At 63.0% G+C, this 110763-nt stretch carries 114 protein-coding genes and 1 tRNA gene; 56 read left to right on the plus strand and 59 right to left on the minus strand.

Features of this window, described 5'->3' with window-relative positions; translation table 11 throughout:
* The 7 genes from SPHV1_RS25450 to SPHV1_RS10100 form a co-directional block, all read left to right on the plus strand.
* Nucleotides 1–218 (plus strand): hypothetical protein (locus tag SPHV1_RS25450; protein ID WP_197277704.1); only part of this gene is annotated, 218 nt, incomplete at its 5' end.
* Nucleotides 218–1204 (plus strand): hypothetical protein, encoded by a 987-nt coding sequence (locus SPHV1_RS24970; protein WP_156367324.1) that lies wholly within the window; start codon nucleotides 218–220, stop codon nucleotides 1202–1204. The genes SPHV1_RS25450 and SPHV1_RS24970, both read left to right, overlap by 1 nt.
* A 455-nt stretch (nucleotides 1205–1659) precedes the next feature.
* A complete protein-coding gene (locus SPHV1_RS10080; RefSeq protein ID WP_156367325.1) occupies nucleotides 1660–1860 on the plus strand; it encodes a hypothetical protein in 201 nt (66 codons plus the stop codon).
* Between the two features lie 9 nt (nucleotides 1861–1869).
* The gene (locus SPHV1_RS10085; RefSeq protein WP_156367326.1) at nucleotides 1870–2142 is read left to right on the plus strand and encodes a hypothetical protein; all 273 of its coding nucleotides are present in this window, start codon (nucleotides 1870–1872) and stop codon (nucleotides 2140–2142) included.
* The gene (locus tag SPHV1_RS10090; RefSeq protein ID WP_054945916.1) at nucleotides 2123–2593 is read left to right on the plus strand and encodes a lysozyme; all 471 of its coding nucleotides are present in this window, start codon (nucleotides 2123–2125) and stop codon (nucleotides 2591–2593) included. The genes SPHV1_RS10085 and SPHV1_RS10090 overlap by 20 nt, the downstream gene beginning before the upstream one ends.
* Before the next feature lie 11 nt (nucleotides 2594–2604).
* Nucleotides 2605–3051, plus strand: coding sequence for a hypothetical protein (locus tag SPHV1_RS10095; protein WP_156367327.1), 447 nt, complete (start codon nucleotides 2605–2607; stop codon nucleotides 3049–3051).
* Entirely contained in the window at nucleotides 3048–3482 is a 435-nt protein-coding gene (locus SPHV1_RS10100) for a hypothetical protein (protein ID WP_054945918.1), read from the plus strand. Before SPHV1_RS10095 ends, SPHV1_RS10100 begins: the two co-directional genes overlap by 4 nt.
* Here the strand turns inward: SPHV1_RS10100 and SPHV1_RS10105 are convergent, their stop codons facing one another.
* The gene (locus SPHV1_RS10105; RefSeq protein WP_054945919.1) at nucleotides 3483–3713 is read right to left on the minus strand and encodes a hypothetical protein; all 231 of its coding nucleotides are present in this window, start codon (nucleotides 3711–3713) and stop codon (nucleotides 3483–3485) included.
* A gap of 318 nt (nucleotides 3714–4031) precedes the next feature.
* On the opposite strand from SPHV1_RS10105, the gene SPHV1_RS10110 reads away from it, so the two are divergent.
* Complete coding sequence (locus SPHV1_RS10110) at nucleotides 4032–4556, plus strand: molybdenum cofactor guanylyltransferase (RefSeq protein ID WP_054945920.1); 525 nt, start codon at nucleotides 4032–4034, stop codon at nucleotides 4554–4556.
* A 23-nt stretch (nucleotides 4557–4579) separates the two neighbouring features.
* Here SPHV1_RS10110 and SPHV1_RS10115 read toward each other — a convergent pair whose 3' ends face one another.
* Both SPHV1_RS10115 and SPHV1_RS10120 read right to left on the minus strand, forming a co-directional pair.
* Nucleotides 4580–5350, minus strand: a complete 771-nt coding sequence (locus tag SPHV1_RS10115) for a response regulator transcription factor (RefSeq protein ID WP_231634615.1) — start codon at nucleotides 5348–5350, stop codon at nucleotides 4580–4582.
* A 148-nt stretch (nucleotides 5351–5498) separates the two neighbouring features.
* Entirely contained in the window at nucleotides 5499–6698 is a 1200-nt protein-coding gene (locus SPHV1_RS10120) for an LL-diaminopimelate aminotransferase (RefSeq protein WP_054945921.1), read from the minus strand.
* 175 nt (nucleotides 6699–6873) lie between these two features.
* Here SPHV1_RS10120 and SPHV1_RS10125 point away from each other — a divergent pair, with 175 nt between their 5' ends.
* From SPHV1_RS10125 to lptG, 5 genes are all read left to right on the plus strand, one after another.
* The gene (locus SPHV1_RS10125; RefSeq protein WP_054945922.1) at nucleotides 6874–8736 is read left to right on the plus strand and encodes an alpha/beta hydrolase; all 1863 of its coding nucleotides are present in this window, start codon (nucleotides 6874–6876) and stop codon (nucleotides 8734–8736) included.
* Between the two features lie 377 nt (nucleotides 8737–9113).
* On the plus strand, nucleotides 9114–10124 hold the full coding sequence (locus SPHV1_RS10130; RefSeq protein ID WP_231634616.1) for a phasin family protein: 1011 nt from the start codon (nucleotides 9114–9116) through the stop codon (nucleotides 10122–10124).
* Nucleotides 10125–10246: 122 nt separating this feature from the next.
* Nucleotides 10247–10633: an ATP-dependent Clp protease adapter ClpS gene (gene clpS, locus SPHV1_RS10135; RefSeq protein ID WP_176167994.1), complete on the plus strand. Its 387-nt coding sequence runs from the start codon at nucleotides 10247–10249 to the stop codon at nucleotides 10631–10633.
* Nucleotides 10634–10877: 244 nt separating this feature from the next.
* Nucleotides 10878–12104: an LPS export ABC transporter permease LptF gene (gene lptF / locus SPHV1_RS10140; protein ID WP_054945924.1), complete on the plus strand. Its 1227-nt coding sequence runs from the start codon at nucleotides 10878–10880 to the stop codon at nucleotides 12102–12104.
* 1 nt (nucleotide 12105) lies between these two features.
* The gene (lptG, locus tag SPHV1_RS10145; RefSeq protein WP_054945925.1) at nucleotides 12106–13203 is read left to right on the plus strand and encodes an LPS export ABC transporter permease LptG; all 1098 of its coding nucleotides are present in this window, start codon (nucleotides 12106–12108) and stop codon (nucleotides 13201–13203) included.
* A 52-nt stretch (nucleotides 13204–13255) separates the two neighbouring features.
* On the opposite strand, the gene SPHV1_RS10150 is transcribed toward lptG, so the two are convergent.
* Complete coding sequence (locus SPHV1_RS10150) at nucleotides 13256–14350, minus strand: fatty acid desaturase (RefSeq protein WP_054945926.1); 1095 nt, start codon at nucleotides 14348–14350, stop codon at nucleotides 13256–13258.
* A 161-nt stretch (nucleotides 14351–14511) separates the two neighbouring features.
* On the opposite strand from SPHV1_RS10150, the gene SPHV1_RS10155 reads away from it, so the two are divergent.
* Together SPHV1_RS10155 and SPHV1_RS10160 are read left to right on the plus strand one after the other, a co-directional pair.
* Entirely contained in the window at nucleotides 14512–15678 is a 1167-nt protein-coding gene (locus tag SPHV1_RS10155; protein WP_054946016.1) for a hypothetical protein, read from the plus strand.
* Nucleotides 15679–15789: 111 nt separating this feature from the next.
* Nucleotides 15790–16728 (plus strand): CoA ester lyase, encoded by a 939-nt coding sequence (locus SPHV1_RS10160; RefSeq protein ID WP_231634617.1) that lies wholly within the window; start codon nucleotides 15790–15792, stop codon nucleotides 16726–16728.
* On the opposite strand, the gene SPHV1_RS10165 is transcribed toward SPHV1_RS10160, so the two are convergent.
* Both SPHV1_RS10165 and lipB read right to left on the minus strand, forming a co-directional pair.
* Nucleotides 16725–17051, minus strand: a complete 327-nt coding sequence (locus SPHV1_RS10165; protein WP_054945927.1) for a hypothetical protein — start codon at nucleotides 17049–17051, stop codon at nucleotides 16725–16727. The genes SPHV1_RS10160 and SPHV1_RS10165 overlap by 4 nt on opposite strands.
* Nucleotides 17048–17746: a lipoyl(octanoyl) transferase LipB gene (gene lipB, locus SPHV1_RS10170; protein WP_054945928.1), complete on the minus strand. Its 699-nt coding sequence runs from the start codon at nucleotides 17744–17746 to the stop codon at nucleotides 17048–17050. The genes SPHV1_RS10165 and lipB overlap by 4 nt, the downstream gene beginning before the upstream one ends.
* An 80-nt stretch (nucleotides 17747–17826) precedes the next feature.
* Here lipB and SPHV1_RS10175 point away from each other — a divergent pair, with 80 nt between their 5' ends.
* Nucleotides 17827–18642 (plus strand): glycerophosphoryl diester phosphodiesterase membrane domain-containing protein, encoded by an 816-nt coding sequence (locus tag SPHV1_RS10175; protein ID WP_054945929.1) that lies wholly within the window; start codon nucleotides 17827–17829, stop codon nucleotides 18640–18642.
* A 140-nt stretch (nucleotides 18643–18782) separates the two neighbouring features.
* On the opposite strand, the gene SPHV1_RS10180 is transcribed toward SPHV1_RS10175, so the two are convergent.
* The 4 genes from SPHV1_RS10180 to SPHV1_RS10195 all read right to left on the minus strand — a co-directional run bounded on the left by SPHV1_RS10180 (nucleotide 18783) and on the right by SPHV1_RS10195 (nucleotide 22570).
* A complete protein-coding gene (locus tag SPHV1_RS10180) occupies nucleotides 18783–19421 on the minus strand; it encodes a class I SAM-dependent methyltransferase (RefSeq protein WP_054945930.1) in 639 nt (212 codons plus the stop codon).
* A gap of 94 nt (nucleotides 19422–19515) precedes the next feature.
* On the minus strand, nucleotides 19516–19860 hold the full coding sequence (gene arsC, locus SPHV1_RS10185; RefSeq protein WP_054945931.1) for an arsenate reductase (glutaredoxin): 345 nt from the start codon (nucleotides 19858–19860) through the stop codon (nucleotides 19516–19518).
* A 13-nt stretch (nucleotides 19861–19873) separates the two neighbouring features.
* Complete coding sequence (locus SPHV1_RS10190) at nucleotides 19874–20461, minus strand: (2Fe-2S)-binding protein (protein WP_054945932.1); 588 nt, start codon at nucleotides 20459–20461, stop codon at nucleotides 19874–19876.
* Nucleotides 20462–20524: 63 nt separating this feature from the next.
* Entirely contained in the window at nucleotides 20525–22570 is a 2046-nt protein-coding gene (locus tag SPHV1_RS10195) for a TonB-dependent siderophore receptor (protein ID WP_054945933.1), read from the minus strand.
* Nucleotides 22571–22880: 310 nt separating this feature from the next.
* Between SPHV1_RS10195 and SPHV1_RS10200 the strand changes: the two genes are divergently transcribed.
* Nucleotides 22881–23390 (plus strand): YqgE/AlgH family protein, encoded by a 510-nt coding sequence (locus SPHV1_RS10200; RefSeq protein ID WP_231634627.1) that lies wholly within the window; start codon nucleotides 22881–22883, stop codon nucleotides 23388–23390.
* Between the two features lie 6 nt (nucleotides 23391–23396).
* Here the strand turns inward: SPHV1_RS10200 and SPHV1_RS10205 are convergent, their stop codons facing one another.
* The 4 genes from SPHV1_RS10205 to SPHV1_RS10220 form a co-directional block, all read right to left on the minus strand.
* Nucleotides 23397–23969, minus strand: coding sequence for an NTP transferase domain-containing protein (locus tag SPHV1_RS10205; protein WP_054945935.1), 573 nt, complete (start codon nucleotides 23967–23969; stop codon nucleotides 23397–23399).
* Complete coding sequence (locus SPHV1_RS10210; protein WP_054945936.1) at nucleotides 23966–24940, minus strand: XdhC family protein; 975 nt, start codon at nucleotides 24938–24940, stop codon at nucleotides 23966–23968. The genes SPHV1_RS10205 and SPHV1_RS10210 overlap by 4 nt, the downstream gene beginning before the upstream one ends.
* A 113-nt stretch (nucleotides 24941–25053) precedes the next feature.
* Nucleotides 25054–25662 (minus strand): murein L,D-transpeptidase catalytic domain-containing protein, encoded by a 609-nt coding sequence (locus SPHV1_RS10215; RefSeq protein WP_231634618.1) that lies wholly within the window; start codon nucleotides 25660–25662, stop codon nucleotides 25054–25056.
* Between the two features lie 181 nt (nucleotides 25663–25843).
* On the minus strand, nucleotides 25844–27088 hold the full coding sequence (locus SPHV1_RS10220) for a polyhydroxyalkanoate depolymerase (protein ID WP_079730194.1): 1245 nt from the start codon (nucleotides 27086–27088) through the stop codon (nucleotides 25844–25846).
* Nucleotides 27089–27281: 193 nt separating this feature from the next.
* Between SPHV1_RS10220 and SPHV1_RS10225 the strand changes: the two genes are divergently transcribed.
* The 8 genes from SPHV1_RS10225 to ribA all read left to right on the plus strand — a co-directional run bounded on the left by SPHV1_RS10225 (nucleotide 27282) and on the right by ribA (nucleotide 36313).
* Entirely contained in the window at nucleotides 27282–29126 is a 1845-nt protein-coding gene (locus SPHV1_RS10225) for an ABC transporter transmembrane domain-containing protein (RefSeq protein WP_054945939.1), read from the plus strand.
* A gap of 100 nt (nucleotides 29127–29226) precedes the next feature.
* Nucleotides 29227–31353 carry a M13 family metallopeptidase gene (locus SPHV1_RS10230; protein WP_054946018.1) on the plus strand — a complete coding sequence of 709 codons (2127 nt, stop codon included), beginning with the start codon at nucleotides 29227–29229 and terminating at the stop codon, nucleotides 31351–31353.
* Nucleotides 31354–31494: 141 nt separating this feature from the next.
* A complete protein-coding gene (locus SPHV1_RS10235) occupies nucleotides 31495–32301 on the plus strand; it encodes an undecaprenyl-diphosphate phosphatase (RefSeq protein ID WP_054945940.1) in 807 nt (268 codons plus the stop codon).
* 42 nt (nucleotides 32302–32343) lie between these two features.
* Nucleotides 32344–33138, plus strand: coding sequence for a polyphosphate kinase 2 (gene ppk2 / locus SPHV1_RS10240; protein ID WP_054945941.1), 795 nt, complete (start codon nucleotides 32344–32346; stop codon nucleotides 33136–33138).
* 146 nt (nucleotides 33139–33284) lie between these two features.
* Nucleotides 33285–33452, plus strand: a complete 168-nt coding sequence (rpmG, locus tag SPHV1_RS10245; RefSeq protein WP_054945942.1) for a 50S ribosomal protein L33 — start codon at nucleotides 33285–33287, stop codon at nucleotides 33450–33452.
* Between the two features lie 57 nt (nucleotides 33453–33509).
* Nucleotides 33510–34151, plus strand: a complete 642-nt coding sequence (locus SPHV1_RS10250; RefSeq protein ID WP_079730198.1) for an outer membrane lipoprotein carrier protein LolA — start codon at nucleotides 33510–33512, stop codon at nucleotides 34149–34151.
* A gap of 294 nt (nucleotides 34152–34445) precedes the next feature.
* Nucleotides 34446–35237: an exodeoxyribonuclease III gene (xth, locus tag SPHV1_RS10255; RefSeq protein WP_054945944.1), complete on the plus strand. Its 792-nt coding sequence runs from the start codon at nucleotides 34446–34448 to the stop codon at nucleotides 35235–35237.
* Nucleotides 35234–36313 carry a GTP cyclohydrolase II gene (gene ribA, locus SPHV1_RS10260; RefSeq protein ID WP_054946019.1) on the plus strand — a complete coding sequence of 360 codons (1080 nt, stop codon included), beginning with the start codon at nucleotides 35234–35236 and terminating at the stop codon, nucleotides 36311–36313. The genes xth and ribA overlap by 4 nt, the downstream gene beginning before the upstream one ends.
* 145 nt (nucleotides 36314–36458) lie before the next feature.
* On the opposite strand, the gene SPHV1_RS10265 is transcribed toward ribA, so the two are convergent.
* The 3 genes from SPHV1_RS10265 to SPHV1_RS10275 form a co-directional block, all read right to left on the minus strand.
* Entirely contained in the window at nucleotides 36459–36761 is a 303-nt protein-coding gene (locus SPHV1_RS10265; RefSeq protein ID WP_054945945.1) for a hypothetical protein, read from the minus strand.
* A gap of 61 nt (nucleotides 36762–36822) precedes the next feature.
* A complete protein-coding gene (locus SPHV1_RS10270) occupies nucleotides 36823–37176 on the minus strand; it encodes a hypothetical protein (protein WP_054945946.1) in 354 nt (117 codons plus the stop codon).
* Between the two features lie 51 nt (nucleotides 37177–37227).
* Complete coding sequence (locus tag SPHV1_RS10275) at nucleotides 37228–38178, minus strand: hypothetical protein (RefSeq protein WP_054945947.1); 951 nt, start codon at nucleotides 38176–38178, stop codon at nucleotides 37228–37230.
* Nucleotides 38179–38534: 356 nt separating this feature from the next.
* Between SPHV1_RS10275 and SPHV1_RS10280 the strand changes: the two genes are divergently transcribed.
* On the plus strand, nucleotides 38535–38717 hold the full coding sequence (locus SPHV1_RS10280) for a hypothetical protein (RefSeq protein WP_054945948.1): 183 nt from the start codon (nucleotides 38535–38537) through the stop codon (nucleotides 38715–38717).
* Between the two features lie 73 nt (nucleotides 38718–38790).
* On the plus strand, nucleotides 38791–39768 hold the full coding sequence (locus SPHV1_RS10285; protein ID WP_054945949.1) for a TerC family protein: 978 nt from the start codon (nucleotides 38791–38793) through the stop codon (nucleotides 39766–39768).
* Here the strand turns inward: SPHV1_RS10285 and SPHV1_RS10290 are convergent.
* Nucleotides 39765–41096 (minus strand): DUF2254 domain-containing protein, encoded by a 1332-nt coding sequence (locus tag SPHV1_RS10290; RefSeq protein ID WP_054946020.1) that lies wholly within the window; start codon nucleotides 41094–41096, stop codon nucleotides 39765–39767. The two genes, SPHV1_RS10285 and SPHV1_RS10290, sit on opposite strands and share 4 nt — an antisense overlap.
* 120 nt (nucleotides 41097–41216) lie before the next feature.
* Between SPHV1_RS10290 and SPHV1_RS10295 the strand changes: the two genes are divergently transcribed.
* The 4 genes from SPHV1_RS10295 to SPHV1_RS10310 all read left to right on the plus strand — a co-directional run bounded on the left by SPHV1_RS10295 (nucleotide 41217) and on the right by SPHV1_RS10310 (nucleotide 44423).
* A complete protein-coding gene (locus tag SPHV1_RS10295; protein WP_054945950.1) occupies nucleotides 41217–42134 on the plus strand; it encodes a DMT family transporter in 918 nt (305 codons plus the stop codon).
* Nucleotides 42135–42138: 4 nt separating this feature from the next.
* Nucleotides 42139–42687 (plus strand): pseudouridine synthase, encoded by a 549-nt coding sequence (locus SPHV1_RS10300; RefSeq protein ID WP_054946021.1) that lies wholly within the window; start codon nucleotides 42139–42141, stop codon nucleotides 42685–42687.
* A 150-nt stretch (nucleotides 42688–42837) separates the two neighbouring features.
* On the plus strand, nucleotides 42838–43653 hold the full coding sequence (locus SPHV1_RS10305) for a hypothetical protein (protein WP_054945951.1): 816 nt from the start codon (nucleotides 42838–42840) through the stop codon (nucleotides 43651–43653).
* 98 nt (nucleotides 43654–43751) lie between these two features.
* Nucleotides 43752–44423 (plus strand): glutathione S-transferase family protein, encoded by a 672-nt coding sequence (locus tag SPHV1_RS10310; RefSeq protein ID WP_054946022.1) that lies wholly within the window; start codon nucleotides 43752–43754, stop codon nucleotides 44421–44423.
* A gap of 82 nt (nucleotides 44424–44505) precedes the next feature.
* Here SPHV1_RS10310 and SPHV1_RS10315 read toward each other — a convergent pair whose 3' ends face one another.
* Entirely contained in the window at nucleotides 44506–45468 is a 963-nt protein-coding gene (locus SPHV1_RS10315; protein ID WP_176167995.1) for a complex I NDUFA9 subunit family protein, read from the minus strand.
* Between the two features lie 249 nt (nucleotides 45469–45717).
* Between SPHV1_RS10315 and SPHV1_RS10320 the strand changes: the two genes are divergently transcribed.
* Nucleotides 45718–45804 (plus strand) — tRNA-Leu (locus SPHV1_RS10320).
* A gap of 177 nt (nucleotides 45805–45981) precedes the next feature.
* On the plus strand, nucleotides 45982–47196 hold the full coding sequence (locus SPHV1_RS10325) for an integrase arm-type DNA-binding domain-containing protein (RefSeq protein WP_054945952.1): 1215 nt from the start codon (nucleotides 45982–45984) through the stop codon (nucleotides 47194–47196).
* Between the two features lie 186 nt (nucleotides 47197–47382).
* Here SPHV1_RS10325 and SPHV1_RS10330 read toward each other — a convergent pair whose 3' ends face one another.
* From SPHV1_RS10330 to SPHV1_RS10345, 4 genes are all read right to left on the minus strand, one after another.
* Nucleotides 47383–47673 carry a hypothetical protein gene (locus tag SPHV1_RS10330; RefSeq protein WP_054945953.1) on the minus strand — a complete coding sequence of 97 codons (291 nt, stop codon included), beginning with the start codon at nucleotides 47671–47673 and terminating at the stop codon, nucleotides 47383–47385.
* Complete coding sequence (locus SPHV1_RS10335; RefSeq protein ID WP_156367328.1) at nucleotides 47670–48314, minus strand: hypothetical protein; 645 nt, start codon at nucleotides 48312–48314, stop codon at nucleotides 47670–47672. Before SPHV1_RS10335 ends, SPHV1_RS10330 begins: the two co-directional genes overlap by 4 nt.
* Before the next feature lie 2 nt (nucleotides 48315–48316).
* Nucleotides 48317–49012 carry a hypothetical protein gene (locus SPHV1_RS10340; protein WP_156367329.1) on the minus strand — a complete coding sequence of 232 codons (696 nt, stop codon included), beginning with the start codon at nucleotides 49010–49012 and terminating at the stop codon, nucleotides 48317–48319.
* A gap of 318 nt (nucleotides 49013–49330) precedes the next feature.
* A complete protein-coding gene (locus SPHV1_RS10345; protein WP_054946024.1) occupies nucleotides 49331–49555 on the minus strand; it encodes a hypothetical protein in 225 nt (74 codons plus the stop codon).
* 250 nt (nucleotides 49556–49805) lie between these two features.
* On the opposite strand from SPHV1_RS10345, the gene SPHV1_RS10350 reads away from it, so the two are divergent.
* Nucleotides 49806–50621 carry an HNH endonuclease gene (locus tag SPHV1_RS10350; RefSeq protein WP_054945956.1) on the plus strand — a complete coding sequence of 272 codons (816 nt, stop codon included), beginning with the start codon at nucleotides 49806–49808 and terminating at the stop codon, nucleotides 50619–50621.
* A gap of 30 nt (nucleotides 50622–50651) precedes the next feature.
* On the opposite strand, the gene SPHV1_RS10355 is transcribed toward SPHV1_RS10350, so the two are convergent.
* The 3 genes from SPHV1_RS10355 to SPHV1_RS10360 form a co-directional block, all read right to left on the minus strand.
* A complete protein-coding gene (locus SPHV1_RS10355) occupies nucleotides 50652–51035 on the minus strand; it encodes a DUF3768 domain-containing protein (protein ID WP_054946025.1) in 384 nt (127 codons plus the stop codon).
* Nucleotides 51032–51220 (minus strand): hypothetical protein, encoded by a 189-nt coding sequence (locus SPHV1_RS24975; RefSeq protein WP_156367330.1) that lies wholly within the window; start codon nucleotides 51218–51220, stop codon nucleotides 51032–51034. The genes SPHV1_RS10355 and SPHV1_RS24975 overlap by 4 nt, the downstream gene beginning before the upstream one ends.
* Before the next feature lie 560 nt (nucleotides 51221–51780).
* Nucleotides 51781–51990, minus strand: coding sequence for a hypothetical protein (locus tag SPHV1_RS10360; RefSeq protein WP_156367331.1), 210 nt, complete (start codon nucleotides 51988–51990; stop codon nucleotides 51781–51783).
* A 167-nt stretch (nucleotides 51991–52157) separates the two neighbouring features.
* On the opposite strand from SPHV1_RS10360, the gene SPHV1_RS10365 reads away from it, so the two are divergent.
* Complete coding sequence (locus tag SPHV1_RS10365; RefSeq protein WP_054945958.1) at nucleotides 52158–53396, plus strand: reverse transcriptase domain-containing protein; 1239 nt, start codon at nucleotides 52158–52160, stop codon at nucleotides 53394–53396.
* Between the two features lie 29 nt (nucleotides 53397–53425).
* Here SPHV1_RS10365 and SPHV1_RS10370 read toward each other — a convergent pair whose 3' ends face one another.
* From SPHV1_RS10370 to SPHV1_RS24430, 9 genes are all read right to left on the minus strand, one after another.
* Nucleotides 53426–55984, minus strand: coding sequence for a GIY-YIG nuclease family protein (locus tag SPHV1_RS10370; RefSeq protein WP_054945959.1), 2559 nt, complete (start codon nucleotides 55982–55984; stop codon nucleotides 53426–53428).
* Nucleotides 55977–57554, minus strand: a complete 1578-nt coding sequence (locus tag SPHV1_RS10375) for an Eco57I restriction-modification methylase domain-containing protein (protein WP_054945960.1) — start codon at nucleotides 57552–57554, stop codon at nucleotides 55977–55979. Before SPHV1_RS10375 ends, SPHV1_RS10370 begins: the two co-directional genes overlap by 8 nt.
* Nucleotides 57551–58201 carry a DNA methyltransferase gene (locus tag SPHV1_RS10380; RefSeq protein WP_054945961.1) on the minus strand — a complete coding sequence of 217 codons (651 nt, stop codon included), beginning with the start codon at nucleotides 58199–58201 and terminating at the stop codon, nucleotides 57551–57553. Before SPHV1_RS10380 ends, SPHV1_RS10375 begins: the two co-directional genes overlap by 4 nt.
* Nucleotides 58202–58291: 90 nt before the next feature.
* Nucleotides 58292–59170 carry an ArdC family protein gene (locus tag SPHV1_RS10385; protein WP_054945962.1) on the minus strand — a complete coding sequence of 293 codons (879 nt, stop codon included), beginning with the start codon at nucleotides 59168–59170 and terminating at the stop codon, nucleotides 58292–58294.
* Between the two features lie 221 nt (nucleotides 59171–59391).
* Nucleotides 59392–62139, minus strand: coding sequence for a MobF family relaxase (gene mobF / locus SPHV1_RS10390; protein ID WP_054945963.1), 2748 nt, complete (start codon nucleotides 62137–62139; stop codon nucleotides 59392–59394).
* Entirely contained in the window at nucleotides 62139–63959 is a 1821-nt protein-coding gene (locus SPHV1_RS10395) for a type IV secretion system DNA-binding domain-containing protein (RefSeq protein WP_054945964.1), read from the minus strand. Before SPHV1_RS10395 ends, mobF begins: the two co-directional genes overlap by 1 nt.
* Complete coding sequence (locus SPHV1_RS10400) at nucleotides 63956–64330, minus strand: hypothetical protein (protein WP_054945965.1); 375 nt, start codon at nucleotides 64328–64330, stop codon at nucleotides 63956–63958. Before SPHV1_RS10400 ends, SPHV1_RS10395 begins: the two co-directional genes overlap by 4 nt.
* 201 nt (nucleotides 64331–64531) lie before the next feature.
* On the minus strand, nucleotides 64532–65047 hold the full coding sequence (locus SPHV1_RS10405) for a hypothetical protein (RefSeq protein ID WP_054945966.1): 516 nt from the start codon (nucleotides 65045–65047) through the stop codon (nucleotides 64532–64534).
* 42 nt (nucleotides 65048–65089) lie between these two features.
* Entirely contained in the window at nucleotides 65090–65281 is a 192-nt protein-coding gene (locus tag SPHV1_RS24430; RefSeq protein WP_087910441.1) for an AlpA family transcriptional regulator, read from the minus strand.
* Between the two features lie 434 nt (nucleotides 65282–65715).
* Here SPHV1_RS24430 and SPHV1_RS10410 point away from each other — a divergent pair, with 434 nt between their 5' ends.
* Nucleotides 65716–66063, plus strand: a complete 348-nt coding sequence (locus SPHV1_RS10410; protein ID WP_231634619.1) for a hypothetical protein — start codon at nucleotides 65716–65718, stop codon at nucleotides 66061–66063.
* Between the two features lie 154 nt (nucleotides 66064–66217).
* On the opposite strand, the gene SPHV1_RS10415 is transcribed toward SPHV1_RS10410, so the two are convergent.
* The 5 genes from SPHV1_RS10415 to SPHV1_RS10435 form a co-directional block, all read right to left on the minus strand.
* On the minus strand, nucleotides 66218–66898 hold the full coding sequence (locus tag SPHV1_RS10415) for a nucleotidyl transferase AbiEii/AbiGii toxin family protein (protein ID WP_255352270.1): 681 nt from the start codon (nucleotides 66896–66898) through the stop codon (nucleotides 66218–66220).
* A 4-nt stretch (nucleotides 66899–66902) separates the two neighbouring features.
* Nucleotides 66903–67166 (minus strand): hypothetical protein, encoded by a 264-nt coding sequence (locus SPHV1_RS10420; protein ID WP_054945967.1) that lies wholly within the window; start codon nucleotides 67164–67166, stop codon nucleotides 66903–66905.
* A gap of 201 nt (nucleotides 67167–67367) precedes the next feature.
* Complete coding sequence (locus SPHV1_RS10425; protein ID WP_054945968.1) at nucleotides 67368–68102, minus strand: thermonuclease family protein; 735 nt, start codon at nucleotides 68100–68102, stop codon at nucleotides 67368–67370.
* Between the two features lie 453 nt (nucleotides 68103–68555).
* Nucleotides 68556–68978, minus strand: coding sequence for a DoxX family protein (locus SPHV1_RS10430; RefSeq protein ID WP_054945969.1), 423 nt, complete (start codon nucleotides 68976–68978; stop codon nucleotides 68556–68558).
* A 159-nt stretch (nucleotides 68979–69137) separates the two neighbouring features.
* Complete coding sequence (locus tag SPHV1_RS10435) at nucleotides 69138–69914, minus strand: energy transducer TonB (RefSeq protein WP_054946027.1); 777 nt, start codon at nucleotides 69912–69914, stop codon at nucleotides 69138–69140.
* Nucleotides 69915–70106: 192 nt separating this feature from the next.
* Here SPHV1_RS10435 and SPHV1_RS10440 point away from each other — a divergent pair, with 192 nt between their 5' ends.
* The gene (locus SPHV1_RS10440; protein ID WP_007013501.1) at nucleotides 70107–70376 is read left to right on the plus strand and encodes a GlsB/YeaQ/YmgE family stress response membrane protein; all 270 of its coding nucleotides are present in this window, start codon (nucleotides 70107–70109) and stop codon (nucleotides 70374–70376) included.
* A 243-nt stretch (nucleotides 70377–70619) separates the two neighbouring features.
* Complete coding sequence (locus SPHV1_RS10445) at nucleotides 70620–71222, plus strand: superoxide dismutase (RefSeq protein WP_054945970.1); 603 nt, start codon at nucleotides 70620–70622, stop codon at nucleotides 71220–71222.
* Between the two features lie 127 nt (nucleotides 71223–71349).
* Here the strand turns inward: SPHV1_RS10445 and SPHV1_RS10450 are convergent, their stop codons facing one another.
* Together SPHV1_RS10450 and SPHV1_RS24980 are read right to left on the minus strand one after the other, a co-directional pair.
* A complete protein-coding gene (locus tag SPHV1_RS10450; protein WP_054945971.1) occupies nucleotides 71350–71898 on the minus strand; it encodes a sigma-70 family RNA polymerase sigma factor in 549 nt (182 codons plus the stop codon).
* Complete coding sequence (locus SPHV1_RS24980) at nucleotides 71891–72076, minus strand: NepR family anti-sigma factor (RefSeq protein WP_139383950.1); 186 nt, start codon at nucleotides 72074–72076, stop codon at nucleotides 71891–71893. Before SPHV1_RS24980 ends, SPHV1_RS10450 begins: the two co-directional genes overlap by 8 nt.
* A 247-nt stretch (nucleotides 72077–72323) precedes the next feature.
* Here SPHV1_RS24980 and SPHV1_RS10455 point away from each other — a divergent pair, with 247 nt between their 5' ends.
* Nucleotides 72324–73988 carry a CHASE domain-containing protein gene (locus SPHV1_RS10455; protein ID WP_054945972.1) on the plus strand — a complete coding sequence of 555 codons (1665 nt, stop codon included), beginning with the start codon at nucleotides 72324–72326 and terminating at the stop codon, nucleotides 73986–73988.
* Nucleotides 73989–74090: 102 nt separating this feature from the next.
* On the opposite strand, the gene SPHV1_RS10460 is transcribed toward SPHV1_RS10455, so the two are convergent.
* The gene (locus SPHV1_RS10460) at nucleotides 74091–74885 is read right to left on the minus strand and encodes a response regulator (RefSeq protein WP_054945973.1); all 795 of its coding nucleotides are present in this window, start codon (nucleotides 74883–74885) and stop codon (nucleotides 74091–74093) included.
* A gap of 474 nt (nucleotides 74886–75359) precedes the next feature.
* Here SPHV1_RS10460 and SPHV1_RS10465 point away from each other — a divergent pair, with 474 nt between their 5' ends.
* From SPHV1_RS10465 to SPHV1_RS10475, 3 genes are read left to right on the plus strand one after another with little or no spacing between them, the layout of a single operon-like run.
* Nucleotides 75360–76010: a sigma-70 family RNA polymerase sigma factor gene (locus SPHV1_RS10465; protein ID WP_054945974.1), complete on the plus strand. Its 651-nt coding sequence runs from the start codon at nucleotides 75360–75362 to the stop codon at nucleotides 76008–76010.
* Entirely contained in the window at nucleotides 75985–76443 is a 459-nt protein-coding gene (locus SPHV1_RS10470) for a response regulator (protein ID WP_082430957.1), read from the plus strand. Before SPHV1_RS10465 ends, SPHV1_RS10470 begins: the two co-directional genes overlap by 26 nt.
* Before the next feature lie 25 nt (nucleotides 76444–76468).
* The gene (locus SPHV1_RS10475; RefSeq protein WP_054945975.1) at nucleotides 76469–76747 is read left to right on the plus strand and encodes a hypothetical protein; all 279 of its coding nucleotides are present in this window, start codon (nucleotides 76469–76471) and stop codon (nucleotides 76745–76747) included.
* 127 nt (nucleotides 76748–76874) lie between these two features.
* Here the strand turns inward: SPHV1_RS10475 and SPHV1_RS10480 are convergent, their stop codons facing one another.
* The 4 genes from SPHV1_RS10480 to SPHV1_RS10495 form a co-directional block, all read right to left on the minus strand.
* The gene (locus tag SPHV1_RS10480) at nucleotides 76875–77351 is read right to left on the minus strand and encodes a pyridoxamine 5'-phosphate oxidase family protein (RefSeq protein ID WP_231634621.1); all 477 of its coding nucleotides are present in this window, start codon (nucleotides 77349–77351) and stop codon (nucleotides 76875–76877) included.
* A 158-nt stretch (nucleotides 77352–77509) separates the two neighbouring features.
* Nucleotides 77510–77992 carry a hemerythrin domain-containing protein gene (locus tag SPHV1_RS10485; protein ID WP_054945976.1) on the minus strand — a complete coding sequence of 161 codons (483 nt, stop codon included), beginning with the start codon at nucleotides 77990–77992 and terminating at the stop codon, nucleotides 77510–77512.
* Nucleotides 77993–78146: 154 nt separating this feature from the next.
* Complete coding sequence (locus SPHV1_RS10490; RefSeq protein ID WP_054945977.1) at nucleotides 78147–80741, minus strand: HWE histidine kinase domain-containing protein; 2595 nt, start codon at nucleotides 80739–80741, stop codon at nucleotides 78147–78149.
* Nucleotides 80734–81528, minus strand: coding sequence for a biliverdin-producing heme oxygenase (locus SPHV1_RS10495; RefSeq protein WP_231634622.1), 795 nt, complete (start codon nucleotides 81526–81528; stop codon nucleotides 80734–80736). Before SPHV1_RS10495 ends, SPHV1_RS10490 begins: the two co-directional genes overlap by 8 nt.
* A 43-nt stretch (nucleotides 81529–81571) precedes the next feature.
* On the opposite strand from SPHV1_RS10495, the gene SPHV1_RS10500 reads away from it, so the two are divergent.
* From SPHV1_RS10500 to SPHV1_RS10510, 3 genes are all read left to right on the plus strand, one after another.
* Nucleotides 81572–82297 carry a Crp/Fnr family transcriptional regulator gene (locus SPHV1_RS10500; protein WP_054946031.1) on the plus strand — a complete coding sequence of 242 codons (726 nt, stop codon included), beginning with the start codon at nucleotides 81572–81574 and terminating at the stop codon, nucleotides 82295–82297.
* A 128-nt stretch (nucleotides 82298–82425) separates the two neighbouring features.
* Entirely contained in the window at nucleotides 82426–82782 is a 357-nt protein-coding gene (locus SPHV1_RS10505; protein WP_054945978.1) for a putative quinol monooxygenase, read from the plus strand.
* Complete coding sequence (locus SPHV1_RS10510) at nucleotides 82782–83549, plus strand: SDR family oxidoreductase (protein WP_054945979.1); 768 nt, start codon at nucleotides 82782–82784, stop codon at nucleotides 83547–83549. The genes SPHV1_RS10505 and SPHV1_RS10510 overlap by 1 nt, the downstream gene beginning before the upstream one ends.
* Nucleotides 83550–83556: 7 nt before the next feature.
* Here SPHV1_RS10510 and SPHV1_RS10515 read toward each other — a convergent pair whose 3' ends face one another.
* From SPHV1_RS10515 to SPHV1_RS10530, 4 genes are all read right to left on the minus strand, one after another.
* Nucleotides 83557–84369 carry a ThuA domain-containing protein gene (locus SPHV1_RS10515; RefSeq protein ID WP_054945980.1) on the minus strand — a complete coding sequence of 271 codons (813 nt, stop codon included), beginning with the start codon at nucleotides 84367–84369 and terminating at the stop codon, nucleotides 83557–83559.
* A gap of 356 nt (nucleotides 84370–84725) precedes the next feature.
* Nucleotides 84726–86150, minus strand: a complete 1425-nt coding sequence (locus SPHV1_RS10520; protein ID WP_054945981.1) for an efflux transporter outer membrane subunit — start codon at nucleotides 86148–86150, stop codon at nucleotides 84726–84728.
* A 4-nt stretch (nucleotides 86151–86154) separates the two neighbouring features.
* Nucleotides 86155–89310, minus strand: a complete 3156-nt coding sequence (locus SPHV1_RS10525; RefSeq protein ID WP_054945982.1) for an efflux RND transporter permease subunit — start codon at nucleotides 89308–89310, stop codon at nucleotides 86155–86157.
* 6 nt (nucleotides 89311–89316) lie between these two features.
* Nucleotides 89317–90450: an efflux RND transporter periplasmic adaptor subunit gene (locus tag SPHV1_RS10530; RefSeq protein WP_231634628.1), complete on the minus strand. Its 1134-nt coding sequence runs from the start codon at nucleotides 90448–90450 to the stop codon at nucleotides 89317–89319.
* On the opposite strand from SPHV1_RS10530, the gene SPHV1_RS10535 reads away from it, so the two are divergent.
* Complete coding sequence (locus tag SPHV1_RS10535) at nucleotides 90337–91194, plus strand: TetR/AcrR family transcriptional regulator (protein WP_231634623.1); 858 nt, start codon at nucleotides 90337–90339, stop codon at nucleotides 91192–91194. The two genes, SPHV1_RS10530 and SPHV1_RS10535, sit on opposite strands and share 114 nt — an antisense overlap.
* Before the next feature lie 2 nt (nucleotides 91195–91196).
* Here the strand turns inward: SPHV1_RS10535 and SPHV1_RS10540 are convergent, their stop codons facing one another.
* Nucleotides 91197–91940: an enoyl-CoA hydratase/isomerase family protein gene (locus tag SPHV1_RS10540; protein ID WP_054945985.1), complete on the minus strand. Its 744-nt coding sequence runs from the start codon at nucleotides 91938–91940 to the stop codon at nucleotides 91197–91199.
* A gap of 136 nt (nucleotides 91941–92076) precedes the next feature.
* The gene (locus SPHV1_RS10545) at nucleotides 92077–92973 is read right to left on the minus strand and encodes a LysR family transcriptional regulator (protein ID WP_054945986.1); all 897 of its coding nucleotides are present in this window, start codon (nucleotides 92971–92973) and stop codon (nucleotides 92077–92079) included.
* Nucleotides 92974–93068: 95 nt separating this feature from the next.
* On the opposite strand from SPHV1_RS10545, the gene SPHV1_RS10550 reads away from it, so the two are divergent.
* The 9 genes from SPHV1_RS10550 to SPHV1_RS10590 all read left to right on the plus strand — a co-directional run bounded on the left by SPHV1_RS10550 (nucleotide 93069) and on the right by SPHV1_RS10590 (nucleotide 101028).
* Nucleotides 93069–94181, plus strand: a complete 1113-nt coding sequence (locus SPHV1_RS10550) for an S-(hydroxymethyl)glutathione dehydrogenase/class III alcohol dehydrogenase (protein WP_054945987.1) — start codon at nucleotides 93069–93071, stop codon at nucleotides 94179–94181.
* A 21-nt stretch (nucleotides 94182–94202) separates the two neighbouring features.
* The gene (locus SPHV1_RS10555) at nucleotides 94203–94586 is read left to right on the plus strand and encodes a VOC family protein (protein WP_054945988.1); all 384 of its coding nucleotides are present in this window, start codon (nucleotides 94203–94205) and stop codon (nucleotides 94584–94586) included.
* A gap of 4 nt (nucleotides 94587–94590) precedes the next feature.
* Nucleotides 94591–95430, plus strand: a complete 840-nt coding sequence (gene fghA / locus SPHV1_RS10560; protein WP_054945989.1) for an S-formylglutathione hydrolase — start codon at nucleotides 94591–94593, stop codon at nucleotides 95428–95430.
* A gap of 69 nt (nucleotides 95431–95499) precedes the next feature.
* Nucleotides 95500–96351 (plus strand): formate/nitrite transporter family protein, encoded by an 852-nt coding sequence (locus SPHV1_RS10565; RefSeq protein ID WP_054945990.1) that lies wholly within the window; start codon nucleotides 95500–95502, stop codon nucleotides 96349–96351.
* Between the two features lie 45 nt (nucleotides 96352–96396).
* On the plus strand, nucleotides 96397–97239 hold the full coding sequence (fdhD, locus tag SPHV1_RS10570; protein WP_054946032.1) for a formate dehydrogenase accessory sulfurtransferase FdhD: 843 nt from the start codon (nucleotides 96397–96399) through the stop codon (nucleotides 97237–97239).
* A gap of 112 nt (nucleotides 97240–97351) precedes the next feature.
* Nucleotides 97352–98563 (plus strand): toxic anion resistance protein, encoded by a 1212-nt coding sequence (locus tag SPHV1_RS10575; protein ID WP_054945991.1) that lies wholly within the window; start codon nucleotides 97352–97354, stop codon nucleotides 98561–98563.
* A 6-nt stretch (nucleotides 98564–98569) separates the two neighbouring features.
* Complete coding sequence (locus SPHV1_RS10580) at nucleotides 98570–99265, plus strand: hypothetical protein (RefSeq protein WP_054945992.1); 696 nt, start codon at nucleotides 98570–98572, stop codon at nucleotides 99263–99265.
* A gap of 78 nt (nucleotides 99266–99343) precedes the next feature.
* On the plus strand, nucleotides 99344–100615 hold the full coding sequence (locus SPHV1_RS10585) for a Zn-dependent hydrolase (RefSeq protein WP_054945993.1): 1272 nt from the start codon (nucleotides 99344–99346) through the stop codon (nucleotides 100613–100615).
* Between the two features lie 41 nt (nucleotides 100616–100656).
* On the plus strand, nucleotides 100657–101028 hold the full coding sequence (locus SPHV1_RS10590; protein WP_231634624.1) for a WYL domain-containing protein: 372 nt from the start codon (nucleotides 100657–100659) through the stop codon (nucleotides 101026–101028).
* Between the two features lie 48 nt (nucleotides 101029–101076).
* On the opposite strand, the gene asnB is transcribed toward SPHV1_RS10590, so the two are convergent.
* The 6 genes from asnB to SPHV1_RS10615 all read right to left on the minus strand — a co-directional run bounded on the left by asnB (nucleotide 101077) and on the right by SPHV1_RS10615 (nucleotide 106929).
* Nucleotides 101077–103005 (minus strand): asparagine synthase (glutamine-hydrolyzing), encoded by a 1929-nt coding sequence (asnB, locus tag SPHV1_RS10595; protein WP_054945995.1) that lies wholly within the window; start codon nucleotides 103003–103005, stop codon nucleotides 101077–101079.
* A 32-nt stretch (nucleotides 103006–103037) separates the two neighbouring features.
* Entirely contained in the window at nucleotides 103038–104129 is a 1092-nt protein-coding gene (locus SPHV1_RS10600; RefSeq protein WP_054945996.1) for an aspartate carbamoyltransferase, read from the minus strand.
* Nucleotides 104126–104248 carry a hypothetical protein gene (locus SPHV1_RS25980; protein WP_255352273.1) on the minus strand — a complete coding sequence of 41 codons (123 nt, stop codon included), beginning with the start codon at nucleotides 104246–104248 and terminating at the stop codon, nucleotides 104126–104128. The genes SPHV1_RS10600 and SPHV1_RS25980 overlap by 4 nt, the downstream gene beginning before the upstream one ends.
* Complete coding sequence (locus tag SPHV1_RS10605; RefSeq protein ID WP_054945997.1) at nucleotides 104245–105669, minus strand: sodium:solute symporter family protein; 1425 nt, start codon at nucleotides 105667–105669, stop codon at nucleotides 104245–104247. The genes SPHV1_RS25980 and SPHV1_RS10605 overlap by 4 nt, the downstream gene beginning before the upstream one ends.
* Nucleotides 105659–106039 carry a hypothetical protein gene (locus SPHV1_RS10610; RefSeq protein WP_231634625.1) on the minus strand — a complete coding sequence of 127 codons (381 nt, stop codon included), beginning with the start codon at nucleotides 106037–106039 and terminating at the stop codon, nucleotides 105659–105661. Before SPHV1_RS10610 ends, SPHV1_RS10605 begins: the two co-directional genes overlap by 11 nt.
* 419 nt (nucleotides 106040–106458) lie before the next feature.
* Entirely contained in the window at nucleotides 106459–106929 is a 471-nt protein-coding gene (locus SPHV1_RS10615; protein WP_054945999.1) for an Lrp/AsnC family transcriptional regulator, read from the minus strand.
* A 98-nt stretch (nucleotides 106930–107027) separates the two neighbouring features.
* Here SPHV1_RS10615 and putA point away from each other — a divergent pair, with 98 nt between their 5' ends.
* Nucleotides 107028–110639 (plus strand): trifunctional transcriptional regulator/proline dehydrogenase/L-glutamate gamma-semialdehyde dehydrogenase, encoded by a 3612-nt coding sequence (gene putA, locus SPHV1_RS10620; RefSeq protein WP_054946000.1) that lies wholly within the window; start codon nucleotides 107028–107030, stop codon nucleotides 110637–110639.
* Nucleotides 110640–110763 lie beyond the last annotated feature (124 nt).

Genomic DNA, 110763 nt, shown 5'->3' on the forward strand with positions numbered 1-110763 from the left:
TCGGCACCAATCCGACGAGTTCATTCGCGCTCGATGTGCAGAACAATGGCGTGACGATCGGCACAATCACTGTCGGCACTGACGGCAGCGTGACTGCCACGACTGCGAGCGGGACCAGCAAGAGCATCGCTGCCGGCGATGTCCTCAAGATTGTAGCGCCGGGAACGGCCGATGCGACCGCCGCTGACATGGCCTTCACCATCATTGGAGTACACTGATGACACTCTACGCGGCGACCGAACTGCATGAACTCTACAATACAGGGACTGCAGTTGAGACAACAACATCCAACCGGTTTGATGGAACATACGGGATTAGGAATGCCTGGTATGCCGGATCGACTGTGTCTGATTATGTATCGGCAGTCACGCCCGGAAGTTCTGGTCTAGGATCATTCACAACGTTCTGGATGGCGTTCTACGTCTACCGGGGGAATACATGGCAAAGTGGATCTGTAGGGCTTGAGCTTTATAATAGTTCGGGAACTCCCGTATTCAGAATATACCACACCAGCAATGATGTAGCGCAAGCTCAATACTGGAATGGATCGTCATGGGTGAATATCGGTAGCTCTTACACCGTATCTGGAAACCCGCTGCTCAGGTTTGACTTTAAGATTGTTTGTGGAGCATCTGGATCATTTGAATGGTACATAAATAGCTCAATCTATACGAGCGGAAGCGCCTCGATGACTTCCGTTACAAATATCGATGAATGGCGCGTGCGATGGGCTGGCGGGACAGGTCGCTGGCACGTCTCTGAATGTATTTGGGGTGATGAGGCCACTATCGGCCATAGATATTGCATTGCTGCCCCAACCGGTGACGGTTTTTACACAGCGGGATCGGGCTCATACACCGATGTAGATGAAAGCACCACCAATGACGGTGATGCAACGACCTTGACGAACAATGGCGATGCCGAAACCTACACGCATAGCGCGATGACGCTTCCGTCAGGGACCGTCAAGCTTGTGCAAGTAAGCGCTCGTGTTCGTTCGGCTGCGACGGGCGCGCAAAATGTTAAGGCGCGCCTCCGAAAATCCTCAACAAACTACGATCAGGCAAGCAACTACGCTGGAATTGGCGCGGGCTACACTGCCTACAGGGCACGTTGGACAACAGACCCCGCAACTGGCTCTGCATGGACCCAAGCTAATGCTCAGGACACGGCGCAGAACTTCGGCTTGGTGGCCCAAACATGACAATTGATGTCTCAAAGATCACATATGGTTCTGTAATTGGCCCGGGGGATGGTGTGACTATCTCCAAGGCGACCTATGGTGTTTTGGTTGGGCCAAATGCTGGCATAGCCGCATCAAAAATCACATATGGCGTAATCGTTGACACTTTGACCCCTGAGGGCTCTGCGTCATCTCGCCGTCGCCAGGCCTGTGTGGTGAACTGATGGCCTACCCGCCCCACCACCATGCGCCGACGATGCCAGCCACCACAAGGCAGCCTCTGATCTCGTTCGCGATGACGAGTGCGAGGCCCAGTTTGCCCCACCGGGATTTGAGCAGTTTCCGCATGGCGGCGGATCATGGGCTCATTCCTGCAGTTCCAGAAATTACATTTTTGAATCAATCGGATGCCTTTGATCGATTTCATGAATCAGTGGCTCGGATAACGCTCTTTAACACCGGCAATGGGGGCCGCTTTGATCGACGAACGCACGAAACACATAGGCGATGCCGTGGCAATGGCAGGCGGGGGGCTCGGCACTCTCGCGCAATGGGCGGACTTCGCCGGTCAGGTAACGCCGATCCTGTCCATGGCGTTCGTCGGACTTTCAATCCTGTGGCTGTTCTGGCGGATGGTCGACCGCGTGCGGTTCGGCCCTGCCAGACGTGATGACTAGGGGGTGACCTTGCTGAATAATCTCATCACCGAATGGCGCGCCTGGTGGAAGCTCCACAGCGTCAAGCTTGCCGCCCTCATGGGCATCCTGACCGGCATCATCACCGAGAACCAGACGCTTGTGCTGGGCATCATCGGCATGATCCCGACCGACCCACTCTTGCGCGCTGCCTTCGCGGTCGGCGCCGGCGCACTCGTATTCCTCGTGCCGACGATCGCGCGCCTCTGGCCGCAGGACATCACCATCTCGAAGGAGAAGGCCAATGGCGACCAATCTGCCTAAGAAGTCGATCTCGGCTGCCATCGCGGCCGCACTCGCCATCGCCACGCCATTCATCGCCGGGTGGGAGGGTAAGCGCAACGATCCATACCGCGACATCGTGGGCGTGATGACCGTCTGCTACGGCGAGACGAAGGTCGAGATGCGCCGGTACTCGGACGCGGAATGCACGGCCATGCTGGAAGACAGCCTCGTCGGCTATGCCGAGCCGGTCCTCAAGCGCAATCCGCGCCTCGAGTATCATCGCAACCAGCTCGCCGCGGCGACGTCGCTTGCCTACAACATCGGCCCGGCGAACTACGCCCGGTCGACCGTGGCGCGGCGCTTCGACACCGGGAACTATGTCGGCGCCTGCGATGCTTTCCTGATGTGGAATAAGGCGGGTGGACGTGAGGTTCGCGGACTCACGAACCGGCGCAAGGCAGAGCGCGCCTTGTGCCTGACGGGGCTGTGATGTTCCGTTGGTTGGTCGATCGCTTTGTTGCCCGCGCGCAGGCGCGGGAGCGACATCCTCTGCGCGTCGTTCGCCACGAAGATGGAGGGCTTCTACTGCATCGCTATCAGCCGTTCTGGCCTGACGAATGGGTCGGGAAGAGCGGAGAGCATTACGATCGGCCGCCTTGGTGGCGACCGTTCAACATTCTGCTTCACCAATGGGTCGGTGTGCACAATGAGGAGATGCACGACCACCCGCGCTGGTCTGTCACGATCATGCTGCGCGGCTCGCTAATCGAGCATACCCCTTGGGGAAGCCGCACGCTCACGCCAGGGTCGATCGTCATCCGCTCGCGAAAGTACATCCATGCCTTCGAGATGGTGCCGGGTGAAGAACCCTGGACGCTTTTCATCGTGGGTCGGCGAAACCACAAGCAGAACGGCTTCATCGTCAAACCGTTTAGGAAGGTCGCATGATGCCCTTCAACCCCTTCTCTGCGCTCACGAGCAAGATCTACGGCGCCATCGCCCTGATGCTGCTCACCGCGCTGGCGATACAGACCATTCGCATCGACGGCTTCCTCTGGATCGATGGCCTCACCGACAAGCTTGCCGACCGCGACAAGACCATCGCCGAGATGATTGCGGTGCAGGAGGTCGCCAAGGCCGAGCAGGAGCGCGTCAACGACGAGAACGAACAGCGTCAGGCTGAATTGGCAAGGAGGGCCGACAATGCAGAACTGGAAGCCGGAGAGCTTCGCCGGAAAGTTGATGGTCTTCGGGCTGCTTCTGACCGTTTCGCTGATGCTCGCGGGATGCGGTGGTGGTGCTCACCCGACCTGAGTACGAAGAAGCCGTCGCCAACAGCATCCGGCTCGAGCGGGTGCGACAGTGGGGGCAATCCCTGATTACTGAGGGGTTGGCGATTCCGGTGGCTGAGTTCGGCCAACCTTCTCCCGCAACCGATCGATAAGCGCCGGCACGACGTTGCGCAGTTCGATGAGCCCGATGTCGGTACTCTTCGAATTGGCGACGCGCTTGAACAGGTGCTGCGCATATTCGAGCAGCTCCTCGTCGGTCATCTTGTTGTGCTTGTCGAGGTAGGTCACGCGTTCCGAGATAGGGAGCGCAGTGCCCACGTAAAAGAGGCCGAAATCTTCCGCACCGGGCGCCTGAAGCCTGCAGTTTTCCGTGGGTGAGTTTTGGCCTGATTTTGCGGAAGATCGAGGATTTCTGCCGGGCGGGTCTGGATTTGCAGTCCGCTGCGTCACCACTCCGCCATCGGGCCATCCAAGGTGGTGTTCCTGTGGAGGTGCGCCCCTAGCAACCCTCTGGGCCGGGCGCAATCCGATTCGCGCGTCGGTTGAAAACTATCGTTTGGCTAAGGGCTTCCTTGCGCTACGCTGGGTCCGATTTGCCGCGCCGGACCTGGCGGGGCCGCAGGAGGAGCCGCGTTGATGATCCTTGGAGCCGTTCTTGCAGGTGGACAATCCAGTCGCTTCGGCAGTGACAAGGCTCTGGCGGAGCTGGAAGGGCACACGTTGCTGGCTCTGGCGGTCGATGCGCTTGCGGGATTGTGCGATCACGTGATCGTCGTGGGGCGCGAGACGGCGCCGGCACCGACACTGCCCGACTGGCCGCGCCCCGGTATGGGGCCTTTGGGCGGTATTGCCGCAGCCCTGCACCATGCACGGGACGAGGGATACGAAACGGTGCTCACTTGCGGTGTCGATGTCGCGATGCTGCCCGACAACCTGCTCGATCTTCTGGGCGCGGCGCCGGCCTGTCTGGCGGATCAGCCGGTGATCGGCCTCTGGCCCGCTTCGGCGACGAAGACGATCGAAGCGCTGCTCCACAGCGACGAGAAGCATTCGATGCTGCGCTTTGCTGACCGGATCGGCGCGCGCAAGGTGAAGATCGACAGGGCGATCCCTAACATCAATACGCCAGCGGACCTCTCGGCGATCTCCGGCAAGGCGTAGGACGGCGGCGCACCTTTTTTTCGTCAGTGCTTGGAGGCGCGGGCCTGGCCAGAGCCCGCCGGAGCCACTTTCCCGTATTGCGAGCGCACGCCGGGCCCCTCTTCCTGTTCATCGGGCAGGGTGAGGCGATAGCCGCCGGGCGAGCTCGTCTCGATCATGCCCGACAGCCCCACGAAGGAGAGCTTGCGGCGCAGGCGGGACATGTGAACGGCGATGCTGTTGGTCTCCGGCACGAAGCCCATGCGCCATACGTCCTGGATCAGCGACTGCTTGCTGACAGTCTGCCCGACAGAGTCCGCGAGGCGCCATAGCAGGGCGAATTCACGCGGATTGAGGTTGAGCGGCTTGTCGCCCCCGAACGCTTCTCGTGCAAGAAGGTCGAGCGAGAGGGCGCCGATCTTGCGATGGCGCGGCAGCCATTGCAGCGCTTCGGCGACGCGGCTGGCGCGGGCTTCCAGTTCCTCGAGGCTGATGTCCGACGAGACGACATCGCCGAACCCGATCTGCAGCAGCGTGGCCCGTTCATGCGCAAGTTCAACGCCTGTCACCAGCACGTGGCGCCGCATCTCCACTCCGAACGAGGCGAGGATGTGCATCCAGCCCATGTTGTCCAGGCCGACGGCATGAAAGATGCCGATGCATTCCTCGCTCGGCCGATCGCGGTCGACAAGCTTCCAGCCTGACCGACGCAGATCCAGTTCCTTGGGTATGTCGCCCGAGGCCAACCAGCAGAAGCCATGTTTGGCTCCCTTTCGCTGGTCGGCATTCTTGGCGGTATCCAGGCTGGCCATCATTTCCCCCATCTCCGTGCACGCCTTCAATTCATGCACGCAGATTGTCGGTCTTGGGCGTTCAAAAACAACACATAAAAACTTACAGGAATGTCATCCAGATCACAGTTTTTTATGTGAGAAAATACCATGTCGGCCCGTTTTCGGGGCTTCAGGCGCCTGGTGTGTTGACCCCCTTGGAGCTCAGGAAGCGCTTGATGTTGCGCGCTGCCTGACGCAGGCGCTGTTCGTTCTCGACCATGGCGATGCGCACGAAACCTTCGCCTTCCTCGCCATATCCGACCCCCGGTGCCACCGCGACTTCGGCTTCCGTGAGGAGCTGCTTGGAGAACTCGAGGCTGCCCATGTCCTTGAGGGCCGGAGGCAGCGGCGCCCAGGCGAACATCGAGGCCTTGGGGCTGGGGATTTCCCACCCGGCGCGACCGAACGCCTCGACCATGACGTCGCGGCGCTTCTGGTAGAGTTCGCGGTTCTTCTCGACGATGTCCTGCGGACCATTGAGCGCGGCGCAGGCGGCGGCCTGGATCGGCGTGAAGGCGCCGTAGTCGAGGTAGGACTTCACGCGCTTGAGCGCGGCGATCAGCTTCGGGTTGCCGACCGCGAAGCCGACGCGCCAGCCTGCCATCGAGAAGGTCTTGGACATCGAGGTGAACTCGACCGCGACGTCCTTCGCGCCCGGGACCTCGAGGATCGAGCGGGTCGGCTGCCCGTCATAGTAGAGTTCGGAGTAAGCAAGGTCCGACAGGATCCAGACCTTGTTCTCCTTCGCCCAGGCGACGAGGCGCTCATAGAACGCGAGGTCGACGGTCTCGGCCGTGGGGTTCGACGGATAGTTGACGATCAGGATCGACGGGCGCGGTACGGTGAAGGCCATCGCGCGCTCCAGCGAGTGCCAGTAGCGTTCGTCCGGCGTGGTCGGCACCGAGCGGATCGTCGCCCCGGCGATGATGAAGCCGAAGGTGTGGATCGGATAGCTCGGATTGGGCGAGAGCACGACGTCGCCCGGCGCAGTGATTGCGGTGGCGAGGCTGGCCAGGCCTTCCTTCGAACCCATGGTCATCACCACTTCGGTCTCGGGATCGAGATCGACGTTGAAGCGGCGGCCGTAGTAGTTCGCCTGGGCGCGGCGGATTCCCGGAATGCCCGAAGACGCCGAGTAGCCGTGCGCATCGGGCTTCTGCGCCACTTCGCACAGCTTGTCGATCACGTGCTGCGGCGGCGGCAGGTCGGGGTTGCCCATGCCGAGGTCGATGATGTCCCGTCCCGCCTGGCGTGCTGCATGCCGCATCGCGTTGACTTCGGCGATGACGTAGGGCGGCAGGCGCTTGATGCGGTAGAACTCGTCTTCCATGACCTCGGTAAATCCATGCTGGCGGCGGGATTGCCGCGTGGCTCCCTGTAGGGGATTACGCGCCCGGCGCAAATGGCGATCACGCCGTTTGCGCAAGGATATTGCCCGCAAGGGGCTCGACAGTTTGTGCACTGCAGCTAAGACTGGGTCACGAACCAAGGGAGTTTCGTGATTCATGGCTACTGACGCTACGGAAGTGTTCTCGGATATGCTTCGCAGCCAGGCCAGGGGAATGGCGACACTCTTTGGGCAGATGCTCCCGGGCGAAGGTTCTCAGGAAGCGCAGAAAGCCGTGCACTGGGCGGAAGTCGCCGGCCGCCTGCAGTCGATCTGGGCCGAGTTCCAGGTCGAGCAGCTGGGCAAGGCCACGGGCGAGAAATCGCACTACACCGACCCGGTGAAGTGGGTAGCGACCGTCGAGGCCGTGATGCGTCAGCTTCCGCTGACGAATCCGGAAGTGCAGCAGGGGCTCTGGGACGAGGTCATCGCGGTGCTGACGGCAGTGCTGGGTCAGTACGGCATGGGGCCGCGCGCCTTCGAAGAAGCGAAGGACGATCCCCGGATGCCGCTGCGCGATCGTCGTTTCGCCGATCCGGAGTGGCGCAGCAAGCCGATCTTTGCGGTGCTGCACCAGCTCTACCTCTTGCTGTCCTCGCAGGTGATGAAGCACGCCGAGGCGGTCGACGACATCGAGCCGGGTCGCAAGGCGCAGCTGATGTTCGCGGCGAAGACCATGGTCGACGCGCTGAGCCCGGCAAACTTTCCGCTTACCAATCCGGTGGCGCTGGCCAGGGCCAACGAAACCGGCGGCGAGAGCCTGATCCGCGGGTTCGAGAACATGCTCGGCGACTTGCGCAAGGGCCAGATGACCCACACCAATCCGGCCGCGTTCAAGCTGGGTGAGAACATCGCGGTGACGCCGGGCAAGGTCGTCCACGAGACCGAGCTGTTCCAGATCATTCAGTACACGCCGACCACCGACAAGGTGCTGGCGACGCCGCTGGTGATCTTCCCGCCGTGGATCAATCGCTTCTACATCCTCGACCTCAACGCCAAGAAGAGCTTCGTGCGCTGGGCGGTCGAGCAGGGGCTGACCGTCTTCATGGTCTCGTGGAAGTCTGCCGACGCTTCGATGGCGGACCTGGTGTGGGATGACTACATCCAGGCCCAGATCGAGGCGATCGACTATGTGCGCGACAGGCTCAAGGTCCCGGCGGTGCACACCATCGGCTATTGCGTTGCCGGGACGACGCTGGCCGCGACGCTGGCCGTGCTGGCGCGCAAGGGCGAGGCCGACAAGGTCGCCAGCGCGACCTTCTTTACCGCACAGGTCGATTTCGAAGGGGCGGGCGATCTCAAGGTCTTTGTCGACGACCAGCAGATCGAGACGATCGGCCAGCTTTCGCCGGAAGGGTACGTGGACGGACGCTATCTCGCGGCCACCTTCAACATCCTTCGCGGCAACGACCTGATCTGGAACTATGTCGAGAAGAACTACCTCAAGGGCGAAGACTATCCCGCCTTCGACCTGCTGCACTGGAACGGCGACGTCACCAACCTGCCGGCGCGCTGGCATCGTGACTACTTGCGTGACCTCTATCGCGACAACCGTCTCGTCGTGGCCGATTCACTGAGCGCCTGCGGGGTGCCGATCGACCTGCACCGCATCACGACGCCAGCCTATGTCCAGGCCGGGCGCGAGGATCACATCGCGCCGCCGACCAGTGTCTGGAAGTTCACCCATTACCTCTCCGGGCCGCAGACTTTCGTGCTCGCCGGGTCCGGGCATATCGCAGGTGTGGTGAACCCGCCGTCCTCGGGCAAATACCAGTACTGGACCCATGACGGATCGCCCGACACGCTCGAGGAATTCGTTGCCGGGGCCAAGGAACACCCGGGCAGTTGGTGGCCGCACTGGATTGAGTGGATTCGCGCGTTCGGCAGCGACGAAGTCACCGCGCGCGGCAAGCGACGCCCGGGCGGTCGCGGCGACAAGGTCATCGAGGATGCGCCCGGTCGTTATGTGATGACACGCTGAGGAAGACCTTCAGCGGCGGGGCGGATGATTTGTGGGCCGGCAGCGGCTGCCAAATTTTAATCGGCGATCCTGCGCAACTGTCACGAAACCTTTCGGAATTTGCGGATACCAAACCCAGGCTGGATTCGGTAGGATCGCAGTGGCAGCGCGCCGCGGCGCAGTATTGGAGAGAGAGGACTGCCCTCCCGCGCCGGATGCGGAATTTCGGCGCGTATGCTGCATTGCATAATGAATGCTGCACTGCACAATTTCGATATTGACTTCGCGGCTGCGAGATCATATTGTGCAACGCAACAAATGGAATTCTCGAATCGCTGACTACCGAATCGGGTCAAAGTTTGACCCGACCGCTGATGCGGGAAGCAGGATTGACGCTCATGGCCGGCACCGAAGACGAGAAGGGCAAGGCGATTGCTGAAAAGGCTTACGAGGCCGCTGCAGCGTCTGCAACGGACAAGCCTTCGCCCAAGTCCCCGGCCAAGCCGGTAGCCAAGTCGACGGCTGCCAAAGCCGCCCCAGTGGAACCAGCATCGAAAAAGGATGAGCTTGCAGTGACCCCGACCGAAGCATCCAAGACCGAACGATCCGCGGCTACGGAAGCCAAGCCCGAAGCGGCTCCGGTTGTGGAAACGAAGGCTGCAGCGCCCGAGAAGACTGTGGTCAAGGCTCCCAAGGCGAAAGCTGCCCCCAAGGCAGTCGCCAAGCCCACGACTGCGGCGAAGCCCAAGGCTGCCGCCGCGGAGTCGAAGCCTGCTCCGGTTGTCGAACCGAAGTCGGCACCCGTTGCTCCGGCAAAGGCCGTTCCGGCCAAGCCGGCGCTGGAAGTCGCAAAGGTGAAGCCTGCTTCGGCCAAGCCCGCGGCATCTGAAACCAAGGCGGCACCCAAGACCGTCAATGCCAAGTCACCCGTATTCGCAGGACTATTCACCAACTTCTTGCTCGAGGAAAAATCAATGGACATGAGCGCGAACTTCGCAGGAATTCAGCAGGCAATGACCGAGGCTCAGGCCAAGGCCAAGGCTGCTTTCGAAAAGAGCACCACCGTCATGGGTGAAGTGAACGAATTCACCAAGGGCAACGTCGAAGCCGTCATGGAATCCGGCAAGATCTTCGCCGAAGGCATTCAGGGTCTCGGCTCGGAGATCGTTTCGGAAGGTCGTTCGACCTTCGAAACCATGTCGGGCGACATCAAGGAGCTCGCCGCTGCAAAGTCGCCGACCGACTTCTTCAAGATCCAGGGCGACATGATGCGCAAGAACTTCGACAGCGCCGTGGCGTACAGCTCGAAGAACAGCGAAGCCATGCTCAAGCTCATGAGCGACGTGATGGCCCCGATCTCGGGCCGCGTCAGCATGGCCATGGAGAAGGTCCGTCAGACCTCGCTCTAAGGTTTGCACGCATTATGGCCGATCGGGTGACAATGGCGCACCCGGTCGGCCAAGCGTGAAAATCGTACTATCTGGCCGGGGCATCTTGTAGTTCAGTGCTCCGTTACGATATTCTACCCGCCATGCATCCCGACCTAGCCGATTCAGATCTCTCTCGTCCCTGGCCCCTGCGCTGCGGGGACAATGATGATTCCACCCGCAACCCGGGTGGCGACGAACAGGTCGGCATCGCCACCAAGACCCGTGCCAAGCCCAAGAAGCCGAGCCAGTTCAAGGTGTTGATGCTCAATGACGACTATACCCCGATGGAATTCGTGGTGATGGTCCTCAAGCGCTTCTTCCAGATGGATCTCGAGCAGGCGACCCGCGTCATGCTCCACGTGCACCAGAAGGGCGTCGGCGTCTGCGGAATCTTCCCGTACGAGATCGCCGAGACCAAGGTGAACCAGGTGATGGATTTCGCCCGGCAGAACCAGCACCCCCTGCAGTGCACGCTCGAAAAGGCCTGAGCGCGCAGCCAGGCGATCGGCGGGGAACCGCCAGCACTTTCCGAAAGTTCAGTAGTCCATGCGGCAAGGTGCATCGATGTGCTGCGTCCGGCGCAATCCTGCGCTCGGGACAGCAGACGTTGCCATTGGGTCGCACTCCCCGTCAAAGGCCCAGCTTATCGGGGGTTAGGCCGACAAATGCCTTTCGCCCGCCGCGGCTAGCCGTTAAGGGCCAGAGGAAGGACGGTAATGTGACGACGAACACGTGAAATTCTTCAGCGCCATCGATCGCTACATCTTCCGCCTCGTGCTGATGCCCATGCTCGGCATCTTCCTGCTGGCGGCGTCGTTGCTCGTGCTCGACAAGATGCTGCGCCTGTTCGACTTCGTGGCGACGCAGGGCGGCCCGGTCGGCGTCGTGTTCAAGATGCTGGCCAACCTGCTGCCGGAATATGCCAGCCTGGCGATCCCGCTGGGCCTGATGCTCGGCATCCTGCTCGCCTTTCGCAAGCTCGCCACGTCAAGCGAACTGGACGTTATGCGCGCCGTGGGGCTGAGCTATACGCGGTTACTGCGCGTGCCCTACCTGATCACGATCGCCCTGGCCGGTCTGAACCTGGCCATTGTCGGCTACCTGCAGCCGCTGTCGCGCTACTATTACGAGCAGCTCAACTACGAGCTGAAGTCCGGCGCGCTGGGCGCCTCGATCAAGGTGGGCGAGTTCACCGCGCTCAAGGACCGTATCGCACTGCGCATCGACGAGAGCCGCGACGACGGGCGCCGTCTCATCGGCATCTTCGCGCGCGTTGCCAACGAGAAGGGGCAGGTCCTGTCCATCTCCGCGCGCGAGGGCCAGTTCCTTTCACTGGAGGGTGCGCCCGACACGGTCATCCTGCGCCTGGAGCAGGGCCAGATCATTCAGGACATGCCGGGCAGCAGCCCGCGCGTCCTCAGCTTCACGCGCCACGACCTGCCGATCGACCTCCCGCAGATCGAGAAGTTCCGCAAACGCGGCGGCGAGGACCGCGAGTACCTCCTGCCCGAACTGATGAAGCTGGGCTGGAGCGACGAGAGGCCCAAGCAGGAACGCGTGGCGAGCCAGGCGAACTTCAACTACCGCCTGGTCGAAGTGATCATGATGCTGCTGCTGCCGCTGCTCGCGGTGGCGCTTGCTATCCCGCCCAAGCGCTCGAGCTCTTCGCTCGGCCTGTTCGTTTCGATCGTCATGGTCGTGGCCTATCACAAGGTGAACCAGTACGCGGCGGACGTTGCCGCGCTGGGGCGGATCAATCCGATCATCGGCCTGTGGGGGCCGTTCCTGGTGCTCGCGGTACTGATCCTGCTCATGTACTACCGCGTCGCCTATGTACCGGGCGGACAGGCGATCGGCTGGCTCGAGAAGGGCGCCGAGACCGTCGGCAAGCGCCTGAAGTCGCTGCTGCGCCGCAACCGTCGCGGCCCGCTCCTCCCGGCTCCAGCGGATCCGTCCTGACATGCAGCTTGAATTCTTTCCCTCGCGCTCGCTGACGCTCTACCTCGCGCGGCTCTTCGTCACCCGCATCGTCGCGGTGCTGTTGATGCTCGTGCTGGTGCTGCAGGTGCTCGACCTGCTCGGCGAGAGCGGCGACATCCTGGCCTATTCGGGCAATGGCGAGGCGCAGCTGTTCTATTACGTCAGCTTGCGCATTCCCCAGCTGATCGCGCGGTTCCTGCCCTATTCGGTGCTGCTGGCGACGATCATCACCCTGGCGACGCTGAACCAGAACAGCGAGGTCATCTCGATGAAGGCGGCGGGCCTGTCCGCGCACCAGATCCTGGCGCCGCTGATGCTGACGGCACTTGTCGTCTCGGTGCTCAGCTTCGGCTTCAACGAACGCGTCGTGACCCGGGCCAGCGCCACGCTCGATGCCTGGCAGGCGGTGGACTATGGGCCGATTCCGAAGAAAGCCGGGGTGAAAAGCAACCTCTACCTTGCCGACGGGCGGGACCTCCTGCTGGCGCAGTCGCTGGAGGGGACGGGCAATGGCATGGTCCTGCACGGCGTGACCTTCTACCGGCGGGATGCCAATGGCATGGTCGTCGAGCAGTTGCGCGCCCAGAATGCGACTTACCTCAATCCGGGCTGGAAGCTGGACAAGCCGGTCCGTTTCGACGTCGCCGGAACGAAGACGACCACGCTTGCCACTGCCACCGTCGCACCGGGCATCACGCCCGAAAAGATCACGATGTCGAAAGTGGACGCGAATTCCCAGGACATCGTCGAGCTGGCATCGTCGATCTATGCCTTGCGCGATGCCGGTCGCCGGACGAGCGAGCTGGAAGCTGCCTGGTGGCACAAGATCTCCGGTCCGTTTTCCTCGACGCTCATGCCCTTGCTGGGCGCAGTCGCGGCATTCGGCCTTGCCCGTTCAGGCCAGCTTCTCATCCGCGCCGTGATCGGCATGGCGCTGGGATTTGCCTATTTCGTCTTCGACAACGCCGCACTCGCGATGGGCAACTTCGGCGGCTACCCGCCGCTGATCGCGGCCTGGGCGCCATTCCTGCTGTTCGCGCTGATCGGGGAAACGGTCCTTATCCGGACCGAGGAATAAGTACCGCTCCCGGCAACCCTTTCGGATCGCCGGGAAGGGCTTTCGCTTGATTTTACCGGGGCCGCATCGTGCTGCCGACGAGGCGCGACATCAGCGGCATCAGGCCGGGATAGCTTGCCTGGGTGTAGGTCGTGTCGAGCCCGAGGTGCTTGGTCAGGCGGCGGTGCGCTTCGCCCAGCGAGTGATAGGGCATGCTCGGCAGCAGGTGGTGCAGCGCGTGGTAGCGCAGGCCCACCGGGGCCCATAGGGGTGCCAGGACCGCGGGCGGCGGCACGTTGACCGAATCGAGATACTGCGCGGTAACGGTCATGGCATCGCCGTCATTTTCCCACAGGTGCGCGACAAGGGTGCGGACCTGGTTGAGGAAGGCAGTCAGCGATACGATGCACAGCGCGATCAGCAGCGGACGCCATCCCAGCACGAGGGTGCTGGCGAGCAGGGCGATCGCCCAGACCGAGCAGCCCAGTTCCTGCCAGAAAACCATGCGCCTGAAAGCGCCTTCCGGCGGTCGACGGCGGAATTCGGGGTTGATCGCCAGTGCCGAAAAGCGGGCCCAGACGAGGCGGCGCAGCGGCGGGACTACCGCGCCGAGCGGCACCAGCATGGCCGAGCGGAGCAACAGGGCGAAAGGCAGCAGGATCGCGGTGAGGGCGAAGACCGGCAGGCTCCAGGGTTTCATCAGGGCCAGCGGCAGGTATTCCGGATCGTCCACCGTGCCATAGCGCGTGCGCGCATGGTGCAGGGTGTGCACGCCTTCGTACATCAGCGAGGGCGTGAGCAGCGGAATGCCGACCAGCAGGTTCCAGCCGAAGCGGAAGCCGGGCAGGGCGTCCTTGTGGATATGGGTCAGCTCATGGATGAACAGCAGCGCCCGGTAGAGCGCGAGCGCGGAGACGATGCCGCTGAGCGTTGCCAGCCACGGATTGGCGATCAGGATGGCACCTGCCAGTGCGGCGTAGCCAAGCGCAGCGGAGACCAGCATGTCCGACCAGTAGATGCGCGGAAGCGCGGCGGAAATGTCGCGGGTCAGCTCTACGGCTGCGCGCAGCATCTCCTTGTCGTCGGGAATCGCCGACTTCTTGATGGTCCCGCTCTGCTGTTGCGCCGGGGCGGCAGCGGGGGCGTCGATCACGTCCTGGGCAATCATGCAATCAATCCAAAAAGCATTCCTGTGGGTCGATTCCGGGAAATTCCGTGATTCGAGCCGGGGTTGCCGCGATCTCCTGCCATGCCCGACTTGACAATTTGCCGGTGCCGCACGCAGGTCGCGTATCGATAATCCTTCTCGCACACAACAAAGGCAGGATCGTGGCGAACGCCCAACTAGTCATCACACCCGTTTCCGGCAAGGCCGAGATCAAGGCCTTCGTCGACGTCGCCTACCGCCTCAATGCGCCAGATCAAAATTGGGTGCCCAATCTGCGCATGGAAGAGCTTGAGAAGTTCACTCCGGGGAAGAACCCCTTCTTCGACCATGCCCGTTGCCAGCTGTTCCTGGCAAAGCGCGATGGCCGCAACGTCGGGCGCATATCGGCGCACATCGATGAACTGGCGCTGACGCTGCCGCTGGAGCAGGGCATGGGCCCGGGTACCGGCAACTGGGGCGCGATCGAGGCCGAGGACGAGGAAGTCGCCCGCGCTCTTATCGAAACTGCCGAGAACTGGCTGCGCCAGCAGGGCATGACCCGCGTGCTGGCGCCGATGAACCTGTCCGTATGGGAAGAGCCCGGCCTGCAGGTCCGCGGCTTCGATCACCCGCCGATGGTGATGATGGCGCACCACAATGCCGCCTATCAGCCATGGATCGAGGGGGCGGGCTATGCGCTGGCCAAGACGCTCTACACCTACGATCTGGACGTGACCAGGCAGTTCCCGCCGCTGGTCCAGCGCATCGTCGCCTCGGGCGAGAAGAACGCCAAGATCCGCGTGCGCGAAGTCGATCTCAAGCGCTTCGACGAGGAAGCCGCGATCATCTGCGACATCCTCAACGATGCGTGGTCGGACAACTGGGGCTTCGTGCCGTTCACCGAGCGGGAAATTGCCCATACCGGCAAGAAGCTGAAGCCGCTGGTCCATCCCAGCCTGATCCGCATCGCCGAGTACGAAGGCGAGCCGGTGGCCTTCATGATGACGCTGCCCGACCTCAATCAGGCGCAGAAGCGGATCAACGGCAAGAACGGTCGTCCATCGTTGCTCGGCTGGCTCAAGCTGGCCCTGTGGCTGCGCAAGCCCAAGCAGGCCGACATGCGCGTCCCGCTGATGGGCGTGCGCAAAAAGCTGCAGTCCTCGCGCCTGGCCAGCCAGCTGGCTTTCATGATGATTGAGTACATCCGGCGTTCGGCAACCCAGAAGTTCGATTCGCAGCGAGGCGAGATCGGCTGGATTCTCGAGGACAACCAGGGGATGGTCGCCATCGCCGATGCCATCGACAGCAAGGTGAACCGCGAATACGCGATCTACGAAAAGGCACTTTGACCTCAGCGTTTCGGCCGGCTTCCAGATTTTCTTAACGGGGGCCGGACTACCCTGATGCGGCGAGGCGTGCCTCTGGGGCATGCCGCGATCGCGGAAGGCGGGTCGTTGAAGATGAAGTACAGGTCCTGGCTCGTTGTCCCGGGCAGCAGCGAGAAGCGTCTGGGTCTCGCCATGGGCACGGGGGCAGACGTGGTCGTCGTCGATCTTGCCGATACAGTGCCCGACGCGGCAAGGCGCGAAGCACGCGCCATGGCGTGCGAGTGGCTATCGGTTCACCGCCGCAATCTTCTCGAACACCGCCGCATGGGGCGCTGGGTGCGCATCAATGCGCTCGATTCGGGGCTGTCGCGCGATGACCTGCTGGCGATCATGCCCGGCGCCCCTGACGGCATCATCCTGCCCGGAGCGACTGGCCCGGACGCGGTCCGGCAGCTTGCCAGTGAAATCTACGAACTGGAGCAGGCCAATGGAATCGCCGCCAACTCGGTGCAGATCATGCCCGTTGCCGGCGATAGCCCGCGCGGCCTGTTCGGCATGGGGCAATATCTCGATGCGCCGCACCAGCGGCTGTTCGGACTGACCTGGAACGCTGGGAGCCTCGGTGTCGCCATGGGCTGCAGGCACCTGCACGGCGATGAGGGCAGGTGGAGCGATGCGGCGCGCCTCGTGCGGGCGCAGACGGTCCTTACGGCGCATGCGAGCAGGACCGTGGCCGTCGATGCGCCTTACGAGCGGTTCGAGGACGAACGCGGGCTGGCAGACGCGGCGCGGCAGGCGCGCGCCGAAGGGTTCGCGGGAATGTTCGCGATTCATCCCGGGCAGGTGGCAACGATCAACGCCGCCTTTACCCCGAGCGGGGAGGAGCTGTCGCGGGCCCGCGAGATCCTGGCTCTCTTATCGGCCAACCCCGATCAGGCTTCATTGCCGTTTCAGGGCTGCATGATCGACCGCACGCACCTGGCGATGGCGCGGCAACTCATCGATGCGGCAGACGAGAGTGACGCGGGTTGCGAGGGGCAGCGCCTGTCGGCCTTGCTGCGTCCGGCCTAGTCGGCCTGCCCGGCGGGCTCCGCCGCTTCGGCCGCGGTCGCTTCCTGTGCCGCGACCTGAGCCTCGTCGGCCGCCGCGGTGGCGTCCGACGTGGTCGGCTTTGCGTTGCTATCGCCGCTTGCCGCCGCTTCCGGATTGGCCAGCGGCGACTGCGAGCGCACGGTGTCGTAGGGCAGCATGTCGTCGGTCACCGAGCGGGGCAGCAGCTTGTCGCCTGCGGCTTCCTTCGGTGCAGAGGCATCGTCCTTGCAGCCGCCGAGGCTCAACGCCGCAGCGCCAGCGATCGAGAGGGCCGTCCAGAACTTCAAATGCCGGTGCATCATTCATGGGTCTCCGGTTTGCCGGCGGCGGGCGGGCAGGGACGTTCAAGCGCGGCCAGGAACGAATCGGCCCGTGCGATCAGCGCCTTGTCCCATGTGTCGAAATCGACGTCATGACCAAGCCGTGCAAGGCTGGTAACGCCGAATTCCTCGATACCGCAAGGCACGATGCCGGTGAAATGCGACAAGTCGGGGCGGATGTTCACGGCAAACCCGTGCATCGTCACCCATTTGCGGATGCGTACGCCGATCGCGCCGATCTTCGCCTCGCGTCCATCGATGTCCTGCGTCCAGATGCCGATGCGGCCTTCGCTGCGGAAGCCCTCGACGCCGAAGTCGCGCAGGGTGTCGATGACCCAGCCTTCGACGGCATGGACGAAACCGCGCGCATCGCGGGCGCGCTTCTTCAGGTCGAGCAGGACATAGCCGACGCGCTGGCCGGGGCCGTGGTAGGTGTAGCGCCCGCCGCGCCCGGCCTCGACGACTTCGAAGCGCGGGTCGAGCAGTTCGGCGGAGGCTGCGCTGGTCCCCGCGGTATAGACCGGCGGATGTTCCAGCAGCCAGATCAGCTCGCGCGCTTCGCCGGCGGCGATCGCCGCATTGCGCAGCTGCATTTCCTCCAGCGCGGCGCGGTAGGGCACCGGTTCGCGGCTCACCCGCAGCTCGATATCACCGGGAAGGGTGTCTGGGATCGTCATGCCGCGTTGCGTGGCGGCATTCCCTGCGGTTATCAAGTGTCTTTAGGCTGGCGCCTGTGCGACGGCATGCGGAGTAGAACATGAATTTCGACAGCAATCTTGCCTGGAAGCAGGCATCGGGTGCGGTTTCGGCCAATCGCGAGGTGGTCCTTGCGCTGGCCGGCGTGTTCTTCATGCTGCCGCAGCTTGCCTTCGCGATCTTCTTCCCGCAGCCCGAACCGGCTGCGGGGATGAGCGAGCAGCAGATGGTCGAGATGGTCACGACCTACTACAGCTCGATCATGCCCATGCTGATTCCGATGGCCCTCATTCAGGCGCTTGGCACATTGGCTTTGCTTCGGCTTCTCGACGGCAGTCGGCGGCCCACGGTGGGCGAAGCGATCAAGGGCGGCCTGCGCGGTGTCGTGCCCTACCTGCTTGCGCAATTGCTGAGCGGCTTTGGTCTCGCGCTCGTGGCGCTGGCCGTGATCGGCCTGCTGGGCGCCCTGGCAGGAATGGCCGGGATGTTCGTGGGCGTTGCCATCGTGGCTGCGATAACCGTCTTCGTGGCGGTGCGGCTCTCGCTTACCGCAGCCATCGTCGCCGTGGAGCAGGCCAGCAATCCGATTGCGGCGCTGCTGCGCTCCTGGAAGCTGACCGCCGGCAACACCACGCGACTGCTGACATTCTACGGCCTGTTCATTGTCGCGTTCATCGTCCTGCTGATCATGGTCAACGTCCTGATCGGCATACCCCTGGCGCTGCTGGCGCCCGACCATGTCGCGCTGATCGTCGAGGCGCTGGTCGGTTCCGCCCTGAGTGCGCTGATGGCGCTCTATCTCGTGGCGATCATAGCTGCGAGCCACCGCCAGTTGGCCGGAAACTCGCCGGAAGCGGACAGCGCGCCGTTCATCTGAGGCTGGTCATCGTGGGGCCCCGTTGCCGGGGCCTCGACGGAAGGGGTCTCTGCGCGATCCGCCGGAGCAGTCGCAAGGCAAGACACCCTGCAAGAGGGCGCGCAGTTCCAGATATTCAGTGAAATGGAAGGGCGAGGGCCTCAGCCCTCGTCTTCGTCCTTCCAGCCCCAGTAGAGGAAGCACGGCGGCACGTTGATCGCTTCCATGCCGTTGTCGATGCGCTTGAAGTGTCGGGCCATGAAATCGCGCGCACGCGGGGTAAACTGGTAAACCAGGAACGCGCCGCCCTTGCGGATCACGCGATAGGTCGCCGCGGCGATGGCCGGGCCGACGCCGTCCGGCAGGGTCGAGAAGGGCAGGCCGGACAGGACGTAGTCCGCATTTTCGAAGCCGTGTGCCTTGACGATTTCCTCGACGTCCGCAGCCGAACCCAGCACCGCCTTGAAGCGGCTGTCGCTGATGTTCTTGCGCAGGTATTCGATGAAGAGCGGGTTGGTGTCGATCACGATCAGCATGCCGTCGCGCGGCAGGCGATCGAGGACCGGCTGGCAGAAGGTGCCGACGCCCGGGCCATACTCGACGAAGAGCTTGCAGTTCGCCCAGTCGACCGGCTTGAGCATGCGGTTGATGGTAAAGCGCGACGACGGGACGATCGAACCGACCATCACCGGATTACGCAGAAACCCTTCGATGAAGACGCCCCATGGCCCGAACGACCGCTTGATTTTCCGCTTCAACTTCTGGGGCAGTGCCTCACGGGCAAGCTCTGTGCTGGTCATGCTGGCGGAAGCTCTCGCATTGTTGACGTCATTTTTGTGCAGCAAAGGCGGTGGCAGATTCCAGCCGCCTTTGCAAGTTAACGACCCTGTAGGTTCAGAGAATTTCGTGGACCTTGTCTTGCGGACGGCACAGCCTGACGCCCTTGTCGGTTTCGACGAGGGGCCGCTCGATCAGGATCGGTTCGGCAGCCATGGCATCGAGCACGGTCTGCGCATCGGCATCGGGCAGCCCGCGTTCGGCAGCGTCGGTGCCGCGCACGCGCAGGCCTTCCTGCGGCGTGATCCCGGCATCCTTGTAAAGCTGCGCGAGCTTGGCGGCGCTCGGCGGATTCTTGAGGTACTCGATCACCTCGACCTCGACGCCTGGAGTTTCCTCGAGCACGGCGAGGGTCTTGCGCGAAGTGCCGCACTTGGGGTTATGCCAGATGGTCGCCTTCATGGCTTTCTCCTGATTATTCCTGGGGGATGTCGGTAGCGGTGCCGGTGGTGCCGGCAGCGGCAGCGGGTTCGGGCGCCAGCGCGGGGACGGCCCGCGCCGCGTCTTCGGCGGTGATGCCCGGAGCCGGCGCCGCGCTGATGGTCTCTTCGCGGCGCATGACCCGGCCGGCGCGTTGCACCGCGCGCACGAGGCGCGGATAGATGCCGCAGCGGCACAGGTTGGGGATCGCCTGCTTGATTTCCGCCTCGTCCGGGTCGGGATTGCGCGCCAGCAGCGCCGCGGCATTGATGACGATGCCCGGCGTACAGAACCCGCACTGGATCGCCTGCTCGGCGACGAGGGCCTGTTGCACCGGGTGCGAGCGGTCGTCCGAAAGCCCTTCGATGGTCTTGACGAAACGGCCTTCGCATTCGGCAATGGTGATCAGGCACGATCGCAGCGGGGAACCGTCGACCAGAACCGTGCAGGCCCCGCAATCGCCGACGCCGCAGCCGTACTTCGTGCCGGTAAGATTGGCAGCGTCGCGCAGCGCCCACAGCAGGGGCGTCTGCGGATCCATCTCGAATGCGACCGGCCGGTCGTTGACGGTCATGCGCGACATCGGGCTTCCTTATGCGCTGGATGCGCGAAGAGCCAGAGCCTGACGCAAGCCTCTTGTGAAAGCCTACCGGAATCCGACGCGCAGGCCTGCCCAAACGGTGCGCGGCGTGCCGAGGTCGATGGAGCCTGCCTGATCGCGGGTGATGATCGTCTCGTCGGTGAGATTTTCGCCCCGGAGCACCACGGAAACCAGCGGCATGACCGGAACCTTCACATAGGCATCGAGCGTGGTGAAGGCAGGTAGCGCCTGCGTTTGCTGGTCGTCCTCGAACTGGCGACCGACGTGGCGCACCGTCGCCGCGATGCGCCAGCCCGGCCTGGGCAGCCAGGCGATGGTGCCGCTGGCCGCAAGCTTGGGAACCTGCGAAGGACGCATGCCGTCGAGATCAGCCTGGATGCCGCTCGCTTGCACTTCGGAATCGGTCCAGCTCAGCGAGCCGTCGAACTGGACTTGTCCGAGGTCGAGCGCGGCGCTTGCCTCCAGACCGCGCGCGCGGATCGCGTCGACGTTCTGGCGCTGGCGCAAGTTGCCGTCATCGGCGAGGGTGACGTTGGCAATCGCATTCTTGAGCTTGTTGTCGAAAGCCGTCAACGAGAGGGTCAGGGCCTCGAACGGGCGGGTGTCGACGCCCACTTCGTAACCGCGCAGCTTTTCGAGCTTCAGCGCGGCATTGGCCTGCGTGACCACCGGGAAGACCACGAAGGGACGGTAAAGTTCGTTCAGCGTGGGCATGCGCATGCCGGTGTAGGCGGCTGCGCGCAAGGATACGGTTTCGCTTGCGTGCCACACGAAGCCGCCGCGCACATTGCCGGTCCAGCCCGAACGGTCGGCGAAGGCGGTATCCTCGTTGACCGCGCCGCCGGGCGTGATTTCGCGATAGAAACCGTTGCGGATCGTCCAGCGGTCCGCGCGCCCGCCCGCAGTCAGGACGAGATTGCCGAGCGTCCAGTCGTCCTCGACGTAGAAGCCGACGTCGGACTGGTCGCCACCGGCCCGGCGGATCGCGGTGCGCGCGCCGGTGAAAGTGCTGTAGGGCATTTCCAGCAGTCGCCCTTCGGTCAGGCGGATGTCGGCACCCATGCGCAGGACATGCGCGTCGCCGACCGGGGGACGCAGCTCGAACTTGCCGCCGACGGCGGTCGTCGGCGTCTTGGCCTGGTCCAGCGCCTTCACGAAACGCGTCGAGCTGATCACGACGTTCGAGAAGTCCTGCGCCTGGACATAACCCAGAACGTCGAACTGCCAATCGCCCCGGCCGACGAGACGCAGCGAGGCCTGTTGGCCGGACGAAGTCGAATCCGCGCCCTTGAAGCGCAGGGTACGCCGGTCGTCATAGGCCATGGCCGAGGCCTGCAGTTCGACGGTGTCGTTGAGCGGAGCGACGCCGCGCAGGCTGGCCGACCAGCTGTCATAGGCAGCCCGCGATGAGGCTTCGACACGCTGCGACCCGGGCGTCGTCCAGAAACCCTGGCCACGGTCCCACTGGACGCTGGCAACGAGGAAGCCGGCCCCGAGATTGGGCGCAAGCGTTGCCGATGTCTGCGTTTCACCGCGATCGTTGACGAGGGCGAGAGCCTGCAGCGGTCCCATGTCGCGCGGCCCGGCGCTGGTCAGTTCGATCGTGCCCGATACCGCGCCGGTGCCGAAGGCGCCCGCGCCGCCGCCGCGGGTCACGCGGATCGAGGCGAGCCGGTCGGGCGTTAGGGCGCTGAGGGGGATGTAGCCGAAGAAAGGATTGGCGACCGGTACGCCATCGAGCAGGACGAGCGTGCGGCTCGACGCATTGCCGCCGAGCGCGCGCAGGGTGACGCCTTGCGCCGAAGGGTTGGACGAACGGCTGTCGGAGCGGCGGAACTGCTGGAACCCGGCGATGGAGGACAGCACGTCCTCGATCCGGCCCGATGCGCTGGTCACAATCTGGTCGCGATCGATCCGTTCCACATCGTATGCCGGTGTCGCAGGGCTTTCCTCCAGCCCGCGCCCGGTCACGACGATCGGTGAGGAGGGCGTGTCGCCCGCATTCTCGGCATGAGCCGGAACGGTGGAAACAATCGCAGCTGCGATGACGAGCGAAGTGCTTGCAAGATAACGAATTCGATCATGGGCCATGCGCGCTTGGATAGTCATAACCGAGATACTTGCAAGTTATTGACGACGACAGTGGAACTCGCTGCAACTTTCGGTTAGTTACCCCTCGTGACCCGCTTGGTTTATTTCCGAGACGGGCGCGCCGGTCCCCTTCGGGGGGAGGGGGCCGGCGCTTCAAAACCTCCGTTTTCCTTGGTTCTTCAGTCAGGTTTGCGCCGGATCGAACGCGTCGGATGCCGATCTCGCTTGCCGGGCCTGCCCAAGGGCGTAGAATTGCCGAGTGACTGAAGAACAATATCTTTCCGGCCGGATCCTGCTGGCCATGCCGGGCATGTTCGATCCCCGTTTTGAGCGCTCGGTCAACGTGATGTGCGTGCATGACGAGAATGGGGCGTTGGGCATCGGCATCGGTCAGGTCCGCGAAGGCGTGACGTTCCATGATGTCCTTGGCGAACTCGGCATCGATCCCGGCGATGCGCCCGACCGTGCAGTCTGCAACGGCGGACCGGTCGAGCCGGGGCGCGGTTTCGTGCTCCATTCCACCGACTGGGGCGGATCAGATACGATCGCGGTGCAGCCGCTCTGTGCCCTCTCCGCCTCGATGGAAGTGCTGCGCGCCATTGCCGAAGGGCGCGGGCCGAGCCGCTGGCTGATGGCGCTTGGCTATGCAGGCTGGGGCGCCGGGCAGCTGGAAGGGGAAATGCGCCATCACGGCTGGTACGCGGCCGATCCGCATCCCGAAGTGCTGTTCGACACGCCCGTGGAAGATCGCTGGAACGCGACCTGGCAAGCCGAGGGCATCGATCCCGCGCTGCTGTCCAATGCCACCGGGCAGGCCTGACGCCGCTTAGCCCGGCTGGTTTCCTCTCAACTGCGCCAGGTCTGCAGGCACGTCGACATCGGCGTGGATCGCCGGGTCCGTGCAATCGACGAAGACAACGTCCGAGCGCTGACGCAGCAGTCTGCCCGCGCCCTGATCGCCCGTGAGCCCGGCAATCGCCGGATAGGCGCGGGCGGATAGCAGCACAGGATGGCCGGGGTGACCGCCCTCGCATGGCATGGCGGCAAAGCCATCGCCGATCGCGCGGGCGAGATGGCTGGCGATATGGTGCGGGATGTGCGGCATGTCGCCAAGGAAGACGTAGGCCCCCTCGGCTCTCGCGGCGGCAGCGATGCCTGCCTGCAAGGACTGCGAAAGGGCCTCGCTGGCGATGCGCACGACGTCAACGGATGGCGAACCTTGCCAGTCCCCGATTTCGAGGCCGGGGCGGGCGACGACGATGACGCGGCTGACCGGCGCGGCGCGCGCGGCGCGGATGGCATGGAACAGCAGCGGTTCGCCATTCAACGTCGCGGAGAGCTTGTCGCTGCCGAAGCGCGTCGCCGATCCGGCCGCGAGGACCAGCGCGACGCGCGTCATGCGCGCTCTTTGGCCGGATTGAGCGCCTGCATGATCTCGGCGATGATGCCGGTGGCGACTTCCCACGGCGATTTGCCGAGGCCGGTGATGCCCGGCGATAGGTGCAGGGCGTCCAGTTCCTGCGGCGTCGCTCCGGCAGCTTCGAGAGCGGCCATGCGTCCGGCCGCGCGCGACTTCGCACCGATCATGCCGACATAGCCTGCCTGGCCGCGCAGGGCCGCGAGGCATCCGCCCAGATCGTGGTGATCCTCGTGCGTGGCACCAAGGTATGCCGTCCAGCGATCGACGCCGAGGCGCTCGAGCGCCTGGGTCGGCGTTTCCCGCAGGTATCCGGAGACCGGAAACGGTGGCGGGGAGGAAGGGCCGTCCGGACGCACAAGGTAGGTTTCGAACTGGGCAAGGGCGCCGAGCTGCGCCGCCGCCAAGGCGCCGGGATCGCCCCCGGAAACGATCAGCCTGCGGGGCGGATCGTAGCGGCGGGAAAGCGAGAAGGGCCGGTCCGTCAGGCTCAGCAGCGCCCCGGGCTGCGCCGAGACACGGCGCACCGTCCCGTCGCTGTGCCACTGGCAGGGCCGACGTTCGGCCGCATGGCGCAGCAGTTCGCGCAGGGCTTTGTCGTCTGGCTGGATGCGCTCGAGCAAGATGTGAAGCGCGCCGCCGCAGCGCAGGCGAATGTCGATCCACGGGCTGCCGGCGCCGTAGTGCAGGTGTCGCGGCTCGCCGTCGGCCAGAACGCGCGCGGCGTGGCTGGCGACGTCGCCTTCGATGCAGTCTCCCGAGAAATAGCCGCTCGCGGCAGAACCGTCGAATACCATCTGCGCGCCGGGACCGCGCGGGGCGCTGCCTTCGACGCGGTACAGGGTGGCCAGCACGGCAGGGCGACCGGCAGTCGCTGCCTCCGCCAGAGCGGGACGCACATCGTCGACCCACCCGAAAAGCGGCCAGTCAGCGTTATCGATTTGCCCGTCCATCGATCTGTGGTCTGCTCCGGTCAGTGGCGCGGACGTACGGTCCGGCGAAGCGCATTGCAATGCAGGTGCCGGGATGCGCGCCGGGGAGGCAGGTTGCTCCCGCGTTGCAGGGATTAACCTTCAGGCTCGGAAATTTGCGGGGAAGCCGCCCAGGTTTCGTCTTCGCCGATCCGGTCGGCGTAGAGCAGGCGTCCGCCCGAAAGGTGCCAGAGCGCTTCGTTGAAGTTCGAATTGCTCATGGCGAAACAGCCTTCGCTGCGGCCGAGCTTGCCCCACTTTTCGATCATCGTCTGGTCGACGTACCAGGCCGGATGCATGACGATGGCGCGCTGAAGGGCCATCGAATTGTCCTCGTCCAGCCCGACGAGGCGGATCGAGGTGCCGTACTTGCCCTTGTACCATTCGCAGGTGAGGAAGGCCCCGCGCGAGGTGGCTTCGGAGCCTGGCGTGTTGGAAAAGCGCTGCAGCCAGCCGCTGTGCTCCGGATCGGACCCCCTGCCGTGTGCGAGCAGGAAGCTGCGGACGGTTCCGGTCTCGATATTGGCGAAATGCAGGCGCGGTTTCCACGAGGGCTGGGCGAAATCGGCAACCCCGACCAGATCGGTACGCCAGACCTTGTTGCCGACGCGCTCCGCCTGGCGGGCAGCGACGTCCATGATCTTGCGTTCGTAGGGAGTCAGGCTGGAGGCGGAAGCGTCGACCGCCAGTGAGCGACCGGGCAAGACAATTCCGGCGCCCGCCGCAATTGCACCCTTGAGAACCGTTCGCCGTCCGACATTCCAATCCATCGGGTTAATATAGCGCTTTCCCGCAGCAACTTCCAGTCAGGTCCGCAGCTTGCCGGCCTGCGGTCGGGGCAGGCCGGCGCGCCGGTTCACGGGCCAGAGGTGCCTGCGGGCCGCTTCAGGCGACCACCTTGAGCGCGGTTTTCTGGTGCTGCCTGATCCAGTCTTCCAGGACCGGCGCAATCCGGTTGCGCCACTTGCTGCCGTTGAAGATGCCGTAGTGGCCCACGTCTTCGGCGAGGTAGTACTTCTTGCGCTCTTCCGGCAGGTGCGTTGCAAGGTGCAGGGCGGCCCTGGTCTGGCCGATGCCGGAAATGTCGTCATTCTCGCCTTCGACTGCGAGCAGCGCGGTATCGCGGATGCCACCCAGGTCGATCCGCTCGCCGCGGTGGACGAATTCGCCCTTGGGCAGCGAATGCCTCTGGAACACGTGCTCGACCGTCTGCAGGTAGAAGTCTGCGGTCATGTCGCAGACCGAGCGGTACTCGTCATAGAAGGCCTTGGTGGCAGCCGCGCTTTCCCCGTCGCCTTCGACGAGGTGCTTGAACATGCCGTAATGGCTCATCATGTGGCTGCCCAGGTTCATCGCCATGAAACCGGTAAGCTGCAGGAAGCCCGGATAGACGCGGCGGCCGCTGCCCGGATAGGTCAGCGGGACTTCGGCAATGACATTGTGTTCGAACCATGAAAGCGGCTGCTGCATCGCGACGTCGTTGACGCTGGTGGGCGCCTCGCGGGTGTCGATCGGGCCGCCCATCATCGTCAGCGTCGCGGGACGGCAGGGGTCCTTCTTGGCGCCCATGATGGCTGCTGCAGCGTATGCCGGAACCGACGGTTGGCACACGGCCAGCATGTGCGTGCCCGGGCCGATGTGGTGGAGGAAATCGACAAGGTAGTCGATGTAGTCGTCGAGATCGAAGCGGCCGGCGGAGGCCGGCACCAGCTTCGCGTCGGCCCAATCGGTGATGTAGACCTCGCACGTTTCCAGCATGCGGGCGACAGTCCCGCGCAGGAGAGTTGCGTAGTGGCCGCTCATCGGAGCGACGATCAGCAGCCTGGGCGCGTTTTCGGGCAGGCCCGGGTGATCGAAGCGCAGCAGGTTGCCGAAGGGGCGGTGGAGCACGATCGCCTCGGTGACGGGGTAGGTGGCATCGCCGATCGACACGGTCTCGATGTCGAATTCGGGCTTGCCGCGCGGGGATGCCGCGTGGGCGAAGACTTCGAGCGCCGAAGCCATGATCGGTCCGAAACCGGAATACCCGATGGGAAGGCTCGGGTTCGTGAGCATTTCGGCACCGACCGAAGCCCAAGCCGCTGCGCCACCAAGCATGGTGCGCTGCAATTCATACATGTTGTAAAGCAAGGTTCATCTCCTGGCCGCCGCACGCAGCCGTCCTGACGATTCCCTTCATTCTGGGGATGAATCGATTGTTGTGCAATGCGGCATTTCCATTTTCAGTCTTTTGCATAGCAATTGTACGACCCTGTGGGCACCTGCAGCCTTGCCCGGGACTCGGGCCTTTCCCTTAGCGTCTCAACGCGGTAAGGGGCCGCGCATGGACGCCAATCCGGGCCAGACCCTAACGCCGCAGAGTGAAGCCTCGACGACAGGCGAGGAATCGCCGCGTCGCAAGAGTCTGGGGCCGCTGCGCATGGTTTGGCGCGAGCTGTTCCACTATCCCGGACGCATGGCGATTGCCGGTTGTGCGCTGATCACCACGGCGACCTCTACCCTCGCGATTCCTTACGGGTTCCGCCAGATAATCGACCAGGGCTTCGCCGAAGGCGCAGACCCGACGGCGATCCGCAAGTGGTTCATCGCCCTGCTGTGCATCGTTGCCGTTCTGGCCGTTGCCACGGCGATCCGTTTCTACAGCGTTTCCTGGCTGGGTGAGCGAGTCGTTGCCGACATTCGCCTGCGCGTCCAGCGCCACCTGCTGTCGCTTTCGCCCAGTTTCTTCGAGGAAAACAGTCCCAAGGAAATCGCCTCGCGCATGACCGCGGACACCGCGATCATCGAGCAGATCGTCGGCACGACCGTCTCGGTCGCCTTGCGTAACGCGATCATGGCGATCGGCGGCGTGGCCTACCTCTTTGCCCTGGCCCCGACGCTCACGATCGGCCTGATCGTCGCGATTCCGCTCGTGATCTTGCCGATTGCGACATTCGGCAGGAGGCTGCGGGCGGTCTCGCGCACCAGCCAGGACCGCGTGGCCGACATCGGCGCGATGACCTCGGAAGTCTTCGGCGCCCTGCGCGTGGTGCAGGCCTTCAATCAGGAAGGCCGCGAGATGGGCCGCTTCGGCGAGGCGGTCGAGCGCACTTTCGAGACCGGCAAGCGGCGCATCACCATCCGCGCGATCATGACCGCGGTCATCATGTTCCTCATCTTCGGTTCGATCACCGTCATCATGTGGCGCGGCGCGGTCGGCGTTGCGGAAGGCACGATCACCGGTGGCACGATCGCGGCATTCGTGGTTACGGCAGGCATCGTAGCGGGCGCCTTCGGATCGCTGACCGAAGTCTATGGCGATCTCGTGCGCGGTGCGGGCGCGGCCAGCCGTCTGGCCGAACTGCTGGGCGAGCGTCCGGCGATCTCGCCTCCGGCGCGGCCGCAGGCGATGCCCAGTCCGGCGCGCGGCAAGCTCGCCTTCGAGAGCGTGACGTTCCGCTATCCCACCCGCCCCGAACTGGCGGCGCTCAAGGATTTCAGCCTGACCGTCGATCCCGGCGAAACCGTGGCGATCGTCGGCCCTTCGGGGGCGGGCAAGTCGACCCTGTTCCAGCTGGCCGAGCGGTTCTACGATCCGCAGAGCGGGTCCATCAAGATCGACGGCGTGCCGCTGACATCGGCCGATCCCGCCGAAATCCGCCAGCGCATCGCGCTCGTGCCGCAGGAGGGCGTACTGTTTGCCGCCAGCGCACGCGACAATCTGCGTTACGGCAATTGGACTGCGGACGACGAGGCGATCTGGCAGGCCGCGCGCGCCGCCAATGCCGAGCAGTTCCTGAAGGACCTTCCACAGGGCCTCGACACCTTCCTCGGTGAAGACGGCGCCCGCCTGTCCGGTGGCCAGCGCCAGCGCATCGCGATTGCCCGCGCGCTGCTGCGCGAGGCGCCGATCCTCCTGCTCGACGAGGCGACCAGCGCGCTCGACGCCGAAAGCGAGCGACTGGTGCAGGACGCGCTCGACCGCCTGATGAAGAGCCGCACGACGCTCGTGATCGCGCACCGCCTTGCGACGGTAAGGCAGGCCGACCGCATCATCGTCATGGATGACGGGCGCATCGTCGAGCAGGGCACGCACGACACGCTCTCGGCTGCGGGCGGGCTTTACGCGCGGTTGGCATCGCTGCAATTCGACATGCGCCCCGACCAACGCTCGCCGCAGGACGCCTAAAAGACTGGAATTGCGCAACAAGGAAATTATGTTGCGCTTCATTGGCGGGTCATCCGGACTCGTTCAGTCTCGTGTCGAACAATCCGAAAAAGGATCAGGCATGCCTCGAATTCTCGGCAGGGCGCTTGCGTCGAGCGCCGCCATTTCAGCTTTCGTATTCAGTCTTTCCGCCTCCCCGCTGATTGCGGCCGACAATCCGGCAACCGCCGATTGGGGCGATTTCGGGGTCCAGACCCAGTGGATGGAAAAGGACGTCAAGCCGGGCGACGACTTCGACACGTTCGTGAACGGCAAATGGATCGAGACCACCGAACTGCCTTCCGACCGCACCCGCTGGGGTTCGTTCGACGAATTGCGGGAACTCTCAACCCAGCGCCTTCACGGCATCATGGATGATCTTCTGGCATCCAAGCCGGCGCCGGGAACCGACGCCGCGCGAGTCGCGGCCGCCTATTCGGCGTTCATGGATACCGACGCGATCAACGCGGCCGGGCTCAAGCCGGCGCGTCCCTATCTCGATGCGATCTTCGCGGCGAAGACGCCGACCGACCTGATGAAGCTCTTCGCCTCGCCGGGCTATGCATCGCCGCTGGGCGTCTATGTCGATGCCGACCCCAAACAGAGCGATGTCTACGCGCTGCAGGCCGCCATCACCGGCCTTGGCCTGCCTGACCGCGACTATTACCTCAAGGACGATGCGCGGTCGCAGGAAATCCGTGCCAAGTATCTCGATTACCTGACTTTCGTGCTTGGCAAGGCGGGCTACGCCGATCCGGCTTCGGCGGCCAAGGCGGTCATGTCGCTGGAAATGCGCATCGCCCAGGCCGACTGGGACCGCGCCGCCGCGCGCAACCGCGACCTCACCTACAACAAGCTGTCGATGAGCGATTTCGAGGCGTTCGGCTCCGCCGGCCTCGTGCGGACCTTCATGGATACCGTGGGCGCGGGCAAGGCGAGCTACGTCATCGCTTCGGAGATTCCGCCGACGGCCGAGGAGCTCAAGGAAGCCAAGATCGACGCGGCCAAGGCCCAGACCCTCTTCGGAGGCGGGCTCCCGGCCGCGATCAAGCTGGTCGACGAAGTGCCCGTCGCGGTCTGGCAGGCCTGGCTGGCGGCGCACTTCCTGCGCGACCACGCTTCGGTACTGCCCAGCGACATCGACGATGCGACTTTCGACTTTTACGGCAAGACGCTGACCGGCCAGCCCGAACAGCGTCCCCGCTGGAAACGCGGCATCAGCGCCGTCGAGGGGATGGCCGGCGAACTGCTCGGCAAGATCTACGCCGAAAAGTACTATCCGCCCGAGAACAAGGCGGCAATGGAGGATCTCGTCGCCAATCTGCGCAAGGCGATGGCGCTCAACCTGAGCGACCTGTCGTGGATGGGCGCGGCGACCCGCAAGGAAGCCGAGGCCAAGCTCGATGCCTTCACGCCCAAGATCGGTGCGCCCGCTACCTTCAAGGAATACGAGGGCCTGACTTTCACGGGGAACGATCCGCTGGGCAACATGATGGCCGCGGGCAAGTGGCAGAACGACTACGACATGAACCGTATCGGCAAGGCGGTCGATCGCGCCGAATGGTTCATGCTGCCCGAGACGGTCAACGCCTACTACAATCCGCCCTTCAACGAGATCGTCTTCCCGGCCGCGATCCTGCAGCCGCCGTTCTTCAATCTCTCGGCCGACCCTGCGGTCAATTACGGCGCGATCGGCGGCGTGATCGGCCACGAGATGGGCCATGGCTTCGACGACCAGGGTGCCAAGTCGGACGGCACGGGCAACCTGCGCGACTGGTGGACGGCTGCGGACAAGGCCAATTTCCAGAAGCTGCAGGACAAGCTCGAAGCGCAGTACAATGCCTTCTGTCCCTACGACGACGGCAAGACCTGCGTGAACGGCAAGCTGACAATGGGCGAGAACATCGGCGATCTGGGCGGCCTCAGCCTTGCCTACCGCGCCTACAGGCTTTCGCTGAACGGCAAGGAAGCTCCGGTGATCGACGGCTATACCGGCGACCAGCGCTTCTTCATGGCCTGGGCGCAGGTGTGGCGTTCGAAGGTGCGCGAGGAGCAGGCGCGCCAGTACCTGATGACCGACCCGCACTCGCCGCCGCATTATCGGATCAACGGCATCGTCCGGAATTTCGACGAATGGTACAAGGCCTTCGACGTCAAGCCGGGCGACAAGCTCTACCTCCCGCCCGACCAACGCGTGCGGATCTGGTGATTTCGGTGCCCGGGGCAGGTCCTGTCCCGGGCATTTTTGCGCGGGGGATCAGCAGGTCATCCCGTTTTTCGACCTGACTATTTTGCATTGCAGCGGGTGCCGCCTTGACTTGCCCGGGCGCTGCGGCTTGGTTGCGCCGCGATGGACCTGACCCTTACCGCAATTCTCCTTGGCATCGTCGAGGGACTCACCGAGTTTCTGCCGGTCTCGTCGACCGGCCATCTCATCCTTGCTACCGAACTGTTCGGATACGATGCCGCCCAATGGGCGACCTTCAACATCGTCATCCAGCTGGGCGCGATCCTGGCCGTGATCGTGCAGTTCTGGCGCACGTTCTGGGCCGTGGGCATGGGCCTGCTCAAGCTTGAGCCCGTGTCGATCCGCTTCGTGCGCAACGTCCTGCTGGCCTTCCTGCCCTCGGCGGTGCTCGGGCTGCTGCTCAAGGACTGGATCGAGGGGCTGCTGGGTCAGCCGAGCGTCGTAGGCTGGGCGCTGATCGTCGGCGGCATCGCCATTCTCATCATCGAGAAGGTGGCCAGGCAGGGGCCGCTGACCGGCGTGTCCGAGCTTTCGATGAAGACCTGCATGGGCATTGGCCTCGCCCAGTGCCTGGCCATGGTGCCCGGTGTCAGCCGTTCGGGCGCGACGATCATGGGCGCACTGGCGATGGGTGTGGAGCGCCGCACCGCTGCCGAGTTCAGCTTCTTCCTTGCGGTGCCCACGATGATGGGCGCCACCACGCTGGAACTGCTGGGCGCGCGCGAGCAGCTCATGGCAGGTGCCGGTCCTGTCGGCTGGGGCGAGATCGCGGTGGGCTTCGTCGTGTCCTTCGTGGTCGCGCTGGTGGTGATCAAGGCGTTCATGGCTTTCGTCAGCCGCTCGGGTTTCTCGCCGTTCGCGTGGTATCGCATCGCCGCCGGTTCTCTGGCACTTTACCTGCTGACATAGGCCGCATCGCCACAGGCCATGCTGGAACGGGAATGATCTGACATGGGCAAGAAGCAGAAGGACAAGCTGGGCCGCAAGGCCTACGACAAGCTGCTCGAGCCCATGGAAGAGGAACTGGTCGGCATGGCCCGCTGGGCCGCCGCTACCGGCGCGCGCATCCTGGTCCTGTTCGAAGGCCGGGATACGGCAGGGAAGGGCGGGGCGATCAACGCCATCGCCGCCAAGCTCAATCCCCGGCAGGTCCACGTTATCGCCCTGTCCGCGCCCAGTGAGCGAGAGCAGGGCCAGTGGTATTTCCAGCGCTACGTCCCGCACTTGCCGGCCCGGGGCGAAATCGTCCTGTTCGACCGCAGCTGGTACAACCGCGCCGGGGTGGAGAAAGTCATGGGCTATGCGACCGAGCCGCAGGTCCAGGCTTTCCTGCGCGATGCCCCCGACTTCGAAAGGATGCTGGTCGAGGACGGCATCCTCCTGTTCAAGTACTGGCTGGCCTGCGATCAGGAGCAGCAGGAGGAGCGCCTGTTCGAACGTCTCGAGGATCCGCTCAAGCGCTGGAAGCTTTCGCCCGTCGATCTGGCCGCCCGGCTCAAGTACGAGGACTATACGAAGGCGCGGGCGCAGATGCTCAAGGCGACCCATACGCGCCATGCACCCTGGACGCTGGTGGACTTCAACGACCAGCACCGGGGTCGACTCACCCTGATTCGCGACTTGCTCGATCGGCTGCCGGATACCCGCGTCGATCCGGCGTCGCTGGAGATGGAACCGCTCGATCACAAGCCGCTGAAAGAGAAATTCGACGTTCTTGAGCCGATCCGGCCCTTTCCGGAGGACTGAAAGGCCTCGGGCGACTTGACTTTGCGCCGACGCTGAAGCATGGGCCGCAGCCTTGAGGGGCGGTCCTTGCTGACCGTCCTCGATTGTTTTCAACGGACATGCCGGCCGCCAGGGCGGCTGAAACGCAGAGATTACAGGAAAACGCCATGGCGAAGCCCGCAACTGTCAAGATCCGGCTGGTTTCCACCGCCGACACTGGATTTTTCTACGTCACCAAGAAGAATCCGCGGAACACGACCGAGAAGATGAGCTTTCGCAAGTACGACCCCGTCGTGCGCAAGCACGTCGAGTTCAAGGAAGCCAAGATCAAGTAAGGTTCACGGTCGGTTCAAGGCTGTGTACCTAGGGACATAGCCATGAAACGAATGCGAATGACCTTTCGATCCTGTGTTGGCGCGGCCGCTTTGGCCGCGCTTGCCGTTCCAGCCCTCGTTCCCGGTGAAGTGGCGCTTGCCGCCACGAACGCCGAAAGCGCCCAGCTGAACGAGGCGGTGACGGCCCTGCGCGGCATCTCGACGATGCGCGCGGATTTCGTGCAGACCGATCGCACGGGCCAGTCGGTGACCGGCACCCTGACGCTCAAGCGTCCGGGCCGTATCCGTTTCCAGTACGAAAAGAGCGTCAACATGCTGATCGTGAGCGACGGCAAGGCGCTCACGATGATCGACTACGACGTCAACCAGGTCCAGCGCTGGCCGATCAGCAACAGTCCGCTCGGCGCGCTGCTCGATCCCAACCGCGACGTGGCGAAGTTCGGCACGGTCAGGCCCACCGGCAACCCCAACGTGGTCAGCGTCGAGGTGCGCGACAGCAAGCACCCCGAGTACGGCGTGATTACCCTGATCTTCACCCGCAAGCCGTCGGCGCCGGGCGGTCTGGAACTGACCTACTGGGTCGCGCTCGATTCGCAGAACAAGCGCACGACGATCCAGCTCAAGAACCAGCGCTACGGCGTGCCGGTGACGGATAACGACTTCCGCTGGAACGATCCGCGCCGCCGCACTCGTCGATAGGAATCCCCGGTTCGTCGCTGATTGTGTGGCACCTGCGACAAACTGCGACACTTTCCTTAATTCTGTTCACTTGGCAGCAAGCCAATCGATCCTAGATTGATCTTGTCAGAGCGGCTCGAGGCGGGTTTCCCCCCTGTTGCCCGCGCCTCCTTAAGAGCGCTTCTGGCTTAGCGTGACGAACGCTTATGGAACCCTCGACCCCCTGCCCCCGGGTCGAGGGTTTTCCTTTGGAACTGCAGCGAGGATCGCAAGCGGCACTGGCAATTCGCTCGGCGCGCACCTAAAGCCCCTGACATGCTCAAGATTGCCACCTGGAACATCAATTCTGTCCGCCTTCGCATCGATCAGGTCGAGCGCTTCCTGACTGAACAGTCGCCCGATGTCCTGTGCCTGCAGGAGATCAAGGTTGCCGAGCACCTCTTCCCGCACGAGATGTTCGAGCGACTGGGCTACACCCATCGCGCGATCCACGGTCAGAAGGGCTACCATGGCGTTGCCACGGTCAGCCGCGTGCCGTTCGCGGAATACAGCCGCCACGACTGGCAGGACAACGGCGAGGCCCGCCACGTCGGCGTGGAACTGCAGGGGCAGGGCAAGGGCCTGATCCTCGAAAACGTCTACATTCCGGCGGGCGGCGACGTGGCCGACCGCGAGGTCAATCCCAAGTTCGGCCAAAAGCTGGACTTCCTCGCCCGCATGACGGCTTGGGCGGACAAGATCGATCGCCCGACTCTGATCGTGGGCGACTTCAACATCGCCCCGCTCGAATGCGACGTCTACGATCACAAGGCGCTGCTCAAGGTCGTCAGCCACACCCCGATCGAGGTGGAGACGCTGGGCCGCTTCCGGGATGCGCATGGCTGGGTCGACCTTGGCCGCAAGTTTATCCCGGCGCCGGAGCGCAACTATTCCTGGTGGTCCTACCGCAGCTACTGGCGCAACAAGGACCAGGGCCGCCGCCTCGATCACATGTGGGCCTCGCCGGACCTTGCCGGGCAGGCCACGGCGCACCGTTTCGTCGAGGAAACGCGCAAGTGGGAACAGCCCAGCGACCACGTGCCGCTGGTCACGGAGTTCGACCTCTGAGCGAGGCGGGTGCCTCGACCCCGGCGAGCGGGCCGCGCCGCGTTGCGCTGGCGCTCGATGCGTTGCGGCACGGCTGGCCGATCAGGGTCGGCGGCGGCCCGGTGCTGCTGCCGGCCGAAACCGGTTTCGGCCCCGACGTCGCCGCGCCGCGCATGCTGATCTCGGCGGCACGCGCCGTCACGCTCAAGCTGGCCAACCAGCGCGAGGCAGCCGTGCCCGAGGCTCCGGTGATGATCCGCGCGGCCGAGCCTTTCGATCTCGAAACGGCCCGTGCGGTCTCCGACCCGGCGCTCGACCTCGTCCATCCGATGAAGGGGCCTTTCGCCGCCGAGCACATCGATGACATGGAAGTCGCGCGCGCTGCCATGGAACTCGCGCGCCTGGCCGGAATTCTTCCGGCCTTCCTCGTGGCGCCGACGATGGACGGAGACGTGCAGGACGTTTCGCCTGCCGATCTGGATGCATGGAAGGACACCGCGCGCCTTGCCGTCGCCTCGCGTGCGCGTCTGCCTGTCGCGGCCTGCGAGGATGCGGAGATCGTCGCGTTCCGTTCCTACGACGACCTGCGTGAGCATGTCGCGCTGGTGATCGGCGAACAGGACGGCGATCGCGCCCCGCTGGTGCGGCTGCATTCCGAGTGCCTGACCGGCGACATCCTCGGCAGCCTCAAGTGCGATTGCGGTCCGCAGCTGGACGCCGCGCTTCGGGCCATGGCCGAGGAAGCGCGGGCCGGGGGCTGGGGTGTGCTGCTCTACATGCGCCAGGAAGGGCGCGGGATCGGTCTGATCAACAAGCTGCGCGCCTATCGCCTGCAGGACCAGGGCTTCGACACGGTCGATGCCAACAATCGGCTGGGCCTGCCAACGGAGGCGCGGGACTTCCCGGTCGCCGCGCGCATGCTCGACCTGCTCGGCGTTCACGAGATCCGGCTGATGACGAACAACCCGGCCAAGGTCGAGGCGCTGGAGGCCGTGGGCGTATCGGTGGCCGAGCGCGTGCCGCACCGGCTTCCGCCCAACCCGCACAACGAACGCTATCTACAGACCAAGCGCGACCGTACCGGGCATATTCTCTGACAGCGCGTTCCGTATGGCGCGCGCGCCGCGATTGCGGCGTGACGAGCCACTCCGCGTCTCAGCAGACGAAGTGACCAGGTCGAAAGGTCGGCCGGGACGCGAGGTTGGGGGTTGGGGGGGAAGCCCCGCGCCCCGGCCTGCCGGGTCAGTGCGGCATCAGCAGGTATATCCCGCCGAACACGGCGAAGATCGCCGCCGCAAAGGCTCCGGCCTTCCAGATGTCGCGCTGGGTGAAGCGGTCGATCTGGGATTCGCGGAAGGCCCGGTATTGCTCGGCAACATCGGGGTTGCCGGCGATCAGGCCGAGATCGAGCGGCGTCGCGGCGCGCTCGAACCAGGTCTTGAGTTCATCGAACTCGGGGGCCGGTAGATCGGGGTAGCGCGTCAGCAGGCTGACGATGCGCGCACGCTCGTCAGCGCGGATCGCGCCGGTATCTTCGAATGACATGTGGAAGCATTCCTGAAATCGTTGGCGTCAGGCGCCATGACAGGCGCCGGTGCGTGCGAGTTCAGGCGGCGGGTGGTCCGCGCAGATCAGGTAGTCGGGCAGGATGCTGGCGCGGCGGGGGACCGCGGGCCTCGGGAAGCAGGCGCAGGCGCGGACCGGCGGCGACCGCCACCGGGCGCATGGCCATGGCAGGCGCAAGGCGCGTGATCGGCGGTGCCGGCAGTTCCTGTGTTGCCGCCGCTTCCGATTTGCGCGCAGTGACCAGCGCCACGTCGAGAGTCGCGGCGCTGAAGGCCGATCCGGAGACCCGTTCGAGCGGCGCGCGAATGGGTTCGGCCGCCTGCATGCCGATGGCGGCAAGCAGCAGCACCGCCCAGAGGCGCATGCGCAGGAAGAGACTCGGACCCGAAGTCATGGCTATCGGCTAAGGCTCATGACGCGCGCTGGCAACCCCGAGGTTGGTCGGTCAGCGGCGTTCGTAACGCTTGAGGCCGGGGCCCAGGACATTCCCGCTCAGCCGCAGGTTGTCCCCGGACCAGTCGGCAACGAAAGCGCTGTTGCGCTCGATTCCCGGGGCGAATCGGGCATTGTTGCCTTCGATCTCCAGCCCTTCCGAGCTGTGATTGCGATGTTCGGCAGCAACCGCAATGAAGGCGGAATAGTTTTCCTTGTCGCGACCCTGCACGAACCAGTTGTCGGCGATCTTGCCGGTCGCGCCGTCGGGCAGGTCGACCATGTAGTTGGTCCCGCGCCCGCGCGAATCGTCGAAGCTGCAATCGAGGATTGCAACGCGCTGGGCGCGGCTCTTGGCGTAATGTCCGCCCGCCCCTGCCTCGAAGCGGCTGCGGGTGACGATGAGCGCGCCGTAGTTGCCGGCATAGATCGAATGGGCGCAACCGCCGCCGCCTTCGCACGTGCCCAGGCGCGTGAAGGTGGACTTGTCGATGACGATCGTGCCTTGGGGATTTTCGCCGGCCAGCAGCCCTTGCTCGCTGTCGCGGAACCAGCTCTGCGTTACCGAGAGATTGCCGCCTTCGAGGCGGATGCCGGAGCCATTCTTGTCGGCTACGCGGATATTGGCGAAAACCATGCCTTCGACGGCGGCGCTGCGCCCGCGCAGAACGAGCGCGGCCTTGTCCTCGCAGGCAACGCCATCGAGGACGGACTGACCGGGCACTTTCGCCTTGTAGGTGATCTCGCCCTGGGTCTGCACCGCGCAATCGGAAAAGCGCATCGAAGCGAACAGGATGGTGCCCTTGCCGTTGCCGATGGCGTCCACCGCGTCCTGCAGGCGGGTGTAGCTGCGGCCCGTTTCGGCCACGCTATAGGGCGCCGTCTGCCCCAGCGAGGGACCGGCGGGCAATGCCAAAGCGGCGAGGGCGGACGCGGCGGCGGCGAGTCGGGCGATCATGCGCATGGCCACTTGCTAGGGCGCGCCGGTTAAGATCGCGCAAACCGCCGAAAGCCGCAGTCGGACGGGCAATGGCGTGGCATATCCTTGGCCAGCTATCCGCAGTTGCTCCGATTGATGTTGAAAGTTGAGCGATTCGGTCTTAATAAGGGGTCTGCGGGCCGGGCCCCTCTGGCGCGGCGCATGCTGGTGTGGAACGCAATCGTTTCTGCCGGACAGGCGCCACGTGATGTCGGACCGCATCGGGTGAAACCGATGCAGGATCCGGAACGCTGATTGAGGAATCCCCAACGGTCCGGCTCTTCGGAACCTTGCATTGGCTCATCCGATCGAACCTACAACCTGTTCGATAGGGATATGACATGACCGAACGCATTTTCCGCCTGCTGGAGCGCCAACAGCGCCTCGATGCCCTGCTGCGCCTCGCACAAGGGCGGCGGTTTGCCGATCCGCACGAGATCGCGCTCCTCAAGAGAATGAAGACGCGGATAAGGGACAGGCTCAGCCGGCATTTGCCCCCCATTGCCGGGCGATTGAGCCTGTAATCCCAGCGCCGGCGCGTAGCCCCCCATTCACGCGCCGGCGCACCTTTTTCCTCAAGAGGACAGGCGCATTTTCATGGAATTCCTTTTTGCAAGCTGGCTGGGAACGCCGGCCTGGTTCTGGCTGGCCTTCGTGGCCATCGTTCTGCTGCTCACCGCTTTCGACCTCGGCTTCCTGCACAAGGAAGACCGGGAAATGGGCATTGCCGAGTCTTTAAGGCTGTCGGTCTTCTACATTGCCATCGCCATGGTCTTCGGCGGCTGGGTCTGGCTCCAGAAGGGGCCGTCCGCAGGCATGGAGTATTATACCGGCTACTTCATCGAGAAGGCCCTCTCGATCGATAACGTCTTCGTCATTTCGCTCGTCTTCGGCTTCTTTTCGATTGCGCCCAAATACCAGTACCGCGCGCTCCTGTGGGGTATCCTTGCGGTGATCGTCCTGCGCGGCCTGATGATCGCGGGCGGTGCGGCGATCCTCGCCTCTGCCTATTGGGTCATGTACATCTTCGCCGCCTTCCTGGTGTTCACCGGTGTGAAGATGTTCTTCACCGGAGAGCATGAGCCGGACATCGGCAAGAACCGGGTGGTACGGTGGATCTCCACCCACATGCGCGTGACCAAGGAGCACCACGCGGAGCACTTCTTCGTGAAGGTGCCCGATGCGGCAGGCAAGGTGGCATGGGCCGCGACGCCGCTGTTCCTGGCCCTTGTGGTCATCAACCTTGCCGACCTCGTCTTCGCGGTGGACTCGGTGCCGGCGATCTTCTCGATCACGACCGACACCTTTATCGTCTATACCTCGAACATCATGGCTATTCTGGGCCTGCGCGCGCTCTACTTCGCGCTGGCGGCGATGGTGCACCGCTTCCACTACCTGCAATATGCGCTGGCGGCCGTGCTGGTGTTCATCGGCGGCAAGATCTTCGTGTCCGACTTCCTGCTGGGCGGCGCCAAGTTCCCGCCGCTCATCAGTCTGGGCGTCACGGTGGCGTTGATCGCGGGCGGTGTGGTCTGGTCCTTGTGGAAGACCCGGGGCGAGGAACAGACGGCCTAGGCGGCCTCGTCCAGTTCGGCGAGGATCGCCGCGTGACGGCGGCGGATCTCGTCGGCGTCCGGATCGGGAAGCATGGTGATTGCGAGGTCGGCAAGCATGCCGGCCTCGCGGACCAGCAGCCTGCGCCGGTGGGAACCCAGCACCTGCCGCGCGGCCGTCGCCAGGGCGTCCAGCGCGACAAGGGCCGTCAGGCGATTGCTGGCAACGGCATTGCGCGCGGCCACAAAGCCGCGCTGGAGGAAATGGGCGAAGTCGCTCGTCGGCGGGAAGACCGGGCAATCCGGATCGCCCCGGTTCCATTTCTCCATGTCCAGGCGCCGTCGCCCGATTTCGGCCGTGGCGGCGCCGAGCCAGTGAATCGCGGTGATGGCGGTGAAGGGATCGTTGATGCCGGGTGAAAGCGCGCGCAGGGCGATTTCCACCAGTTCGTCGATCGAGAACTCGAGGTCCTGCTCGGACGTGCGCGAGCCGCCGATGGCGAATGCCTCGCGCACCGAGCGGGCCAGGTGATCGGGCAACTGCCGTTCACCTGCCAGCACCAGCGGGACGCCGGGATAGACGAAGTCCCCGGGCCGCACCTTGAGGGCGAGGAGCAGTTCATGTTTGCGGGCCAGTTCCACCAGCGTCGTGAACTCGATCAGGCGCACGTATCCGCTTTCGCTTGCCGGAACCGGGGTGCCCGAGGGCAGGGGGCGTACCGGCGGATCCCTGTCGCCGCATTCCTCAAAGCGCCCGTCGATCTCGCGCAGCAGCCGCTCGCCGATGTTCTGCAGCACGGTGTTGATGCGGATGCTCGCGGGGATGTGGTGGAGGAAATAGACCAGGACCGCCACCGCCACGATCATCATCGCGAAAGCGACCAGCAGCGAGAGCTGCGGCACGAAGCCGGCACTCGACATCGCTGCGGGGGGCACTGCGCCGACGGCAGCCTCGTCCTGCGAGCGCACGGCGCGCAGCACGGTGATTGCATAGACGAACGTGCCGATGAACGTGGCGAGGCTGAGCTGGTTGCCCTTGTCTTCCATGAAATTGGTCAGCAGGCGTGGGCCGTATGTGCCGCTGGCATAGGCGACCGCCGCGATCGTGATCGAGAAGACGGTGGAGGCAACGCCGATCATAGAGCCGGACAGGACCGTCAGGATATTGTTGGCGCCTTCGGGGCGAGCCGGAATGATCCAGTTCGTCTCGCTGAGCCAGCGACTCGCGCCAATGCGGTCGAGGTGGACGAGGACGAGTGCCAGCAGCAGCCCGCCCAGTGCGAAAAGGGCGGGGTAGAACCAGTAGCTTGCCCGGACCGACAGCCAGTTTGAGCGCAGCGTTGCGAGCATCGTGAAGAACCCTCCGCAGGCAATAGAGCGTGAGCGCGCTGCCTGTTCCCTGTGCAGGCGCATGGACGGATGCAATTTTTGCCATGTACGGCGGGGCCTGTGCACCGCTAGGGCGCGACGATGGCCACCACCGATACATCTCCCATGCCACAGCACCGTCCCGGTCACGACTGGACGGCGCGGCACGTCGCGGCACTGCTGCTTGCCAATTGTGGGCTGGCGCTGGGGCCGTGGCTGGTCCGGCTTGCCGATACGGGGCCGGTCGCGGCAGGGTACTGGCGGCTGATGATTGCCATGCCCTTCGTGTTTCTGCTCAGCCTGCGTGAACCGGCCGTGCAGCGCCGGGTGGGTGGCATGGCCCTGTTGATCGTGCTGGGGGCGGGCGTGGCCTTCGCGCTGGACCTGGCCGCGTGGCACGTCGGCATCGTAAGGACCAAGCTGGGCAATGCCTCGCTGTTCGGCAACGGCGGCAGCGTGATCCTGATGGCCTGGGGCCTGATCGCGGCCCGGCGGCGTCCGCGCCTGCTGGAACTGGCGGCGATCACGTCGGCGTTGACCGGCGCCGGACTGCTGATGGGCGGCTCGCTGGAGATCAGCCACGCGAACTTCGTGGGCGACCTGTTCTGCCTGCTCGCGGGCTTCTTCTATGCCGTCTACATCCTGATGCTCAATTCGGTGCGCGGGCGGCTGGGGCAATATTCGCTGCTGTTCAATTCGATGTTCGCCAGCGTGCCGCTGATGCTGCTGATCGCGTGGCTGCTGGGCGAGCAGATCGTGCCGGGCAACTGGACGCCCCTGATCGCGCTCGCCTTTACCAGTCAGCTTATCGGGCAGGGCTTCCTCGTCTATTCGCTGCGCCACTTCCCGCCGCTGGTGATCGGCCTTGCGCTGCTGACCCAGCCCGCGATCTCCGCCACGATCGGCTGGCTCGCCTTCGGGGAATTGCTGACGCCGGTCGACGTGATCGGCATGGTCCTTCTTGCCGGGGCCCTTGCCATGGCCAAGGCGGGTGACCGCCCTGCAACCGAAAGGGCCTGATGCCGTGGCGCGCCTGATCCTCTTCAACAAGCCCTTTGATGTCCTCTCGCAGTTCACCGACCTGCGGTCGCCCACGCCGCGCGCAACATTGTCCGATTTCATCGACGTGCCGGGCGTCTATCCGGCGGGGCGGCTGGACCGCGACAGCGAAGGGCTGCTGCTGCTGACCGACGATGGCCGCCTGCAGGCGCGCATTGCCGATCCGAAGTTCAAGCTGGCCAAGACCTACCTTGTGCAGGTCGAGGGTGAGCCGGACGAGGCAAGCCTCGAGCGTCTGCGCAAGGGCGTGACGCTCAAGGACGGCATGACCCGGCCGGCGCAAGTCGAACTGATCGACGAGCCCGACCTCTGGCCGCGCAATCCGCCCGTGCGGTTTCGCAAGACGGTACCCGATCGCTGGCTGCGCCTGACGATTCGCGAAGGTCGCAATCGCCAGGTGCGGCGGATGACGGCGACTGTCGGACATCCCACCTTACGGCTGGTGCGCTGGCAGATCGGCGACTGGACGCTCGATGGTCTTGCTTCGGGGCAGTGGCGGGAAGTAACGGCCTGAATTTTTGCGAAGTATCGCAAAAGTTGCGATCCGGTCGCAACTCGCATGCGCTCAAGTTGGATTTACCTGTTCATTTCTCGCTGTCCAAGACGGGGACAGTGGATATTGCACTGTGGTAATTGACCTGCAGGATATTGTAATGCGTATCGAATGGGACAGGATGTTAAAATTGATCTCGACCCAGCGTTCGTGATCAAGGCCGAAGAACTGGCCGTTCTCAACTATCTCAGAGCCGATCATCCCAAGCCTCTGCTACTGGAATGGATCAATCGCGGCACCGATCAGAAGATGCAGCGCTCGAGCATCGAGATGCTCCTGCGGACATTGTCGCATGACGAAGTCTCGCCCAGCGTTGCGCGGCTGCATCATTCCTCGGGCCTGCGGGCCACTTTCGCCTCCAGTCAGGATCGCGATGAATTCGCTCAGGCATTCGCCCGCGCGCGGGCCGAGTTGGGGGTGGCCAAGCGCCATCTTGTCGCGGCACTTTTCGACCGCCGCCGCGATGCCGAGCGGGTCGTCGCCGATCTGCGGGATGCGGGAATTCCGGCAGATTCCATTTCCCTGCTGTGGCGGGCGGGTGAATTCGAAGATGAACCGGGCAGCCGGGTGCAGGGGCATTCGAAGCGCAGCGTGGCCGCGGCTGCTGCCGGCGGCGGTCTCGCGGGCGCGATGCTGGGCGTTGCCATCCTCACAATTCCGGGAGTCGGGCTGGTCGCCGCGGCCGGTGCCATTGCCGCAAGTTCGCTCTCGTCGGTCGCAGCCGTCAGCGCGATCATCGGCGCGACCGGCGGAGCCATGGCGCGCATGCTGACCGACCACGATGTCGACGGCCGGGAAGCGAACTACATCGAGCGACAGATCCGGCAGGGCAAGATCTTCGTCTCGATCGATACGCGCATCGCCGAGGGGCAGAAGGATCTCGCCCGCAAGATCATCCTGAGCAACGGGGGCAAGGCCACCGGATAGCCGACATCGGCCCGGTCGCGCAGTTATCCACGCGTTCATGTCACGGCGATTCGAAGCCGGGTGGACGCTGCCCGGCTGCTTTGGCATTCGGGATGACCATGTGGCACATCTTCCAGTTTCCGCTCTGCCCCTTCAGCCGCAAGGTGAGGCTGCTCATGGCGGAAAAAGGCATTGCCTACGAACTGCAGTCAGCCCGCCCCTGGGAGAATGAAGACCGCCTCTTCGCGATGAACCCGGCTGGCCGCACGCCGGTGGTCAAGGAAACCGATCGCAACATCGTGCTCTCCGACAGCCGCGCCATCTGCGAGTACTTCGAAGAGACGGTCGACCGTAATCCGCTCATCAGCGGCACAGCGCAGCAGCGCGCGGAAATCCGGCGCCTGATCGCAATGTTCGACGAGTGCTTCTTCAACGACGTCTCCGGTCCGCTGTTGCATGAGCGGATGAAGAAACGCCTGGTGCTGCGCCAGTCGCCCGATGCCAAGATGCTGCGCGAGGCGATGAAGCTGGCGCACGACTATCTCGACTACATCGATTTCCTGATCGATCACCGGCCCTGGCTTGCCGGTTCGACGATGACGCTGGCCGACCTGACCGCTGCCGCGCAGATTTCCGTCGCCGATTATCTCGGCGGCATCGACTGGTCGAGCCACGAGCAGTCGCGCGGCTGGTATCTCGTGATGAAGTCGCGCCCGAGCTTCCGCCCGCTGCTCAGCGAGCGCATGGAAGTGATTCAGCCCCCAAGCCACTACGCCGAAGTGGATGCGTGATTCTCTGGCCTGACGGCCAGTGCGGCGCAGGCATCCGCCCGCGCCGCTAGCCAGTCACATCCGGGGCAGGCTTATTCGACAATCACGCAGCCGATTTGGCGCCGAAGCGTCCGTGCTTGCGGAACTGGGTGGCCCAGCGGTCCAGGAACAGGCCGAGCGGGCGCGGGGATACGCCGAGTTCGGCGATGCCCGGCAGGTCGCCGCTGGCGACGCTTCCGGCCTTGAGCAGCTTGAACTGGTCGCTGGTGATCGGCGCGCCCGGCAGCCAGCCGGTGGCAGAGGCGATCAGCTCGGAAACCGAATCGGGCAGGGCGATGAAGCTGCGCGAGCGGCCTTCCGCCTTGGCGATGCGCTGGTTGAGTTCCAGCATGGTGATGACTTCGGGACCGGCGATCTCGTAAGTCTTGCCGCCATGCGCGCCGGGGTCGCCCAGGGCATTGGCGATGGCTTCGGCCGCGTCGTCCACGAACAGTGGTTGCAGCTTCGCTTCCGGTCCGAACACGGGCAGGGCAGGGAAGGCGCCGATCAGGCGGCCGAACATCATCACGAAGTTGTCGTCCGGGCCGAACAGCAGCGAGGGACGCAGGATCGTCGCGCCGGGGAATTCCGCGCGGACCGCTTCCTCGCCTTCGGCCTTGGTGCGGGCATAGTCGACGTCCGAATCGGCATTGCCGCCGATGGCCGAGATGTGGACGAATGCCGATGCGCCGGCGGCTTTGGCTGCAGCGGCGATTGCGCCGGCGCCCTTGCCCTGCAGTGCATCGAGATTGCCGGAGAAGGCGCCGACGAGATTCACCACCGCATCCGAACCGGCCAGCACGGCAGCCAGCGAATCGGGCTTGGTTACATCGACGCGGGCGAACTGCACCTGGCCGAGGTTGCCGAGCGGCTTGATCGCATAGGCCTTTTGCGGATTGCGGCTGGCAATGCGCAGGCGCGCTCCGCGGCTCAGCAGTTCCTGGGCGAGGTGACGGCCGACAAATCCGCTGCCGCCAAGGACGGTCACGATCTTACCGGCAAGAGAATCGGTGGGGCGTTGGCTCATGGTCAGGTTTTTCGTCCTTCGAATACCGCGCGGGAAACTGGGAGAGCCCGCGTCGCTACGCATGATTTTTGCCATTGGCATAAGCCCCACGCCGGAGCAACCGGCCAAACGCTCTTGTTTGTCCGACCATTCGCGCAGGAAGTGAAAAACAAATCACATTTCCTGAGCGAAGGGCGTTGACAAGCTCCCGGCCAGCCCGTAGTGGCGCGCTCCTACCTAGCGGGGATCGCAATGCGGCACCCCGCCCGTGCCCAGATGGCGGAATTGGTAGACGCACCGTCTTCAGGTGGCGGCGCTCGCAAGGGCGTGGAGGTTCGAGTCCTCTTCTGGGCACCATTTGTTCTCATCAGAACGTTCCAAAACATTGCAGAAATGGCGGAATTCTGCCATTCTTGACCTCTAGCGCAGAAAGCGAGGTCTTGTTTTGTTCCGCTTTGTTCCAACGTCTGTGGGGGCCCCGGCTGGGGGCTCCAGCTCAAAAGGCCCCAACTTCCAAAAAAGTGAGGCCCCCAAATGAGCCTCAATGTGCAGGAAATCAAAGGCTTCCGGGCTGCCGACAGGTCGTACAAGAAATACGATTCGCGGGGGCTGCTGCTTCTGGTGAAGCCAAACGGCTCCAAGCTTTGGTATTTCAAGTACCGCTTCGGCGGGAAGGAAAAGAAGCTGCCCATCGGCGCGTTCCCAGAGATCAGCTTGTCGCAGGCGCGCCAGCTTCGCGACCGGGCACGGCTCAAGGTTTCCGATGGCATTGATCCGATGCTGGAGCGGAAGCGGAAGAAGGCCAGGATCAAGCTAGGTGCGGAAAACACCTTCGAGGTCATCGCTAACAAGTACATCGACGAGAAGATGGCGCCCGAAGGCAGGGCGGAAGCCACGCTGCGCAAGGCGCGCTGGTTCCTCGAACTGCTCAAGCCCGCAATCGGCAATATGCCAATCAACGATGTCGATCCGCAGTTGATGCTGGCGGCGCTCAAGAAACTCGAAGCCAAAGGCAATCTCGAAACCGCGAAGAAATGCCGATCCTTCGCAAGCCGGGTGTTCCGGTATGGAGCCGCGCTTGGCCAGTGCCAAGCCGATCCAACGTCGATCCTGCAGGGCGCACTGGTCACGCCTAGAGCACGACACTACGCGGCGATCCTCGAACCCGAGAAGTTGGGCGGGCTCCTTCGCGCCATCGATGATTTCGAATGTTACCCGGCGACGAAGTTCGCGCTGAAGATCGCACCCCATGTCTTTGTGCGACCCGGTGAGCTTCGCCACGGCGAGTGGAACGAGATCGATTGGGACAAGGCCACCTGGACAATACCGGAAGGCAAGATGAAGGCGCGGCGGGCCCATGTGGTGCCGCTATCACGCCAAGTGTTGGACCTGTTGCGAGAGCTCAAACCAATTACCGGCAGCAAGGGCTACATCTTCCCGGCGTTCCATACGCGTCAACGTCCCATGAGCGAGAATACAATCAACGCGGCATTCCGGCGTATGGGGTTCACCAAGGATGAAGTGACAGCGCATGGCCTGCGCTCAACGGCCTCGACCATGCTCAACGAGAGCGGGCTTTGGCACCCAGACGCAATCGAACGTGCGCTGGCCCATGGTGACAGCAACGCTATTCGAGGGGTCTACAATCGCGGGAACTACTGGGATGAACGCGTAAAGATGGCGCAATGGTGGAGCGATTATCTTGATGAGCTTCGGCGACGCGAAGCGGCTCGCCTCATCGTAAAGTGATGCAGAGGCAGCTTCGCGCCCCAAATATCGTCGTTCGGTCTAGCTCCGAGCGAACCTTAAAGCGGACGTATGCTAAGCAACTGCGATCCGCTTCACGAACGAGCGCTAGGTTGGTTTTGCGAGCCGAGTGCAATCGTAATGGACAAAACCCCCCGCCCGAAAGCCCGATAGAGTCCGCTAGTTCGCTTAGGGGTAAATTTTCCGTGCGGCCTGAAGCTTGACGGCGCTGATCTCGCGCTCCTCCTCAAATGTCATCAAGGATAGATCGATGGGGCGGCCAAGTTGATCAGGATCGATCGCTGCACGCAAGGCGTCTGCCTGCGCCGCAGTTCCACACAAAATCAGAAGGTCAACATCGGAGCAAAACTCCTCCTCCCGATCCATTGAGCCGAACAGGTACCATTCCGTTCCTGCTGCGACCGCTCCGAGCTGCCCGGCCAAAACTACGAGTGCATCTACATTTTGGGCGCGGGTCACTTAGCGAGGCGTCGCATGAGGTCACCGAACATCATGGCCTCAGCCCCCATCGAGTCTGCTGCGTTTCGTGCTGCATCGGTCACCTTGCCGTAGCTCGACATTTTCAACGCGATGTCGAAGGCGCCGACCATCTTGCGTGCGTTGCGGAGGTCTTCCGCACTGAGGTTATACGCATCTATGAGAGCGATAGTTAGGTCGCCGCCCCTTTTGCGGTGGGCGACGAATACAGACTCGTACAGCCGCGAGACTTGCCTAACATTAGAGTGCTGGCCGATCGCGTCCTCGAAGAAGGCGAACTCCTTGTTTCGGTAGCCGGTCAGGTCGCCTTGTCGTAATGCCTTCCCGAGTTCCCCGAACGTTCCGAAGCCCGCCGGCACGCCTTGCGCCAGAGCGATAGCATCACCGGTCCAGATAGAGCTCGATGGCACATTGATGATGAAATCCGGCTTCGTCGCCATCGCTAGTACGGGGGCAACGTCACCCGCTTCGACCATCGGCTTGGCGCCGATTACAGCAACGGTGCCGGTATTGCCCTTGCCATCATCGATTATCAGGAAATCCTCTGCGGTCCGCCCCACTACTTTGTAGCCCGATTGATCATCGACGTGGGCTTCGACCCAATCTGTAACGCTGCCGGCCACGATCATTTCTCCAAAATTGTCTGCATGCCCGCTGGGAAGCAGCTTGCATCTTCGTTCGCACCACCGATGTGGACGGCTTCGAGGTCGTCGACGTGCTGGCGGAATGCCTCGACGGTTTTAAGTTCCTCTTCGGAGAGCAAATGCCGGTTCGCGTCGAGCTGAGCCAGCACGCGATTGTTGTTGGGCAGGATCCCGGTGAGCATCTTGCGGCGCCACGTTTCGGCCGCGCCGCTTTCCGGATCGCGTGCAGCCTCAATGTGAGGACCATATTGACTGAAGATCGCATGGTTCTTGGCTAGCAGCGGGGCGATCGCTTCCCGCGCAGCGGCACGATCGGGGAACTTCGTAACACCGAATACCGCCGCCAGCTTTTTGGCGTGCTCGCGTTTCCATTCGAGGATGCGCGTGTCGGGAAAGGCGTCCGGCGCCTTGTCGATCATGGTATGGCAGATCGCGCAAAGCAGGATCAGGTTCTCGAAGGCTCCCCTTTCTTCCTTGGAAAGTTCCGGATTGGCGCGGGGCCCATCGTCATTTGCTGCGAATACATGGGCCATTTCTGCGACGTTCACGGCTTGGCCGTCCGCGTCGATAAAAAGCTCCCGAAGGCAGTCCGGATTTTGACAATATCCGCCTGATGCAGCGAACAGACGCCGCTGAGTGTTGGTGTTCGGTGAGGCAGCACCGCGAGCACAAGCCAAGTTCAATCTCCGAGATCGCCAATTTGTCAGCAAATATAGGAAACCACATTAGGAATTTTAGGTTTGGACAGGCGAGCAGAAATTGATCTGAGTCGATCCAAGATTCTGGAAGCATTCTATCCAGAGGATGAGGACAGAAAATGATGACAGGGAATGATGACGCCCCTTGCTCCCATATGCATGGCAATCAGAGCCAAGTCCAAATCTTAGCCTGCCCTTGAAGGACATTGACCGAAGATCCGTTTGCGTGGCTTCTCTGTCGCGAAACCGATAGTACCTACCGGCCCACTTTCGGTCCATCTACCCGAAGGCCGGGCGCTAAGCGCCCGGTTCCTTCTTCTCGTCGTCAAGCGGGGTGCGCAGGACGATCCGGCCATTGATCGGCACCACTTCCAGCTGAAGCGATATTCCCTTTCGGTCGCGATGGAACCAAGCGGCTCCGATCCGAGTCCAGAAGCCTTTGTCGCCCTTGTTGGTGACATGCCAGGCGAGGAAGTCCGGCGGATTGGTCTCCTGCGCGGGTGCGGTATTGCTGCGTGCCATGATGATTTCCTTTCGTGTCTGGTGGCTCGTTGCACCAAACAGAAAGGCCGCACGGCCAAGGGCAGGATTCATGTCCAACACGGGTGACCCCAGCGGAGGCAGGGGGAACTGGCGCGGGCCGGGCATTGAAGGCTGACCGAGTGCGGCCAGTCAGGGTGCTCAAGAACGAAACCGCCAGATCGAAAGGCATCTAAACGCATGGCAAACCGCCAGACTTGCGCCCTGGATCACTCTCGCCCAAACCTTCGCCATGACAGTCGAGAGCAGTTCACGGAAACGCTGGAGCGAAGAGGAGACGGTGCTTGCGCTGTATCTCTATTTTCAGCTGCCGTTCGGAAAGCTGCACTCTGGCAATCCAGAAATCCAGGAGCTTGCCAATGCGCTCGGGCGCACGAATAGCTCGGTCGCGATGAAGTTGTGCAATTTCGCCAGCCTCGATCCCAAAATCACAGAAAGCGGACGGAAAGGTCTGGACGGTGCGTCGAAGCTGGATCGCGCCACCTATTCCGAGTTTGGCCAGGATTGGACCGGTCTCGTGTCGCGGGCGGAAGACCTGTGGACTGCCCAGGTCGGCCAGTTCGAGCCACCACCCCCGCCGTTGCGCCTCAATGAAAAGCGCAGCGAGTTCCGGTTCGAGCCCTATCAAGGCGAGTCCACCACACAGGCGCTTGTGAACCAGCGCGTCGGCCAGGATTTCTTCCGCCGCGCGGTACTCGCCAATTACGAAGAGACCTGCTGCATCACCGGCATCGCCGATCCGCGCCTTCTCACCGCAAGCCACATCAAGCCATGGGGCAAGGACAGCGACAACCGGCACAACCCCGCCAATGGCTTGCTGCTGTCAGCGACACTCGACCGCGCATTCGATCGCGGGCTCATCACGGTAGATCGCCAGCGGCGCATTCGCGTCTCGCGGCAATTGCGTGAAAGCCAGAGCCGCGAGACGCGCGACTATTTCCAGCAGTTCGAGAACGCAACTTTGCGGTCGGCAATCCGGTTCGACCCCGAACCGGCGTTTCTCGATTGGCACAACGAACACTGCTTCGTCGATCAACGCGCCGCCTGACGTGTCAGGCGGCGCGCGGACTGCCTCCACTCAATATTCGCTGGCCAGCATGATCGTCAGCACCCGCCGGGTAACCGCAGGATTGGCCGGGTCGTCGCTGCCGAACCGCAAATCGCGGTCGTAGGCATCGATCTTCCAGAACACGGTTTCGGCAGGCCGCGCCGGTCGCGTGGTCGTCCAGCGACCTTCGCCATCCTGATAGATCGCCCCGAAATCGCGCTCGCCATAAGGATCGTTGTCCGGAGTGAAGGCGTCGAATGTCTCAACCATTTCGCGCACCCGCGATTGGTCCGCCTCGGCCAAGCCCCGAAAGCCCTCGGTTGCAACGGCAACACAGGCCAAGCCCATCGCCTGCCGCGCCCGGTCGTTGAGCCGGGCGATCCACTCATTGCGGGAAAGGGTGCCAGCATTCATTGCACCACCCTCCCGCCACATTCGCAGATGTGAACGAGCTCGCCGAAATCTTCCCGCTCGCCCAGTTCCTCGGCCAGACGCTGCACTGTTCCGAACGGCAAGCCGTTCTCATTGGCCAGCATCCGCAACCAGTCTTCGCGGCACTCGGCTCCGCAAGCGCGGTAGTTCAAGATCAGGTCACCCATTTTCTGCCCTCCTTCGGCTGAAAGCCGCATCCGACACGCGGCATGCGGCCTGCCTTCCGGCGAGGATGGGACGGGGAGGGAAAACCGGAATCGATGCCCTGGCGCGGGCCAGCGGGCACAGCCCGCCACACGGGGGTGTCTATTTCCGGTTTCGGGAACGAGAGGGCAAAGCCCTGGTGTTCCCGCCAGGGATCGCTCCGCGATCCAGACAAAGTCGGCACCCTTGCAACGGCGCGAAGCCGACGGAGGTCCTGCGCGCGCGATCAGTGCGCCAGCGGGCCTCCGGCAATGAGAGAGACAAGAGTGCCTGCGGGTTAGCTCAGGAATGCCGCGCCCTCAGGAGCATGACCGCAGGACATGCGGGACAGAGCGCGTCCATCAGGAATTCCCGCTCCGCTTCAAACTGCTCCTGATCGTCACCCGAAAGGGATGAAACCGCCACGCGGGTTCAGTCGAGCGCAGCGAGATAGAGCGGGTCGCCCGGGAGGGCAGAATCACCACACAGAAGTTTGTTACTGAATCGAGAGTCGAACCGCGCTGAGAAGAAATTTCAGACACGATTATGGGGTCAAAACAGCGACGAAATCCTCACGAAGAAAGTTGATTACACGCCCTTGAATGTTGCCGATCCGTTCCCATATCACCAGAGCCCTTGGAATTGGCCAAAGGGTGCGGTCGTTTACACTGTCAACCTGCAAGAGCGATATGATTACGGCGATGCCGTGGATCAGCCACTCTGCGAGTTGCAGCGGCGAGACTTCGATCTTCAACAATCGGACCTCCTCGACCATACAATACCACCTAGCGTTAACAGGCTCGCGTGGTTGCATTTGCGAGAAGGCAACCACGGATGGTGGCGTGCCTCTGGGGGGTCTAGCGGCACCAGCCGGGTTCAGAGCCAGAACTATCCCCCAGAGACTGCTAGAAATGAGGGGGGATGGCAAAGCCGTCTTGGTTCAAGCCGCGCAGGTATCGGCACTTCGATGTGCCTATAGTGAGTGAGTGGGCAACCACACTCACGCCGGAACAGGTTGTCGCCCACCCGTGGTCCCCGCTGCTGCATTGGATCAAAGAAACACCGCGTTATCGACCGCTGGACGGCAAGACAGTGGTCAAGGAGCGTGACATCATGCACGCCTCGCACCGCGATGCATGTATCCTATCCAAGTACTCGCACGAGCTAACCGGCAGGTTGGATGCGTGGTATGCGTTAAACGGGCTGCATGAGGCGGTCATAGCCTACCGGTCCCTCAGAAAATCCAACTACCATTTCGCCGCCACCGCACAGGCCTATGTGCGCAACCACGATTCAGTCGAAGCCATGTGCTTCGACGTGACCGGCTTCTTTGACAATATCGACCACAAGCGTCTGAAGCAGCGGCTCAAGTGGCTGCTCGCCGTCGATGAACTCCCCGACGATTGGCACAGAGTGCTGCGTTCCGTCACCCGGTATAGCCACGTCCGAAAGGCGGATTTGAAGGCCCATCCCGTATTTGGGTTGCGGCTAAAACAGCGCGGCGCTGATCGCCCTATAGCGACAGTCAAGGAACTGAAGGCTGGGGGCATCCGGATCCACACCAACGGCAAGGGCATTGGCGTCCCGCAAGGAACGCCGATAAGTGCCAGCCTCTCCAATCTCTACATGGCCGATTTTGACCTGGCGATGAAGGCGCTGGCCGATCAGCACGGCGCGCTTTACCAGCGATATTCCGACGATATTCTTATCATTTGCGCCCCTGAACACGCCGATCAGCTAGCCGCTGCCGTGTCCGACGCGCTCAACAACGAAGCCTTGGAACTTCAGAATGACAAGACTATCCGCCAACGCTTCACTGGCGATGAGCGGGACAACTTCCAGTATCTCGGTTTCCAACTTGGCCTTGGACCGGCTTTGGTCCGGCCCGGCTCCCTTTCAAGGCAATGGCGCTCCGCAAAAAGAGCCATTCGCCGATCTGAACGAAAGGCCGAAAGGTTGGCAAAAGCCGGTCAGAAAGACAAAATCTACACCAGCAAGATGCGCGGGCGATTAACCCATGTAGGGCTTCGCAACTTCTTGGCTTATGCTGATCGTTCTTCCGATGAACTCCAGAGCCAATCCATCAACCGACAGGTGAAGGCACTGCGCAAATTCGCCTTGCGGGGGTTGGCTCGAGTAAAAGCCATCAAGAACAGCTAGAAGCGCGGCTCGGCGGTTCCCATTTCCAGCTAGGCGTCAAATTCCTTCGCCACTACAGTGTCATACAAGCCATAATGCGTCAGACCTTCGTGGCTTTCGATGCCGGTATAGCGAAGCGAAGCATCCTCGTAGCGGCGAAACGCGAACACCGCTTCATTCATCCGCTCGGTGTTGAACACGCGAAGGCGAACCAACAGGTGGAAATCGGCCACGGTCAGGCCAGTGACTGCATGGAACAGGTCCGGTTCCAGCTTGGTAATCACGTCCTGTAGCTTGTTTTCGCGGAAGTCGGTCAGATACATGAATGCCGGGATGCGGGTCGCGAACTTTATCAGTTTTTCCTGAACCAGCTTGCGCTTGGATTTGAACTCCTTTTCCTCGGCGGTCAGTTCCTTCTTTTCTTTCGGGGTCAGCTCCCCGTCATTGGCTTTGGCCTTGTCCTTGATGTCCTTGATCTTCTCGCTCTTGTTGATGATCGTCTCGATGATGTTGTCGCCAAGGGCGCGCCAACCTTCGATCCGTTCAACAGCGGCCATCGCTTCGGGGTTTTCGAGAACGCGGCGCAACGTGTCGTTGTCCACGTTCACCAGCATGGCCGATTCCCATTTCCTGGCCAGCAGGGTCGCGGACGTTCCCGCCATCGCAATGTCGAGGATGCCGCCCGCGTCGATCTGCATCATCTTCGCGCCGTCATAGGCCAGCACGGGCAGGAACGAGACAAGTTCCTTCACGGCGTTTTCCGGGTTCGCTTCCCCCGGTGAAAGGCCGATGCCATATTCCGACAACTGCCGCAGCGCCCTAGTCGGGGCGAAATCGAACACGAAGCAGACCGGCTTGATGATCTCTTCCTCGTTCGGATTGTCCCCGTTGGGATTCTTGATCGACCAGGGCGACTGCACCCGGAACGCCGCCTGAAAATATGTTTCCGGCGATTGGAGATTGCGCAGCATCAGGATCGACGACCATTGCTTGACCGTAACCCCGGTGGTCAGCTTGCCGCAGGAAAGCGTGATGGTCTTGGTGTCGAAACCGCTGCCAACCTTGTCCCGAACGGGCGGCAAGGCATCAAGGCCGATGCCCGCCGATGCGCCTGCGGCCACGATCACCTGATAATCGTGCCAGAACGTGTTATGTTTCTCTTCCAGCAAGTTCGCCATAGCATGGCAGGCGGCGACATTAGGTAGGAACCAGAAGCTATGCTGCAAGTGAGGCAGAAGCCGCGTGTCCGAATAGGGCCACGGCGGAACAACGCCCGTCTTGATGCTGTCGAATGATCGCGGTGCATCTGGCGAGTTGCGAATGACGTTGAGCCATTTCTGCACCTCGTCCTTGTGCTTAAACTGCGCGAGAACGCCTGTGCCGTTCGCCGCGAAAAACTCATTGAGATCAAACTCGTCCAGCTCGCCGCCGCTGGCAATGTGAGTAATTTCCGGCGGCATCTGGTAAGTCAGCAGGCGCATTTGCGGCAATGCGCCGTAAGGATTGCGCTGATCCGGATGCTGAGCGGCAAATTCTTCCTTGGCGCGCTGCTCGTCCGTGTAGGTCCAGTTGAATATCTGCTCTTCGATGAACTCGCCCGTGGCCAGCGCCTTGAACGGGGTGCCGGAAAGATAGAGATAAGCCCGCGTGGTGATTGGCAGAAAGTCGGTTTCGCTTTCCGACATAACGCCCAGGTCTTCGTTCACATCGTCCAGACCATCCGCGTATTCCAGCTTGGCTTCCTTCTTGGCCTCGCCTGCATCCTCGCCCTCGAAAAGCTCCTTTGCCGTCTCGCGCCACGCGCCGAAATGGTATTCGTCAAACACGACCAAATCCCAGTTGATCGTGTGGAGCCATTCATTGCGGGCCTTGATGTTTCCGGCCTTGTCGCGCCCCAGCAGGTCTTGGAACGAGCCGAAATAGACCACCGGCCTGTCACCAGCGATCTGGCTCGGATCGCGACCGGAGTTGCGGGAGAGATACTGCCACCCATCAAAATCGACATGGGATTCAAGGTCAGTCTGCCACGCATCTTCGACGGCGGGCTTGAAAGTCAGAACCAGCACCCGCTTCGCGCCAAGTTTCTTGGCAAGCTGATAGCTGGTGAAGGTCTTGCCGAAACGCATCTTCGCGTTCCAAAGGAAGCGGGGAACGGCATTGGCATCTTGCTGCCAGCGGGATTGATAATAGGCGTAGGTTTGCTCGACCGCCTCCGTCTGCTCCTTGCGCGGCGGAAAATCCTCGTGGTGTGTGCCGGTGAATTGCTGCCCGCTGCGCAGTTCGGCCAGCACGGTTTTGACATCGGCCAGCGAGCAACGCATCCATTCGAGTTGCGGATTGGCAAATCCCTTGCGCCTGAGTGCATCCCTCACGGCATGATCGGTAATAATCGAACCGTCATCGGCCTCGCCGGGTTCGTCAAGTTCGATGGTGTAATTGGCAATCGCCGCCGTCTTCAACTGCTCGGCAACGCGCTGCTTCACATTGCGCGTGGTCTGCCCAACCTTGAGCAACCCGTTATGCGCCTCATCCGAAATGGAATAGGCATAGATGCGCGGGCGCGCATCAGGCTTCGGAGTGAGGATTTCCGCAATGGACGGCTTAATCATCAGCGCCCGCCATCGGACGGATCATTTTTTGAATGAAGGAAGCCTCTTCGTCGGTGAAGCCATATTTCGCGTAGAGATCTGCGTCCGTCCAATTCCGATCCCAAGTTTGTTGTGGAACCCATGTATAAACCGGTTTTGCGGCGTGTTGCGTAATCTTGCGGAGCGAAAGAAGAAATCTGAAGAACCGGGTTTTCGTATAATGTTCGATATATCTCGCTTCTTGCTCGTTGTTTGCTCGAATGAATACATAGGTTTGCGTTGAGGCGGATGGGGGCTCGGCAACTAGCGTTGGACCAAGAATCTGCGCCGGAATTGCGCCTCGTTCTCCATATGACTTTGGAATTAAGACCTTCCAAACGTCTACGAGAGCATGTCCCTTCGGTAGCTCGCTACGATCCATCCAACCAATTACCCGTTTGGTATTTCGAATAGCGTGGACCGCAATGCTATCGCCGCCGCCCTTTTTATCTGAAAACCCACGGAAATTGGTCACGAGTCCAAATTCGTTGTTCGTGGACATTATGTCGATGATCGAAGGTTCGGCCTTCTCGCGAACCTTCCTTAAGATCGAAAGAGCATTCGGGTTTCGTACAAAGACGTCAAATTCCCCAAGGTTTCTCGAAGTCTTTTCGGGATTTTCTTCATTGAAGAAATGAGTAACCTCGCACTCTCCGTTATGAGCGCGATCCCAGAGAAAGTATGAAACCCCGCCTTCGAAGTCGACGCCAGGGAACACAGTGTCCATTTTAGCGTAGTCAACAAGAGAGCGAAGTCGCCTGTCGCCCAACATTCGATCCCGAAACTCATCCAGTCCTAGACCACCGGCGAACCAACGAGATGGCGTTACCATTGCGATGAATTTCGGTTCCAACTGAAGCGCAGCGTCGACAAAGCGATTGTAGATGGGGACATCGCGTGTGCCCCCATCACTTGCTAGCTGGTAGGGCGGATTTCCAATGATCACGTCGAACTGCATATCGGCTCCGAACAGCTCGCCGAGGCGAGCCTTGATGTCGTTTGTGTGGATGAAAGCGTAGGCGTGGTTTTCTAGCTCCGGCCCCCGGTCAAATATCGCACGAGGGGCGCCGCAGAACTCGCATTTGTCATTCTTCCACGAATGCTCGGTGCGCTCGAACCAGATATTGCCGTAATCATTGGCAAATCCCGTGGCGACCGAGTGCTCGCCGGTAGCGTGCTTGGAGCAATAGAGGCTGCGGCGCGCCAGCAGGCTTGTAAGCCGGGTGATACCGATGCCGAAAACCTGCTGTGTCAGGATATGGTCAACACGGGTCTGCAAATCCGGGATTTCCGCTTCCAGGCCCGCGATCAGCCGCTTGGCGATCTCCCGAAGAAAGACGCCGGATTTCGTGAAGGGGTCCAGAAACCTGATCGAACTGTCGGCCCAGATGCTCGCGCCGTCATTGTCCGCCGCCCATGCCTCTGCCAGCGTATCCAGCATCCGGTTGGCGAACTCCGGCGGGGTGAACACCTCATCGTTTGACAGATTGGCGATGCAGGTCAGCACATCGGGGTTGCGCCCTCGCAGCGCAAAGCTGGCCTGTTCAATCATGCGCTCGTCCCCGTTCCATCATTCGCCGCCGCAAGATCGCGCACGCTCATCGGCGGATATGTCTGTGAAGGCGTGAAAATTTCGTGCTTTCCCAATGTCGAAAACAGGGAATCCTCGGCGCTGAAACTCGCCATGCCGGTCAGCACATCAAGCCGGAAATCGCGGCGCTGGAATTTCCCTTTGCCGAGATAGCCCCACTCGACCACGCGGATCGGCGCGTCATCAATCGCGCGCATCGTCATCGCATCGCCATGAACGAGGTTCAGCGAAAGGACGTGAGAGGCGGCGCGAAAAAGATCGTCGCCCGCATCCAGCGCCAGATAGTCCGCGAAAACCTCCAGCATATTGGCGCGGCATTCCGCGATATTGTCAGCCAGCAACTCAATGCCGTAGCAGCACATCAGGCCGAGCAGCGCATGATGCCGCTTTTCGAAGTCGGACTTGCCGAATTTCAATTCCACGGCGGCCAGCTTGCGTTGCAGGATCGGCACGAGGAAATTGCCGCTGCCGCAGGCAGGCTCAAGGAATCGGGAATCAATCCGTTCAGTCTCCCCCTTCACAAGGTCGAGCATCTGCTCGACCAGCCAGGGCGGTGTGAATACCTCCCCATGATCGGCAACGCGCTGCTTGGACTTGATTAGGTTCATGATAATACTTCGAAATGATGTTCGCAGCCGGTCTGCCGTTTCTGGAAGACGATAGACCGTACTACAAATTCTCTCAACGTATTGCTCGACCTAATCCGAGCTCAAGAATTCAGCAGCCTTCGCCGCAGCGCTCGCGGCGGTGAATATCGCCCGATTGTCGGCCTTGAGCACCTTCAGCCAGCTGGCGAGGTAGCTGGCGTGATCCGGGCGCGGGCTGGCGGAAAGACCAAGGTCGCCGCAGAGAAAGGCTGAACCAAGCTCGGCCACCAGTTCTTCCATGGCATAGGCATCGTCGCCGAACCGTTTACCAAACGTTCGCGCAAGGCGGTGATCAGCGCCAGACCAATGGACGAGCTCGTGCAGCAATGTGGCATACCAGTTCTGCGCCGCGCTGCCGCTGGCGGTAGCGAAGAATCGCTCGCGGTCTGGCATGGTGATCGTGTCGGTAGAGGGTGTGTAGTGGGCGCTGTCGCCATGGATGCGCACGCTGGCACCTGTGCCCGCAACGAAGCTGTCCGCCTGCAGGATAGGGTCGAAGTCTTCGCAATCCGGTACTTCGGGCAGGGCGTAACCCTCGACCTGACTGGCGTTAAACACGTGCGAGGCCTGCGCGAAGATGCGGGTCGAGCTGTCTCTTTTCTCGGCCTGGTCGTCATCGCGCTTGTCGAGTACCTTGTAGAACACGATGGGCGAAGCCTTCTCGCCCTTGCGAACCTGGGCACCAAGTGACTGCCACTGGCGATAGGTCGCCCAGAGACCGTGCCCGAAGTCCTGCGCTTCGGCGCTGGCCCAAAGGGCGAGCACGTTGACGCCGCGATAGGCTTTCCCGGTCGCTGCATTCATGGGGCGCGAAAGCGGTGCGGTGCTGCGATGCCAAGGGAGCGAGAAAGCATCTGTGCCGCGTTCTAGGACGGCGATGATCTGGTTGGTGATCGTATCGTAAATGCTGGCGGTTGTGGTGCTGGCCATGGTGAAAATCCTTCGTCCAATCGTTGGGAACGCGGATGAAGGGACGGGCCGGATTGGCCGGGCGGGTCAGCGGTTACGCGGAACTGACAACACGGGAGGGCGTGAGCCCGAATGGAGCGGGCAGGCTGTTGATCCCGCCCGGTACGGCCTGTCGAAGAGGAGCAGTTCATTCCAACGACAGGACGAAGGACGCCATGGTCTGCATTGCCGAGGCTATTCGATCATCCCAACCCGGCACCCATCGCCTTTGACTTGACTGACTCCTGAGTGCTCGCGGTCATGGCCGTCTGCTTCTCGCCAGCGCGCTCGTAGATTGCACGGACAAGCCGATCCTTGTTGTCGGTGACAACCACAGCCTCTGCCCTGGCGCGTGACAGCGCGACATAAAGCATCTTCTGATCGACCAGATTGGTTGAGCGGCTGTCGGCGTGAATCAGGACACGCTCGGCGGTCTGGCCCTGTGCGGCGTGCGCTGTCTGGACATAGGCGTGACGCAGATGGGCATCGCGAGGATCGGAGAGGTCGAGCTTCTGCTCTCGTCCGTTGGCGAGGTTCACGGTTGCCCGGCCACGGTCGGGATCGATGCTTGTGACGGTTCCGCCAAGGCCATTGACCCGTCCAGTCTCGCGGTCGTTGCGGGTGAACTGCACGCGGTCGCCGGTTCGCAATTCTATCGGCTTCGGCTCGAACACCTCGGCCTTGCCCACACCCCATTGCCGGGGATGCCAGTTAAGCGACCGTCCATCGCGGCCTTCCAGGGCAATGCGCCCGCGCTCAGGATCGACCGCGGCTATCGCGTAGCTTTCATCCCGGCGCACGCCCTTTGCGGGATAATCCCGGCTGAACCGGACGATATCGCCAATGGCATAGCTTGCTGCCTCGCGCGCTTCGGCGCGGGTGAGACCTTTCACCTCTAGCGCCTCGAAACGCACGGCTTCCGCTGAAAGCTCACCGTGCTGGGTCAGTTCTGCTCGGATCATGCCGGTGAGCCTGTCGCGGCCCTCGCGTGATGGCTCTATCACCAGTGTTCGGGCACGCTCTGCTGTAGACAGGGCCAGATAGTGCCGGGCCATCGCGCCAAGGCGCTCATCCGGCGTAGTCTCCTCGATAACCCTACCGCCGCCACGCTCCAGCGCGGCCAAGACCTTGCCTGCATGGCCTTCGATTGAGGCCATGACGGCTTCGCGGGTGTCGGCATTGGTCTGGCGGACCACCTCGGCAAGTTTTGCGGTCGCCATGCCTGCCTGCTGCAACTGGGCGAAGGCGGCACCCGCGCCGACCGATCCCAGCTGCTTCACATCGCCCACCAGCACGAGCCGTGCACCGGCCTTGTCCGCGCGGGTCATGAGCTTTACCATATCATGCGCCGAAAGCATCGAGGCTTCATCGACAATCCAAACGGCGTCGTTCCTCGATGTCTTCGCCTCAGGCGCGAGAACATGCCGCGCCACAGTGTCACCACGCAGACCGAGCGCCTCACCCAAAACAGTTGCCGCCGATGCTGTTGGCGCAAGCGCAGTCACGGCAAGTCCGTGACGTCGTGCTTCGCGCGCGTAGGTGGCGAGCACGGTCGTGGTCTTGGCAGTCCCGGCATAGCCCTGAACGGCGGCAACGCGGTCGCGCGAGGTGAGAAGATCTGCGGTCGCGCGCTTCTGGTCCTCGGTCCAGGCATAGCCTGATCGTGCCGATTGCCGTGCAGCACGTTCAATCGTCCGTGCTGCTGCTACCGGCGTGGCGAGCGATTGTGCCATGCCGCGACCTGCTTCCTCCAGGCGCAGCATGGAGCGTTCGGTTGCGATGGCCTGCGGCGTTGTGAATCCGGCAAACTCCGCGCCACGCCGGTCAAGGAAAGTGCGCGGAACCAGCTCGCCGCGCTTTCCGGCCTCGGCAATCGCTGCACCGATGGCGCCGTGACCGGCTTTGCCGAAAGCAAAGTCCCCGGCCTCGCGCGCCAGAGTGCTCGCAGCGAAAACGGCCTCTCGCTCTGACAGCTTGGCAGCGGCCCAAGCCACCGCCTGCCTAGCCAGCAATTCCGGGCTGGCGGTAGCTTCGCTGGCTTTAACTCGCTCTCTCGCTTCACCAATCAGCCTGTCGCGCGCCCCCTTGTCGAATCCGTTGGCATCGGCAGTCGCCCGCCAGTCGGCCCGCAAACTGCGATGATCCGCATGGGACTTGGCGTCGCGCGTATCGAGCGCGGCGATCTGCTTTTCGGCGGCGCTCGCCTCCGCACGGCTCGTGCCGCGCTCGGCAAGCCGGGCATCGATTGCCGCTGTGCGCTGGCTCAGCGCATCGATGGCCTTCTCAGGAACGCCTGCGATCTCGAACAGCGAGTCTTTCTCCGCTTCGATCCGATAACCCAGCGCGGAAACGCCGTACGCCAGCTCCTGCCGGTAGATCGCGCCGATTTCCTTTTGCAGCTGGTAGAAGGCGCGGGGTTCAAGGCTGCGCCAGTTGCCATCTTTGTCCTGCGTGGCGTTGATCACGACCGCATGGGTGTGCAGCTGTGGGTCCTGTGCCCGGCTCGTGGCATGGCGGAAGGTGGCGATGGCGAGATTGCCTGTCGCCTCGCGCCGGACCTCGCCGCCCGCTCTGATCCGGGTTGCAGCCATGTGCTTTTCCACATGGGCAAGCGCCACTTTCACCGCAGCGCCATGCGCCTTGATCAGCCGCTTGTCTCCGGCAACCTCGGCCATGATCGAGACCGACTTGGGCGCGGACAGGGTGATGTCCCAGCCAGGCCGGTGCTCCACTTTGCCATCGCGGGTGGTGCCGAGTTGCTGTCCGGCAATCCGGCCTTCGAGCAATTCGGAAAACTTGTCGCGATCGACCTCGCCGGACAGGCCCAGCTTGTCTGCCGCCTCGCCAAACCATTCGGACGGAGCCATGCCGCCTTCGGCATAGTAATCGTCGGCCTCATAATAGCTCGCCGCCTGACCGGCACTCGACAGTGCCGAGACCGATGCGACCATCAAACGGGTCCCGGCTTGGCGTCAGGCTCGGCACCCTTGGCGATCTCGCTGACCCTGCTCCACAATGTACCTTCCGGATCACCTGGCACGTAACCGGGCTGACGCGGCTCGCCACGCCGGGTGATGTGATCAACGGTAAGACCGATACGCGCAACGGGCAGGCCATCGGGCAGGAGCAGATAGCCCTGATGCGGACTAAGCCGCAGTTCGCTTTCGAGCACGGCGGGGCGGAACTGGCGCTGGGTAGCGATGGTTGTGCGCGGCACTTCGCTGCCAATCGAGAGTGTATCGGTGGCAACGCGCAATTCCACTTCGCACTGGCCGATGGTCTCGCTCGCCCATTTGCGGGTTTCCTGATCGACGGTTTGCAGAAACAGCTTGGTGTTGCAGCAGGCGAGCATGGCTTCGGCGATGTTCGCGCCATAGCGATTTCGCATCTGACCAAGTGCCTGGAAGGTGAGCACGATCGCTGCGCCGAACTTGCGGCCCTCCGGCAATAGCCGGGCAAGGTTCTCAACGCGGGGCAGGTCGGCCAGCTCGTCGAGCACGAACCAGATGCGGCGGTCTGGCGATGGCGACAGACCCAGCACCGCACTCGCCGCGCATTCGAGCCAGCACGCCATGAGCGGCTTGGACGCTTCGAAATAGTCCTCCTTGCGGGGAACGAAGATCCAGGGCTTTGCACCCTCGCACTCATCCAGCTTCGCAATGAAATCGCGGAAGGCAAAGCGGTCCTCTCCCTCGTCCTCGACCTTGAGGAACTGGATCAGGTTCGCCGCCTTGGCGAGCATGAACAGCACACTGCCGGTGGCCCGGTCGGCATCATTGGCGAAGGTGCGGGCCGACGAAGTGTGCCCCAGCCATTCCTTCAATTGCTCCTTGTCCTTGACCTGCAAGGCTTCGAGCAAAGCTTCGAGGCTGCAGTTCTTCTCCGCCCAGAGCGAGCGGATCATGTTTGCGACAAGAATGCGGCTTGTTTCCAGCCAGACATCGTCATCCTGGCTGCTGGTTTCCGAAACCAGCTGGCGAGCAATCCGGTCGGCATCGGCGGGGTGCGATATCTCGTCGAAGGGCGTCCAGAAGGCGCAGCGCGCATCGAAAGGATTGAGGATGATGTCGCCGCGCGCGGGGTTGTAATAATGCTCAATGAACTCGCCCGAAGTGTCGTAGACCAGCGCCGCTTCGCCGCGCCTTTCGATGCCATCGAGCATTTGTCGCAAGGCAGTGGTCTTGCCGCTGCCGGTGGTGCCGAGAAAGGCGAAGTGGCGGGTCTCGATCCGGCGCGGAACAGGAACTGGCCCGATGCGCAGCGCGTCTCTGCCACAGAGCAATGTCGTCTGCGCCGCAACGTCTTCTTCATCCGTCACACGAGTGCCGCCAATGACACGGTCGGCGAGCGTATCCTTGCCCTGTTCAGACATGACGCGCTGGAGCACCCAGACCGTGAAGAGGCCTATCACAAGGCCGGTGATTGCACCGCCAGCTATCACTTTGACGACCTGCCAGAAGGTATCGGTGAAGAGCGGTTCAGAGGCGAACCAGGCCGCGGAAACGGTCCATCGCTTGCCTTCCATCGCAATGTTCATTTTGATGTCGCTGCCCCCAAGGGAACCGAGCAGGGTCAGCATGTTTGCCCATGCATACTGCACCGCTGTCGTTATCGCAGGGCCATGCAGTAAGAACTGCGGGGCGATGAATGCTCCGGTCCCTGCTGCACCAAGAGTGATCGTCGAAAAGAAGCGAAAGCGCTGCTGCCATTGCGCCATACGCACACGCCACAAGGCGTGTGCGCGGGTGACAAAGTCGATGTTCGAATTCATGGCTCAATCTCCAGGGCGAGCGAGCGCTGGCGCTCGAACGCGGCGCGCGCTTCGGCTGCAATTGTCTCGTCGGATTTCTTCGTTCCCAGCGCCGCATGGCGTGCATAAGCGTAGGCTGCGCAGGCGGTGAACAGGGTACGGTCGAGCACCCGTTCGGCCTCGGCCAGGCGCTCCGATATCGACCCGATCTCGCGCGCCAGTTCGGCAAGATCGGTCTCCTTGTCGGTGCCGTGCAGGACCGAAAGAAAGCCTGCGTCGATCACCTTCAGGAGCATCGCATACTCCGACAATCCACGCCGGTCGGCGATGCCGGACAGCGATCGTGCCTGCGAAGGATTGAGGCGGATGGTTCGCTTGATGTAGCTCGCCATCACCACCTCCCGCGCGCGCTCGAAGCGCGCTCCAGAAATGGCAGAATTGTGAGGGTCTGAACGCCTCGTTTCAGCGAGCGCGCTATCCGCGCGCTCAAGAAGCCGCAGAATTCCTTGATGCACGCGTGCGTGGGGTGTGTATGAAAATTACGGGTCCGATACGAAGTATCGTGGCCCTTTCCTTCTCCAGTCTTTCTCCGGTCAGTTGGCATGGGCGTCTTGCTCCATGCTTGCCGTTAGAGGCGTCGCAGACAGAATCAGATTGCGGGCGACATTATCGTCGAAGTAGCGATCTCGGGACTGGCGCGAAGGCAATTGGCGCTCCGCCATATCAGGTCGCGTAAACCAGCGGAGCAGGGTCAGGTCGATCGCTGATCGAACCTCATCTGCAAGCTCATTGGTCTCTTCTGGCGTGAGGTCTAGCCAACCGAATTCGGTGCGAAGCTGGCTGCCAAGCGGATACCCGGTGCCGTCCCGGCTCCTGTAGATCGGGCCCTCGACAGTGAGGCAACAACCTTGCCCATCAAACCGCTCGCGGACAGGGCGTTCGTACCAGAGCCAGGGCTGCAATGTGTGGCGACGGGCGCGCCCATCGGCGTTGTCTTCGACGAGCAATTTGATGAGCTGGGCCGCGCGATCTTCTTCGTCAATCGGAAGGCTGGCGATCAGCCAGCCATGCTTCTGCAGGGCTGCGTTGATCAGGGAAAGGATAGACATGGAGGATGGGCTTTCTGCGGGCCATTGCCCGCTTTGGAGGGGTCAATAGCTGCGCAGGGGGAGGGCCTCGATCCACTCCTCGATGTCAGTGGAACGCCAGCGGATGCGTCCGCCACCAATGTCGATGGGATGAGGAAAGGCACCCCGGCGGATGCGTCGCCAGATCGTTGTCCGGCTGCGAATGCCAGTCAGGCGCATGACCTCATGGCAGGTGAGTAGTTCAGTATTCGGCACGACAGATTCCTTTGCTTCAAGGTTCTGTCACCGGAGCCGTGTTCCCCCACGACGATGGGTTGTCCTTCAAATTGCCGTTGCGAACCGTGCGATAAGACGTTCAACTCAGCGCCACCAAGCTTCGGTGACACCAGCAACGCTATGCGAATCGCAATGATGTAGGAAAGAACAAAAATAGAACAAATGCCGTTCCGCATCGGCGGGTGGACAATGTTGGATCGCTATGGACAGTCCGGGACTGAAAGAATTTTTCCTGCTGGTGTCTGCTCCGGGCCAATGCAGGACCGATTCTACGGTTCTGGTGCAGCGGGAGACCGGTTTTCGCGCGAATCGCAGCTTGAGCCGATATGACAAGCAAACGCGCTTTCGCTTTGCACGTTGATGCGGACATGCAAAGAAAACGCGAAAATCTTTACACGTTAGCGGAATAGCGGATGCAGCAACTTGGGCCGGACAATGCCATCTGGGATGATGGCGAATGGATCAGCTGGGATGAGATCAATGAGCAAATCCAGTACAAGGAATGGCGGGCAAAATATCCCAATGCCGATCTGTCGCTGGTCTCGATATTCGAGGACCTGATCTGCACCGCAGAGCAGTATCACATGCACACGGGCAAGCACCTGCAGGTGTATGGCGATATCGGAGAACTCTACGGGGCGATCACGCACGGCATCAAGTTGCACCGCAACTACGCTCAAGGATCTGACGGACGGCTCGGCAATGACCTGGTCGAGGTTAAACAATCACGCCTTTCAAGAGCAATGACCGCGTCACGCTGAACCTCAAACGGAACTTCAGCATGGTCTTTCTGGTCAAGATCACATCTGACTTCGAGGTGCGCGGGAAGCTCATTCCACGCAAGGCCTTGCCCCGTGTGAAGGGTGACAAATTGGTTCTTGAATGGGCGGATATTGGAGCTGGGCGAGGGGAGCCCTAGGCGCCTAGGGTTGCACGCAACAGCTGCACTGTAATCGCCTGCGCTTCCTCGACCAGATGGCCGTTATGGTCGCGGTACATGAGTTGCTTGATGATTAAGCTAGCGAACTCAGGCTTCATATTCTCCGCAGCTCGAAGTGCATTCGTACATCGATCAACTCCACATTCGCGGAGGGCATTGATCACGTAGTCCTGACCCAGCTTTTCGTTGGTGGCCGCGATATCGAACATATCGCGTGGCTGCATCAATGCACCGCGATAGTAGACCTTCTTTGCGACTATCTCTGCCGGAGTTTCCTGCCGGATTGTTCGCCCCCTTAGCTCACTGACCTGTGATGGCTCTGGCGTAATGTCGGCACAGCAAATGAAGTCGATTTCGCCAATGTCCTCGAAGATCAGTTTGAGTGAACCTGCGCCGTCTGTCTCGTAGGTGTCCGGCATTCGTTCGAGTTCAAACCCCTGCGTCTCGGGATTGAGGTAAGGGAGGAATTGGGGATCGGAAATGAAAAGGTCGATGTCATGGCTCTCGCGATGATCGATCTGGAGCATCAATGCCGTCCCACCTCCGAACGACCAATCTGGCTCGCGGCCTACGGCTTCGGTGGTTCGCGCGATGATGTCGGATGCCAAATCAAACAAAAGCGGCCATTGGCTCGGCTGCTGTCGAGGCGAGATCACTTTCTCAGGCTGCCAGAGGCAGCGAGTACCCAGCCATCTTGGAAAACTGGCTGGCGACAGCTTTCGCCATATCCTCATTGACCTTCATTTCAGCCATGAAGGCTTTCTGGGCCGCTGGTGTCACCTCTGAGAAAAAAGCGAAGACGCTTGCGTCACACGTTGCCGCACTCGATGGATCAGCGATAAGCGCAGCGAGTTGATGAGCGGAATGGTTCGCCCCATAGGGGGCGTTCACCGTTGCCAGAACCTGTGCAGTTAGGTTGCTCATCTTAAACCTGCGGAATCGATCTCAAGGTGAGAATATACGCTTCATGCGTTAGCAAAACAAGAATGTTCGAACATAGCAAGAACGCAGAGGGCCAATACGCGATTTATCCCGCATTTTTCAAAAATTACGTTTTGCGGGATAAAAGCCCCTCGGTTGCAGACGCGCTCGGACATCGCTGCGATCCCTTAGAGCTCACTCCAGTCATCCATTCAAATTGCGCGAGTGACGGCACCTCGGAAAATTCGAGCATCCAAGGAAACTCCCGAAACGTCCGGTCTTCTCAACCAACTGACCATCGCAGCCTTTCATCGGACACGAGATTGCTGCCTCAGGGGCGTCGAAGAGAGGCGCTTGGGGAGCAGGCTTTGGTTTCGCCCGACGAGCCCTGTAGCGCTGCTTCTTGAATTCCCAGGGGTGAACGTTGTCGTCATTCGCCCAGATGCCGCGTCGATTTCGCTGAGCATCGTCAAGCGCCTCGAAGTAGCTTTCATCGGGTCCATAGCGATCGAGCACCCATGCCCATCCATTGAGGATCATTTCCAATTCGATGTTGCGGTGAGATGGAGCAGTCAGTCCCCGAAAGAATTGTCCGAGCTGGGAAGCCGGGTCGTTAGCCTCACTGCTCTGATCCATCTGCAAGTAAGGCACAGCTACGATCCGCTTGTGTCGATCTACGATGCCGCCAGTGTCCATCTTCATGAGAATGGCCAGATCGACATGCTTTCCGCCAATGAGCGATTGAAGGAAGTCACGCGCTTCGATGCCGCCAGGCTGCTCCATCTCCGGAGCATCGATGAACCCCAGCCTGATTGTCACTTCAAGGCTTGCTCCTCGTCGGGGGTTGTCGATACGGGTTAGGAAGCCATCGCCGTCAAAGACCTTGAGGACAGGCACCCGAATGGTTTCGGAACCGGGATCTTCGGGTGCGATAAGCAAACGTCAATTCTCCTCCTCGATGCGGCGAGCAGCATTGTAGCAGAGTTCTTTATCGTTTCACTTAGCATCCCATTTTCGGAGCTGGTCGCCACCGCCCCAAATACATCGCTTTGGAGTCGGTCGGCCATGCAAATTTGCTGGAAATCAGACGCGTTCTGCGTTAAAAGACACCTATTGAAATCATTAGACTTTTTCGAGGATGGGACCCAAATCCTCTGGTAAAAATGCAATCTGGGGGCACCGACGGGGGCCTCAATTAAGTAACCAAGGTCAAGATTCTCGCAGTTTTGCGACATTCTGAGAGCGGTTCGAGTCCTCTTCTGGGCACCATTTCCCTGAGAAATCATTGAGTAGCGTGAGCGGGCTTCGGCCCGCTCTTCGCTTTTGCGTGGGCATGAAAAAGGCGCCGGCCACTTGGACCGGCGCCTTCTGGAACCCGAATTCGGGCTTGTCTTACTTGCGGGCGTCGAGGCTCAGGCGGCCGCCGCCCAGGGCAGCGACGTTGAGGAGGCCGCCGGCGATGGCGATGTTCTTGAAGAAGTTCAGGAACTGCATCTGGTCGCCCAGCTGGTTGTGGAAGATCAGCGCGGTCACGACCGAGAATACGGCCAGGAGCAGCGCCACGGCGCGGGTGCGGTAGCCGACGATCAGGGCGATGCTGCCGACGACTTCGACAAGGATCGCGCCGACCAGGCCAAGCGTCGGGAAGGGCAGGCCGACCGAGGCGATGTAGCCGATCGTGCCGGCAGGATCGGTGATCTTCGAAATGCCGGCCAGGATGAAGATGACGGCGATGGCGATGCGGCCGACGAGGGCGAGGACATCGGTGCTGGAGGAAGCGGGGCGGGTAGCGGTTTCGATTGCATGTGCAGCCATGGGAATTCTCCGAGATTTTCGTAGCGAGCCCCTGTGGCTCGTTGTGAGCCCGTATTTATGGTGAAACGGATGTCCGAAGAATTGGGATAAAACCGATCCAGATGTTCGGCTTTTTCGAATATCGTGGCAGCCACCAAGACTATTCGAACCGGGCGCGGTTCAGTCGGAGACGTCGGACCAGCCGTGGATCTCGGTCATGACGAAAGGCACGGGGTTGCCCATCTTATCCCGTGCGGGCCTGAACCGGAAGCGTTCGGTGATGGTGCGGCAGGTGTGGTCGTCGAGTTCGGGTCGTCCGCTCGATAGGAGAATGCGGCACTGGCTGGCGCGGCCATCCACGCCGATGCGGTAGCGCAAGGTCAGCTCGGCCCCCTCGCGCGATTTCCTGAGGTCTCGCGGGAGGTCGGCGAAGTGGAGCTTGCCGCTGATCTGCCGGGGAAGCTGTGCCGGACGACGATAGCCGTCGCCGCTGCCATATCCCTCTCCCGCGGTTCCACTCCCCGATCCCGTGCCGCTGCCGCCCGCGCCTTGGCCGGGGCCGCTGCTATTCGATGCACCCGTGTTTGCGGTGTTGCCGCTGTCGGGCTGGGTCGCGGTAACGGTCGGGAGCGGCTCTGCAAGAGGTGGCCTGCGCGATTGCGCGGACACCATGGGGCTGGCCTTCCCGCCGTGATCGGGCGGTGAAGCTGAGCCCTCGGCCATCTGTGCAGGGGTGGGGACAGGCGTGGGGACAGGCGTGGGCGAGGGGCTGGGCATTTTCGCGGGCCTGGGCCGCTCTGGCAGTTCGCGGGTCGGGAGTACGGTTTGTAGCGCGGCAGGCAAGGAGGGCAGGGGCAGCCTGACGGCAAGGCCGGTCACGAGCGCTGCCAACCCTCCGGCCACGATCGCGGCAGAGGCCAGTGCGGCGACCGTTTGCTCTCGTCGCGGCGCGTGCATGGAAGCCTTCCTGATCTGCTCCTTCACCTGGGGGAACGAGGCAGCCCCCCAAAGAGTTTCGTTTTCCGGTACGGCAACCATGACAGTCGCGCCTTCAAGTTGTCGATGCGATGAACCGTTGTTGACTGTCAGGAACCAAGCGCTTCTCGGTCCGTTGAACAAGTCAATCAGGCAATTATCGGAGACGGAAAAATGACCTTGATCCTTATTCTACTTGTCGGCGGTGTAATTGGCTGGCTGGCAAGCATTCTCATGCGCACCGATGCGCAGCAGGGCATTCTGCTCAATATTGTCGTCGGTATTATCGGTTCGCTGATCGCTGGCTTCATCATTACGCCGTTGATCGGCGGAGCGCCGATCACCAGTGGCTCGTTCGATCTTCTTTCACTCTTTGTTTCGTTCCTGGGTGCGGTCGTTCTCCTGGCGATCGTCAACCTCTTCCGTCGCGGTTCGGTCCGCTAAGAAGCAGTCCTTTACGAAGAGCGGCGCGCTCCGGGATCGGCCCGGGGCGCGCCGGCGCGTTTGTCCGGCCATCGGCACGTAAAGTCCGAAAAGTTCGGCGGAAAAGTGAAAATGTCACCATTTCCTGCTTGAATTACAGGGCTTGAGACCAGACATAACCCTGCGATTCCATCGGCGTCCCCGGCCTCTGTCCGCGTGGGTGTCTTCACCAAGCAATCGAAAACCGGAACAGGAAAAATTGCCATGACCATTGCCCTCATGCCGCTGCCTTACGCACAGGATGCGCTCGAGCCGCACATCTCAGCCAAGACTCTCGAGATTCATCATGGCGCCCACCACAAGACTTACGTCGACAAGCTCAATGCCGCCATCGAGGGCACCGACAATGCCGGCAAGTCGGTTGAAGAGATCACCAAGTCGGCTTCGGGCCCGCTCTTCAACAATGCCGCCCAGGTCTACAACCATGGCTTCTACTGGCACTCGCTGAGCCCCGAGAAGACCGAGCCAAGCGAAAGCCTCGCTGCCGCCATCAAGAACGACTTCGGTTCGATGGACGCACTGCTCGAGGCGCTGACCAACGAAGCGGTCAACCACTTCGCTTCGGGCTGGGCATGGCTGGTCGTCGACGGCGGCAAGCTCAAGGTCATCTCGACCCATGACGCTGCGACCGCGATCACCTCGGACGTGAACCCGCTGCTCACCATCGACGTGTGGGAGCACGCCTACTACATCGACCAGATGAACAAGCGCCCGGCTTACGTGAAGGCGGTGCTTGAGAACCTCATCAACTGGAAGTTCGCGTCGGACAACTTCGATCGCGGCACGGCCTGGGCCTACCCGGCCTGAGGCCGGTCATCGCACCTGCTGCGCCCTGTGCGGCAGGCGCGATGCCAGCACGAAAAGAAGAAAGCCACCCTCGCCGGGGGTGGCTTTCTTTTTGTCTGCAAGCGACGGGTCGGGCATCGCCCGGCGATCAGCCGGATCGACGGGCCCGGGGTTCGGCGGTCATCTCCGGCTCGCCATCGAGCATGCGTGCCAGATCCGCGCGCGCGCGCGCGACGCGGCTTTTCATCGTGCCGATCGGGCAGCCCGCAATCTCGGCAGCTTCTTCGTAGCTGAAGCCCGAGGCACCGATCAGCAGTACGGCTTCGCGCCGTTCGGGGGCAAGCTTTTGCAGGGCGTCTTCCATGTCCGAAAGATGCAGGGGGGCTTCCTGGTCGGCATCCATCACCAGCATGCGCTCTGCCGCCCCTTCGTCGAGGTCGGTGCTTCGTTTGGAGCGGCGCAGTTCCGAGAGGTAGTGATTGCGCAGGATCGCGAAGGTCCAGGCGCGCATGTTCGTGCCGGGCGTATAGCGTTCGCGGGCCGTCCATGCCTTGATCGCCGCTTCCTGCACAAGGTCGTCGGCAAAGTCCGGCCGCCCGGAAAGGCCGCGGGCGAAAGCGCGAAGGTGGGGAAGGACGGAAAGCAATTCCAGGCGGAACGCTTCGTCGGCGGCGGTGTGCTCTGTCCGGTCAGGCATCGCCGCCGCCGTCGAGCTTCTTGAGGAGATCCTTGAAGCTGTCCGGAAGCGGTTCGTCCACCACGGAGTTATAAAGCTTCCTCAGCCCACCCGCCCATCCGGGTTCATCCCCCCGTCCGGAAGCCGGCGGCATCGCGGGAATTGCTCCCGGTTCGCCTTTACCTTTGGGCTGATTCAACACTAACTCCTTTACACTGTGACTTTTGGCGGAATTGTGCGGGGCCGGTCAAGGCCGAGGTCGCTGTCGCGATCGGCCTGTCCCGGACCGACACCAAATGGCGCCGAAGTCTGCGCAATTTACTTCGTCACCAGTGGAACCATTGACGGCGCGTGTGGTTCCCCCGAATGAGACAGAGTCGAATTAGTGTTGCGGGATAGCGCGTCGGGTCGCGTTGACGCGTTTTCAAAGGGCCGGGAATTGCGGGGTGATTGACCAGGCTTTGCTGGACAGGGTGAAGAAGCAGGCGTGGTTTCACAAGTTTCCGCGTGGCTGGCCTTTCCTGCTGTTCCTGATTGCCAGCATCACCACTGCCGTGTCCGTCATGGCGATAGAACGGGCCGATCGGCTGACCCGGCAGGTCGAACTCGACCGCAACCTGACGGAGATATCGTCGGCCCTGCAGCGCCGCGTAACCGAGAACATGGCGCTGCTGCGCGCCGGAGCCGCGCTTTTCGCGTCGCAGGATCAGGTTGACCCCGAACAGTTCAAGGAATTTGCCGAGGACCTGCAAGGCAACGGCAGCCTTTATGGCTCGCTGGGCATGGGCTGGGCGCCGCTCGTCCAGGTCGACAACCTGGCTTATCTCGAGGTCGCCCAGCAGGACAAGGGACGGCTGGACTTCATGGTCCGCCCGCGTCCGCAACCGGGGCAGGAGTATTCCACCCCGATCGTCTACCTCGAACCGATGTCGCGCGTGAACCGTACTGCGATCGCCTTCGACATGTTCTCCGATCCGGTTCGCAGGGCCGCGATGGAGAAGGCGATAAAGCTGGGTAAGCCGGTAGCCTCGGGCAAGGTCCATCTTGTGCAGGACAAGGGCGATCCCGATGCCGCGGGCTTCCTGATCTACATGCCGGTGATCATCAAGCAGCGGCAAGGCCGCGGCGTGAAAGGCTTCGTCTACAGTCCGTTCCGGGCCGATACCTTTCTGTCTTCCGCCAGCGAACTTTACCGCAACGATCGCATCGAAGTGGCGATCTACGATGACCATGTGGCACCGGAAACCCTGCTGGCCGACAGGCGGGCCGAAGGTACGAGCGGGCCGACGATGGAACGGCGCATCGATGTCGGCAGCCATTCGTGGGTGGTGCAGGTCAGCGACAAGCAGGCGGGCCTGCTCTCGCCGCTGTCACGCATAACCCTGTTTTTCGGTGCATTGGCTTCGCTGATGGTCATGGCGATCGGCCGCTTCATCACCAAGCGCGCGGCAGAGGACCGCCGGGTGCTCGAATGGCTGACCAGCCAGGCATCGATCCGCGATTCCCTGACGCGCGAGCTCAACCACCGGGTGAAGAACACGCTGGCAAACGTATTGTCGATTGCGGCGCTCACCCGCCGCCGCTCGAGCGACATCGACGATTTCACCGAGAGCCTGACGGCGCGGATACGCGCGCTTTCGGCCACGCATGACCTGCTTTCCCGTTCGGACTGGAGCAACGCCGCGCTGGAGGACATCGTGCGCTCCGAACTCGCCCCCTACATGGAAGGCAACGAGAACCACGTCGAATTGGCCGGGCCGGACATCAAGCTGGCCCCGAACGATGCCATGTCGCTGGGGCTGGCGATCCACGAACTGGCGACCAACGCGGCCAAGTACGGCGCACTGAGCACGCCGAACGGGCGCATCCACATCGACTGGAAGCTGATCTCGCCCCAGCTCGTGGAGCTGTTCTGGCGCGAGGAGGGCGGTCCCTCGGTCGAAGCGCCGACCAAGCGTGGCTTCGGTCGCGACCTGATCGAGAAGATCGTGGCCCACGAGCTCAAGTCCCAAGTGGATCTCAAGTTCAACCCGGGCGGCGTCGAATGCACGCTCAAGGTTCCGGTGCGTGCGTCACGCGAATTCGCCCTGCGCTCCCAGCAGCAGGGCTGATCCGAGGCGGGCGGCGCCGTTCAACGCACTCCATGCAAAAGAAAACCCCTCCTGCGATGAGGAGGGGTTGTTCTTGTCGTCCTTACGTTTTGGCGGCGGGCGTCAGGCCAGCGGCTTGCTTGAGCCGAAGAAGAGGGCCTGGCTGATCGCAGCGCGCACGGTCGCTTCCTGGAAAGGCTTGGTGACCAGATAGGTCGGTTCGGGTCTTTCGCCGGTCAGCAGGCGCTCGGGGTAGGCGGTAATGAAGATCACCGGCACATCGGCGAACTTGAGCAGATCCTCGACCGCTTCGATGCCCGAGCTGCCGTCCGCGAGCTGGATGTCGGCGAGGACTAGACCGGCCGGATGACGTTCGAAGATATCGACGGCCTGGGAATGGGTGGCTGCGGTTCCGACAACCTTGTGGCCCAGTTCGGACACGAGACCCTCGAGTTGCATCGAGATGAGCGGTTCGTCTTCGATGATCAGGACTTCGGTGGCGCTTTCGGCATCGATTTCGGCGATCGCCTGGTCGACGAGGACGTCCACGTCGACGGGGGTGACGCCCAGGATGCTGGCAGTATCATCGCGCGAGAAATCCTCGACCGTCGTCAGCAGCAGCGCCTGGCGGTGCGTCGGCGCGATGCGGGCGAGGCGGGTGTGGGCCGCCTGCTCGTGGCGTTCCCCGCTGCCGCCAAGCCCCTGGTCCTCGACGTGTCCGGTCGACCAGATGCGGGTGAAGGCACCATAGAGGGCAGCGCGGCTTGCCGCGATTTCGTCGCGCAGGGCATTGTCGGCCAGTGCGGCTTCCAGTGTCGCGCGTACGTAAGTGTCGCCTGACTGCTGCGACCCGGTCAGCGCACGTGCATAGCGGCGCAGGTAGGGAAGGTTGGTGGCAATCTGGTCTGAGACGGACATTCGCATACCTCGGCAATGGGAAACTCTTTCCCGTGTGGTGCAAGAATAGATCTTTGACGCCTTCTTGACTGGTTCAAAGGTCTGACGGGGCAGGCCGACAAGGGCAACCGGAAAATTTTTTTCGATTTGAGTCGTTTTCGGGAACTCTTTCCATTTCTCCACGTTTGCGCAGTATCACCACTGGCTCCCCACCTCCCCCCGCAACCCGGTGGTGACCCGATCCCGGAGGCCTTCGTTCACCACAGCGTGAACGGAGGCCTCAAAGTTTTCAAAGCATGGTTGTTCCCGGCAAGGCGCGAAAAATTTTTCGCGCCTTACTTTTTTGCAAGCGTGGCTTACGGCGACAATATGATTTTTCTTCAGTTACTTGCCGGAGGAAATCTCGTCACTTGCATGCCTCGCAGTCCATTCCCGGGAACTTTCGCGCTCCGGCTGACGTTGGTTTGCTGAGAGACAACGATGGAGGGTCAAGTAATGTCAGAAGCAGCCCAGGCAGGGAACATTCCCGAGCAAGAGACTGCCACGGCACTCAACGACCGTGATTTCAAACGTGCCCTGGCCGAAGTTGCGCCGCACCTGCGTGCCTTCGCACGCGGTCTGTGCGGATGCCGTGACCGGGCCGACGATCTGGCGCAGGAAGCGATGCTGCGGGCCTGGGCGGCCCGTGACCGCTATGCCGCAGGTACGAATTTCAAGGCCTGGATCTTCACGATCCTGCGCAATCATTTCTACAGCGAAGCGCGTCGCGCTCGTTTCCATGGCGAATATGACGAAGTGGCGGCCGAACGCATCCTTCGCGCCCCGGCTACGCAGGAAAGCTCCATCGAACTGGCCGATGTCTTGCGCGCCTTGACTGCCATTCCCGAAACCTATCGCGAAGCACTGATCCTGGTTGCTGCCGGCAACCTTTCCTACGAGGAAATCGCCGGGATCTGCGACATCGCCCTGGGTACGGTGAAGAGCCGCATCTGCCGCGCTCGCGCCATGCTCGCCAATGTCATCGAATCCGGCCAGCTTCCGGATGCGCGTCACGATTTCGTGCTGAAGGGCAATGCCATCGACGCGTTCTTCGAAGAACTGGTCAAGATCGCGAACGCGGATGACGTTGAAAGTCTCGCTGCCTGAAGAGGAATGCCAGACCGTGGGCGCCAAGATATCAGATTGTGCCAAGATCCTGATCGTCGAGGATGAATTCCTGCTCGCCTTGCAGTTGGAAGACATTCTCGCCGACGGTGGGTACGCGGTGCTTGGGACAGTTCCCGATACCGCGTCGCTCGCAAAGTTGGGTGAGGCGCCGGACATTGCGCTGGTCGACCTCAACTTGCGTGACGGTTTGACGGGGCCGGCGATCGCCCGCGACCTGGCCGGACGCTACGGTGCCCGAGTCATCTATGTCACTGCCAACCCTGCACAGATCGACATGCCGGCCGACACCGCCGTAGGTGTCGTCCAGAAGCCTTTCTCGCGGCAGAGCATCCTGGCAGCCATCACCTATGCACTGGCCGGATGCCCGGAAACCGGGCGGCCGCGCGAACTCGAACCCTTGCGTCAGGTCTGATCCGGCCTGCCGGAAAGGGGCGGGGATGAGCGAATTCTGGCTTCAGGTCCTGCAATACTATGGCGCCGCCGCGGGTACGTTGGCGGCGCTCATCGTTTCGCTCAATCTGGGCCGCAAATGGACCGGAGCGGGCTTCGTGATCTTTGTGACGAGTTCGATCACGCTGATCGCATGGGGCTTCCTCGATGGCGATGCGGCCGGGATCGGCACCCAGAACCTCGTCCTCTTCGTGATCAACTGTATCGGGGTCTGGCGCTACCTGCTCTCCGGTCGGACCGGTCGCGCCGAGCAGGCAGATAACTGAGGTTTCGCAGCGGCTGGCCCTTGGCGTGATCGGTCGCTCGCGGAGGTGGGGGCGGTCTCGTCGGACCCAAAGCAAGGGGCGCGGGAAGCGCATGTTCCCGCGCGCCCCTTGATGGCGGTGTGCCTGATCAGACCGCGCCAACTACGTGATCGCCGGCCGTCGCCGGATCGATGGGGCGGCCGGTGAGCAGGTTGAATGCGCCCTTGACGCCGATATGCGCCGTCCAGACTTCCGCGTCATCGATATCGAAGCGCAGCATGACGACGTTGGGGTCGTCCTTGCCGTTGGGGAACCAGGCTTCGGTCGCGTGGCTCCAGTGCTTGGTGCGCACGGCCGCGTCCGTTTCCTCCACGAGCGTGCCGGAAAGCGAAGCGAAGACATCGTGGCGCAGCGTCGCGACCTGCCCCATGGCCTTGCCGCCCCGGGCAATGCGGTTGCCGCGCTTGGCGAAGAACCAGATTGCGTGATGGGCTTCCTTGTCCAGCTGCGCCGTCATCGGCTCGGCGTGACCGGCGGCCTCGTTCAGCCGCATCATGACCACGGGGCTCGAATGGAAGGCGTTCCAGAACGTCTTGCGGATTTCCCGATCCATCTGCTTTTCCATGTCACCTCTCCTCGGATTATGTCGATTCAACGCGTCGGGGCCGCTTGCGTTCCCGCATCGCGCAAAGGGCCCTCCCGACGCGGCTGGCAGCGGGAGAGCCCTTTTCTGGCCTGCATTAATGGACGCGTGCAGCAGGCATGCGATACGGCATCGAGCGTTTATTCGCGCTCGTCGCCGGGACCTTCCTTGGCGGCCATCTCCAGTTCCTTCGGCTTGCGCTTCTCGAAGATGGCCGCGATCTTCTTTTCTTCTTCTGCGGACAGGCCCTTGGCCGCCGCGGGGAACATGTCCTCCTCTTCCTCGTCGATATGATGGAGGTAGCGGTGGCGCATGTCCTTGAATTTGGTCAGCCAGGCGCCCGAACTCATGTCTGTGTCCACGAGTTCGGCAAGGAAGTCATCGATTTCCTTGTGTTCGGAAACCGAGTGGCGGGCTTCGTCGCGCAAGTCGGGATCGGCCAGCATCGTCGCGTAGAGCGATTCCTCCTCGGCGGCGGCATGGGCCTGCAGTTCCAGGCGCAGCTTCTCGAACAGGTCGCGGCGTTCCTCGGAATCGCCCTGCGTTTCGGCCAGCTGTTCGAGCATCTTGCGATGACGGTCGTGGTCGGCCTTGAGGTCCAGGAATATGCGTGCGTCTGCCATGGATCAGTCCTTGCATCTGTTTGGTGCATGTTTGGCGCAGCATTTCTGCGCTTGCCTGAACTGAAAACGACCGAAGCCCCGGAGATGTTCCTTTGTGAAGCGGGGGCGGCGGGCAGCGGACGCGAAAACGCTGCATTTCGCCGATTGCCCCAGATCAGTTCCTTCCGGCCTCTTCCCTGCTGGCCGTGCGGCCCTGCAGCAGCCGGGCGATCGCAGAGCGGACTTCGCGCTCGCCGTAAGGCTTGGTGACCACCGGGACGCCCCTGAACGCGCCGGTCTGCAGCGAGCGTTCGCCGTAGCCGGAAGCGAAGATGAAAGGCACGCCGCGGTCCTGCAGCGCATCGGCGACGGGCTCACTGGTGTCCTTGCCCAGGTTGATATCGAGCATGGCGAAAGCGATCTTCACGTCCTCGATTGTCTCGAGCGCAGCCGATACCGAACCGGCGATCCGGCAGTCGGTAAAGCCGAAAGAGCGCAGCACGTCCTCGGCTTCCATGGCGATGATGACGTTGTCTTCGACGATCAGGGCCGTGCCGGTCATGAGATGTCCTGCCATGTCGGTGGCCGCAGGCGGCTCTCCTTGCACTTCGCGATGCGCGGCTGAAGGCGTTGCGAAATTCGAGACGTGATCGGCGGGAATCAGGAACATCGCGCGCAGGCCATCTTCGGGATAGGCCACCGAGGCGGAGCCGCCCAGTTCGTGGGGAATGGTTCGCTCGATGATCGTCGAGCCGAAGCCGCGCCGCGTCGGCTCGGTAACCGGCGGACCGCCGCTTTCGCGCCAGTCGATCTCGAGCGAACCGTCATCGCCGTGGCTGAGCACGATGTTCACGGTGCCCGACGAATCCGACAGTGCCCCGTACTTGCACGAATTGGTCATCAGCTCGTGGACGACGAGGGCAAGCGTAGTGAATGCACCGGGAGCGATGAGCGCATCGGGGCCGTCGATGACGACCCGGTCGGCACTGTTCGAGGCATAGGCCGCGGTCTCGGTGCGGATCAGTTCGTAGATCGAGGACGGCGACCAGTCGGTCATCGTCACCTGGTCGTGGGCGCGGGCGAGGGCGTGGATGCGGCTGCCGACGATCTCGGCAAACTCGTCGATCGAGCTTGCGCCTTCCTTGCTCTGCGAGACGAGGCCGCGGATCAGGTTGAGGATATTGCGCACGCGGTGGTTGAGCTCGGCGATCAGCATGTCCTGCTGCTGGCTTGCCTGCTCGCGCTCGATGTTGGCGGCGTCGGCAAGGCGCAGGACGACTTCGAGCAGGGTGATGCGCAGCGATTCCGCGGCGGAGGTTTCTTCCGAGGTCCAGGGACGGGAATAACCGCGGCGTTCCTCCTTCCATATCTCGAAGCTCTTGCGCGGGGTCAGGCGCGCGCCATTGGGACCGAACTCGACCGCCTTCTCCGGATTGCCGGCCCAATTGACCTGCCGCAGCTGCTCCTTGCGGAAGAGCACGATGTAGTCGCGCGGGGTGCGCGATACCGGAAGGGCCAGAAGGCCCGCAGCCTTGTCTGCCCATGCACGGGCAGGCTCGAAGATGGCGGTAATGTTGTCCGTCGACCAGACCGTGCTGGCCCCGGCGGTGTTGAGGAAGCGGGCCAGTTCGGTGAACTCGGCCTTGTCGGGCGCATCGCCGTAGGCGATGAACTGGCCGTCGACGTAGCCGATGACGCCATCGAAATCGATGACCCGGCCGATCGACTCGGTGAACTCGCCGAAGGCTTCGAGCAGGGTCCCGCCGCCAGCCACGCGCGACATGATCTCGTCATGCAGGCGCATCGAATCGGCGCGCTTTTCCAGCGCGAAGTCGGTTTCCTTCTGGTCGAGCAGATAGGCGAAGAATTCGCCGAAAAGCTCGCTGGCGGTGCGCACCGAGTAGGACAGCACCAGTGGCGAGTAGTGATGGCAGGCCATCAGGCCCCACAGCTTGCCCCGGCGCATGATCGACACCGACATGGACGCTTTTACGCCCATGTTGCGCAAGTACTCGATGTGAATGGGCGAGACTGCGCGCAGGCCCGACATAGACAGGTCGAGCGGATCGCCGTTGGGACCGCAGGCGGGGTGGATCGGCACCGTCTGATCGTCGACGTCGCTGATGATCCGCAGCATGTTGCGCGCGTAGAGGCGCCGGGCCTGGGCGGGAATGTCCGAAGCGGGGAAGTGCAGTCCCTTGAAGCTGTCGACCATGCCGTTGAGGCTTTCAGCAACCACTTCGCCAGCGCCGTCGGCTTCGAAGCGATAGACCATGACGCGGTCGAAACCGGTCAGCCCGCGCAAGTGCCGGGCGGCGCTGGCGCACAGCTGTTCGATCGTGGCGGAATTGCGCAGGCGATCGATCATCGGGCGCACATAGCTGACGAAGTCGCGGCGGCGGCCGCCTTCGTGCGGCTCGATCTCGAGGATGTAGGAGCGTCCGGACTGGTGGATGGCAGTGTCGAACAGCCGACCGTCGCCCAGCAGGTCGACTTCGAAGATGCGCTCTACCGCATTGCTGCCGCTCAGGATCTGCAGTCGCGTGCGGATGTCGTGCAGCGCGCTGCCGGACAGGAAGTCCTTGGCCATGAGGCCGATGAGATCGCGCGGATGCCTGCCAAACAGCTCTTCGCAATTGAGCGAGGCATGGTTGATGATCCAGTCGCTGGAGAACGACAGGAGCCAACCGAAGCTCTGGATTCGGCCGATTACGTGAATGGGTTCCAGGTCACAGGTGGTAAGGTCCACCCGATGTGTGTCGTCAGCCATCAGCCCCCGTTTCTGTGGTCTTTTTTCGGCCTGCACTGACGGCGAACGCGCTGGCGAATGATGAAAAGGCGGCGAGCGCGGCGGCCGTGACGGCCTTGCGTTCGCCTTGATCGAATGTCCGGCCTTTCAGCCAGGGCATCAGTGTCTTCCAGACGGCATGGCCACTCTCGTCATCCATGTACCTGCCCGGAGTGTCCGAAGTGGATTGCTCGCCCCAGTAACCCTGCCTGCGCAGGACCGCCATGCCGAGCCGCGAACCGGCAACGACATAGCCCACGCCGACTTGCGCCGACGGGCCCTGGAGCGCCGGATCGACCGCCAGCTGCGGCAGTTCGTCCGGATCGTCGCCGAGCGACCTGAGATCTTCGCTCAGCATCAGCGGGTAATCCGGGCAATCCATGCCCAGCTGGTTCTCCACGAAGTTGCGGAAGACCGGGAAGAGGGGCCCCAAACCTATCGCATGGGCGCTGAGAAACCGGGTCAGCCCGTCCTTGTCGGAAAGGTCCAGCGAGCCGAAAGCACCGTCCAGCTGTGCATGGGCCTGCGCGGTCGCAGCACGCAATTCCGCCAGCATATCAGGCACTTCAACGTTATTCATGGCGGCGTGCATAGCGGACTCGACTTTCGGGACGAAGACCTCCGCAGGGATTGGGCCCACCCGTTCGGTGTGGTTAAAATCGTCAGACTGCGAAATGTTCCTGCGTAACTCTCTAACAGCATCTTCATGCCCCGTCTGTTCACTATCGCACGCTTCGCGCGGGAACATTGCCTGTCCGTCGGTGTTCACACTTGCGAGCCTGCTGCAAGGTGCCTGCGACGGACGGGAGACGATGACGGCTACTATCACACATGGGGGCAGCAACCTGCTTTCCGCCCTGCGACCCGAGGATCGCGAGCTGCTCGATTCCCATCTCGAAGCATGCAGTTTCGACTCCGGCCACGTTATCTACGATCCGGGCGACAATGTGGAATTCTGCTACTTTCCTCTCGGCTCGGCGTTGTGCTCCTATTTCGTCGAGCTGGATTGCGGCATTGCGGTCGAAACTGTGCTGATCGGCCGGGAAGGGGCACTGGGCGGTGTCGTCAGCGCCGGGAGCCTGCCATCCTACGCCCGGGCCAACGTCCTGCACGGCGGACGCTTTCTGCGCCTGGACTTGCGGGCTCTCGACCGGCTCAAGCGGGAATCCGGTGCGATTGGGAATCTTTTCGCCCGTTACGCCGATTGCCTGATGGCGCAGGTCTTCCAGTCGATCGCCTGCAATGCCGTCCACACCATAGAGCATCGCGCGGCGAAGTGGCTTTCGGCGGCGGTGGAGCGGACCGGCAGTCACGACGTAACGATGACCCAGGAACAACTCGCCTCGATGATGGGGATCGGCCGCAGCTATGCGAGCCGGGTGCTCCAGCGCTTCAAGCGCGATGGCCTGCTGCGTACGCGGCGCGGGGGGATCGAGGTGCTCGATCGCGAAGCGCTCGTCGCGCGCGCCTGCACCTGCAACGAGCAGGTTTCCGGACATTTCGGCAAGGTCCTCTCCGGCGTCTATCCCGAACACTGATCGCCGCGCCGCGGTCGCGGTCAGCTGCGCCTTTTGACAGTGCGCCTTCCCGTTCCGCTTGCCCTACGCTCCTGTCGAGGGCGCGTTTCTGCGCGCCCGCAGGACATATCGGGAAAGGGAGAGTTTCGATGCGTATCATCGTGGCCGGATGGCTTCGCTTCGACGGCGGAGACGTCTGCGCGCAAGTCGTGCGCGGTGGCGCGCAATTGATTGCCGAGAGCCGCAGCGAGCAGGGCTGCATCGCCTACAACTGGTCGGTCGATCCGCTTGAGGACGGACTGATGCACGTCTACGAGGAGTGGGAAAGCGAACGCGATCTCCTGCTCCATTTCAAGCACAGCTCCTATCTCGAGATGCGCAGGCACCTGGAATCGTTCCGGCTCAGCGCATTCGACATCAAGCTCTATTCGGTGGCCGGCACAGAGCCGGTCTATACCGAAACCGGTGAACCGCGTTCGACCCTGTTCGGCGTGAGCTTCGACTGATGGGCCGATTGCAGGACAAGGTAGCGCTGGTCACCGGGGGTGCGTCGGGCATCGGTGAAGCCATGGTTCGCCGGTTCGTTGCCGAAGGCGCGAGGGTCTGGCTCGCCGACCTCGACGATGAGGCGGGTGAGCGCATCGCCGGCGAAGCCGGAGCCACGTTCGTGCGCCTCGATGTCGCCAGCGAGGCAGGTTGGGGGGAAGCGATGGACCGCGTTCTGGGCCGCGACGGTCGGCTCGAAGTGCTGTGCAACAACGCCGGGATCGTCCTCAACAAGCCGATCGACCAGACCGACCTGACAGGATGGGAAAGGATCATGGCGGTCAACGTCACCGGGCCGATGCTGGGTTGCCGTGCCGCGATTGCGGCCATGCGCGGCCTGCCGGCAGGGCGTTGCGGATCGATCGTCAACACGGCCTCGACCACTTCGCTGCTCGGCCTGGCCTTCGATGCCGCCTATACGACGTCGAAACATGCCGTGGTCGGCCTTACCCGCTCGATCGCGGCCTGGTGCGCGCAGGAGAAGCTGCCGATCCGCTGCAATACGCTCCACCCGGGAACGACGCTGACCGCGATCCTTTCCGGCCACATTGCCGCTGCTCCCGAACTCAAGGACGTGTTCGACGGGATGTCCCCGATGGGGCGCATGGCAGACCCGGCCGAGATCGCAAACCTCGCCCTGTTCCTCGCTTCGGACGAGAGCAGTTATTGCACCGGGAGCATGTTCGTCGCCGATGGCGGCCTTACCGCCACGCACCCGGCGATGTAAGGCAGGCTCAGGCCCGCGCCTGTGGCGAGGCGACCCAGCGGATCGCATTCTCCACAAGGCGGCGATAGACCGGATTGTCGTAAGTCGTCCGGTCGTCGCCCGGCTGGAGATAGACGACCTGGCTGTTGCCTGACTTCAGTGTCCAGCCGATGAGATCGCTGCCCGGCTCGTGCTCCCAGCCCTGATTGTCGAACATGCGTCCCTCCATTGCGGCGGTCGCCGAGTGGAAGCCGTCGCGTTCGAACCGGTGATCGGCGCGCAGCAACGGGGTCACGGAATCGGTGAAGACTTCGGCAAGGTAGAGTTCGTCCTTCATCGCGAAGCTGGCGGGGATCCCGGCCATCACCGGATGCGCGGGCGCGGCAACATGCGCCGTGTACTCGACACCATGCCGATAGCCGGAATCGGGGCGAAGCTGCCCGCGAACCTCGCGCGAGCGGTAGAGGAAGGTTCCGCCCAGCGCTTCGGCATAGTCGGGAAAGGCAGGCCAACCGGCCAGCGAATGGTGCAGCGCGACGATGCCTTTGCCTTCGTCGAGCAGGGCGCGAAACCCATCGCGGAATGCCTGGCCGGGGTCGATGATGGCCGGGGCCTCGCTCGGCGCGTCGAAGTCCATGCCCGGCATGTCGTACAGCACAAGGGCGTCGTAGGGCGCCATGCCTTGCGGGTTCATCAGTTGCGCGGCGGCAGGCTGGTCGACCATGGTCGCCGCGATCCCCTCCATTTCCTGAAAGATCGCATCGAAGGCCGTGCGGTCGAAGGGGTGCCCACGCACGGCGACGAGGACCTGCAGCGGTGCGGAATAGCGGATTGTCGGCATCGGCACTCTCTCCTTCCGGTGTGGTCCGCGCTGTCCCGCGTGGATCTGCAAGACCCATGTCCTAGCGCTGCCGGCCACCTGGCCACACTGGCAAAAGTCGCAAGCGACCGAGTGCCGCCCAGGGGACTGGTCTTCGCTCCGGACTCGTGTTAGCCTTCAGCGTTCACCGGATAAAAAGTCCGGGAACTGGACGAAAACTCCGGGAGAGGAAGACATGACGCTATTGGATTCCATCGGGAATCGCGTTTGCATGGCAGGCAGCTGGCTCGGCGTTGCCTATATCCTGTACTGGCACCTGATGCGCTGACAGCTGCGGCACAAACCGCGACTTATCAGGCTTTCTCCGCCAGCATCCTTTACTTCAGACCGCCGCCAAGAGCGCGGTAAAGCTCTATGGCATTCGTGCTGCGTACCAGCTGCGTGGCAATCAGGGACCGCTCGGCCGCGTAGTAGCTGCGCTGCGAATCGAGAGTGGTCAGGAAATTGTCCACCCCCTTGCTGAAACGCGCCTGCGACAGGCGGCTGGCGACTTGCGCATTGTCGCGCAGGGAAACCTGCGCATCGAGCTGTTCGCCGATGGTGCCGCGCCGCGCGAGGGCGTCGGCGACTTCGCGAAACGCAGTCTGCACGCTTTTCTCGTACTGCGCGACCATCGCGTCGCGCGTCGCCTTGGCATAGCGCAGGTTGCCTGCATTCTTGCCGAAATCGAAGATCGGAAGACTGGCGGACGGTGCGACCGACCAGGTCTCGCTGCCGGACTTGAACAGGTTCGACAGCCCCAGACTCATCGTCCCCAGGGCGGCAGTGAGCGAGATGCGCGGGAAGAAGGCTGCGCGTGCCGCGCCGATGTTGGCATTGGCGCCGATCAGCTGATGTTCGGCAGCGGCGATGTCGGGTCTTTGCAGCAGGACGGTCGAAGGCACGTCGGCGGGCAGTTGTCCGATGGTCGCGCCATTGTCGGGCAGGGCTGCGGGCAGCATGGCCGGGTCGAGGCTCGTCCCGGCGAGCAGTTCCAGCGCATTGCGGTCCTGCGCCACTTGCGTTGTCAGCGCGGCAATGTCCGAGCGGGCCTGATCGCGGCTCGTGCGGGCCTGGCTTACTTCGAGCTGCGATGCGACGCCGGCCTTGAAGCGCGCTTCGGTCAGCGCGACGGTCTCGTCAAAGGCCTGCGCGGTCCTGGTCGAGAAGGCGAGGCTCTCGCTGTCTGCGGCAAGCGTCAGCCAGGCCGAAGCGACTTCGGCGACTAGGGCGACTTGCGCCGCATCGCGGTTCGCCTGCGCGGCGAAGAAGTCTTCCTGCGCGGCCTTCGTCAGATTGCGGACCCGGCCGAAGAGATCCAGCTCCCAGGCGGACACGCCGACCGAGGCCGAATACGTGTCCATCCGGCCTGCACCGCCGGCGTTCCCTTGCCCGCCTGACGCGAAGGGCGACTTCTGGTAGGTCGCGCTGCCGCTGGCGGTGATGCCGGGCAGGAGGCCGGCGCGCTGCACCTTGTAGAGCGCGCGGGCCTGCTCGACGTTCGCCACCGAGATGCGCAAGTCGCGGTTGTTGGCCAACGTCGTGCGGATCACTTCGCGCAGCCGTTCGTCGGTGAAGAAGTCTTCCCATCCCGTGCTCGCCAGATCCTGCGCAGAGCCCTGCAGTGCGGCGCTGTCGTAAGCCGCGCCGGAAGGGCTGTCGGCCGGAACCGGCAGGTCCGGGCGCACGTACTTGGGTGCCATGTTGCACCCGGCGAGAGCCAGGGCGCTGCAGAGCCAGAGCGATCGGGTAACGCGATTCATCGGATCAATCCTGCTCGATGTGTGCTTCGTCGATGGCAGCGGCATGTGCCTCGCGGTTCGGCTGGTCCTGACGGAAGATCCGCTTCACGACGAAGAAGAACAGCGGCACGAGGAAAATCGCCAGCACCGTGGCCGAGAGCATGCCGCCCACGACCGACCAGCCGATGGCGTTCTGGCCACCGGCGCCCGCTCCGCTGGATACCGCCAGCGGCAGCACGCCGAAGATGAACGCGAACGAGGTCATGAGGATCGGGCGCAGGCGCAGCTTGGCTGCCTGCAGTGCCGCTTCGGCGGCGCCAAGGCCGTCGCGCATCTTTTCCTCGGCGAACTCGACGATGAGGATCGCGTTCTTGGCCGAAACGCCGATCGTCGTGATCAGGCCCACCTGCAGGTAGATGCCGTTGTCCAGGCCGACGAAGGTTGCGGCAAGCAAGGCGCCCACGACGCCAAGCGGCACGACGAGAACGACTGCGATCGGCACCGACCAGCTCTCATAAAGAGCGGCAAGGCACAGGAACACGACCAGCAGCGAAAGCGCGTAGAGCATCGGGGCCTGGCTGCCCGACAGCTTTTCCTCGTAGGAAATGCCGGTCCATTCGTAGCCGATGCCGGGCGGAAGTTTGGCCGCCAGCTCTTCCATCGCTTCCATGGCTTCGCCCGTGCTGTAGCCGGGAGCGGCGGAACCGAGGATCTCGACCGAGGAAACGCCGTTGTAGCGCTCGAGGCGGGACGGGCCGTAGCCCCAGTCACTCGACGAGAATGACGCGAGGGGCGCCATTTCGCCTCCGGTGCCACGCACGAAGAGATTGCCGAGCGATTCCGGTTCCGTGCGGAATGCGGAGTCGGCCTGGACGTAGACGCGCTTGACGCGGCCACGGTCGATGAAGTCGTCGACGTAGCTGCCGCCGAAACCGGTGCTGAGCGTCGCGTTGATGTCGGCGATCGAAAGGCCGAAGGCGCCTGCGGCTTCCTTGTCGACGTCGAGCTTGAGCTGTGCGGTGTCCTCGATTCCGTTGGGACGCACCATGGCCAGGCGCTTGTCCTGCGCGGCCATGCCGAGCAGTTGGTTGCGCGCGGCGATCAGCGCTTCGTGGCCAAGGTTGCCTTCGTCCTTCAGTTCGAAGTCGAAGCCGGTGGCATTTCCCAGTGCCGTCACGGCCGGCGGGGCGAACGCGAAGATCTGGCCTACACCGAGCTTGTGGAAGGCCACGTTGGCGCGCTGGGCCAGCGCGGTGACGTTCATGCCCTCGCCCTGGCGTTCTTCCCAGGGGCGCAACTTGACGAAGGCGATGGCCACGTTCTGGCTCTGTCCGGCAAAGCCGAAGCCGCCGATGCTGAGCATCGAATCGACCACGTCCTTTTCGTCGTTGAGCAGGTAGTCGGTCATGCGGTCGACGGTGCGCTGGGTTTCTTCCATCGTCGTGCCCGAGGGCATCATCGCCTGAGCGAAAAGGAAACCCTGGTCTTCATCGGGCAGGAAGCCGCCGGGCAGGCGCCAGAACAGCACGCCCATGCCCACGACGATCATCGCGTAGACGGCGAGCGAGCGCTTCCAGTTGCGCTCCACCCGGCGCAGGCCGTTGCTGTAGCGTTCGACGCCCCGGTCGAACGTGCGATTGAACCAGCCGAAGAAGCCGCCGCGCTCGCCATGATCCTCGCGCGATGGCTTGAGGATCGTAGCGCACAGGGCCGGGGTCAGGATCAGCGCGACCAGCACCGAGAGCACCATCGAGGACACGATGGTGATGGAGAACTGGCGGAAGATGACGCCCGTGGACCCGCCGAAGAAGGCCATCGGCAGGAACACCGCCGAGAGCACGAGGCCGACGCCGACCAGAGCGCCGCTGATCTCGTCCATCGATTTGCGCGCGGCTTCCTTGGGACTGAGCCCCTCGGTCTGGATCAGGCGCTCCACGTTCTCGACGACGACAATGGCGTCGTCGACCAGCAGGCCGATGGCCAGCACCATGCCGAACAGCGTCAGCGTGTTGATGGTGAAGCCGGCGGCCAGCAGGATGGCGAAGGTGCCCAGCAGCACGACCGGGACCGCGATTGTCGGGATGAGCGTGGCGCGCCAGTTCTGCAGGAACAGGAACATGACCACGAAGACGAGGATGATGGCCTCGAACAGCGTGTGTTCGACCTGGCTGATCGAGAGCTGGATGAAGGTCGAGTTGTCGACCGGGTACTCGATCTTGATATCGGCCGGGAACTGCCTGGAGACTTTCGCGACTGCCGCCTTTACGCCTTCGACTGTGTCGAGCGCATTGGCGCCGGGAGCGAGCTTGATGGCGAGGGCTGCGGCCTGCTTGCCCTTGAAGCGGGCGAGGAAGCTGTAGTTGTCAGCGCCGATCTCGACGCGGGCGACGTCTGACAGGCGCACATTGGCGCCGTTCTTGTCGGTGCGCAGGAGGATGTTGCGGAACTGCTCGGGCGTCTGCAGGCGCGACTGCGCGGTGACGGTGGCATTAAGCGCCTGTCCCTCGGGAGCGGGCAGGCTGCCGACCTGGCCGGCGGAAATCTGGGCGTTCTGCGCCTTGATTGCGGCCGTGACGTCCGACACCGTCACCTTGAGGTTGGCCATCTTGTAGGGATCGAGCCAGATACGCATGGCATAGGGCGCGCCCAGCAGCTGGGTATCGCCCACGCCATCGACACGGCTTACCGGATCCTGAAGCTTGGTCGAGATAAGGTCCCCGATGTCGACCTGGTCATGCGATCCGTCTTCGGAATAGAGCGCCATGACCAGAAGGAAGTCCTTGGCCGCGCGCGCCACGCGCAGGCCGGAGCGCTGGACGTCCTCGGGCAGAAGCGGGGTGGCTTGTGCCAGCTTGTTCTGGACCTGGACTTGCGCGGTATCGGGGTCGGTGCCCTGATCGAAGGTCAATGTGATTGCGAGGTTGCCCGCAGAATCGCTTGTCGACGAGAAGTAGCGCAGATTGTCGATGCCCTTCATCTGCTGCTCGATCAGCTGCGTGGTTGTATTCTCGAGCGTTTGGGCATCGGCCCCGGGATAGGCCGTACTGATCGTTACCGCGGGGGCGGCGATGGTAGGGAACTGGGCAACCGGCAGGACCCGCAGGGCGATGATGCCCGCAAGCATGATGACGATGGCGATGACCCAGGCGAAGATCGGCCTGTCGATGAAGTAGCGCGACATGCCGGATCAGTACTTTTCGGTGGCGGTTGCGGACTTGGCGAGGGCAGGAGCCCTGGCGGCAGTGATCTGCTGCGGGGCTCCCGGAGTGACCGTGGCGCCCGGCTGCACGCCGGACAGTCCCTCGACGATCAGCCGGTCGCCGGGCTTCAGGCCCTCGGTGACGAGCCACTTGTCGCCGATCGGGCGCTCTGCCTTCACCTGGCGCATCTCCACCTTGTTTTCGGCATTGACCACAAGCGCCGTGGCACGGCCCCGCGGATCGCGGCTGATGCCCTGTTGCGGGGCCAGGATGGCATTCTGCTTCACCCCCTCGACGAGCCGGGCCCGCACGAACATGCCGGGCAGCAACATGCCATCCGGGTTGGGGAAGGTGGCGCGCAAGGCGACGCTTCCGGTCTCGGGATCGACCGAGACTTCGGCGAACTGCAGTCGGCCCTCGATCGGATAAGTCTTGCCATTGGGCAGGATGAGCTTGACGCGGGCGCTGTCGCTCGTCTCGCGGGAAAGACCGCCGCTTGCCAGCGCTTCCTTGAGGTTCAGGATCTGCGCGGCGGACTGGGTCACGTCGACGTAGACGCTGCTGGTGCTCATGATCGTTGCCAGCGGATCGCTCTGTCCGGTCTGGACCAGTGCGCCGCGGGTATAGAACGAACGGCCGATCCGCCCGGAGATGGGTGCCCGGATGCGCGTGAAGTTCAGGTTCACGCGGGCCGAATCCACAGCAGATTTTTGCGATGCAACATTGGCCTTGGCCTGCTGCGCGGCGGCCACGGCATTGTCGTATTCCTGCTTGCTGACGGCGTTGATCTCGACAAGATCGCGATAGCGGTCGGCTTGCAGTTGAGTTGCGCGCACGCTGGCCTGGGCGTTGGCAAGATTGCCTTGTGCCGTGCCCAGGGCGGCCCGGTAGGGCGCGTCCTCGATCTCGTAGAGGACCTGTCCGGCCTTGACGTAACTGCCCTCGGCGAAAAGACGCTGACGGATCACGCCGCTGATCTGCGGACGAACTTCAGATGTTTCAGAAGCTTGTATGCGGCCTGGCAGGTCCGTCGTCAGTTCCACCTGTTGTTCGGCAAGCTTGACGACGCCGACTTTCGGCGCCTGGGGCTGCGGCTGTTCGGACGAGCTGCAGCCAGCCAGAAGAGCCAGCGCGAGCACCATGGAGGAGGCGTTCTTAAAGGTCATGTTCACCCTGGGGGGATCAAGGATCTATGGAATGAACGTTCATTCCACTTGCAGCCCTCTAAACACTCTGCCAATGTAAGGTCAAGCAGTTTGGAGGGGAAATTGACCGACAATTGTGCGGCGCAACAGAAATTGACCGCGGCGGACAGGGTGGTCTTTGCCGCGCGCAGGTTGTTTGCGGAAAGGGGGTTTCACCAGACGGCCATGGCCGACCTGGCGAAAGAGGCCGAAGTCAGCGTCGGTGCCATCTATCGCGTGTTCCCCAGCAAGCAGGATATCATCCGTGCCATCATCGAGGCCGATACCGCGCGCCTGCTTGTCGAACTTACCTCGGATGTCTGCCGCATCCGCAAAGGCGAGGCGACGATCGGAGCCGTGCTGGAGGATATGATTGTGCGCAGCAGCGTCGAGAAGGATTCGGCGCTGATCCACGAGGTGCTGGCCGAAGGGCATCGCAATCCGGAAGTGGCCGAGGCCATCCGCGCCATCAACCTGCAGTATCGCGCGATCTTCCGCGAAATGGCCCTCGTCGCCAATCCCGATCTGCACGAACCGGAACTCGACGGTGCCGAAGAACTGCTGCTTGCCTGCCTGTTCTCTTCCGGTCACCGCGAGTTGACGAGCTGCCGCCTCAGTGCGCGGGAATCCGCTCGGCTGGTGACCGGTCTGATCCTGCGCGGGCTTGGATCAGAGGCGTGAAGTCATGAGCGCCGGCGGGCCACGAAGGCCGCGGCGCGTTCCTCGAATTCAGGGGCGGTGAAGGCTGCGGCGAAGAGGTCGAGGGCGCGCTTGTCGTCCTCGATCTGTCCGTCGCGGGCCCAGCGGATCATCCGCTTGAGCCCCTTGAGGCTGTAGGAGGCATTGGCTGCGATCGTAGCGGCAAGGGCATGGGCGCTCTCGGTCAGTTCCTCGATCAGTCCGATGCGCAAGGCTTCCTCGGCATCGATCAGCCCGCCGGTATAGAGCAGGCGGCTGGCCTGTCCCGGACCGACGAGATCGACCAGCAGCCGGGTGTCGTGCAGCGGATAGACGATGCCCAACTTGGCCGGTGTTACTCCGAAGCGCGCGCGCCGGGTCGCCAGCCGCATGTCGCACGCGAGCGCGAGGCCCAGCCCTCCGCCGATGCAATCCCCGTCGACGAAGGCGATGGTCGGCATGGGCGCGCGGGTCAGTTCGTACTGGGCTCGGTTGATCGCTGCCTGGTTGGCTGCAAGCCAATCAGGGTTTGCGCGATTGTCGAGCATTTCGGAGATGTCGGCCCCGGCGCAGAACATGCCCGGTTGGCTGCCGGTCAGCACCATGACCTTGACTGCGCTGTCGCTGGCTGCCTGGGCAACCAGTTCCGGCAGGCGTGCCCACATGTCCTGCCGGAAGGCATTACGGCGTTCGGCACGGTCGATCTCGATGCGGGCGACAGCGCCTTCGCGGAATAGGTGGAGGGACATGGACGAACTCCGGTTGATGAAGTGAGGCCTTTGGGGCGGGCAATAGAAGGTCCCGATATTGCCGTCATCCCGGACCCGATTGGTATTCCTGCCTTTGCGGGAGCGAGTGGCGAGGGTGGGAATACCCGCAGCGGGCTCAAGCGGCGAGGCCGCTGGCCGATGCGAGGTGTGCGGGCAGGCTCGTGCGCAGGGCTTCGACCATGGCGCTGACCTTGGGCGAGAGGTGACGGCGCTGGGGATAGACGGCCCAGATCGGCTCTTCCTCGGGGTTGAGGTCGGGCAGGACGGGTTCCAGCCGCCCTTCGCCGAGGTGGTCGCCGAGATAGAAGCGCGGGACCTGGCAGATGCCCATGTCGGCCAGCGCTGCCTCGATCAGGGCGTTGCCGCTGTTGCAGCGCCAGCGTCCCTGCGGGCGGAAAGTCGCATTGGCCTTGAACTGCCACTGGGCGGTCGATCCCACGAGGCATTCGTGCCGGCGCAGGTCCTCGATGTCCTTGGGGCGACCGTGGCGGGCGAGATAGGCCGGAGAAGCCAGTGTGATCAGCGCGCGCGAGGCTACTCGCGTGGCGACGAGCCGGGAATCGTTCAACTGGCCGGTACGGATGGCGAGATCGTAGCCATCGGCGATGAGGTCGACGACGGCATTGTCGAGATCGAGCGTGATCGTCAGCGAGGGATAGGTCGTCGACAGCTCGCGCACGATCGGGGCCACGAACTTCTCCCCCAGCGCGTAGGAGCAGGTGATGCGCAAGTGGCCGCTCGGCTCGCCTTGCGAGGCAATCGCAGCGATGGCTTCGTCACGCTCCTCGATCAGGCGCTTGCAGGTCTCCAGAAAGATCTGCCCTGTTTCGGTCAGGCGCAGCGAGCGGGTCGTGCGGTGGAGCAGCTGGGCCTGCAGCCGGCTTTCCAGCCGCGCGAGCGAGCGGCTCATGTGCGTCACCGAGGCGCCATAGGCCTGCGCCGCAGCCGTGAAACTGCCCAGCCGTGCGACCATTGCAAACTCTTCGATACCGTCCCAGTTGGCCAGCACCATTATCTCCGTACTGTGATAATCCTTTTCCTGCGGGGCGCTTTATCACAGTACCTGCGAGTCCTACAAAGCGCTTCGATCAAGAGGAGTTTGCGCACATGAAGACCCGCGCCGCAGTCGCTTTCGAGGCGAAGAAACCGCTGGAAATCGTCGAAGTCGACCTGGAAGGCCCCAAGGAAGGCGAAGTCCTGGTCGAAATCATGGCGACCGGTATCTGCCACACCGATGCCTACACGCTGGACGGACTCGATTCCGAAGGCATCTTCCCCTCGATCCTGGGCCACGAAGGCGCCGGCATCGTGCGCGAAGTCGGCCCGGGCGTCACCAGCGTGAAGCCGGACGACCACGTTATCCCGCTTTACACGCCGGAATGCCGCCAGTGTAAGTCGTGCCTCTCGGGCAAGACCAACCTGTGCACCGCGATCCGCGCGACGCAGGGGCAGGGCCTCATGCCCGACGGTACCAGCCGCTTCTCCTACAAGGGTGAGAAGATCTTCCACTACATGGGCTGTTCGACTTTCTCGAACTTCACCGTGCTGCCCGAGATTGCCGTCGCCAAGATCCGTGAGGACGCGCCGTTCCAGACCTCGTGCTACATCGGCTGCGGCGTTACCACCGGCGTCGGTGCCGTGACCAACACAGCCAAGGTGCAGGTCGGTGACAACGTCGTCGTCTTCGGCCTGGGCGGCATCGGCCTCAACGTGATCCAGGGCGCCAAGCTGGCCGGCGCCAACAAGATCATCGGCGTCGATATCAACCCCGACCGCGAGGAATGGGGCCGCAAGTTCGGCATGACCGAGTTCCTCAACGTCAAGGGCATGAGCCGCGAGGACACCATCGCCAAGATCCTGCAGATGACCGATGGCGGCGCGGATTACACCTTCGACTGCACGGGCAACACCGAAGTGATGCGCACCGCGCTCGAGTGCTGCCATCGCGGCTGGGGCGAATCGATCATCATCGGCGTTGCCGAAGCGGGCAAGGAGATCGCCACCCGCCCGTTCCAGCTCGTCACCGGACGCGTCTGGAAGGGCACGGCATTCGGCGGGGCCAAGGGCCGCACCGACGTGCCCAAGATCGTCGACTGGTACATGAACGGCAAGATTCAGATCGACCCGATGATTACCCACGTTCTCTCCCTTGAAGAAATCAACAAGGGTTTCGACCTGATGCACGCGGGTGAGAGCATCCGCAGCGTAGTCGTCTACTAAGCATCAAGAGGGAACAGCCCGATGTTCACGCATGTCATGGTCGGAACCAACGACCCGGCGAAGGCCAAGCAGTTCTACGACGCCGCCCTCGGGGCACTGGGGATCGGCGAAGGCATGGTCTTCGGCGACCGCGTCTTTTACCAGAGCCCGACCGGCGCCTTCGGCGTCGGCAAGCCGGCCGACGGCAATGCGGCATGCCATGCCAATGGCGGGACCATCGGCTTCGCTGCCGCCACCAGGGAAGCCGTGGACGCATTCCATGCCGCCGGCCTTGCCAATGGCGGTAGCGACGAAGGTGCGCCGGGCAAGCGTGCGCAGGCCCCGGGCAATGCCTATGGCGCCTACTTGCGCGATCCGTGCGGCAACAAGATCTGCGCCTTCACACAGTTGCCCGAGGGCGAGTGAGACCGTGACCCTGGAAACCGTTTCGACGAACAAGTCCTTTGGCGGCGTCCAGGGCGTCTATCGGCATCGGTCCGCGCAGACGGGGACGGAGATGACATTCTCCGTCTTCGTCCCGGGCCATGCCCCGGGCGCCAGGCTGCCGGTCCTGTGGTATCTTTCGGGGCTCACCTGCACCCACGCCAATGTCACTGAAAAGGGCGAATTTCGCGCCGCCTGCGCTGAGCATGGCGTGATTTTCGTCGCGCCCGATACGTCGCCGCGCGGTGACGATGTGCCGGACGACGAAGCCTATGACTTCGGCAAAGGCGCTGGCTTCTACGTCGACGCGACGCAGGAACCCTGGGCGAAGAACTTCCGCATGCGTTCCTACATCGAGCAGGAACTTGCCGAGCTGGTTGCCGCGAACTTCCCGGTCGACATGGATCGGCAGGGCATCACCGGTCACTCGATGGGCGGCCACGGCGCGCTCACGATCGGCCTGCGCAATGCCGGGCGTTTCCGTTCGGTGAGCGCCTTTTCGCCGATCGTATCGCCTTTGTCCTGTCCCTGGGGCGACAAGGCCCTGACCGGCTATATCGGCAGCGACCGTGCGAACTGGCGCGAATACGATGCCTGCGCTCTGATCGAGGACGGCGCACGCTTGCCCGACCTGCTGGTCGACCAGGGCACGGCGGACGGGTTTCTCGAGGAACAGCTGCGCACCGATCTGCTCGCGCAGGCCAGCGAGAAGGCGGGCCAGCCTGCAACGATCCGGATGCAGGAGGGCTACGACCACTCCTATTACTTCATCTCGACGTTCATGGCCGAGCATGTCGCCTGGCATGCCGAACGCCTGAAAGCCTGACGGGAGGGGAACATCGCGGGGTGCTGATGCGTTTTTCCGGAGCAATCCGCCGGAGGAACCAGACGCGCGATGACCCATCCCGATCGTGAGGACGTAAGCAGGGAGCTTGCGCAGGACGAAGCCGGGCTGAGTCGCCGCGAAAGGTCGCAGGTCAAGGACAGTCAGCGGCTTTCGGCCCTGACTGTCTTTTCCGTCATCCGGCGCGAGGGCGAAGAGGAATTGCACCGCCCCGCCGCCTCCCTGTGGTGGTCGGGGATCGCTGCGGGCTTCGGCATCTCCACGTCGGTCCTGTGCCAGGGACTGCTTTACGAGGCATATGAAGGCCATCCCCAGCGCGAGATCATCGCCGCCTGGGGCTATGCGATGGGCTTCATCCTCGTCGTGCTTTCACGCCTCCAGCTATTCACCGAGAACACCCTGAGCGTCGTGCTGCCCCTGCTGGCCGGGCCGAACGGCACGCGGCTCTACCGCACGGGGCGGCTGTGGCTGATCGTTCTGCTGGCGAACATGATCGGGACGATGGCGAGTGCGATCCTTGCCGTCATGATCGGCTCGCCCGACAGCGGGCTGACCGCCGCCATGCTCGAGGTATCGCGCCACGCCGCGGAAAGCCGGGGCATGGAAGCCTTGCTCAACGGGGTTCCGGCCGGTTTCTTCGTGGCCGCCATCGTCTGGATGCTGCCCAGTTCCAAGGGGTTCGAAATCATCGTCGTCGGCCTGTTCGCGTGGTTGATCGCGGCAGGCGGTTTCACCCATGTCATCGCCGGATCGACCGAGATGTTCATGCTGGCGCTTCATGGCGACTTGAGCTTCGGGCAGGCGATCGGCATGCATCTGCTGCCAACCCTGATCGGCAACGTCATCGGCGGGACCGGGCTGTTCGCCCTGCTGGCCTATGGCCAGATCCAGGCGGAAATCTGAGCCTTCGGGCATGGCCTTTCGCAGCCCATGGCCTATCACGGTGGCATGACTGACGAAGACAGGAATGGATCGAGCGGCGCGGCTCTGATCGGCGCTGAGCGTAATCCCTATGCGACAGGTGCCGGCGAGCCGTGCGAGGTCACCATACCCGTGGAATCGCCCATCGCCATCGAGACCAACGGCATCGCCTACGCCGTGATGATGGCGACCCCCCGCGACATCGAGGATTTCGTCACCGGCTTCCTGATGGCCGAAGGTCTCGCGCAAGTCGGTGAGGTGGGCGAGGTGGCCGTCCACCGCGTCGAGAGTGGCGAGTGGGGCGAAGGCTACGTTGCGCGGGTGAACCTGCCCGAGGCTCGGCTCGGTCCCGTTCTCGAACGCGCACGCCGCCGGGTGGGTGACAGTTCCTGCGGGATCTGCGGGATCGAGGGCGTCGAAGCCGCGCTGCGCCCGCTGCCCCGGTTGCCGACTGCGCCGCCCGTGCGCCCTGAAGCCATCCGCCTTGCGCTGGGCTCCCTGCGCGAGAAGCAGGAGCTGGGGCGGCGCACTTCGGCGACGCATGCCGCGGCCTTCTGCACCGCCGAGGGCACCGTAACGCTCGTGCGCGAGGACGTCGGCCGCCACAATGCGCTGGACAAGCTGGTCGGCGCCATGGCGCGATCGGGCATCGACCCGGCGCAGGGCTTCATCGTCGTTACCTCGCGCTGTTCCTATGAACTGGTCGAGAAAACGGTGCGGGCCGGTTGCCCGCTGCTCGTGGCGATTTCCGCGCCGACCGACCTTGCAGTGCGCCGGGCCCGGGCCTCGGGTCTGAACCTTGCCGTGGTGGCGCGGGACGACACGATGCTGTGGATCGGGGCGGAAGAGACGGATTCGAGCAAGCGTTGATGCGATCCGACCAAGGGCGGCGCCCGGGGGCCTGTTTTCCTTGTACTCGGCCGGTACCAAACCTAACTTCACAGCGACTTGGTGCATTTCGCAGACAAGAAGGTGACAGTACATGGCGGTAGCGACGGATCAGGCTTCTGAAGAGCTCCAGCTGACTCCACCCGATCCCGTGCCCGCCGTGAAGCCCGAGAAGGCTGCCGGTCTCGTGCCGGTCGACGAGGAGCAGAAGTCCCGCCTGCAGGTGCGTGTCGACGAATTCGTCGAGGACCTGGTTGCGCAGGATTCCAACTCGCCCGAGTTCGGCCGCCGGGTCGACCAGATCACCAACATGGGCCGCAAGGAAATCGCCGAGGCGGCCGGTCAGTCCAACCGCTTTCTCGACCGCCCGATCCGGGCGATGGACGAGACGACCGGCGTCGGCGCCGATCTCGCCGAGTTGCGGCGCACGGTGGAAGATCTCGATCCGTCGACGCGGGGCGACCTTACCACCCGCCGCAAGCTCTTCGGGATCATCCCGTTCGGCAACAAGCTGCGCCATTATTTCGACAGCTACAAGAGCGCGCAAAGCCACATCAGCGCGATCCTGACGCGCCTGCAGGGCGGCAAGGACGAACTGCTGATGGACAATGCCGCCATCGACGTCGAGCGCCAGAACCTGTGGAAGGCGATGGGCAAGCTCGAACAGATGGTGTTCATGTCCAAGGCCCTCGACGAGACGCTCGAGCAGAAGGCGGCGGACCTCGATCACACCGATCCGGCCAAGGCCAAGGCCGTTCGCGAAACCGCGCTGTTCTACGTCCGCCAGCGCACGCAGGACCTGCTGACGCAGATGGCGGTCACGGTGCAGGGCTACCTCGCGCTGGACCTCGTGAAGAAGAACAACGTCGAGCTGATCAAGGGCGTCGACCGGGCCTCGACCACCACGGTCGGCGCGCTTCGCACCGCCGTTACCGTGGCGCAGGCGATGACCAACCAGCGTCTCGTGCTCGACCAGATCACTGCGCTCAACACGACGACCGCCAACATCATCGATGCCACCGGGCAGATGCTGAAGGACAATACCGCGCAGATTCACCAGCAGGCGGCCAGTTCGACGATCCCGCTGGAGACGCTCAGCCGTGCGTTCCAGAACATCTACGACACGATGGATTCGATCGACACGTTCAAGCTTCAGGCTCTCGACAGCATGAAGCAGACGGTCACTTCGCTGGAAGGCGAGATCGGCAAGTCGAAGGCCTATATCGCCCGGGCGCAGGGCCAGTCCGAAGGAGCGGCAGCGGGCGACGGCAAGGCGGTCAAGTCGATGCTGGAGGCACTGGACTAAGCCGCGATGGCGCGAGGCCGATCCCCAGTCCAACAAGAGATCATCCGTGCCGCCCGCAGGCAGCGCGCGGCGCGGCTCTACAATGCGCGCAAGGAGCGCTGGCGCTTTCGCTGGCGGCGCATCCGCCGCGCTTTCCTGGCGTTGGCGGTCTTCCTGATTGCCGCGATCGGCACCGGCATCTTCATGGATGGCCTGTCCGACACGACCTGGCTTTTGACGATGCTGCTGGGCTTCATCGTTTTCGTGGTCCTGTCCATCTACCCGGCAACGCCCCGACCCAGGACCGACCAGCTTTCGGGCGTCGAACTGGCCGAACTGGCGGGATCGACCGAACTGTGGCTGGAGGCCCGCCGCCGGGCGCTGCCCAATGCTGCGATCGACGCCATCGACATGATCGGCGTGCGCCTCGAACAGCTCGCGCCGCAGCTGGCCACGCTCAACGAGAGCGGACCGGCCGCGCGCGAGGTGCGCAAGTTGCTCGCCGAACATTTGCCCGGGCTCGTCGACAGCTATACCCGTATCCCGCCGGCCCTGCGCAACAAGGAGCATGCCGGGAGCACGCCGTCCGAACAGCTCGTCGATGGGCTATGCGTCATTGCCGATGAAATCGAGGCGATGAGCCATGACCTGTCGCGCAACGACCTCGACGCACTGGCGACACGCAACCGTTTCCTGGAAACGAAGTACATCGACCAGGGCTGAGACGAGTCCGAGCCGGGGGTTGCCCCCTTGGCTTTGAAGGCGTTACCCTCGCGTCACGCAAAACAAGAAGGAGGACGCGTGGCCCAGGTTGATATCGAACGGATCGAGCGAGACATCACCGCCGTATCGAGGTTCGGTTTCAACGAGGCTGATCGCGGCGTCTACCGACAGGGCTTCACGCCAGAAGACATGGCCGCCCGGGCGTGGCTGCGCGAGCAGTTCGAAAGTCTGGGCATGACCCACGCGATGGACGGTGCAGGCAACGTCATCGGTCGTTACGGCCCTGCGGACATGCCCGCAGTGGTGATCGCCTCGCACCTCGATTCCGTCCCGGCCAGCGGCATGTTCGACGGTGTTCTGGGCGTGATCGCCGGGCTCGAGGTGGTTCGTACGCTCAAGGAGAACGGCGTCGAACCCGCCTTTCCGGTCGAAGTCATCGCCACCAGCGAGGAGGAAGGCCGCTTCGGCGGGATGCTCGGCGCGCAGGCGCTGTCCGGGCACCTGACGCGCGAATGGCTGGACAGTGCCGCCGACGAGCACGGCCTGATGCTGCGCGATGCCATGGCGGCGGTCGGCCTCGATCACCTCAAGGCGCTGCACGCCTACCGTCGGCCCGAGACGATCCGTGCCTTTCTCGAACTTCACGTCGAACAGGGGCCGGTGCTCGATACGGAAAAGATCACCATCGGCATCGTCGAGGGTATTTCCGGCGTCTTCAAGTGGAAGGTGCGGCTCATCGGCAAGGCCGACCATGCCGGTACCGCGCCGATGGACATGCGCGCCGATGCGCTGATGGGCATGGTCGATTTCGCCCATGAAATCCCGCGCATCATCGACGAGGAGGGCACCGACAAGAGCCGCGTAACCATCGGCCATGTCGCGTGCAAGCCGGGTTTCCCTCACACGGTTCCGGGCGAGGTGGACTTCACCATCGTCGGGCGCGACCTCGATCACGACAAGATGAAGGCGCTGGCCGAAGCCTGCGAGCGCGTGCTGTCGGCGATTGCCCGCAAGCACAAGCTGCATTTCGAGTACGAACAGATGTCCTGGCTCGAGCCCGCCTATTGCGACCGCGCGATCATGGGCCTGATCGAGGACCAGACCAGGAAGCTCGGATACAGCTACAAGATCATGCCTTCGGGCGCTGGCCACGATGTCCAGTTCTTCTGCGAACATACGCGGGCCGGGCTGTTCTTCGTGCCGAGCGTGAAGGGCGTCAGCCACGCACCCGACGAATGGACCCACTGGTCCGATATCGAGCGCGGAACGCAGTTGCTCTATGAATGCGTTACCGAGCTGGCCTGCAACGAGGCCGCCTTGTCGGATCGGTCGGAGGTGGAGCGCGCCTGACAGCGATCGGGTTGCGATAAATGCAAGTTGTGTGACATATAATGCAACTTGATACGAAGGGGGGAATTCGTCATTTTGCTGCAATGCAAAACGCAAATATGACTACGGTGTCGCCAGAACGGTCGATCATTGAGGCCATCGCCCTCAAGCGCCTGATCGTTGCCATATACAATGGCAGCGAGATGGAACTTGCCCCGCATCAGTTGTTTGAGCGGCATGGAGACCTTTTCGTCAGCGCGCTGAACCCGCGCAAGAACTGGCGCAGCGACGAAGAGCGTCGCCTCGGCCATTTCAAGGTCGACGGCTTGTCCAACATTTCCGTGACGGAAGAAGGCTTCGAACCCCTGCCCAACTTCGACGGCAGCCTGCCGCGTCCCGACGACAAGCAGCTCTTCGCCGTCGGAACCGACTGACGGGCGGGGGCTGGCCATCCGGGCCGGCCACTCCCATCCCGCCCGGGATCAGATCAGCTCTTCCATCGCGTGCAGTGCGATGGCGTGATTGAGAATGATGTCCTTGCGCGTGTTCTGCGCGTGATCGTCGGACTTGCGGTATTCCTCGATCGAGGTGCGCATCCTGGCCTCGTCGAATATGCCGTGTGAGGCGATCTTTTCCGACGACAGCCATTTCTCGATCAGCTTGTCGATTTCGGCAGCCTTCTTCACGTCGGTATGGGCCGGGGGCGCCATGAAGGCGAATTTTTCGCGCTTGTAGAGCACTTCGGGCAGGACGTGCTTCATCGCCTCGCGCACGACCCATTTCTCGACGCCGTCGCGTACGCGCACATGCGGCGGGATGCGCATGGCCAGTTCCGCCACGTGATGGTCGAGGAAGGCCGGGCGGCTTTCCAGTGAGTTGGCCATGTCGACGCGGTCGCCGCCCCAGTTGAGGATCTGGCCTTCCAGCATGGTCTTGATCCAGGAATACTGGACCTTGTCGAGGACGTGGCGCCCGTCGAGCATCGATTTGTCGAGGCTGTAGGCGATGGCGGCGATGGGGTCGTAGTCGCCGAGCCGGGCCTTGAATTCGTCGGACAGCAGCGGCCTCACGCGCTCGAGAGTGAGCATCCAGGGCTGGATCCAGCTCGGCGTGAAGCCCATGACTTCCTCGAAGGCCGGGTGGCTGATCGTCTGTTCGGCAAGGACCGAGCCCGAGAAGATCGCATTGCGCTTGCGCATTTCCTCGGCCGCCGGCGTGGCGGCATAGTCGGGATCGTGCAGGAACAGGTCGGCCTTGAACTGGGCATAGCCGCCGAACAGTTCGTCCGAACCTTCGCCGGTGATCACGACCTTGTAGCCGACGTCGCGCACGTGCTTGCTCATCAGCATCTTGGCGACGCCCAGCGTGTTGTAGAACGTGCGCTCCGAGAACATTACCGCGTCCTCGAAGTTCTTGCCGTAGAGGTCCTCGGCCTTGACCCGCAGGATATCCTGGTCCGCGCCGGCCATCTCCGCCATTTCCGTGGCGATATGGGCCTCGTCGTAGCGGTTGTCGTCGAACGAGATCGTGAAGGCTTTTACCGGCGACTGCTGGATCGCCGCGGCCATGCCCAGGATCGAGCAGGAATCGATGCCGCCCGAAAGATAGCAGGCGACGGGCACGTCGGCCTCGAGCCGGAAGGCGATGGATTCCACCAGTTTCTCGCGCACCGCTTCAATGTGCTCTTCGTCCGGGCGCACGTCGTGGTGACCGTCGAGCGGGAATTCGGCATCCCAATAGCGCTTCTGTTCGACCTCGAAGCCATCGCCCTTGCGGGTAACGATCAGCATGTGCCCTGGCAGGACGGCCTGAATGTCCTTGTATAGGGTCATGCCCGGCACCATGACCTGCATCATCTGGTGCAGTTGCGCCTTGGGGCAGACTTCGCGCGGTACGTCGGGATGGGCCAGCATGGCCTTCATCTCGCTGCCCCAGAAGAATCCATTGGGTCCGTTGTGCCAGAACAGCGGACGGATCCCGAAGCGGTCGCGCACGAGGATCAGCTGCTCCTTCTTCTCGTCGAAGATGGCGAAGGCGAATTCGCCGCGCAGTTGTTCGACGAAATCGAAGCCGTGCTTGCGGTAGAGCTTGAGTGCGATCTCGCTGTCGGACTTGGTGGTGAACTCGAAGCCGTCGGTGCGCAGCAGGCCGCGCAGGCGCTTGTAGTCGTAGAACTCGCCGTTGGCGGTGAGGACGAGCCCTGCCTCCTTGTCGAAGATTGGCTGGTCACCGGCATTGAGGCCGATGATCGACAGGCGGGTGTGGATCATGGCGAGGCCATGGTCCGGATCGAAATGGAAGCCGCGCCCGTCCGGCCCGCGGTGGTAGAGGCGGTCGGCCATCTTCTCGGCCAGCTTCGGGGTGTTGTCGGAGTAGCCCTTGGGGCTCCACAGTCCGGCAATGCCACACATCGTCGTTGTTTCCTTGGTTCTGGGCCCGCCGGTCAGGCGAGGAGTTCTGCAGGCACGACTTCCGCGGCGCGACCGAAGATCGCGAGCAGCAACGCCTGACGGATCCAGACGGCGCCGTCGGCCTGATTGAAATAGAGGTTGTGCTGCGTGTCATCGAGGCTGACGTCGAGTTCCTCGCCGCGTGCGAGCGGGTGGAGGATGACCGTGTCGTCCTTCAGCCTGCTCTTGTCGTTGAGCGAAAAGGCATCCCCGAAGAAGCGATAGCCGTCGCCCAGATAGGCGATGGCGTTCATGTAGATGACGTCTAGATACTCGAGGCTCTGTTGCAGGTTCTGCGAGAAGTCGATGCCGATCGGGCTGCTCTTCGTCAGTTCGCGCAGTTCATCGCCGAGCGGATCGGCCATCTCGGAAAAGATGGTGATGTGGTTGATGTTCTCGTGGAACAGCAGCGCCAGCATCAGGAACGACTTCACCGTGCGCATGTTGCCCGGCGTGCCGATGATGCCGATGTTGAGACGGAACTTTTCGGGCAGCTTGGCCCACGCGATCTCGGGCCGCCACTTGAGCAGCGCGTACCAGTCGGCCAGCGCCTGCGTTGGATGTTCGTCCGAACCGTTGCCGCCGTTGAGCAGGGGCACGCGCAGGTACTCGCACATCTCGCTTACGGCGGACTGCTCGGTATGCCGGACCACGACGACGTCGGCGTAGGAATTGAACATCTGGCCGATGTCGCGCATCGATTCGCCCTTGGCGACGCCGGTGGTCTTGCCGTCGGCGACGCTGATCGTCTTGCCGCCGAGGTGGAGCATGGCGCTCTCGAACGAAAGGCGGGTGCGCGTGCTGGGTTCGAAGAAGGCCGCGGCCATGATCTTGTCGTCCATGGCGCGGCCGACATCGAACCGCTTGAGTTGCAGGTAGGCCGCGAACTTGGCCAGTTCGCACAGCAGGTCCTTGTCGAATTGCGCGGCGGACAGCACCGAGGCGCCGCGCAACTGATCGAGCACGTGGAGATCGAGCTTGGGCGATTTCGCGATGAAGTCGACCGGATTCGGGCAATTGCCGATCTTGCCCGGCCGCTTGACGATGGCGGGGGCATGATCGACCCGCGATGCCGGCAGGGTCACCAGATTTCTCCCCGAACGATGTCGCGGATGAGCAGGGTGCCCAGTCCAAGTGCAGTCACGGCGCACCACGCAAGCGAGCCATAGACGAGAACGGACAGGAATTGGGTCGAGAAGGTCATTCAGCCTCCCTCAGCAGGGCCCAGTCGAAACGGGTCTTGGACAGGGCGCTGCATGCCAGCACCCAGATCATGGATACGGCAGTGGCGATCAAGGACGCCACGTAGAAGCCGATAGCGAAATAGAAGAACAGGCCGATGCCGGCGCCCAACAGCATGCCGCCGACGGCGCCGGTCGTGTTGGCGCGGCGCCAGTAGAGGCCGGTGACGATCGGCCAGATCATCGCGCCGACGAGCGGGCCCGCGAAGAACAGTACGGTTGCCAGCGTGCCGATGCGCGGCAAACAGACCGCCCAGGTGAACAGGCCGAGCCCCAGCGTTACCCACTGCGCGATCTTCTTGAGCGTCTCGGGATGGGCGGCAGGCCGGAACATGCGGCGATAGACGTCCTCGGTCATCAGGTCTGCGGTTGCCGCCAGCAGGCTGTCGATGCTGGAAGCGAGCGAGCAGAACACGATGATGAAGATGCCGATGGCGCCCGCCTCGCCAAGCACTTCGGCGACGACCAGCGGCCCCACCATGTCGGCGGCGGGCACCGGTACGTTGAGCGCGCCGGAGGCCAGGGCGACGAAGCCGGCTGCGAAGGGGATCGGGAACCAGATCAGGCCGCCCAGCGCAAAGGCCTTGCCCGCCACGCCCTCGCGGAAGGCGAAGGCGCGGCTCCACCACACGTTGTTGTGAAAGACCTCGCCGAGCCCGAACAGCAGGTTGTTGAAGATCGCCATGATCGCCGCCGGGAACAGCACGTCGAGCAGGGCAGGGCGCTCGGCGGCGAGATTGGCGTGGATCTTCTCGACCGGGACGTGCGAAAGCACGGCCACGCCGACGACGACGATGCCGACGATGATGATCAGGCTCTGGATGAAGTCGGTGCCGATCACGGCAGCCAGCCCGCCGCGCATGGTATAGAGGACGCAAACGCCCAGGATAACCGACATGCCCCAGGCATAGGGAATGCCCGATAGGGTGTTGAGCAGGATGCCGCCCGCCATGGCCATCGAGACCAGCCAGGTCAGCGAATAGAACAGGGTGAAGAGCAGGAACACCGCCCAGGCGACCCGGCCGTAGCGCAGGCGGAAGAAGTCCCCGCTGGTATAGCCGTTGGGCATCAGTTTGCGGATGCGGCCCGCCATCGGCGCGAAGAGCAGCAGGCCGATCGCAGCAGTCGAGTAGGCGAGCATGCCCCAGATGCCCAGTTGCAGGGCGAACTGCGGGGCCAGCATCGTCGTGTTCGACGTGATCCATGTTGCCGCTGCGGTTGCCGAGCCGAGCGCCAGGCCGATGTTGCGTCCGGCCAGCGCATGGTCCTCGAAGCTCTTGTTGCGGCGGCCCCAGTAGATGCCGAGGCCGATCCACAGCACGCTGAAGGCGGCCAGCAGCGTCCAGCCGACGCCAGCGGGAAGGAGGGCGGCTTCACTGGTCATCGCGCGCGCCCCGGAAGATTACCGCGACGGTGGCGATGAAGACGAGAAAGCCGATCGCGGTCAGGAACAGCGCCTGGGTCAATGACTGGTGCGAGACCGTGAGCTTGAGCGGCGCTGATCGAGCCCCGGTCTCGTCCCGCAGCGAGAAGTAGTAGGTCCCGCCGCCCAGTCCCGAGAGGAACAGCGCATGGTTCGGGCCTTCGTAGATCGTCCGCGCGTCGGAAAGGTCGGCCTTGCGCGCCTGCTCGACTACGACGGCGCCGGACGCGTTCCAGTCCAGCGTGGTATAACCGGTGTCGCTCGAAAGCGGGGCGCTGGCAGAGAAGGATGGAGGCGCTGCAGCCGCTGCAGCCGCGGGGATGGCCGGCAAGGCCAGGGCGGCCGCGATCAGAGGCCCGGACAGCCGAGGCTTGCGCAGGGTGTCGCGCCGGATTTGACGAGGGGAAAGCGATCGACTTGCGGAGGTCGGGCGGGGCCTCCGGTCCAGGGACTTTCGGGTAGGGATTGCTCTTTTACCGTCCTGCCGGCCGCACTGCCGGTGCTCGTGCTGGTTACTCCTAGTAATATGGGGTGCTTATCAGATCGAAATATATAACTGAACCGCTGGCGGGCAGAAATTCGTACATGTCCCTGAAACCGTGACTTTTGCGCTAGTCACAGCGATGATTCATTGCTCCGCTGCGGTGACATGTCGCAGGCTTCCTGCTTATGGGAGCGACTCAGCGGAATTGATCGCGAAGACGCAACGTGCGTGGGTATTATTATACCGTCGTTTGGCGAATTTCCCGGTCAGCTGTTGGCGTCCTTGACCGTCTCCATCGCCACGAAAGTCGATGTGCTGGAAACGTGGGGCAGGCTGGAGATCTTTTCGCCCAGCACGATGCGGTAGCGACGGATGTCGGCCGTGCGCACCTTGAGCAGATAGTCGAAGCTGCTGGCGATCATGTGGCATTCCTCGACTTCCGGCAGGCGCCGCACCGCCGCGTTGAACTCGCTCAGGGCCTGCTCGCGCGTGTCGGACAGTTTTACTTCGGTGAAGGCGACATGATCGAGGCCGAGGCTGGCAGGATCGACGACGGCACGAAAGCCCCGGATCACGCCCGAATCCAGCAGGCGGCGCAGGCGAACCTGGCACGGCGTCTTGCTGATGCCGACTTCCCGCGCGAGGTCGGTCACAGTCATGCGCCCGTCTTCCCGCAGAGCTGCGATGATTTTTCGATCGATTATATCCAGATCGACCTGTTTGTCAGTCAAAATCATTCACATGGTCCAAAATAATACAGATAATTGGTCAATTAGATCTATAACATGCTTCTGAAAAGGCAGATTGCCGAACGCGGCTGGCTTATCATGTCGGCATGACCCAAATCGCGCCCTTTTCCGACTTCGCCCCTCCCGTTCGTGGTGCTTCTGCGCTGCGCGAGAGTATCACTGCCGCCTATCGTCGTGAGGAGGCGCAGTGCCTGGCCCCGCTTCTCGATGCCGCAAGCCTGCCCGAAACGCTTCGCGCGAATATCCGCGAGACGGCCAGCCGGCTCGTGGTCGCGCTGCGCAACGGCCACAAGGGCAGCGGCGTTGAAGGGCTCGTGCAGGAATATTCGCTTTCCAGTCAGGAAGGCGTCGCGCTCATGTGCCTTGCCGAGGCCCTGCTGAGGATTCCCGATGACGACACCCGCGACGCGCTGATCCGCGACAAGATTGCCGACGGCAACTGGAGCGGCCATCTCGGCAACGGCAAGTCGCTGTTCGTCAATGCCGCGACCTGGGGGCTGGTGGTGACCGGCAAGCTTGTCGGCAGTGTTGACGACAAGGGCCTGTCCGCCGCGCTCACGCGGCTGATCGCGCGTGCCGGCGAGCCGGTCATTCGCCGCGGCGTCGATCTGGCGATGCGCATGATGGGCGAGCAGTTCGTCACCGGCGAGACTATCGAGGAAGCCGTGAAGCGCGCACGCGAGCTGGAAGCCAAGGGCTTCCGCTACAGCTACGACATGCTCGGCGAAGCTGCGACGACGGCGGCCGATGCCGCGCGCTACTATGCGGACTACGAGAACGCCATCCACGCCATCGGTCAGGCCGCGGACGGCAAGGGCGTCTATGAGGGCCCCGGCATCTCGATCAAGCTTTCCGCGCTCCACCCGCGCTACAGCCGCGCGCAGGCCGGGCGGGTGATGGATGAACTGCTGCCGCGGGTGAAGGCGCTGGCAGTCCTTTCGAAGCAGTATGACATCGGCTTCAACATCGATGCGGAGGAGGCCGACCGCCTCGAGCTGTCGCTCGACCTGCTCGAAAGCCTTGCGCTCGATCCCGATCTGGCGGGCTGGAATGGCCTTGGCTTCGTGGTCCAGGCTTATGGCAAGCGCTGCCCGGCCGTCATCGACTGGATCGTCGATCTTGCTCGCCGGGCGGAGCGGCGGATCATGGTCCGCCTCGTCAAGGGCGCCTATTGGGATGCGGAGATCAAGCGCGCCCAGGTCGACGGGCTGGAGGACTTCCCGGTCTATACCCGCAAGGTCCATACCGACGTCGCCTACGTTGCCTGCGCGCGCAAGCTGCTGGCTGCCCCCGACGCCGTGTTCCCCCAGTTCGCGACCCACAATGCCCAGTCGCTGGCGACGATCTACCACCTCGCCGGGCCGGATTTCACGGTTGGGCAGTACGAATTCCAGTGCCTGCACGGCATGGGCGAACCGCTCTACAAGCAGGTCGTCGGCAAGGAGAACCTCGACCGGCCATGTCGCGTCTATGCGCCGGTCGGCACTCATGAGACGCTGCTGGCCTACCTGGTGCGGCGCCTGCTTGAGAACGGGGCGAATTCATCCTTCGTGAACCGCATTGCCGATCCGTCGGTGCCCGTCTCCGAACTGGCTGCCGACCCGGTCGACCTCGTGCGCGCGATGCCCGAGCCGGGTGCACGGCACGATCTGATCGCCCTGCCGCGCGATCTCTATCCCGACCGCCGCAATTCGGACGGTATCGACCTGTCCAGCGAAACCGCGCTGGCGGCCCTGACCGAACAATTGCGCACGTCCGCCAGCGTCGATTGGTATGCCATGCCGGCCTACGGTCAGGGCGAGGAGCGACCGGTCCTCAACCCGGCCGATCATCGAGACGTCGTGGGCCGCGTCTTCGAAGTCGAGCCGGAAGCGGCGGGCATGGCGGTTTCGCGCGCAGCGCTCAGCCGCTGGCAGCATGTGCCGGTGACCGAGCGTTCGGCGATGCTGGATGCCGCTGCCGATGTCCTGCAGGACCGGATCGGCGTGCTCATGGGTCTTGTCATGCGCGAGGCTGGCAAGTCGGCCGCGAACGCCATTGCCGAAGTGCGCGAGGCGATCGACTTCCTGCGCTACTATGCCAGGCAGGCCCGCGATACGCTGGGCGAGGGGCAGACGCCGCTTGGCCCGGTGGTCTGCATCAGCCCCTGGAACTTTCCCCTGGCGATCTTCATCGGGCAGGTCACTGCCGCGCTCGTCTCGGGCAATCCGGTGCTGGCCAAGCCTGCCGAAGAAACCCCGCTGATCGCCGCCGAAGCCGTGCGTATACTGCACGAAGCGGGTGTCCCCAAGGACGCGCTCCAACTCGTTCCCGGTGACGGCAAGGTCGGTGCGGCGCTGGTGGCCGCGCCGAAGGTCGCAGCGGTGATGTTTACCGGCTCCACAGAAGTGGCGCGTCTGATCCAGCGGCAGCTTTCATCGCGCCTGTCGCCTGCCGGCAAGCCGATCCCGCTGATCGCAGAGACCGGCGGCCAGAACGCGATGATCGTCGACTCGTCCGCGCTGGCCGAACAGGTCGTTGGCGACGTCATCGCTTCGGCTTTCGACAGTGCCGGTCAGCGCTGCTCGGCGCTGCGCGTGCTGTGCCTGCAGGAAGACATCGCCGACCGCACCCTGACCATGCTCAAGGGGGCACTGGCCGAACTGCGCGTGGGCAACACGCAGCAACTGGCCGTGGACATCGGTCCGGTCATCACGGCGGAGGCCCAAGCCAAAATCAATGCGCACATCGAAGCGATGCGGGCCCGGGGGCACAAGGTCGAGCAGGTCGCGATTCCCGCTGACAATACCGCTCACGGCACTTTCGTCGCCCCAACGATCATCGAGATCGACAGCATGGCGGACCTTGGCCGCGAGGTCTTCGGGCCGGTCCTTCACGTGCTGCGTTTCCGCAGGGCGGACCTCGGCAAGCTGGTCGATGCGATCAACGCCACCGGCTATGGCCTGACTTTCGGCCTGCACACGCGCCTCGACGGTACGGTTGCGCAAGTCACTGCGCATGCGAAGGCGGGCAACCTCTACGTCAATCGCAACATCATCGGCGCGATCGTCGGCGTGCAGCCATTCGGTGGGCGCGGCCTTTCGGGGACCGGCCCCAAGGCGGGCGGCCCGCTATACCAGGGACGGTTGGTGGCGAGCCCGCCGCCGGTACTTGCGCCCTTCGGGAAGCCCTTCGCGCCGCTTGCGGCCTTTGCCGATTGGCTTGAGGGGCAGGGCGAGGCAGCGGCTGCCGCTCGTGCTCGCGCGATGGGCGCGGCCAGCGCGCTCGGCACCGAGATTGCGCTGCCGGGCCCGGTCGGCGAACGCAACCTCTACGCGCTGCACCCGCGCGGCCGGATCCTGCTGTTCCCGAAGACGCGCGACGGACTGTTCGCGCAGATCGCCGCAGCTCTGGCAACGGGCAATCGCGCCGCAGTGGACGGCATGGCGCTTCCTGCCGACCTGCCCCCGCAAGTGGCGTCTTTCCTGGGCGGCGAATCGGGCGAATCGTTCGGTGCGGCGCTCGTCGAAGGCGGCGGCGAGGACGTTCGCAAGGCGTGCGAAGCTGTTGCGAAACTTCCCGGAGCCATCGTGACAGTTCATGCCTCGCTGCCGGGCAAGGATCTGGAGTGGCCGCTCGATTTCCTGCTGGAGGAGGTCTCCACTTCGATCAACACGACTGCGGCAGGCGGCAATGCAAGCCTCATGATGATTGGATAAGTAGCTGTTTTTTAATACTATTACTGCGATTCTTCCGATCGCCGCCTGTCCGAAGCGACAGTTGGCGATCGGGTGTGCCTTGCGTCATTCAGACGGCGGCTAATCCTTATTGCGGCGCAATTTC

Source organism: Novosphingobium sp. KN65.2 (genome assembly GCF_001368935.1).
Taxonomy (GTDB): Bacteria; Pseudomonadota; Alphaproteobacteria; order Sphingomonadales; family Sphingomonadaceae; genus Novosphingobium; species Novosphingobium mathurense.

Bases quoted from the DNA above. Each gene is read 5' to 3' on its own strand.
- SPHV1_RS10555 (WP_054945988.1), top strand. From the start codon at position 94,203: ATGTTCACGCATGTCATGGTCGGAACCAACGACCCGGCGAAGGCCAAG.
- SPHV1_RS10190 (WP_054945932.1), bottom strand. From the start codon at position 20,461: ATGTCGCGCATGACCGTCAACGACCGGCCGGTCGCATTCGAGATGGAT.
- SPHV1_RS10165 (WP_054945927.1), bottom strand. From the start codon at position 17,051: ATGATGCACCGGCATTTGAAGTTCTGGACGGCCCTCTCGATCGCTGGC.
- SPHV1_RS10160 (WP_231634617.1), top strand. From the start codon at position 15,790: ATGAAGTACAGGTCCTGGCTCGTTGTCCCGGGCAGCAGCGAGAAGCGT.
- SPHV1_RS10100 (WP_054945918.1), top strand. From the start codon at position 3,048: ATGATGCCCTTCAACCCCTTCTCTGCGCTCACGAGCAAGATCTACGGC.
- SPHV1_RS10470 (WP_082430957.1), top strand. From the start codon at position 75,985: ATGACGTTGAAAGTCTCGCTGCCTGAAGAGGAATGCCAGACCGTGGGC.
- SPHV1_RS10580 (WP_054945992.1), top strand. From the start codon at position 98,570: ATGGCGCGAGGCCGATCCCCAGTCCAACAAGAGATCATCCGTGCCGCC.
- SPHV1_RS10115 (WP_231634615.1), bottom strand. From the start codon at position 5,350: ATGATGGCCAGCCTGGATACCGCCAAGAATGCCGACCAGCGAAAGGGA.
- SPHV1_RS10575 (WP_054945991.1), top strand. From the start codon at position 97,352: ATGGCGGTAGCGACGGATCAGGCTTCTGAAGAGCTCCAGCTGACTCCA.
- SPHV1_RS10325 (WP_054945952.1), top strand. From the start codon at position 45,982: ATGAGCCTCAATGTGCAGGAAATCAAAGGCTTCCGGGCTGCCGACAGG.
- SPHV1_RS10230 (WP_054946018.1), top strand. From the start codon at position 29,227: ATGCCTCGAATTCTCGGCAGGGCGCTTGCGTCGAGCGCCGCCATTTCA.
- SPHV1_RS10270 (WP_054945946.1), bottom strand. From the start codon at position 37,176: ATGACTTCGGGTCCGAGTCTCTTCCTGCGCATGCGCCTCTGGGCGGTG.
- SPHV1_RS10210 (WP_054945936.1), bottom strand. From the start codon at position 24,940: ATGGACGGGCAAATCGATAACGCTGACTGGCCGCTTTTCGGGTGGGTC.
- clpS (WP_176167994.1), top strand. From the start codon at position 10,247: ATGCATCCCGACCTAGCCGATTCAGATCTCTCTCGTCCCTGGCCCCTG.
- SPHV1_RS10265 (WP_054945945.1), bottom strand. From the start codon at position 36,761: ATGTCATTCGAAGATACCGGCGCGATCCGCGCTGACGAGCGTGCGCGC.
- SPHV1_RS10525 (WP_054945982.1), bottom strand. From the start codon at position 89,310: ATGTCGCGCTACTTCATCGACAGGCCGATCTTCGCCTGGGTCATCGCC.
- xth (WP_054945944.1), top strand. From the start codon at position 34,446: ATGCTCAAGATTGCCACCTGGAACATCAATTCTGTCCGCCTTCGCATC.
- SPHV1_RS10515 (WP_054945980.1), bottom strand. From the start codon at position 84,369: ATGCCGACAATCCGCTATTCCGCACCGCTGCAGGTCCTCGTCGCCGTG.
- SPHV1_RS10615 (WP_054945999.1), bottom strand. From the start codon at position 106,929: ATGATTTTGACTGACAAACAGGTCGATCTGGATATAATCGATCGAAAA.
- SPHV1_RS10435 (WP_054946027.1), bottom strand. From the start codon at position 69,914: ATGCACGCGCCGCGACGAGAGCAAACGGTCGCCGCACTGGCCTCTGCC.
- SPHV1_RS24975 (WP_156367330.1), bottom strand. From the start codon at position 51,220: ATGGGTGACCTGATCTTGAACTACCGCGCTTGCGGAGCCGAGTGCCGC.
- SPHV1_RS10545 (WP_054945986.1), bottom strand. From the start codon at position 92,973: ATGGTGCTGGCCAACTGGGACGGTATCGAAGAGTTTGCAATGGTCGCA.
- SPHV1_RS10285 (WP_054945949.1), top strand. From the start codon at position 38,791: ATGGAATTCCTTTTTGCAAGCTGGCTGGGAACGCCGGCCTGGTTCTGG.
- SPHV1_RS10460 (WP_054945973.1), bottom strand. From the start codon at position 74,885: ATGTCCGTCTCAGACCAGATTGCCACCAACCTTCCCTACCTGCGCCGC.
- SPHV1_RS10200 (WP_231634627.1), top strand. From the start codon at position 22,881: ATGTTCGATCCCCGTTTTGAGCGCTCGGTCAACGTGATGTGCGTGCAT.
- mobF (WP_054945963.1), bottom strand. From the start codon at position 62,139: ATGGTCGCATCGGTCTCGGCACTGTCGAGTGCCGGTCAGGCGGCGAGC.
- SPHV1_RS10500 (WP_054946031.1), top strand. From the start codon at position 81,572: ATGACGGCTACTATCACACATGGGGGCAGCAACCTGCTTTCCGCCCTG.
- SPHV1_RS10385 (WP_054945962.1), bottom strand. From the start codon at position 59,170: ATGGCCAGCACCACAACCGCCAGCATTTACGATACGATCACCAACCAG.
- SPHV1_RS10365 (WP_054945958.1), top strand. From the start codon at position 52,158: ATGGCAAAGCCGTCTTGGTTCAAGCCGCGCAGGTATCGGCACTTCGAT.
- SPHV1_RS10380 (WP_054945961.1), bottom strand. From the start codon at position 58,201: ATGAACCTAATCAAGTCCAAGCAGCGCGTTGCCGATCATGGGGAGGTA.
- SPHV1_RS10175 (WP_054945929.1), top strand. From the start codon at position 17,827: ATGAATTTCGACAGCAATCTTGCCTGGAAGCAGGCATCGGGTGCGGTT.
- SPHV1_RS10505 (WP_054945978.1), top strand. From the start codon at position 82,426: ATGCGTATCATCGTGGCCGGATGGCTTCGCTTCGACGGCGGAGACGTC.
- putA (WP_054946000.1), top strand. From the start codon at position 107,028: ATGACCCAAATCGCGCCCTTTTCCGACTTCGCCCCTCCCGTTCGTGGT.
- SPHV1_RS10565 (WP_054945990.1), top strand. From the start codon at position 95,500: ATGACCCATCCCGATCGTGAGGACGTAAGCAGGGAGCTTGCGCAGGAC.
- lptG (WP_054945925.1), top strand. From the start codon at position 12,106: ATGCAGCTTGAATTCTTTCCCTCGCGCTCGCTGACGCTCTACCTCGCG.
- SPHV1_RS10120 (WP_054945921.1), bottom strand. From the start codon at position 6,698: ATGGAAGACGAGTTCTACCGCATCAAGCGCCTGCCGCCCTACGTCATC.
- SPHV1_RS10350 (WP_054945956.1), top strand. From the start codon at position 49,806: ATGACAGTCGAGAGCAGTTCACGGAAACGCTGGAGCGAAGAGGAGACG.
- SPHV1_RS24970 (WP_156367324.1), top strand. From the start codon at position 218: ATGACACTCTACGCGGCGACCGAACTGCATGAACTCTACAATACAGGG.
- SPHV1_RS10090 (WP_054945916.1), top strand. From the start codon at position 2,123: ATGGCGACCAATCTGCCTAAGAAGTCGATCTCGGCTGCCATCGCGGCC.
- SPHV1_RS25980 (WP_255352273.1), bottom strand. From the start codon at position 104,248: ATGACCTTCTCGACCCAATTCCTGTCCGTTCTCGTCTATGGCTCGCTT.
- SPHV1_RS10125 (WP_054945922.1), top strand. From the start codon at position 6,874: ATGGCTACTGACGCTACGGAAGTGTTCTCGGATATGCTTCGCAGCCAG.
- arsC (WP_054945931.1), bottom strand. From the start codon at position 19,860: ATGAAGGCGACCATCTGGCATAACCCCAAGTGCGGCACTTCGCGCAAG.
- SPHV1_RS10235 (WP_054945940.1), top strand. From the start codon at position 31,495: ATGGACCTGACCCTTACCGCAATTCTCCTTGGCATCGTCGAGGGACTC.
- SPHV1_RS10130 (WP_231634616.1), top strand. From the start codon at position 9,114: ATGGCCGGCACCGAAGACGAGAAGGGCAAGGCGATTGCTGAAAAGGCT.
- SPHV1_RS10370 (WP_054945959.1), bottom strand. From the start codon at position 55,984: ATGATTAAGCCGTCCATTGCGGAAATCCTCACTCCGAAGCCTGATGCG.
- SPHV1_RS10310 (WP_054946022.1), top strand. From the start codon at position 43,752: ATGTGGCACATCTTCCAGTTTCCGCTCTGCCCCTTCAGCCGCAAGGTG.
- SPHV1_RS10550 (WP_054945987.1), top strand. From the start codon at position 93,069: ATGAAGACCCGCGCCGCAGTCGCTTTCGAGGCGAAGAAACCGCTGGAA.
- fdhD (WP_054946032.1), top strand. From the start codon at position 96,397: ATGACTGACGAAGACAGGAATGGATCGAGCGGCGCGGCTCTGATCGGC.
- SPHV1_RS10405 (WP_054945966.1), bottom strand. From the start codon at position 65,047: ATGTCTATCCTTTCCCTGATCAACGCAGCCCTGCAGAAGCATGGCTGG.
- SPHV1_RS10355 (WP_054946025.1), bottom strand. From the start codon at position 51,035: ATGAATGCTGGCACCCTTTCCCGCAATGAGTGGATCGCCCGGCTCAAC.
- SPHV1_RS10315 (WP_176167995.1), bottom strand. From the start codon at position 45,468: ATGAGCCAACGCCCCACCGATTCTCTTGCCGGTAAGATCGTGACCGTC.
- SPHV1_RS10305 (WP_054945951.1), top strand. From the start codon at position 42,838: ATGGGACAGGATGTTAAAATTGATCTCGACCCAGCGTTCGTGATCAAG.
- rpmG (WP_054945942.1), top strand. From the start codon at position 33,285: ATGGCGAAGCCCGCAACTGTCAAGATCCGGCTGGTTTCCACCGCCGAC.
- SPHV1_RS10420 (WP_054945967.1), bottom strand. From the start codon at position 67,166: ATGAGCAACCTAACTGCACAGGTTCTGGCAACGGTGAACGCCCCCTAT.
- SPHV1_RS10290 (WP_054946020.1), bottom strand. From the start codon at position 41,096: ATGCTCGCAACGCTGCGCTCAAACTGGCTGTCGGTCCGGGCAAGCTAC.
- SPHV1_RS10605 (WP_054945997.1), bottom strand. From the start codon at position 105,669: ATGACCAGTGAAGCCGCCCTCCTTCCCGCTGGCGTCGGCTGGACGCTG.
- SPHV1_RS10195 (WP_054945933.1), bottom strand. From the start codon at position 22,570: ATGGCCCATGATCGAATTCGTTATCTTGCAAGCACTTCGCTCGTCATC.
- SPHV1_RS10205 (WP_054945935.1), bottom strand. From the start codon at position 23,969: ATGACGCGCGTCGCGCTGGTCCTCGCGGCCGGATCGGCGACGCGCTTC.
- asnB (WP_054945995.1), bottom strand. From the start codon at position 103,005: ATGTGTGGCATTGCCGGACTGTGGAGCCCCAAGGGCTACTCCGACAAC.
- SPHV1_RS10410 (WP_231634619.1), top strand. From the start codon at position 65,716: ATGCAGCAACTTGGGCCGGACAATGCCATCTGGGATGATGGCGAATGG.
- ppk2 (WP_054945941.1), top strand. From the start codon at position 32,344: ATGGGCAAGAAGCAGAAGGACAAGCTGGGCCGCAAGGCCTACGACAAG.
- SPHV1_RS10510 (WP_054945979.1), top strand. From the start codon at position 82,782: ATGGGCCGATTGCAGGACAAGGTAGCGCTGGTCACCGGGGGTGCGTCG.
- SPHV1_RS10445 (WP_054945970.1), top strand. From the start codon at position 70,620: ATGACCATTGCCCTCATGCCGCTGCCTTACGCACAGGATGCGCTCGAG.
- SPHV1_RS10295 (WP_054945950.1), top strand. From the start codon at position 41,217: ATGGCCACCACCGATACATCTCCCATGCCACAGCACCGTCCCGGTCAC.
- SPHV1_RS10540 (WP_054945985.1), bottom strand. From the start codon at position 91,940: ATGTCCCTCCACCTATTCCGCGAAGGCGCTGTCGCCCGCATCGAGATC.
- SPHV1_RS10490 (WP_054945977.1), bottom strand. From the start codon at position 80,741: ATGGCTGACGACACACATCGGGTGGACCTTACCACCTGTGACCTGGAA.
- SPHV1_RS10520 (WP_054945981.1), bottom strand. From the start codon at position 86,150: ATGAATCGCGTTACCCGATCGCTCTGGCTCTGCAGCGCCCTGGCTCTC.
- SPHV1_RS10440 (WP_007013501.1), top strand. From the start codon at position 70,107: ATGACCTTGATCCTTATTCTACTTGTCGGCGGTGTAATTGGCTGGCTG.
- SPHV1_RS10250 (WP_079730198.1), top strand. From the start codon at position 33,510: ATGACCTTTCGATCCTGTGTTGGCGCGGCCGCTTTGGCCGCGCTTGCC.
- lipB (WP_054945928.1), bottom strand. From the start codon at position 17,746: ATGACGATCCCAGACACCCTTCCCGGTGATATCGAGCTGCGGGTGAGC.
- SPHV1_RS10485 (WP_054945976.1), bottom strand. From the start codon at position 77,992: ATGGCAGACGCACGCATATTCCTGGACCTCAAGGCCGACCACGACCGT.
- SPHV1_RS10375 (WP_054945960.1), bottom strand. From the start codon at position 57,554: ATGATTGAACAGGCCAGCTTTGCGCTGCGAGGGCGCAACCCCGATGTG.
- SPHV1_RS10475 (WP_054945975.1), top strand. From the start codon at position 76,469: ATGAGCGAATTCTGGCTTCAGGTCCTGCAATACTATGGCGCCGCCGCG.
- SPHV1_RS10465 (WP_054945974.1), top strand. From the start codon at position 75,360: ATGTCAGAAGCAGCCCAGGCAGGGAACATTCCCGAGCAAGAGACTGCC.
- SPHV1_RS10450 (WP_054945971.1), bottom strand. From the start codon at position 71,898: ATGCCTGACCGGACAGAGCACACCGCCGCCGACGAAGCGTTCCGCCTG.
- SPHV1_RS10280 (WP_054945948.1), top strand. From the start codon at position 38,535: ATGACCGAACGCATTTTCCGCCTGCTGGAGCGCCAACAGCGCCTCGAT.
- SPHV1_RS10150 (WP_054945926.1), bottom strand. From the start codon at position 14,350: ATGATTGCCCAGGACGTGATCGACGCCCCCGCTGCCGCCCCGGCGCAA.
- SPHV1_RS10480 (WP_231634621.1), bottom strand. From the start codon at position 77,351: ATGGAAAAGCAGATGGATCGGGAAATCCGCAAGACGTTCTGGAACGCC.
- SPHV1_RS10400 (WP_054945965.1), bottom strand. From the start codon at position 64,330: ATGGCGAGCTACATCAAGCGAACCATCCGCCTCAATCCTTCGCAGGCA.
- SPHV1_RS10430 (WP_054945969.1), bottom strand. From the start codon at position 68,978: ATGGCTGCACATGCAATCGAAACCGCTACCCGCCCCGCTTCCTCCAGC.
- SPHV1_RS10180 (WP_054945930.1), bottom strand. From the start codon at position 19,421: ATGACCAGCACAGAGCTTGCCCGTGAGGCACTGCCCCAGAAGTTGAAG.
- SPHV1_RS10275 (WP_054945947.1), bottom strand. From the start codon at position 38,178: ATGCGCATGATCGCCCGACTCGCCGCCGCCGCGTCCGCCCTCGCCGCT.
- SPHV1_RS10590 (WP_231634624.1), top strand. From the start codon at position 100,657: ATGCAACTTGATACGAAGGGGGGAATTCGTCATTTTGCTGCAATGCAA.
- SPHV1_RS10395 (WP_054945964.1), bottom strand. From the start codon at position 63,959: ATGAATTCGAACATCGACTTTGTCACCCGCGCACACGCCTTGTGGCGT.
- SPHV1_RS10345 (WP_054946024.1), bottom strand. From the start codon at position 49,555: ATGGCACGCAGCAATACCGCACCCGCGCAGGAGACCAATCCGCCGGAC.
- SPHV1_RS10225 (WP_054945939.1), top strand. From the start codon at position 27,282: ATGGACGCCAATCCGGGCCAGACCCTAACGCCGCAGAGTGAAGCCTCG.
- SPHV1_RS10110 (WP_054945920.1), top strand. From the start codon at position 4,032: ATGATCCTTGGAGCCGTTCTTGCAGGTGGACAATCCAGTCGCTTCGGC.